Source organism: Candidatus Planktophila sulfonica, assembly GCF_002288065.1.
GTDB classification, from domain to species: domain Bacteria; phylum Actinomycetota; class Actinomycetes; order Nanopelagicales; family Nanopelagicaceae; genus Planktophila; species Planktophila sulfonica.
Window position 1 is genome coordinate 1,084,178 of the sequence record NZ_CP016773.1, and the last position, 111,439, is coordinate 1,195,616.

General features: G+C 48.5%; 125 protein-coding genes, 4 tRNA genes and 1 riboswitch (2 of these 130 cut by a window edge). Of the genes, 26 read left to right on the top strand and 103 right to left on the bottom strand.

Annotated features, from left to right (window positions below):
* The 46 genes from rplQ to A1sIA56_RS05695 all read right to left on the bottom strand — a co-directional run.
* On the bottom strand, window positions 1-23 hold the 5' portion of the coding sequence (gene rplQ, locus A1sIA56_RS05470) for a 50S ribosomal protein L17 (RefSeq protein ID WP_095531053.1). The gene continues 337 nt to the left of window position 1, outside the view; the window shows 23 of its 360 coding nt (coding positions 1-23); its start codon is at window positions 21-23; the stop codon falls past the left edge of the window.
* 11 nt (window positions 24-34) lie between these two features.
* A complete protein-coding gene (locus A1sIA56_RS05475) occupies window positions 35-1,045 on the bottom strand; it encodes a DNA-directed RNA polymerase subunit alpha (RefSeq protein ID WP_017955271.1) in 1,011 nt (336 codons plus the stop codon).
* A gap of 61 nt (window positions 1,046-1,106) precedes the next feature.
* On the bottom strand, window positions 1,107-1,733 hold the full coding sequence (gene rpsD, locus A1sIA56_RS05480; protein WP_095531052.1) for a 30S ribosomal protein S4: 627 nt from the start codon (window positions 1,731-1,733) through the stop codon (window positions 1,107-1,109).
* Between the two features lie 16 nt (window positions 1,734-1,749).
* Window positions 1,750-2,169 (bottom strand): 30S ribosomal protein S11, encoded by a 420-nt coding sequence (gene rpsK, locus A1sIA56_RS05485; RefSeq protein WP_095673915.1) that lies wholly within the window; start codon window positions 2,167-2,169, stop codon window positions 1,750-1,752.
* Window positions 2,169-2,546 (bottom strand): 30S ribosomal protein S13, encoded by a 378-nt coding sequence (rpsM, locus tag A1sIA56_RS05490; protein WP_029166716.1) that lies wholly within the window; start codon window positions 2,544-2,546, stop codon window positions 2,169-2,171. Before rpsM ends, rpsK begins: the two co-directional genes overlap by 1 nt.
* Before the next feature lie 131 nt (window positions 2,547-2,677).
* Window positions 2,678-2,791 (bottom strand): 50S ribosomal protein L36, encoded by a 114-nt coding sequence (gene rpmJ / locus A1sIA56_RS05495; RefSeq protein ID WP_017955275.1) that lies wholly within the window; start codon window positions 2,789-2,791, stop codon window positions 2,678-2,680.
* Between the two features lie 30 nt (window positions 2,792-2,821).
* Window positions 2,822-3,043 carry a translation initiation factor IF-1 gene (infA, locus tag A1sIA56_RS05500; protein ID WP_017955276.1) on the bottom strand — a complete coding sequence of 74 codons (222 nt, stop codon included), beginning with the start codon at window positions 3,041-3,043 and terminating at the stop codon, window positions 2,822-2,824.
* 116 nt (window positions 3,044-3,159) lie between these two features.
* Window positions 3,160-3,972, bottom strand: a complete 813-nt coding sequence (map, locus tag A1sIA56_RS05505) for a type I methionyl aminopeptidase (RefSeq protein ID WP_095673916.1) — start codon at window positions 3,970-3,972, stop codon at window positions 3,160-3,162.
* 8 nt (window positions 3,973-3,980) lie between these two features.
* Window positions 3,981-4,616: an adenylate kinase gene (locus A1sIA56_RS05510; RefSeq protein ID WP_095673917.1), complete on the bottom strand. Its 636-nt coding sequence runs from the start codon at window positions 4,614-4,616 to the stop codon at window positions 3,981-3,983.
* A complete protein-coding gene (gene secY / locus A1sIA56_RS05515) occupies window positions 4,616-5,911 on the bottom strand; it encodes a preprotein translocase subunit SecY (RefSeq protein ID WP_095673918.1) in 1,296 nt (431 codons plus the stop codon). Before secY ends, A1sIA56_RS05510 begins: the two co-directional genes overlap by 1 nt.
* Before the next feature lie 37 nt (window positions 5,912-5,948).
* A complete protein-coding gene (gene rplO, locus A1sIA56_RS05520) occupies window positions 5,949-6,389 on the bottom strand; it encodes a 50S ribosomal protein L15 (RefSeq protein ID WP_017955280.1) in 441 nt (146 codons plus the stop codon).
* Between the two features lie 2 nt (window positions 6,390-6,391).
* Window positions 6,392-6,574: a 50S ribosomal protein L30 gene (gene rpmD / locus A1sIA56_RS05525; protein ID WP_017955281.1), complete on the bottom strand. Its 183-nt coding sequence runs from the start codon at window positions 6,572-6,574 to the stop codon at window positions 6,392-6,394.
* Window positions 6,574-7,197 (bottom strand): 30S ribosomal protein S5, encoded by a 624-nt coding sequence (rpsE, locus tag A1sIA56_RS05530; RefSeq protein ID WP_095531042.1) that lies wholly within the window; start codon window positions 7,195-7,197, stop codon window positions 6,574-6,576. The genes rpmD and rpsE overlap by 1 nt, the downstream gene beginning before the upstream one ends.
* On the bottom strand, window positions 7,197-7,574 hold the full coding sequence (gene rplR, locus A1sIA56_RS05535; RefSeq protein WP_095673919.1) for a 50S ribosomal protein L18: 378 nt from the start codon (window positions 7,572-7,574) through the stop codon (window positions 7,197-7,199). The genes rpsE and rplR overlap by 1 nt, the downstream gene beginning before the upstream one ends.
* Window positions 7,574-8,113, bottom strand: coding sequence for a 50S ribosomal protein L6 (rplF, locus tag A1sIA56_RS05540; RefSeq protein WP_095673920.1), 540 nt, complete (start codon window positions 8,111-8,113; stop codon window positions 7,574-7,576). The genes rplR and rplF overlap by 1 nt, the downstream gene beginning before the upstream one ends.
* A 7-nt stretch (window positions 8,114-8,120) precedes the next feature.
* Window positions 8,121-8,525, bottom strand: coding sequence for a 30S ribosomal protein S8 (gene rpsH, locus A1sIA56_RS05545; protein WP_095673921.1), 405 nt, complete (start codon window positions 8,523-8,525; stop codon window positions 8,121-8,123).
* A gap of 68 nt (window positions 8,526-8,593) precedes the next feature.
* Window positions 8,594-8,779, bottom strand: a complete 186-nt coding sequence (locus tag A1sIA56_RS05550; RefSeq protein ID WP_017955286.1) for a type Z 30S ribosomal protein S14 — start codon at window positions 8,777-8,779, stop codon at window positions 8,594-8,596.
* Window positions 8,780-8,781: 2 nt separating this feature from the next.
* Window positions 8,782-9,339, bottom strand: coding sequence for a 50S ribosomal protein L5 (gene rplE / locus A1sIA56_RS05555; RefSeq protein ID WP_095673922.1), 558 nt, complete (start codon window positions 9,337-9,339; stop codon window positions 8,782-8,784).
* Window positions 9,339-9,650, bottom strand: coding sequence for a 50S ribosomal protein L24 (rplX, locus tag A1sIA56_RS05560; RefSeq protein WP_095673923.1), 312 nt, complete (start codon window positions 9,648-9,650; stop codon window positions 9,339-9,341). Before rplX ends, rplE begins: the two co-directional genes overlap by 1 nt.
* Before the next feature lie 2 nt (window positions 9,651-9,652).
* On the bottom strand, window positions 9,653-10,021 hold the full coding sequence (gene rplN / locus A1sIA56_RS05565; RefSeq protein ID WP_017955289.1) for a 50S ribosomal protein L14: 369 nt from the start codon (window positions 10,019-10,021) through the stop codon (window positions 9,653-9,655).
* Window positions 10,022-10,035: 14 nt separating this feature from the next.
* The gene (rpsQ, locus tag A1sIA56_RS05570) at window positions 10,036-10,305 is read right to left on the bottom strand and encodes a 30S ribosomal protein S17 (RefSeq protein ID WP_017955290.1); all 270 of its coding nucleotides are present in this window, start codon (window positions 10,303-10,305) and stop codon (window positions 10,036-10,038) included.
* Complete coding sequence (gene rpmC / locus A1sIA56_RS05575) at window positions 10,305-10,517, bottom strand: 50S ribosomal protein L29 (protein ID WP_095531036.1); 213 nt, start codon at window positions 10,515-10,517, stop codon at window positions 10,305-10,307. Before rpmC ends, rpsQ begins: the two co-directional genes overlap by 1 nt.
* Window positions 10,518-10,519: 2 nt before the next feature.
* A complete protein-coding gene (gene rplP, locus A1sIA56_RS05580; RefSeq protein ID WP_095531035.1) occupies window positions 10,520-10,933 on the bottom strand; it encodes a 50S ribosomal protein L16 in 414 nt (137 codons plus the stop codon).
* Window positions 10,933-11,718: a 30S ribosomal protein S3 gene (gene rpsC / locus A1sIA56_RS05585; RefSeq protein WP_095673924.1), complete on the bottom strand. Its 786-nt coding sequence runs from the start codon at window positions 11,716-11,718 to the stop codon at window positions 10,933-10,935. The genes rplP and rpsC overlap by 1 nt, the downstream gene beginning before the upstream one ends.
* Window positions 11,718-12,206 carry a 50S ribosomal protein L22 gene (gene rplV, locus A1sIA56_RS05590; RefSeq protein ID WP_190276995.1) on the bottom strand — a complete coding sequence of 163 codons (489 nt, stop codon included), beginning with the start codon at window positions 12,204-12,206 and terminating at the stop codon, window positions 11,718-11,720. The genes rpsC and rplV overlap by 1 nt, the downstream gene beginning before the upstream one ends.
* A complete protein-coding gene (rpsS, locus tag A1sIA56_RS05595) occupies window positions 12,181-12,462 on the bottom strand; it encodes a 30S ribosomal protein S19 (protein ID WP_095531032.1) in 282 nt (93 codons plus the stop codon). The genes rplV and rpsS overlap by 26 nt, the downstream gene beginning before the upstream one ends.
* A gap of 9 nt (window positions 12,463-12,471) precedes the next feature.
* Window positions 12,472-13,305: a 50S ribosomal protein L2 gene (rplB, locus tag A1sIA56_RS05600; RefSeq protein WP_095673926.1), complete on the bottom strand. Its 834-nt coding sequence runs from the start codon at window positions 13,303-13,305 to the stop codon at window positions 12,472-12,474.
* 31 nt (window positions 13,306-13,336) lie between these two features.
* Window positions 13,337-13,630: a 50S ribosomal protein L23 gene (rplW, locus tag A1sIA56_RS05605; RefSeq protein ID WP_095531030.1), complete on the bottom strand. Its 294-nt coding sequence runs from the start codon at window positions 13,628-13,630 to the stop codon at window positions 13,337-13,339.
* Window positions 13,630-14,301 (bottom strand): 50S ribosomal protein L4, encoded by a 672-nt coding sequence (rplD, locus tag A1sIA56_RS05610; protein ID WP_095531029.1) that lies wholly within the window; start codon window positions 14,299-14,301, stop codon window positions 13,630-13,632. Before rplD ends, rplW begins: the two co-directional genes overlap by 1 nt.
* Before the next feature lie 2 nt (window positions 14,302-14,303).
* On the bottom strand, window positions 14,304-15,002 hold the full coding sequence (gene rplC / locus A1sIA56_RS05615) for a 50S ribosomal protein L3 (protein ID WP_095673927.1): 699 nt from the start codon (window positions 15,000-15,002) through the stop codon (window positions 14,304-14,306).
* Between the two features lie 16 nt (window positions 15,003-15,018).
* On the bottom strand, window positions 15,019-15,327 hold the full coding sequence (rpsJ, locus tag A1sIA56_RS05620; protein ID WP_017955300.1) for a 30S ribosomal protein S10: 309 nt from the start codon (window positions 15,325-15,327) through the stop codon (window positions 15,019-15,021).
* Between the two features lie 153 nt (window positions 15,328-15,480).
* A complete protein-coding gene (gene tuf, locus A1sIA56_RS05625; RefSeq protein ID WP_095673928.1) occupies window positions 15,481-16,674 on the bottom strand; it encodes an elongation factor Tu in 1,194 nt (397 codons plus the stop codon).
* 64 nt (window positions 16,675-16,738) lie between these two features.
* On the bottom strand, window positions 16,739-18,844 hold the full coding sequence (gene fusA, locus A1sIA56_RS05630; RefSeq protein WP_095673929.1) for an elongation factor G: 2,106 nt from the start codon (window positions 18,842-18,844) through the stop codon (window positions 16,739-16,741).
* Between the two features lie 48 nt (window positions 18,845-18,892).
* Entirely contained in the window at window positions 18,893-19,363 is a 471-nt protein-coding gene (gene rpsG / locus A1sIA56_RS05635) for a 30S ribosomal protein S7 (RefSeq protein ID WP_095531025.1), read from the bottom strand.
* Window positions 19,363-19,743 carry a 30S ribosomal protein S12 gene (gene rpsL / locus A1sIA56_RS05640; protein WP_095526877.1) on the bottom strand — a complete coding sequence of 127 codons (381 nt, stop codon included), beginning with the start codon at window positions 19,741-19,743 and terminating at the stop codon, window positions 19,363-19,365. Before rpsL ends, rpsG begins: the two co-directional genes overlap by 1 nt.
* Window positions 19,744-19,976: 233 nt before the next feature.
* Window positions 19,977-20,336 (bottom strand): hypothetical protein, encoded by a 360-nt coding sequence (locus A1sIA56_RS05645; protein WP_095673930.1) that lies wholly within the window; start codon window positions 20,334-20,336, stop codon window positions 19,977-19,979.
* On the bottom strand, window positions 20,336-20,977 hold the full coding sequence (locus A1sIA56_RS05650; RefSeq protein WP_095673931.1) for a pyridoxamine 5'-phosphate oxidase family protein: 642 nt from the start codon (window positions 20,975-20,977) through the stop codon (window positions 20,336-20,338). Before A1sIA56_RS05650 ends, A1sIA56_RS05645 begins: the two co-directional genes overlap by 1 nt.
* 60 nt (window positions 20,978-21,037) lie before the next feature.
* Window positions 21,038-24,844, bottom strand: coding sequence for a DNA-directed RNA polymerase subunit beta' (locus tag A1sIA56_RS05655; protein ID WP_095673932.1), 3,807 nt, complete (start codon window positions 24,842-24,844; stop codon window positions 21,038-21,040).
* A gap of 14 nt (window positions 24,845-24,858) precedes the next feature.
* Complete coding sequence (gene rpoB, locus A1sIA56_RS05660; RefSeq protein ID WP_223298426.1) at window positions 24,859-28,311, bottom strand: DNA-directed RNA polymerase subunit beta; 3,453 nt, start codon at window positions 28,309-28,311, stop codon at window positions 24,859-24,861.
* 264 nt (window positions 28,312-28,575) lie between these two features.
* Window positions 28,576-28,956 (bottom strand): 50S ribosomal protein L7/L12, encoded by a 381-nt coding sequence (gene rplL / locus A1sIA56_RS05665; protein ID WP_095673934.1) that lies wholly within the window; start codon window positions 28,954-28,956, stop codon window positions 28,576-28,578.
* A gap of 17 nt (window positions 28,957-28,973) precedes the next feature.
* Window positions 28,974-29,612, bottom strand: a complete 639-nt coding sequence (rplJ, locus tag A1sIA56_RS05670) for a 50S ribosomal protein L10 (protein WP_095673935.1) — start codon at window positions 29,610-29,612, stop codon at window positions 28,974-28,976.
* A 280-nt stretch (window positions 29,613-29,892) separates the two neighbouring features.
* Entirely contained in the window at window positions 29,893-30,597 is a 705-nt protein-coding gene (gene rplA / locus A1sIA56_RS05675; RefSeq protein WP_095673936.1) for a 50S ribosomal protein L1, read from the bottom strand.
* Window positions 30,598-30,698: 101 nt separating this feature from the next.
* Complete coding sequence (rplK, locus tag A1sIA56_RS05680; RefSeq protein WP_095673937.1) at window positions 30,699-31,130, bottom strand: 50S ribosomal protein L11; 432 nt, start codon at window positions 31,128-31,130, stop codon at window positions 30,699-30,701.
* Between the two features lie 26 nt (window positions 31,131-31,156).
* On the bottom strand, window positions 31,157-31,897 hold the full coding sequence (gene nusG / locus A1sIA56_RS05685; RefSeq protein WP_095673938.1) for a transcription termination/antitermination protein NusG: 741 nt from the start codon (window positions 31,895-31,897) through the stop codon (window positions 31,157-31,159).
* 12 nt (window positions 31,898-31,909) lie between these two features.
* Window positions 31,910-32,134 carry a preprotein translocase subunit SecE gene (secE, locus tag A1sIA56_RS05690; protein ID WP_095673939.1) on the bottom strand — a complete coding sequence of 75 codons (225 nt, stop codon included), beginning with the start codon at window positions 32,132-32,134 and terminating at the stop codon, window positions 31,910-31,912.
* A gap of 74 nt (window positions 32,135-32,208) precedes the next feature.
* A tRNA-Trp gene (locus tag A1sIA56_RS05695) sits at window positions 32,209-32,282 on the bottom strand.
* Window positions 32,283-32,434: 152 nt separating this feature from the next.
* Here A1sIA56_RS05695 and A1sIA56_RS05700 point away from each other — a divergent pair.
* Window positions 32,435-33,628, top strand: coding sequence for a pyridoxal phosphate-dependent aminotransferase (locus tag A1sIA56_RS05700; protein ID WP_095673940.1), 1,194 nt, complete (start codon window positions 32,435-32,437; stop codon window positions 33,626-33,628).
* A 21-nt stretch (window positions 33,629-33,649) separates the two neighbouring features.
* On the opposite strand, the gene A1sIA56_RS05705 is transcribed toward A1sIA56_RS05700, so the two are convergent.
* From A1sIA56_RS05705 to A1sIA56_RS05760, 12 genes are all read right to left on the bottom strand, one after another.
* Window positions 33,650-34,666 carry a UDP-N-acetylmuramate dehydrogenase gene (locus A1sIA56_RS05705; RefSeq protein ID WP_095673941.1) on the bottom strand — a complete coding sequence of 339 codons (1,017 nt, stop codon included), beginning with the start codon at window positions 34,664-34,666 and terminating at the stop codon, window positions 33,650-33,652.
* A gap of 9 nt (window positions 34,667-34,675) precedes the next feature.
* Window positions 34,676-35,566: a hypothetical protein gene (locus A1sIA56_RS05710; protein WP_095673942.1), complete on the bottom strand. Its 891-nt coding sequence runs from the start codon at window positions 35,564-35,566 to the stop codon at window positions 34,676-34,678.
* Complete coding sequence (locus A1sIA56_RS05715) at window positions 35,563-35,958, bottom strand: MaoC/PaaZ C-terminal domain-containing protein (protein WP_095673943.1); 396 nt, start codon at window positions 35,956-35,958, stop codon at window positions 35,563-35,565. The genes A1sIA56_RS05710 and A1sIA56_RS05715 overlap by 4 nt, the downstream gene beginning before the upstream one ends.
* A complete protein-coding gene (locus A1sIA56_RS05720; RefSeq protein WP_095673944.1) occupies window positions 35,955-36,344 on the bottom strand; it encodes an FAS1-like dehydratase domain-containing protein in 390 nt (129 codons plus the stop codon). Before A1sIA56_RS05720 ends, A1sIA56_RS05715 begins: the two co-directional genes overlap by 4 nt.
* The gene (gene rpmG, locus A1sIA56_RS05725; RefSeq protein WP_017955317.1) at window positions 36,344-36,514 is read right to left on the bottom strand and encodes a 50S ribosomal protein L33; all 171 of its coding nucleotides are present in this window, start codon (window positions 36,512-36,514) and stop codon (window positions 36,344-36,346) included. Before rpmG ends, A1sIA56_RS05720 begins: the two co-directional genes overlap by 1 nt.
* 99 nt (window positions 36,515-36,613) lie before the next feature.
* Window positions 36,614-36,687 (bottom strand) — tRNA-Met (locus A1sIA56_RS05730).
* 54 nt (window positions 36,688-36,741) lie between these two features.
* Window positions 36,742-36,814 (bottom strand) — tRNA-Thr (locus tag A1sIA56_RS05735).
* A gap of 55 nt (window positions 36,815-36,869) precedes the next feature.
* Entirely contained in the window at window positions 36,870-37,817 is a 948-nt protein-coding gene (locus tag A1sIA56_RS05740) for a quinone oxidoreductase family protein (protein WP_095673945.1), read from the bottom strand.
* Between the two features lie 127 nt (window positions 37,818-37,944).
* A complete protein-coding gene (locus A1sIA56_RS05745) occupies window positions 37,945-39,117 on the bottom strand; it encodes an FUSC family protein (RefSeq protein ID WP_095673946.1) in 1,173 nt (390 codons plus the stop codon).
* 18 nt (window positions 39,118-39,135) lie between these two features.
* Window positions 39,136-39,891 (bottom strand): ABC transporter permease, encoded by a 756-nt coding sequence (locus A1sIA56_RS05750; RefSeq protein ID WP_223298427.1) that lies wholly within the window; start codon window positions 39,889-39,891, stop codon window positions 39,136-39,138.
* Between the two features lie 11 nt (window positions 39,892-39,902).
* Window positions 39,903-40,883: an aliphatic sulfonate ABC transporter substrate-binding protein gene (locus tag A1sIA56_RS05755; protein WP_095673947.1), complete on the bottom strand. Its 981-nt coding sequence runs from the start codon at window positions 40,881-40,883 to the stop codon at window positions 39,903-39,905.
* A gap of 38 nt (window positions 40,884-40,921) precedes the next feature.
* The gene (locus tag A1sIA56_RS05760) at window positions 40,922-41,698 is read right to left on the bottom strand and encodes an ABC transporter ATP-binding protein (RefSeq protein ID WP_095673948.1); all 777 of its coding nucleotides are present in this window, start codon (window positions 41,696-41,698) and stop codon (window positions 40,922-40,924) included.
* Between the two features lie 6 nt (window positions 41,699-41,704).
* Window positions 41,705-41,792, bottom strand: a riboswitch (SAM riboswitch).
* A 115-nt stretch (window positions 41,793-41,907) separates the two neighbouring features.
* On the opposite strand from A1sIA56_RS05760, the gene A1sIA56_RS05765 reads away from it, so the two are divergent.
* Together A1sIA56_RS05765 and A1sIA56_RS05770 are read left to right on the top strand one after the other, a co-directional pair.
* On the top strand, window positions 41,908-43,218 hold the full coding sequence (locus A1sIA56_RS05765) for an O-acetylhomoserine aminocarboxypropyltransferase/cysteine synthase family protein (protein ID WP_095673949.1): 1,311 nt from the start codon (window positions 41,908-41,910) through the stop codon (window positions 43,216-43,218).
* Complete coding sequence (locus A1sIA56_RS05770) at window positions 43,218-43,706, top strand: CoA-binding protein (protein ID WP_095673950.1); 489 nt, start codon at window positions 43,218-43,220, stop codon at window positions 43,704-43,706. Before A1sIA56_RS05765 ends, A1sIA56_RS05770 begins: the two co-directional genes overlap by 1 nt.
* 24 nt (window positions 43,707-43,730) lie before the next feature.
* Here the strand turns inward: A1sIA56_RS05770 and A1sIA56_RS05775 are convergent, their stop codons facing one another.
* The 6 genes from A1sIA56_RS05775 to A1sIA56_RS05800 form a co-directional block, all read right to left on the bottom strand.
* Window positions 43,731-44,618: a carbohydrate ABC transporter permease gene (locus A1sIA56_RS05775; protein WP_095673951.1), complete on the bottom strand. Its 888-nt coding sequence runs from the start codon at window positions 44,616-44,618 to the stop codon at window positions 43,731-43,733.
* Entirely contained in the window at window positions 44,615-45,526 is a 912-nt protein-coding gene (locus A1sIA56_RS05780; RefSeq protein WP_095673952.1) for a carbohydrate ABC transporter permease, read from the bottom strand. Before A1sIA56_RS05780 ends, A1sIA56_RS05775 begins: the two co-directional genes overlap by 4 nt.
* A 52-nt stretch (window positions 45,527-45,578) precedes the next feature.
* A complete protein-coding gene (locus tag A1sIA56_RS05785; protein WP_095673953.1) occupies window positions 45,579-46,889 on the bottom strand; it encodes an ABC transporter substrate-binding protein in 1,311 nt (436 codons plus the stop codon).
* 148 nt (window positions 46,890-47,037) lie between these two features.
* Window positions 47,038-47,439 carry a peptide-methionine (R)-S-oxide reductase MsrB gene (gene msrB / locus A1sIA56_RS05790; RefSeq protein ID WP_095673954.1) on the bottom strand — a complete coding sequence of 134 codons (402 nt, stop codon included), beginning with the start codon at window positions 47,437-47,439 and terminating at the stop codon, window positions 47,038-47,040.
* Window positions 47,440-47,466: 27 nt separating this feature from the next.
* Entirely contained in the window at window positions 47,467-48,201 is a 735-nt protein-coding gene (locus A1sIA56_RS05795) for an SDR family NAD(P)-dependent oxidoreductase (protein WP_095673955.1), read from the bottom strand.
* Complete coding sequence (locus A1sIA56_RS05800) at window positions 48,201-49,499, bottom strand: enolase C-terminal domain-like protein (RefSeq protein WP_095673956.1); 1,299 nt, start codon at window positions 49,497-49,499, stop codon at window positions 48,201-48,203. Before A1sIA56_RS05800 ends, A1sIA56_RS05795 begins: the two co-directional genes overlap by 1 nt.
* A 66-nt stretch (window positions 49,500-49,565) precedes the next feature.
* Here A1sIA56_RS05800 and A1sIA56_RS05805 point away from each other — a divergent pair, with 66 nt between their 5' ends.
* The 8 genes from A1sIA56_RS05805 (at window position 49,566) to A1sIA56_RS05840 (ending at window position 57,275) form a co-directional block, all read left to right on the top strand.
* Entirely contained in the window at window positions 49,566-50,543 is a 978-nt protein-coding gene (locus A1sIA56_RS05805; RefSeq protein ID WP_095673957.1) for an aldo/keto reductase, read from the top strand.
* Window positions 50,540-50,869: an L-rhamnose mutarotase gene (locus A1sIA56_RS05810; RefSeq protein WP_190276996.1), complete on the top strand. Its 330-nt coding sequence runs from the start codon at window positions 50,540-50,542 to the stop codon at window positions 50,867-50,869. The genes A1sIA56_RS05805 and A1sIA56_RS05810 overlap by 4 nt, the downstream gene beginning before the upstream one ends.
* Before the next feature lie 12 nt (window positions 50,870-50,881).
* Complete coding sequence (locus tag A1sIA56_RS05815; RefSeq protein ID WP_095673958.1) at window positions 50,882-51,724, top strand: fumarylacetoacetate hydrolase family protein; 843 nt, start codon at window positions 50,882-50,884, stop codon at window positions 51,722-51,724.
* A gap of 6 nt (window positions 51,725-51,730) precedes the next feature.
* Complete coding sequence (locus A1sIA56_RS05820) at window positions 51,731-52,633, top strand: 2-hydroxyacid dehydrogenase (RefSeq protein WP_095673959.1); 903 nt, start codon at window positions 51,731-51,733, stop codon at window positions 52,631-52,633.
* A 9-nt stretch (window positions 52,634-52,642) separates the two neighbouring features.
* Complete coding sequence (locus tag A1sIA56_RS05825) at window positions 52,643-53,494, top strand: amidohydrolase family protein (RefSeq protein WP_095673960.1); 852 nt, start codon at window positions 52,643-52,645, stop codon at window positions 53,492-53,494.
* 105 nt (window positions 53,495-53,599) lie between these two features.
* Window positions 53,600-54,598: an ABC transporter substrate-binding protein gene (locus A1sIA56_RS05830; RefSeq protein WP_095673961.1), complete on the top strand. Its 999-nt coding sequence runs from the start codon at window positions 53,600-53,602 to the stop codon at window positions 54,596-54,598.
* A gap of 117 nt (window positions 54,599-54,715) precedes the next feature.
* The gene (locus A1sIA56_RS05835; RefSeq protein WP_095673962.1) at window positions 54,716-56,239 is read left to right on the top strand and encodes a sugar ABC transporter ATP-binding protein; all 1,524 of its coding nucleotides are present in this window, start codon (window positions 54,716-54,718) and stop codon (window positions 56,237-56,239) included.
* 19 nt (window positions 56,240-56,258) lie between these two features.
* A complete protein-coding gene (locus A1sIA56_RS05840) occupies window positions 56,259-57,275 on the top strand; it encodes an ABC transporter permease (protein ID WP_095673963.1) in 1,017 nt (338 codons plus the stop codon).
* A 56-nt stretch (window positions 57,276-57,331) separates the two neighbouring features.
* On the opposite strand, the gene A1sIA56_RS05845 is transcribed toward A1sIA56_RS05840, so the two are convergent.
* Window positions 57,332-57,416 (bottom strand) — tRNA-Tyr (locus A1sIA56_RS05845).
* A 99-nt stretch (window positions 57,417-57,515) separates the two neighbouring features.
* On the opposite strand from A1sIA56_RS05845, the gene A1sIA56_RS05850 reads away from it, so the two are divergent.
* On the top strand, window positions 57,516-58,004 hold the full coding sequence (locus tag A1sIA56_RS05850; RefSeq protein WP_095673964.1) for a YajQ family cyclic di-GMP-binding protein: 489 nt from the start codon (window positions 57,516-57,518) through the stop codon (window positions 58,002-58,004).
* Window positions 58,005-58,907, top strand: coding sequence for an EamA family transporter RarD (gene rarD / locus A1sIA56_RS05855; protein WP_095673965.1), 903 nt, complete (start codon window positions 58,005-58,007; stop codon window positions 58,905-58,907).
* On the opposite strand, the gene A1sIA56_RS05860 is transcribed toward rarD, so the two are convergent.
* Genes A1sIA56_RS05860 through A1sIA56_RS05935 form a run of 16 tightly spaced genes read right to left on the bottom strand, consistent with a single transcriptional unit; the run spans window position 58,875 to window position 75,615 of the window.
* A complete protein-coding gene (locus A1sIA56_RS05860) occupies window positions 58,875-59,864 on the bottom strand; it encodes a polyprenyl synthetase family protein (RefSeq protein ID WP_095673966.1) in 990 nt (329 codons plus the stop codon). The genes rarD and A1sIA56_RS05860 overlap by 33 nt on opposite strands.
* The gene (nuoN, locus tag A1sIA56_RS05865; protein WP_095673967.1) at window positions 59,864-61,381 is read right to left on the bottom strand and encodes an NADH-quinone oxidoreductase subunit NuoN; all 1,518 of its coding nucleotides are present in this window, start codon (window positions 61,379-61,381) and stop codon (window positions 59,864-59,866) included. The genes A1sIA56_RS05860 and nuoN overlap by 1 nt, the downstream gene beginning before the upstream one ends.
* Window positions 61,382-62,899 carry an NADH-quinone oxidoreductase subunit M gene (locus A1sIA56_RS05870; RefSeq protein ID WP_095673968.1) on the bottom strand — a complete coding sequence of 506 codons (1,518 nt, stop codon included), beginning with the start codon at window positions 62,897-62,899 and terminating at the stop codon, window positions 61,382-61,384.
* Window positions 62,896-64,794, bottom strand: a complete 1,899-nt coding sequence (gene nuoL / locus A1sIA56_RS05875; protein WP_095673969.1) for an NADH-quinone oxidoreductase subunit L — start codon at window positions 64,792-64,794, stop codon at window positions 62,896-62,898. Before nuoL ends, A1sIA56_RS05870 begins: the two co-directional genes overlap by 4 nt.
* 2 nt (window positions 64,795-64,796) lie before the next feature.
* A complete protein-coding gene (nuoK, locus tag A1sIA56_RS05880; RefSeq protein WP_095673970.1) occupies window positions 64,797-65,096 on the bottom strand; it encodes an NADH-quinone oxidoreductase subunit NuoK in 300 nt (99 codons plus the stop codon).
* Window positions 65,096-65,866: an NADH-quinone oxidoreductase subunit J gene (locus tag A1sIA56_RS05885; RefSeq protein WP_095673971.1), complete on the bottom strand. Its 771-nt coding sequence runs from the start codon at window positions 65,864-65,866 to the stop codon at window positions 65,096-65,098. Before A1sIA56_RS05885 ends, nuoK begins: the two co-directional genes overlap by 1 nt.
* Window positions 65,866-66,492 (bottom strand): NADH-quinone oxidoreductase subunit NuoI, encoded by a 627-nt coding sequence (gene nuoI, locus A1sIA56_RS05890; protein ID WP_095673972.1) that lies wholly within the window; start codon window positions 66,490-66,492, stop codon window positions 65,866-65,868. The genes A1sIA56_RS05885 and nuoI overlap by 1 nt, the downstream gene beginning before the upstream one ends.
* A complete protein-coding gene (nuoH, locus tag A1sIA56_RS05895) occupies window positions 66,492-67,721 on the bottom strand; it encodes an NADH-quinone oxidoreductase subunit NuoH (RefSeq protein WP_095673973.1) in 1,230 nt (409 codons plus the stop codon). The genes nuoI and nuoH overlap by 1 nt, the downstream gene beginning before the upstream one ends.
* The gene (locus tag A1sIA56_RS05900; RefSeq protein ID WP_095673974.1) at window positions 67,718-70,081 is read right to left on the bottom strand and encodes an NADH-quinone oxidoreductase subunit G; all 2,364 of its coding nucleotides are present in this window, start codon (window positions 70,079-70,081) and stop codon (window positions 67,718-67,720) included. The genes nuoH and A1sIA56_RS05900 overlap by 4 nt, the downstream gene beginning before the upstream one ends.
* Window positions 70,081-71,361 (bottom strand): NADH-quinone oxidoreductase subunit NuoF, encoded by a 1,281-nt coding sequence (gene nuoF, locus A1sIA56_RS05905; protein WP_095673975.1) that lies wholly within the window; start codon window positions 71,359-71,361, stop codon window positions 70,081-70,083. The genes A1sIA56_RS05900 and nuoF overlap by 1 nt, the downstream gene beginning before the upstream one ends.
* Window positions 71,361-71,978 carry an NADH-quinone oxidoreductase subunit NuoE gene (gene nuoE, locus A1sIA56_RS05910; RefSeq protein ID WP_095673976.1) on the bottom strand — a complete coding sequence of 206 codons (618 nt, stop codon included), beginning with the start codon at window positions 71,976-71,978 and terminating at the stop codon, window positions 71,361-71,363. Before nuoE ends, nuoF begins: the two co-directional genes overlap by 1 nt.
* Window positions 71,975-73,324 (bottom strand): NADH-quinone oxidoreductase subunit D, encoded by a 1,350-nt coding sequence (locus A1sIA56_RS05915; protein ID WP_095673977.1) that lies wholly within the window; start codon window positions 73,322-73,324, stop codon window positions 71,975-71,977. Before A1sIA56_RS05915 ends, nuoE begins: the two co-directional genes overlap by 4 nt.
* Window positions 73,321-73,956, bottom strand: coding sequence for an NADH-quinone oxidoreductase subunit C (locus A1sIA56_RS05920; protein ID WP_095673978.1), 636 nt, complete (start codon window positions 73,954-73,956; stop codon window positions 73,321-73,323). Before A1sIA56_RS05920 ends, A1sIA56_RS05915 begins: the two co-directional genes overlap by 4 nt.
* The gene (locus tag A1sIA56_RS05925; protein ID WP_017955351.1) at window positions 73,957-74,514 is read right to left on the bottom strand and encodes a NuoB/complex I 20 kDa subunit family protein; all 558 of its coding nucleotides are present in this window, start codon (window positions 74,512-74,514) and stop codon (window positions 73,957-73,959) included.
* A 3-nt stretch (window positions 74,515-74,517) separates the two neighbouring features.
* The gene (locus A1sIA56_RS05930) at window positions 74,518-74,883 is read right to left on the bottom strand and encodes an NADH-quinone oxidoreductase subunit A (RefSeq protein WP_095673979.1); all 366 of its coding nucleotides are present in this window, start codon (window positions 74,881-74,883) and stop codon (window positions 74,518-74,520) included.
* A gap of 39 nt (window positions 74,884-74,922) precedes the next feature.
* Window positions 74,923-75,615, bottom strand: coding sequence for a demethylmenaquinone methyltransferase (locus A1sIA56_RS05935; protein WP_190276997.1), 693 nt, complete (start codon window positions 75,613-75,615; stop codon window positions 74,923-74,925).
* 62 nt (window positions 75,616-75,677) lie between these two features.
* Between A1sIA56_RS05935 and A1sIA56_RS05940 the strand changes: the two genes are divergently transcribed.
* Together A1sIA56_RS05940 and A1sIA56_RS05945 are read left to right on the top strand one after the other, a co-directional pair.
* Window positions 75,678-76,277: a biotin transporter BioY gene (locus A1sIA56_RS05940; RefSeq protein ID WP_095673981.1), complete on the top strand. Its 600-nt coding sequence runs from the start codon at window positions 75,678-75,680 to the stop codon at window positions 76,275-76,277.
* Complete coding sequence (locus A1sIA56_RS05945; protein WP_095673982.1) at window positions 76,278-77,501, top strand: isochorismate synthase; 1,224 nt, start codon at window positions 76,278-76,280, stop codon at window positions 77,499-77,501.
* A gap of 3 nt (window positions 77,502-77,504) precedes the next feature.
* On the opposite strand, the gene menD is transcribed toward A1sIA56_RS05945, so the two are convergent.
* The 3 genes from menD to menB are packed head-to-tail and all read right to left on the bottom strand — an operon-like array spanning window position 77,505 to window position 80,906.
* The gene (gene menD / locus A1sIA56_RS05950) at window positions 77,505-79,121 is read right to left on the bottom strand and encodes a 2-succinyl-5-enolpyruvyl-6-hydroxy-3-cyclohexene-1-carboxylic-acid synthase (protein WP_190276998.1); all 1,617 of its coding nucleotides are present in this window, start codon (window positions 79,119-79,121) and stop codon (window positions 77,505-77,507) included.
* Window positions 79,079-80,023: an o-succinylbenzoate synthase gene (locus tag A1sIA56_RS05955; protein WP_095673983.1), complete on the bottom strand. Its 945-nt coding sequence runs from the start codon at window positions 80,021-80,023 to the stop codon at window positions 79,079-79,081. The genes menD and A1sIA56_RS05955 overlap by 43 nt, the downstream gene beginning before the upstream one ends.
* A gap of 4 nt (window positions 80,024-80,027) precedes the next feature.
* Complete coding sequence (gene menB / locus A1sIA56_RS05960) at window positions 80,028-80,906, bottom strand: 1,4-dihydroxy-2-naphthoyl-CoA synthase (RefSeq protein ID WP_095673984.1); 879 nt, start codon at window positions 80,904-80,906, stop codon at window positions 80,028-80,030.
* A gap of 41 nt (window positions 80,907-80,947) precedes the next feature.
* Between menB and A1sIA56_RS05965 the strand changes: the two genes are divergently transcribed.
* From A1sIA56_RS05965 to A1sIA56_RS05975, 3 genes are read left to right on the top strand one after another with little or no spacing between them, the layout of a single operon-like run.
* Window positions 80,948-82,042, top strand: a complete 1,095-nt coding sequence (locus tag A1sIA56_RS05965; RefSeq protein ID WP_095673985.1) for an AMP-binding protein — start codon at window positions 80,948-80,950, stop codon at window positions 82,040-82,042.
* A complete protein-coding gene (locus tag A1sIA56_RS05970; RefSeq protein WP_223298429.1) occupies window positions 82,014-82,883 on the top strand; it encodes a 1,4-dihydroxy-2-naphthoate polyprenyltransferase in 870 nt (289 codons plus the stop codon). Before A1sIA56_RS05965 ends, A1sIA56_RS05970 begins: the two co-directional genes overlap by 29 nt.
* Window positions 82,884-82,900: 17 nt before the next feature.
* Window positions 82,901-83,161, top strand: a complete 261-nt coding sequence (locus A1sIA56_RS05975; protein ID WP_095673986.1) for a PLD nuclease N-terminal domain-containing protein — start codon at window positions 82,901-82,903, stop codon at window positions 83,159-83,161.
* On the opposite strand, the gene A1sIA56_RS05980 is transcribed toward A1sIA56_RS05975, so the two are convergent.
* From A1sIA56_RS05980 to A1sIA56_RS06010, 7 genes are read right to left on the bottom strand one after another with little or no spacing between them, the layout of a single operon-like run.
* Entirely contained in the window at window positions 83,147-83,740 is a 594-nt protein-coding gene (locus A1sIA56_RS05980) for a PQ-loop domain-containing transporter (RefSeq protein WP_095673987.1), read from the bottom strand. The genes A1sIA56_RS05975 and A1sIA56_RS05980 overlap by 15 nt on opposite strands.
* Window positions 83,741-83,754: 14 nt before the next feature.
* Window positions 83,755-84,357: a PQ-loop repeat-containing protein gene (locus A1sIA56_RS05985; protein ID WP_095673988.1), complete on the bottom strand. Its 603-nt coding sequence runs from the start codon at window positions 84,355-84,357 to the stop codon at window positions 83,755-83,757.
* A gap of 14 nt (window positions 84,358-84,371) precedes the next feature.
* Window positions 84,372-85,286: a c-type cytochrome biogenesis protein CcsB gene (gene ccsB, locus A1sIA56_RS05990; protein WP_095673989.1), complete on the bottom strand. Its 915-nt coding sequence runs from the start codon at window positions 85,284-85,286 to the stop codon at window positions 84,372-84,374.
* 2 nt (window positions 85,287-85,288) lie between these two features.
* Window positions 85,289-86,752: a cytochrome c biogenesis protein ResB gene (gene resB / locus A1sIA56_RS05995; protein WP_095673990.1), complete on the bottom strand. Its 1,464-nt coding sequence runs from the start codon at window positions 86,750-86,752 to the stop codon at window positions 85,289-85,291.
* Window positions 86,752-87,477 (bottom strand): cytochrome c biogenesis CcdA family protein, encoded by a 726-nt coding sequence (locus tag A1sIA56_RS06000; RefSeq protein WP_095673991.1) that lies wholly within the window; start codon window positions 87,475-87,477, stop codon window positions 86,752-86,754. Before A1sIA56_RS06000 ends, resB begins: the two co-directional genes overlap by 1 nt.
* Window positions 87,474-88,010, bottom strand: a complete 537-nt coding sequence (locus A1sIA56_RS06005; protein WP_095673992.1) for a TlpA family protein disulfide reductase — start codon at window positions 88,008-88,010, stop codon at window positions 87,474-87,476. Before A1sIA56_RS06005 ends, A1sIA56_RS06000 begins: the two co-directional genes overlap by 4 nt.
* Before the next feature lies 1 nt (window position 88,011).
* Entirely contained in the window at window positions 88,012-88,632 is a 621-nt protein-coding gene (locus tag A1sIA56_RS06010; RefSeq protein WP_095673993.1) for a histidine phosphatase family protein, read from the bottom strand.
* Window positions 88,633-88,682: 50 nt separating this feature from the next.
* Here A1sIA56_RS06010 and A1sIA56_RS06015 point away from each other — a divergent pair, with 50 nt between their 5' ends.
* From A1sIA56_RS06015 to A1sIA56_RS06030, 4 genes are all read left to right on the top strand, one after another.
* Window positions 88,683-89,444: an HAD family hydrolase gene (locus A1sIA56_RS06015; protein WP_095673994.1), complete on the top strand. Its 762-nt coding sequence runs from the start codon at window positions 88,683-88,685 to the stop codon at window positions 89,442-89,444.
* A 62-nt stretch (window positions 89,445-89,506) separates the two neighbouring features.
* Entirely contained in the window at window positions 89,507-91,708 is a 2,202-nt protein-coding gene (locus A1sIA56_RS06020; protein WP_095673995.1) for a helicase-associated domain-containing protein, read from the top strand.
* Window positions 91,705-92,805, top strand: coding sequence for a M20/M25/M40 family metallo-hydrolase (locus A1sIA56_RS06025; RefSeq protein ID WP_223298430.1), 1,101 nt, complete (start codon window positions 91,705-91,707; stop codon window positions 92,803-92,805). The genes A1sIA56_RS06020 and A1sIA56_RS06025 overlap by 4 nt, the downstream gene beginning before the upstream one ends.
* On the top strand, window positions 92,802-94,451 hold the full coding sequence (locus A1sIA56_RS06030) for a DNA repair helicase XPB (protein WP_095673996.1): 1,650 nt from the start codon (window positions 92,802-92,804) through the stop codon (window positions 94,449-94,451). The genes A1sIA56_RS06025 and A1sIA56_RS06030 overlap by 4 nt, the downstream gene beginning before the upstream one ends.
* Here the strand turns inward: A1sIA56_RS06030 and A1sIA56_RS06035 are convergent.
* A complete protein-coding gene (locus tag A1sIA56_RS06035) occupies window positions 94,414-94,659 on the bottom strand; it encodes a glutaredoxin family protein (RefSeq protein ID WP_095673997.1) in 246 nt (81 codons plus the stop codon). The genes A1sIA56_RS06030 and A1sIA56_RS06035 overlap by 38 nt on opposite strands.
* A gap of 35 nt (window positions 94,660-94,694) precedes the next feature.
* On the opposite strand from A1sIA56_RS06035, the gene A1sIA56_RS06040 reads away from it, so the two are divergent.
* Window positions 94,695-97,070 (top strand): fibronectin type III domain-containing protein, encoded by a 2,376-nt coding sequence (locus tag A1sIA56_RS06040; RefSeq protein ID WP_095673998.1) that lies wholly within the window; start codon window positions 94,695-94,697, stop codon window positions 97,068-97,070.
* On the opposite strand, the gene A1sIA56_RS06045 is transcribed toward A1sIA56_RS06040, so the two are convergent.
* Both A1sIA56_RS06045 and proC read right to left on the bottom strand, forming a co-directional pair.
* Window positions 97,067-98,251, bottom strand: a complete 1,185-nt coding sequence (locus A1sIA56_RS06045) for a hypothetical protein (RefSeq protein WP_095673999.1) — start codon at window positions 98,249-98,251, stop codon at window positions 97,067-97,069. The two genes, A1sIA56_RS06040 and A1sIA56_RS06045, sit on opposite strands and share 4 nt — an antisense overlap.
* Window positions 98,251-99,051, bottom strand: coding sequence for a pyrroline-5-carboxylate reductase (gene proC, locus A1sIA56_RS06050; protein ID WP_095674000.1), 801 nt, complete (start codon window positions 99,049-99,051; stop codon window positions 98,251-98,253). Before proC ends, A1sIA56_RS06045 begins: the two co-directional genes overlap by 1 nt.
* Window positions 99,052-99,081: 30 nt before the next feature.
* On the opposite strand from proC, the gene A1sIA56_RS06055 reads away from it, so the two are divergent.
* Genes A1sIA56_RS06055 through A1sIA56_RS06065 form a run of 3 tightly spaced genes read left to right on the top strand, consistent with a single transcriptional unit; the run spans window position 99,082 to window position 102,133 of the window.
* Entirely contained in the window at window positions 99,082-99,891 is an 810-nt protein-coding gene (locus A1sIA56_RS06055; protein ID WP_095674001.1) for a DUF3109 family protein, read from the top strand.
* 26 nt (window positions 99,892-99,917) lie between these two features.
* A complete protein-coding gene (gene radA, locus A1sIA56_RS06060) occupies window positions 99,918-101,285 on the top strand; it encodes a DNA repair protein RadA (RefSeq protein WP_095674002.1) in 1,368 nt (455 codons plus the stop codon).
* Entirely contained in the window at window positions 101,285-102,133 is an 849-nt protein-coding gene (locus A1sIA56_RS06065) for an HhH-GPD family protein (protein WP_095674003.1), read from the top strand. The genes radA and A1sIA56_RS06065 overlap by 1 nt, the downstream gene beginning before the upstream one ends.
* 6 nt (window positions 102,134-102,139) lie before the next feature.
* Here A1sIA56_RS06065 and A1sIA56_RS06070 read toward each other — a convergent pair whose 3' ends face one another.
* The 9 genes from A1sIA56_RS06070 to folB all read right to left on the bottom strand — a co-directional run.
* A complete protein-coding gene (locus A1sIA56_RS06070) occupies window positions 102,140-104,641 on the bottom strand; it encodes an ATP-dependent Clp protease ATP-binding subunit (protein WP_095674004.1) in 2,502 nt (833 codons plus the stop codon).
* Window positions 104,642-104,765: 124 nt separating this feature from the next.
* On the bottom strand, window positions 104,766-105,260 hold the full coding sequence (locus tag A1sIA56_RS06075; protein ID WP_095674005.1) for an amino-acid N-acetyltransferase: 495 nt from the start codon (window positions 105,258-105,260) through the stop codon (window positions 104,766-104,768).
* 2 nt (window positions 105,261-105,262) lie between these two features.
* Window positions 105,263-106,771 (bottom strand): lysine--tRNA ligase, encoded by a 1,509-nt coding sequence (gene lysS, locus A1sIA56_RS06080; protein WP_095674006.1) that lies wholly within the window; start codon window positions 106,769-106,771, stop codon window positions 105,263-105,265.
* A 25-nt stretch (window positions 106,772-106,796) separates the two neighbouring features.
* Window positions 106,797-107,561: a type III pantothenate kinase gene (locus A1sIA56_RS06085; protein WP_095674007.1), complete on the bottom strand. Its 765-nt coding sequence runs from the start codon at window positions 107,559-107,561 to the stop codon at window positions 106,797-106,799.
* Between the two features lie 2 nt (window positions 107,562-107,563).
* Window positions 107,564-108,388 (bottom strand): carboxylating nicotinate-nucleotide diphosphorylase, encoded by an 825-nt coding sequence (gene nadC, locus A1sIA56_RS06090; protein ID WP_095674008.1) that lies wholly within the window; start codon window positions 108,386-108,388, stop codon window positions 107,564-107,566.
* Window positions 108,385-109,998, bottom strand: coding sequence for an L-aspartate oxidase (locus A1sIA56_RS06095; protein WP_095674009.1), 1,614 nt, complete (start codon window positions 109,996-109,998; stop codon window positions 108,385-108,387). The genes nadC and A1sIA56_RS06095 overlap by 4 nt, the downstream gene beginning before the upstream one ends.
* Window positions 109,995-110,765 (bottom strand): pantoate--beta-alanine ligase, encoded by a 771-nt coding sequence (panC, locus tag A1sIA56_RS06100; RefSeq protein ID WP_095674010.1) that lies wholly within the window; start codon window positions 110,763-110,765, stop codon window positions 109,995-109,997. The genes A1sIA56_RS06095 and panC overlap by 4 nt, the downstream gene beginning before the upstream one ends.
* Window positions 110,766-110,815: 50 nt before the next feature.
* The gene (gene folK / locus A1sIA56_RS06105) at window positions 110,816-111,262 is read right to left on the bottom strand and encodes a 2-amino-4-hydroxy-6-hydroxymethyldihydropteridine diphosphokinase (RefSeq protein WP_095674011.1); all 447 of its coding nucleotides are present in this window, start codon (window positions 111,260-111,262) and stop codon (window positions 110,816-110,818) included.
* On the bottom strand, window positions 111,259-111,439 hold the 3' portion of the coding sequence (gene folB / locus A1sIA56_RS06110; RefSeq protein WP_095674012.1) for a dihydroneopterin aldolase. Its footprint extends 176 nt past the window's final position; 181 of the gene's 357 nt are visible here — the last part of the coding sequence; its start codon lies off the right edge, out of view — the gene reads right to left on this strand; its stop codon occupies window positions 111,259-111,261. Before folB ends, folK begins: the two co-directional genes overlap by 4 nt.

A 111,439-nucleotide genomic window follows, 5' to 3' on the forward strand; every position in this document is an offset into this window, starting at 1 on the left:
GGGCCTTTAGTTGGCTTTGGCATTGTCTTCTCCCTTATGCCTGATCTGCGTCAGCGAAGTCTTCATCTGACACGTTGTAGTTCTGGTGTTGTGATGGATCGAAACCTGCTGGGCTGTCCTTGAGAGACATTCCCATTGATACAAGCTTCGCCTTGATCTCGTCGATTGACTTTGATCCAAAGTTACGGATGTCGAGTAGGTCAGCCTCTGAACGGTTGACGAGCTCTCCAACTGTGTGAATGCCTTCGCGCTTCAAGCAGTTGTATGAACGAACTGTGAGATCGAGATCTTCGATTGGAAGAGCAAGATCAGCAGCAAGAGCAGCATCCATAACAGATGGCCCCATCTCGATACCTTCAGCATCAAGATTGAGTTCGCGTGCAAGACCGAAGAGTTCAACAAGTGTCTTACCAGCTGATGCAACAGCATCGCGTGGCTTCATTGATGGCTTTGTTTCGACATCAACAACAAGACGATCGAAGTCTGTGCGCTGTTCAACGCGAGTTGCTTCTACCTTGTATGTAACCTTCAAAACTGGTGAATAGATTGAGTCAACAGGAATGCGACCAATCTCTGCTCCAGCTTGCTTGTTCTGTACAGCTGTGACGTAGCCACGACCGCGCTCGACAGTAAGTTCGATTTCGAGGTTTGCCTTGCCGTTAAGTGTTGCGATGTGGAGTTCAGGGTTGTGAACTTCTACGCCACTTGGAACAGCAATGTCAGCACCTGTAACAGCGCCTGCACCTGACTTGCGGATGTAGATAACTGAAGGCTCATCGTTATCGCTTGAAAGAACAAGGTTCTTAATATTCAAGACGATATCTGTGAGGTCTTCCTTTACACCTTCAAGTGTTGTGAACTCGTGGAGAGCTCCGGCAACGCGAATGCTTGTAACTGCTGCACCTGGAATAGATGAAAGCAAGGTACGGCGCATTGAGTTGCCGAGTGTGTAGCCGAAACCTGGCTCAAGCGGTTCAATGATGAAACGTGAGCGGTTCTCGGAAATTACTTCTTCGCTAAGCGTTGGGCGTTGTGCAATTAGCACTGTTGCTCCTCTTTCTTCTCGCGGAAATCCACTATTTGATTTCCTCTAGGGGTTAGAAAAATTACTTGCTGTAGAGCTCAACAATGAGCTGTTCTTGAACCTGTGTATCGATCACTGATCGAGCAGGTACGCCGTGAATGATGATGCGCATCTGTGATGCAACAACTTCCATCCACGCTGGAACAGACTTCTCACCGAACTCTGCGCTTGCGACGATAAATGGTGTGAGGTCGTGTGACTTTGGAAGAACATCGATGATGTCCATTGGAGAGACACGGAATGAAGGAATATTTACCTTCTTACCATTTACAACGAAGTGACCGTGGCGAACCAACTGGCGTGCCATGTCACGTGACTTTGCAAAGCCTGCGCGGAATACAACGTTGTCGAGACGTGTCTCAAGGATGACGAGAAGGTTTTCACCAGTCTTGCCCTGCTTGCGGTTTGCCTCTTCGTAGTAACCACGGAACTGCTTCTCGAGAACACCGTAGATACGTGCGCACTTCTGCTTTTCACGCATCTGCAATAGGTATTCAGATTCCTTTGAACGGCCACGGCCGTGCTGTCCTGGTGGATAAGGACGTGATTCGATCGGACACTTTGGTCCATCGCACTTTGAGCCCTTGAGGAAGAGCTTTACTTTTTCGCGACGGCAACGCTTGCAGTCTGCTCCGGTATAACGAGCCATTTATTCTCTTCCTTCCTTAAACTCGACGAGGTTTCGGTGGGCGGCAGCCATTGTGTGGAGCTGGAGTTGTATCTGAGATAGCTCCAACTTCTAGGCCTGCTGCTTGCAATGAACGGATTGCAGTTTCGCGTCCGGAACCAGGTCCCTTTACGAATACATCTACTTTCTTAAGGCCGTGCTCCTGTGCGCGACGAGCTGCTGCTTCTGCTGCAAGCTGTGCTGCGAATGGAGTCGACTTACGTGAGCCCTTGAAACCTACTTGGCCAGATGATGCCCAAGAGATAACAGCGCCGGTTGGATCTGTAATAGAGATGATTGTGTTGTTGAAGGTTGACTTGATGAAAGCCTTACCAACTGCAACGTTCTTCTTCTCTTTCTTACGAAGCTTTACCTTGCCCTTTGTTGCGGCAGCGGACTTTGATTTAGGAGCGGCCATTACTTAGTCACCTTCTTCTTACCGGCAATTGCCTTACGTGGACCCTTACGAGTACGAGCGTTTGTATGTGTGCGCTGACCACGTACAGGAAGTCCCTTGCGGTGACGAATACCTTGGTAGCTCTGGATTTCGACTTTACGACGGATATCGCCTGCGATTTCGCGGCGGAGATCACCTTCGATTTTGTAGTTAGCTTCGATGTATTCACGAAGCTGAGCAAGTTCTGATTCTTGCAAATCTTTAACGCGGGTATCTGGAGAAATCCCAGTTGCCTTGAGCGTTTCGTGGGAACGGGTTAGACCCATTCCGAAAATATAGGTGAGTGCAATCTCTACACGCTTTTCGCGTGGAAGATCGACACCGACTAGACGTGCCATTTATTCAACCATTCTGTATCCGGAGGTCCTCCGCAATGCTCCTCGACATATTTATCGAGCCCTGGCCTACCGGTCCGGGGGTCTTAACTATTTCTAGTTAAGTCGCATCACGCGTACTTATTGTCTGGGTATTAGCCCTGACGCTGCTTGTGACGAAGATTTTCGCAGATCACCATTACGCGACCTTTGCGACGAATGACTTTGCACTTGTCGCAAATCTTCTTCACGCTTGGATTAACCTTCACGCGAATTTCCTTTTGTTAGTGGCGAATTAATTACTTGTAACGGTAAATAATTCGACCCTTTGTAAGGTCGTATGGACTGAGTTCTACGATCACACGGTCAGCAGGCAAAATACGAATGTAGTTCTTTCGCATCTTTCCGCTGATATGTGCCAAGACCTTGTGTCCATTTGTTAGTTCAACACGAAACATTGCGTTAGGTAACGCCTCAGCAACAGTGCCTTCGATTTCGATCGCACCATCTTTACTTGCCAAGGATCAATACCTTCTTCTCTTTTTTGAATTGAACGAAGGGCGATTCTATGGGAGGCCCCCCTTATAAGGGAAATCGGCCAAAACTGACCTATTGAGCCCCTTCAACACGCAGGAAATTAGGCCAAAAGATCGGAGATTTCGACCCCGAAGCGAGCTAGTTCAGCCCGGCCCCCATCGAGGGCTGTGAGGACAAATGGCTTGCCGTCTGGGCAGATGACATAGGTGTGTTCGAAGTGAGCCCCACGAGATTTATCGTTGGAAATAACTGTCCACTCATCACTGAGCACCTTGGTCTTATGTGTTCCACGAGTAATCATCGGTTCAATGGCGAGTGCCATTCCAGGAATGATTTCAGGTCCATTGCCAGCTTTGCCAAAGTTGAGAACGTGTGGCTCTTGATGCATCTCTGTTCCGATGCCATGTCCGCCGTACTCTTGCAAAATTCCGTACTTACCTTGCGAATTGATGTACTGCTCGATGGCATAACCAATATCTGAAAGCTTTACACCGTTCTTGCCAGCTGCTATTCCGACCCACATCGATTCTTCGCAGGTGTCCATCAACTTCTGATCTTCAGGATCGACTTTTCCAATTCCAACTGAGAAGGCTGCATCTCCATGCCAACCATCGACGATTGCGCCGCAATCGATTGAGACGACATCGCCTTCGTTGATGATCTTTGGCCCTGGAATTCCATGGACGATTTCATCGTTAATGGATACGCAGATTGTCGCTGGGAAGCCGTGATAGTTGAAGAAGTTTGATGTTGCTCCGCTGCGCTTGATGTGGGCTGCAGAAATTGCATCCAGTGCGCTAGTGGTCATTCCTGGCTTAATTGCTTCGCGAATAAGTTGATGAATCTCTGCGACAACTAAACCAGCGCGGCGCATAACCTTGATTTGATCAAGGTCCTTTATCTGAATTGCCATAGTAAAAGTTAGCCGTGAACGCGGCTTAGCGCTGTAATTGCACGATCTGTAATTTCAGAAACTTCACCATCTGCTGAAATTGTGATGAGCAAACCTTCGGTGCGGTAGAAGTGCACGATTGGCGCAGTCTGTTCTTCATAGACAGCAAGGCGCTTTGCGATGACTTCTTCCTTGTCATCTTCGCGCTGGTAGAGCTCGCCACCGCAAGATGGGCAGGCAGTTGCTTCAGGTGAAGCAGGTGCGCCACAGTTCTTGCAGGTAAGACGTGATGAAAGGCGCTTGATGATGATCTCGTTCTCGATTGCGAGTTCAAGAACTGCATCTAGTGGTGTGCGCTTTTCTGCTAGAAATGCGCGGAGAACTTCTGCCTGCACAGTGTTACGTGGGAATCCATCGAGGAGAAAACCATTTGCTGTGTCATCGTGAGTCAGGCGATCTTTAACCATCTCATTGGTGACTTCGTCAGGAACTAACTGACCTGCATCCATATAACCCTTTGCCTGCAGACCAAGAGGCGTGCTGGCTTTGAGGTTTGCGCGGAAGATATCGCCCGTAGAAATATGCGGAATTGAATAGTGCGCGGCTAGAAACTGAGCTTGTGTTCCCTTACCAGCACCTGGTGGACCTACCAGGACTAAACGCATTACTTCAAGAAACCTTCATATGAACGCTGCTGCAACTGGCTTTCGATCTGCTTTGCAGTATCGAGACCAACACCGACAACGATGAGGATCGCAGTTCCACCGAATGGGAAGTTCTGTGATGCACCGAAGACGATAAGAGCAAGGATCGGAATAATCGCAACAAGTGCGAGGTAGAGAGAACCAGGCGCTGTAATGCGTGAGAGCACATACTGAAGGTATTCAGATGTTGGTCGTCCCGCACGGATGCCTGGAATAAATCCGCCGTACTTCTTCATATTGTCTGCAACCTCATCTGGGTTAAATGTAATTGCAACGTAGAAGTAGGTGAAGAAAATAATGAGGGTTGCATAAGCAGCCATATAAATTGGGTGATCACCGCTCACCAAGTTACGTGAGATCCAAACAGCCCAACCAGCTTGGCTATTGGTGAAGTTCACGAGAAGTGAAGGGATATACAAAAGTGATGATGCGAAGATAACCGGGATAACACCAGCCTGGTTAACCTTAATTGGAATATATGTAGATGTTCCGCCGTAAGCCTGACGTCCCACCATGCGCTTTGCGTACTGCACAGGAATTCGACGCTGTGCCTGCTCAACGAATACAACTGCTGCAACAACCAAGACTCCGACTGCGCAGACAAAGAGGAATGCGAACAAGCCCTTTTGAAGCTTGATTGACCAGAGCTGGCTTGGGAAACCTGCTGCGATAGATGTGAAGATCAAGATCGACATACCGTTACCGACGCCGCGATCTGTAATGAGCTCACCGAGCCACATGATTACAGATGTTCCAGCTGTCATTACAACGATCATTGTAAGAATTCGCTGCCATGAAGCATCAGGAATGATTGGAAGTGAACAACCTGAGATCAAACGACCTGGTGTACGTGCAACTGCAACCAAACCAGTTGACTGCAAGATTGCAAGACCGATTGTTAAGTAACGTGTGTACTGAGTAAGTGTTGCGGTACCTGACTGGCCTTCTTGCTTCAAAGCTTCAAAGCGTGGGATTACAACGGTAAGAAGCTGAATAATGATTGAAGCGGTGATGTAAGGCATGATGCCAAGTGCGAAAACTGAGAGCTGAAGAAGTGCTCCACCTGAGAAGAGGTTGATGAGACCAAAGAGTCCCCCGGTCTGCGCCTGATCGATACATTGCTTGACGTTTGTATATGAAACGCCAGGTGTAGGTACGACAGAGCCGAAACGGAAGAGAGCCATGATTGAGAGAGTGAAGAAGATTTTCTTACGAAGTTCAGGCGTCTTAAAGGCCATTCCAAATGCTGAAAGCATCAATCTTCTCCCTCTAACAAATCACGACTAGTAGTTATTACAGTGTTGCTGTTGATCCGCCAGCTGCAGAGATCTTTTCGACCGCTGATGCTGAGAATGCATGTGCTGTAACTGAAACCTTGACTGCAATATCGCCATTTCCAAGAACCTTTACAGGCAATGAATCGCGAACTGCACCCTTTGCAATGAGATCAGCAACAGTTACATCGCCACCCTTTGGGAAGAGTGCGTTGATTGTTGAGACATTCACTGCCTGGTATTCAATGCGAGCTGGGTTCTTAAAACCACGAAGCTTTGGCAGACGCATTACGAGTGGAAGCTGACCACCTTCGAAACCTGGACGAACCGTGTTACGAGCGTGAGTACCTTTGCCACCGCGACCTGCGGTCTTACCCTTTGATGCTTCACCGCGACCCTTACGAGTCTTAGCTTTCTTAGCACCTGGAGCTGGACGAAGATGATGAAGTTTTAGTGTCATCTTTATTCGACCTCCTCTACCTTGATCAAGTGGCGAGCAGCTACTGCCATGCCACGAATTTCTGGACGGTCTTCTTTAACGACAACATCGTTGATTCGCTTGAGTCCGAGTGAACGAACAGTGTTACGAATCTCTGGCTTGTTGCCAACGGTTGACTTAACCTGAGTGATTTTCAAACGTGGCATTAGGCACCAACTGTCATCTGTGAAGCGCGGATAATTGCTGCAGGAGCTACATCTTCGAGCGGACGACCGCGACGAGTTGCAATCTGTGCAGGTGACTCGAGCATCTTCAGTGCAGCAACGGTTGCATGAACCATGTTGATTGCATTTGAAGAACCGAGAGACTTAGTAAGAACATCCTTAACACCAGCGCACTCAAGTACGGCACGAACAGGACCACCAGCGATAACTCCGGTACCTGGACTTGCTGGGCGAAGAAGAACTACGCCCGCTGCTGTTTCACCCTGAACTGGGTGAGGAATAGTTCCCTGAACGCGTGGGACTGTGAAGAATGACTTCTTAGCTTCTTCGACAGCCTTAGCAATTGCTTGTGGAACTTCCTTGGACTTTCCGTAACCAATTCCTACTGTGCCGTTTTCATCGCCCACAACAACGAGTGCTGTGAATGAGAAGCGACGTCCACCCTTAACAACCTTAGACACACGGTTAATGAAAACCACGCGCTCGGTGTATGGAGACTTCTCCTTCTCGCGATCATCACGACGTTCGCGGCGTTCGCCACGACCTTTGTTTGCAGGTGCGCCAGTTGTTGCTGGCGCTGCATCGTTAGTTGGATTAACAGCCATTAGAACTCCAATCCGTTCTCTCGTGCAGAATCTGCAACTGCTGCGATACGACCGTGGTACTTGTTACCTGCGCGGTCAAAGACAACTGTAGAAATTCCAGCTTTCTTAGCGCGTTCAGCAATGAGTGCTCCGACCTTCTTGGACTTATCTGTCTTATCGCCAGATGCCTTGCGAAGATCTGCTTCCATTGTTGATGCGTAAGCAATTGTCTGGCTTGTTGTGTCATCAATAACCTGAACGAACAGGTGGCGTGATGAACGTGAAACGACGAGGCGTGGACGTGATGGTGTGCCTGAGATCTTCTTACGAAGACGGAAAGCACGACGAGCACGCGCGTTCTGCGCTGAGCCCTTGCGGACCTTAACTCCGATTGCCATTACTTCTTACCTGCCTTTCCTGCCTTGCGACGAATAACTTCGCCTTCAAGACGCAAGCCCTTGCCCTTGTAAGGATCTGCCTTGCGAAGCTTCTTTACCTTCGCTGCGGTTTCTCCAACGAGCTGCTTATCGATTCCGCTGATAATCAACTTAGTTGGTGATTCAACCTTGTAGGTGATTCCTTCTGGAGCTGGGAATGTAATTGGGTGGCTGTAGCCGAGCTGGAATTCAAGATCCTTGCCCTTTTCAGCAACACGGTAACCAACACCAACGATGTTGATTGTGAGTGAGTAACCGTTAGTTACACCTTCGACCATGTTCGCAACGAGTGTGCGAGATAGGCCGTGAAGTGAACGTGTTACGCGCTCTTCATTTGGACGAGCAACGGTGATAACACCATCTGCTTGTGAAACCTGGATAGGTGCTGGAACTGCAAGTGCGAGTGAACCCTTAGGTCCCTTCACTGCAACGTTCTGACCTGTGATTGAAATTTCTACACCGCTTGGAACGGCGATAGGCATACGACCGATACGTGACATTAGATGGTTACCATACGTAAGCGAGAACTTCTCCGCCTACACCCTTCTTATTTGCCTGCTTATCAGTCAAGAGACCTGATGAAGTTGAAATGATTGCAACTCCGAGTCCGCCGAGAACCTTAGGAAGCGCAGTTGACTTTGCGTAAACGCGAAGTCCTGGCTTGCTCACGCGGCGAAGGCCTGCGATTGAGCGCTCACGGTTTGCACCGAACTTAAGATCAAGAACGAGATTCTTTCCCACTCCTGTTGATGCTGCTTCAACGCGGTGATCTGCAATGAAACCCTCTTGCTTGAGGATTTCTGCAATTCGTACCTTGACCGATGATGACGGCATTGAAACCGAATCATGGTAGGCAGAGTTCGCATTGCGCAGACGTGAAAGCATGTCTGCGATTGGATCTGTCATTGTCATACGTGGCCTGTGGCCTTTCTCAAATTAGTTTCCTGACAATTTGTCAGGACTTTATTCGTTTGTAGTTATTACCAAGATGCCTTGCTGATGCCTGGAAGTTCGCCGCGGTGCGCCATTTCACGGAAGCAGATGCGACAAATTCCAAACTTTTGGTAGACAGAGTGCGGACGACCGCAACGCTGGCAACGTGTGTAACCGCGAACCTTGAACTTTGGCTTGCGAGCAGCTTTAACCTTGAGTGATGTTTTAGCCATTCTTATGCCTCCTTGAAAGGAAAGCCGAGCGCCTTAAGTAGTGCGCGACCTTCAGCGTCGTTCTTAGCTGTAGTTACGATCGTGATATCCATACCGCGTGTGCGGTCGATCTTGTCTTGTTCGATTTCTGGGAATACAACCTGCTCGGTAAGACCGAAGGTGTAGTTGCCCTTTCCATCAAATTGCTTTGGTGACAAGCCGCGGAAGTCACGGATACGTGGAAGAGAGATTGAGAGAAGACGATCTGCGAATTCCCACATACGATCTCCGCGAAGCGTTACGTGTGCACCAATTGGCATGCCTTCGCGAAGCTTGAACTGCGCGATTGACTTGCGTGACTTGGTGACCTGTGGCTTCTGACCGGTGATGATTGCGAGGTCCTTGATTGCACCTTCGATCAACTTTGAATCACGAGCAGCTTCGCCAACACCCATATTGACAACAATCTTTACGAGTGTAGGAATCTGCATTGGATTTGAATATCCGAATTCGCTCTTAAGCGCAGATTGGATTTCGCTCTTGTAGCGAGCCTTGAGACGAACATCTGTAGTTGTGCTCATTAGATGTCCTTTCCTGTGCGACGTGAGATACGAACATTTGAACCGTCTTCAGTTGTGCGAACGCCAAGACGTGTTGCCTTGCCATCTCCATCAACGATCATGACGTTTGAAATATGGATTGATGCTTCCTGTGTGATGATTCCGCCGACCTTGACGCCACGTTCGGTTGTTGATTCCTTTGTGTGGCGCTGAATGCGGTTTACGCCTTCAACAGTTACGCGGTCTCCATCTACATGAAGGACCTTGCCGGTTACGCCCTTGTTCTTGCCAGCGATAACCAAGACTTCGTCATTCTTCTTAATCTTCGCCATGGTTAGAGCACCTCCGGAGCGAGTGAAATGATCTTCATGAACTTCTTGTCGCGGAGTTCGCGAGCAACTGGTCCGAAGATACGAGTTCCGCGTGGTTCGCCGTCAGCCTTGAGGATGACAGCTGCGTTCTCGTCAAACTTGATGTAAGAACCGTCTGGACGACGACGTTCTTTAACTGTACGAACGATGACAGCCTTTACGACTTCACCCTTCTTAACCTGTCCGCCAGGAATTGCATCCTTGACTGAACAGACGATGATGTCACCGATGCCTGCGTAACGGCGCTTTGATCCTCCGAGTACACGGATACAGAGAAGCTCTTTAGCTCCTGTGTTATCCGCAACGCGTAGGCGGGATTCTTGTTGAATCATTCTTTATTCGCCCCTTACTTAGCTTTCTCGATGATTTGAACTAAACGCCAGCGCTTTGATGCTGAGATTGGTCGTGTTTCCATGATCAATACGCGGTCACCAGTGCCTGCTGAGTTTGTCTCATCATGTGCCTTGAGCTTGTGTGTGCGGCTCATGACCTTTGAGTACATACCGTGTGCAACACGATTTGATACCTCAACGGTGATGGTCTTATCCATCTTGTCTGAGACAACAATGCCTTCACGAGTCTTACGAGATCCGCGATCTTCGGTATTAGTAGCCATTACGCAGCGCCTCCAATTCCTAATTCGCGTTCACGAATAATTGTGTAAATACGAGCAATCTCTTTGCGAACTGCACCGAGACGACCATGTGATTCGAGCTGACCTGTTGCAGCCTGGAAGCGAAGGTTGAAGAGTTCTTCCTTACCTTCACGAAGCTTTGCAGTTAACTCTTCAGCAGTTAGCTGACGAAGTTCTTCATTAGTAATCGCCATGGTTATGCCTCCTCACGCTTTACAACGCGGCACTTCATTGGGAGCTTGTGAATCGCAAGGCGCATAGCTTCAGTAGCTACTGCCTCTGTTACGCCTGAAATTTCAAACATAATGCGACCTGGCTTCACGTTTGCGATCCACCATTCTGGAGAACCCTTACCGGAACCCATACGAGTTTCAGCTGGCTTCTTTGTAAGTGGACGATCTGGATAAATGTTGATCCAAACCTTTCCACCACGCTTGATGTAACGAGTCATCGCGATACGCGCTGCTTCGATCTGACGGTTAGTGACATATGCAGGAGCAAGTGCCTGGATACCGAAGTCTCCAAATGCAACCTGTGTTCCACCCTTTGATGCGCCTGAGCGTGATGGGTGGTGCTGCTTACGGTGCTTAACCTTGCGAGGGATCAACATTATTCAGCGCCTCCTTCTGTAGCTGGTGTTGCTGCTTCAGTTGGAGCTGCTTGTGAAGTTGTGACCTCTGCGCGTGGAGCACGTGGTGTACGTGGTCCGCGGCGTTCTGGCTTTGGTGCGCGTGCTTCAGCAAGTGCCTTTTCAGCACGCTCTGCACGTGAACCAATAACTTCACCCTTGTAGATCCAAACCTTTACACCCAAGCGACCGAATGTTGTTGCAGCTTCGTAGAAACCGTAATCAATATCAGCGCGAAGTGTGTGTAGTGGAACGCGTCCTTCACGGTAGAACTCAGAACGTGACATTTCTGCACCACCGAGACGACCACCGCACTGAACACGAATGCCCTGCGCTCCTGCCTTCATCGCTGACTGCATTGACTTCTTCATTGCACGACGGAATGAAACACGTGCAGCAAGCTGCTCGGCGATTCCTTGTGCAACAAGCTGTGCATCAATTTCTGGATTCTTAACTTCGAGAATGTTGAGCTGAACCTGCTTGCCGGTGAGCTTCTCAAGCTTCTGACGAAGAACGTCAGCTTCTTGTCCGCGGCGACCAATAACGATTCCTGGACGAGCAGTGTGAAGGTCGATACGTACACGATCACGTGTGCGCTCGATTTCGATGCGTGAAACGCCTGCGCGCTCCATGCCCTTCTGCATAAGTCGGCGGATTTCGACATCTTCCTTGACGTAATCCTTGTACAACTTATCTGCATACCAACGTGACTTAAATTCAGTTGTGATGCCGAGGCGGAAGCCGTGTGGGTTTACTTTTTGACCCATTAGTTGGACGCTCCCTTCGCTGCTTGTGTATTGAGTGGTGACTTTTCAGAACGCTTTGGATTGCGTGTCTGCGCACGGTTTGATGTGCGAGAGATTGACTTCGAAGTCGCCTTTGTATCGCTGACAGCTACTGAGATGTGGCTTGAGCGCTTGAGGATACGGAAACCGCGACCCTGTGCACGTGGGCGGAAACGCTTCATTGTGCGTCCCTCGTCAACGAGTGCTTCTACAACCCAGAGCTCTGAAGCATCACGGATTGCTGGGTTCTGCTGCTTCGCATTTGCGATTGCAGAGTTAAGAAGTGTGTACACGTCTGTTCCTGCAGCCTGTGGTGCAAACTTGAGAACGTTAAGTGCTTCATCCGCACGCATTCCACGAACCAAGTCGACAACGCGACGAGCCTTCTGTGGTGTGTGGCGAATGTCGCGCAATACTGCGCGAGCTACGAGTGCGTCTTGTGTATTAGCCACGTGATGCTCTCCGATCATCTTTAACGTGTCCGCGGAATGTTCGTGTTGGTGCGAACTCACCAAGCTTGTGACCGATCATTGCGTCGGTAATAAATACAGGGACATGCTTGCGACCGTCGTGTACCGCAATTGTGTGTCCAATCATTGAAGGCGAGATCATCGAGCGTCGAGACCATGTCTTAATGACATTCTTTGTATTGGCTTCATTTTGCGCATCCACCTTTTTGGTGAGATGCCCATCAATGAATGGGCCCTTCTTGAGACTACGTGGCATGAGGGCTCCTTAGCGCTTCTTGTTCGACTTACGACGACGGACGATCATTGAATCTGAAGCCTTCTTCTTACGAGTACGTGCTTCAGGCTTACCCCAAGGTGTCACTGGGTGACGTCCACCAGAGGTCTTACCTTCACCACCACCGTGAGGGTGGTCGACAGGGTTCATAACAACACCACGAACAGATGGACGAACGCCTAACCAGCGCTTACGACCAGCCTTTCCGTAGTTAATGTTGATTTGTTCTGCGTTTCCAACTTCACCAACAGTTGCGCGGCAACGAACATCTACGTTACGGATTTCTCCAGATGGCATACGAAGTTGTGCGTATGGACCATCTTTAGCAACGAGCTGAACTGAAGCGCCAGCTGAACGAGCGATCTTCGCTCCGCCACCTGGGCGAAGTTCGATTGCGTGAACAGTTGTACCTACTGGGATGTTGCGAAGTGGCAAGTTGTTACCTGGCTTGATATCGGCCTTTGGACCGTTTTCAATAGTTGCACCTTGCTCAAGCTTATTTGGAGCGATGATGTAACGCTTTTCTCCATCTGCATAGTGAAGAAGTGCGATACGCGCTGTGCGGTTTGGATCGTATTCAATGTGCGCAACCTTTGCTGGAATACCATCCTTATCATTTCGTGTGAAATCGATAAGACGGTAAGCACGCTTGTGACCGCCACCTTGGTGACGAACAGTGATGCGACCCTGATTGTTACGACCACCCTTTGAGTGGATCGGACGGATAAGTGACTTTTCAGGTGTTGAGCGAGTGATTTCTGCGAAATCTGGAACAGTTGCTCCACGCTGACCTGGTGTAGTCGGCTTAAGTTTGCGAAGTGCCATGAGGTTTCCTCTCTTTAAGGTCCTATCTCAATTACGAGACAGGGCCTCCGAAGATGTCGATACGGTCGCCAGCGGCCACATGAACGATTGCTCGCTTAGTGTCTTTGCGCTTTCCATCACCAAAACGTGTGCGCTTATTCTTTCCTTGGCGGTTCATTGTGTTGACGCTAATGACCTTTACGCCGAATACCTTTTCAACAGCGATCTTGATCTCTGTCTTATTAGCATCTGGTGCAACCAGGAATGTGTACTTGTTTTCATCTAGCAACCCGTAGCTCTTTTCAGAGACAACTGGTGCTAGCAAAACGTCGCGATGATCCTTCATTATGCAGATACCTCACTCTCGCGTGCTACTGACTTAACAGACTTGCCAGTTGCCTTAAACTTCAAGAAATCCTTGATTGCTGCTTCTGAGAAGACAACATCATCTGACTTCAAGATGTCATATGCATTGAGCTGATCTGGTACTAGAAGGTGGAGGTCATCAGCGTTACGAAGTGAACGCCATGCAGCGTCCTCGTTACGTGAGACAACAACCAAAAGGTTTTTGCGTGTTGAGAACTGACGAACTGCTGCGAGAGCTGCCTTTGTTGAAGGAGCTGCTGTTACAGAGTCAAGAACGTGAATACGCTCGTTGCGCTGACGGTCAGAGAGAACGCCGCGAAGTGCTGCTGCGATCATCTTCTTTGGTGTGCGCTGGAAATATGAACGTGGACGAACTGCGTGTGCAGCACCGCCGCCGCGCTGAAGAGGAGCACGGACAGAACCCTGACGAGCACGACCTGTTCCCTTCTGCTTGAAAGGCTTCTTACCTGAACCTGAAGTTTCTCCACGGTTCTTTGCCTTCTGTGTACCTTGACGCGCAGCTGCAAGTTGAGCTGTTACGACTTGGTGAATTAAAGGAATGTTTGTCTGCGCATCAAAGATTTCTGCTGGCAAATCAACTGAGCCAACTTTCTTTCCTTCTGCGTTCTTAACTTCGAGTGTAAGCGCCATGGTTACATACCAGCCTTTACAGTTTCAACAATTGCCTTCTTGGCAGCTGAGCGGATAAAGACGAGACCACCATCGGTACCTGGAACAGCACCCTTGATAAGAAGTAGGTTGCGCTCGAGATCAACACCCTGAACTGTGAGGTTCTGTGTAGTGACCTTCTCGTTACCCATACGACCCATCATGCGCATTCCCTTGAAAACGCGACCTGGTGTTGAACATGCGCCGATTGAACCTGGCATACGGTGCTTACGATCTACACCGTGTGAAGAACCAAGACCACCGAAGCCGTGGCGCTTCATAACGCCAGCAGTTCCCTTACCGGTTGATGTTCCGGTTGCATCGACGATATCGCCGACAGCAAATGTTGATGCGCCAATCTCTTGTCCAACTGTGTAATCAGCAGCTGACAATGTGCGGAGTTCTGCAATTGAGCGACGAGGAGTGACGCCTGACTTTGCATACTGACCAGCGAGTGGCTTTGAAATCTTCTTTGGATCGATTGCGCCGAAGCCGAGCTGAACAGCTGAGTAGCCATCCTTCTCAGGTGTGCGAATCGATGTAACAACGCATGAATCAACTGAAACTACTGTTACAGGAATCATCTTGTTATTAGAGTCGAATACTTGGGTCATGCCAAGCTTCTTACCGAGAACGCCCTTGATGGACGAACCGTAAGACTGAGTTACAACTGTATATGCCATGGTTTTCGTCCTTTCCTTAGAGCTTAATCTCGATGTCGACGCCAGCTGGCAAGTCGAGACGCATCAATGAATCAACAGTCTTAGGTGTTGGGTCGATGATGTCGATGAGGCGCTTATGTGTGCGCATCTCGAAGTGCTCGCGGCTGTCCTTATATTTGTGAGGAGAGCGAATCACGCAATAGGTGTTCTTCTCTGTTGGTAGCGGCACTGGACCCGCGACGGTTGCACCAGTGCGCTCGACTGTCTCAACGATCTTCTTCGCTGATGAGTCAATTACCTCGTGGTCATACGCCTTGAGTCGAATGCGGATCTTTTGTCCCGCCATGTCGTTCTCCTCTTTACTTTCGTTAGTTCAATCTTCTGTTTTTAATTTTCAAGCTTTACTGCACTAAATCTTCATATTCAGATGACTTTCATCATTGAATTTGCCTTGTATTGAGTGGCGGTGGTTTTTAGGCCACCGCCACTCTTACAAGAGTTACTTCTTGATCTTTGTAACGCGACCCGCACCTACTGTGCGGCCACCTTCGCGGATTGCGAAGCGGAGTCCTTCTTCCATCGCGATTGGCTGGATGAGAGTTACTGCCATCTCAGTGTTATCGCCAGGCATAACCATTTCGGTGCCTTCTGGAAGAGTTACAACGCCAGTCACGTCAGTTGTACGGAAGTAGAACTGTGGACGGTAGTTGTTGAAGAATGGAGTGTGACGACCGCCTTCATCCTTTGAAAGGATGTATGCAGATGCATCGAACTCTGTGTGAGGTGTGATTGAGCCAGGCTTGCAAACAACCTGACCACGCTCTACATCTTCACGCTTAAGTCCACGAAGAAGAAGTCCGACGTTCTCGCCAGCCTGACCTTCGTCGAGCAACTTACGGAACATTTCGACGCCTGTAACAGTTGTCTTCTGAGCCTCTGTGCGGATACCAACGATTTCAACTTCTTCGTTGACCTTTACGACGCCGCGCTCGATACGACCGGTGATAACTGTTCCACGACCTGTGATTGTGAAAACGTCTTCAACTGGCATAAGGAATGGCTTGTCGATTTCGCGAGCTGGCTGTGGGATGAATGCATCTACTGCATCCATGAGCTCCATCAACTTATCTGCCCACTTCTGGTCACCCTCAAGTGCCTTAAGTGCTGAGATACGAACGATTGGAGTGTCATCGCCTGGGAACTCGTACTTAGAAAGAAGTTCACGAACTTCCATTTCAACGAGTTCAAGAATTTCTTCGTCATCAACCATGTCTGACTTGTTAAGTGCAACAACGATTGATGGAACGCCTACCTGACGAGCAAGGAGAACGTGCTCCTTAGTCTGTGGCATTGGGCCGTCTGTAGCTGCAACAACGAGGATTGCTCCGTCCATCTGTGCAGCACCAGTGATCATGTTCTTGATGTAGTCAGCGTGGCCTGGGCAGTCAACGTGTGCGTAGTGACGCTTTTCAGTCTGGTATTCGATGTGTGCGATAGAGATTGTGATACCGCGCTGGCGCTCTTCTGGCGCCTTATCGATCTGATCAAAAGGTGTGAATGGGTTTACATCAGGGTACTTGTCGTGCAAGACCTTTGAGATCGCAGCAGTAAGTGTTGTCTTACCGTGGTCAATGTGGCCGATGGTTCCGATGTTAACGTGCGGCTTTGTGCGCTCGAACTTGGCTTTTGCCATTTTGGTTCCTCTTTCGTTTATCTAGTGCTTAGTTATTAGGGATTGTGTTTTGTGCTTATTAGGGTTATTCGCCGCGAACTTTCGCAATGATTTCCTTTGCGACGTTGCCTGGAACTTCGGCATAGCTGTCGAACTCCATGCTGTAGCTCGCGCGACCTTGTGTTCTGGAGCGGAGATCGCCGACATAGCCGAACATCTCTGACAACGGAACTAGCGCCCTAACAACGCGGGCACCTGACCGCTCGTCCATGGCCTGAATTTGGCCACGACGACTGTTGAGATCGCCGATGACATCACCCATGAAGTCTTCAGGGGTAACAACTTCGACTTTCATCACTGGTTCGAGAATTGCAGGATCAGCAAGCTTTGCTGCTTCCTTAAACGCTGCGATACCAGCCACCTTGAATGCGAGTTCCGATGAGTCAACATCGTGATACGCGCCGTCAAGAAGAGTTACTCGTACATCTGTAAGTGGATATCCAGCAAGTGGTCCTGCTGTCATCGCTTCCTTACAACCTGCATCAACTGATGGGATGTACTCGCGTGGAACGCGACCACCAGTGATCTTGTTTACGAATTCGTATCCGCCCTCAACTTCACCTGTTGGAAGTGGCTCGATAGCGATCTGAATCTTTGCGAACTGACCAGAACCACCTGTCTGCTTCTTGTGTGTGTAGTCGTGGCGTGCAACTGGCTTACGAAGTGTTTCGCGGTATGCAACCTGTGGCTTACCGACGTTAGCTTCAACCTTAAATTCGCGACGCATACGGTCGACAAGGATTTCGAGGTGAAGTTCACCCATACCAGCGATGATTGTCTGACCTGTTTCTTCATCAGTTTCAACGTGGAATGTTGGGTCTTCTTCAGATAGACGCTGAATTGCAACGCCAAGCTTTTCCTGGTCGCCCTTTGTCTTTGGCTCGATAGCAACAGAGATAACTGGTGCTGGGAAGTCCATTGACTCGAGAATTACTGGCTTTGCAGGATCGCAAAGTGTTTCGCCTGTTGTTGTGTCCTTAAGACCCATAACAGCAACGATCATGCCCGCACCAACGTTGTCGCGTTCTTCGCGCTTGTTTGCGTGCATCTGGTAAATCTTTCCGATGCGCTCTTTGCGGTTCTTTGTTGAGTTAAGGATTGTTGATCCTGTCTCAAGAACGCCTGAGTAAACACGGATAAATGTGAGCTTTCCAAGGTGTGGATCAGTCATGATCTTGAACGCGAGTGCTGAGAATGGCTCTTCGTTCTTTGGAAGGCGCTTCATTTCAACTTCTGAATCGTTCATATCTGTACCGACGATTGCATCGATATCGAGTGGTGATGGAAGGTAACGGTTTACAGCATCAAGCATTGGCTGAACACCCTTGTTCTTAAAGGCAGAACCTGTAAGAACTGGTGAAAGCTTTGCAGAGATTGTTGCGCGACGGATACCAGCAATGATTTCGTCCTCTGAAAGTTCTGCACCTTCGAGGAACTTCTCCATGATTGCATCATCGTTCTCAGCAAGAGTTTCGAGCATTGCTGCACGAGCTTCCTTGCACTTATCAGCCATGTCAGCTGGAATCTCTTCGACTACGTAGTCTTCGCCCTTTTTAGTTTCGCCGCGCCATACAAGCGCCTTCATTGCGATGAGGTCAACTACACCGATGAAATCTGATTCGTTTCCGATTGGAAGCTGAAGAACGAGAGCAACCGCGTTAAGGCGATCCTTGATCATGCCTACGCACTTGTCGAATGAAGCACCTGTACGGTCAAGCTTGTTTACGAAACAGATACGTGGAACTGAGTAACGATCTGCTTGGCGCCATACTGTTTCAGATTGTGGTTCAACACCAGCAACACCGTCGAATACAGCAACTGCACCGTCGAGAACACGGAGTGAACGTTCTACTTCAACTGTGAAGTCAACGTGGCCCGGTGTATCGATGATGTTGATCAGGTTGCCCTTCCACATACATGTGGTTGCAGCAGAGGTGATAGTGATACCGCGCTCTTGTTCCTGCTCCATCCAGTCCATCGTTGCTGCACCTTCGTGCACTTCACCGATCTTGTATGAGATACCTGTGTAGAAAAGGATGCGCTCAGTAGTCGTGGTTTTGCCCGCGTCGATGTGAGCCATGATTCCGATATTGCGAACCGTAGCTAGATCGATCTTCTCTACTGTTGACACTTATATTCCTCTTCTCGTCGGTTTCTTAATTCTTATTTTCTTTAACGATTACCAGCGGTAGTGAGCAAATGCCTTATTTGCTTCAGCCATTTTGTGGGTATCTTCGCGGCGCTTTACAGCTGCTCCGAGACCGTTTGCTGCATCGATCAATTCATTCTGAAGACGCTCTGACATTGACTTCTCACGACGATCGCGTGAGTAATCAACGAGCCAGCGAAGAGCAAGTGTTGAAGAACGTGATGCTTTAACTTCAACTGGAACTTGGTAAGTAGCTCCACCAACACGACGTGAACGAACTTCAACAGCAGGCTTGATGTTGTCGAGTGCGCGCTTCAATGTGATGAGTGGATCAACGTCAGTCTTCTTACGTGTGCCTTCGAGAGCACCGTAAACAATTGCTTCTGCTGTTGAGCGCTTACCGTGAAGGAGTACGCGGTTGATTAGCGCTGTAACGATTGGTGAGCTGTAAACAGGATCAGCAACTACAGGAGTCTTTACTACAGGACCTTTACGTGGCATTAGCTAGCCTTCTTCTCTCTCTTAGCACCGTAACGTGAACGTGATTGCTTACGGTTCTTAACACCTTGTGTATCAAGTGATCCACGAATAATTTTGTAACGAACACCTGGAAGATCCTTTACGCGGCCTCCGCGTACAAGAACGATTGAGTGCTCTTGAAGGTTGTGACCTTCACCTGGAATGTATGCAGTAACTTCCATACCGCTAGTAAGACGAACACGTGCAACTTTACGAAGCGCAGAGTTTGGCTTCTTAGGTGTTGTTGTGTACACACGTGTGCAAACACCGCGACGCTGTGGTGAACCCTTTAGCGCAGGTGTATTTGTCTTCGTAGTCTTTTCTGCACGACCACGACGCACTAACTGTTGAATAGTTGGCACTACATTCTCCTTTTTGTATCCGTACTTTTACGCTCACTGTCCGACCCACGCGGTCGGGTGTGTTGCTTGTAAAAGCGCAGAGGAGAAAGGTATCTGCAGGCACTACTAAAGGTCAAAACGGCCCTTTTACTCCTGAGACCCCCGCCACATTGGTATTTTGGCGGTTTTTCAACGCCCGGGCGTGTCGTGCCCTTGCCAGCTTTTCTCGATTTGGCGGGCTTGAGACTTGCTCCTTAAAGTCCCTGCGCTCCACCAAAATCTTGAAAATCAGCCTTCGGTTGTTTTAATGTGAAGATCCAGCGGGCAAAAGGGCCACTTTTGAGCGTCAAAACCACGCCTTCTCCCCTGCCTTTCATGGCTACGAAGTCTCGGTACTTCAGACCCCTCAAAGTCCCCAAAAGGACCACATATGGGAGAGCCGTTCCGGGTGCCCGGACCCCTCGCAGGGTATCTGAGCCCCAGAGTTCATCGAAGAACTCGATCTTTTCGACTGAATCAGCTGGAATCCGAGGGCTGGCATGCAGGGCGCCCATCTTCTCCCAGAAAGAGAGCTCAAGGACGAGCTCATCCCCCACCTTTACGACCTTAGCCATCAATTGCCATGCTTGAGGATGTGAGCAGGAACCGGAATATCGCTGGCATAGTCGGCAGCGATTGGAGTTCCGAAGATTCGTTCGACCGGAATGATTCCTGCCCATAAAGGCAAGTTCATATCTTCATCTTCGTCATGCGAATTACCTGTTCGCTGTTTCGCTGAAAACTTTTCAAGTGAAAGTGCAACGATCATTGTTGCCGCAGTTTCCTTCGAAGTGATGGGACGTGTGTAATCCCATGATCCTGGGATCAAACCGTTAGATATTACTTCGAGAGCTTTCATCTTCTCTTCATCCTTAAGAACTGTTGCTGTTCCGAAGATCATGACAGATTGATAATTAATTGATGAGTTAAATGTTGAGCGAGCCGCAATAAGCCCATTTACTTGCGTAATCGTTACACAAATCTGTGTACCAGCAGCAATCTGCATCATCATGCGCGAACCTGTTGAACCATGCAGAAGAATACGATCGCCATCGCGCGCATATCCCATTGGGATTACAAATGGTTCCTTGGTTGAGCTTTCAATGAAGCCTACGTGAGCAAGAAATTCGTTATCAAGAAATTCATTGATTGCATCTCGTTCAGAGAATTCACGATCGCTTAAACGTTGTACGTGGTAATGCTTATCGTTGCTCATATTTGTAGTGTAAATGAAAAACCCCGCCACTTTAAGTGACGGGGTAATTCATTTAATGAATTAGCGAGGAATCTCGACTTCATCCAAGCGAACTGCTTCGCCTGAACCACCCTGATCGAATGGTGTGAAGTCGTACTCGTCATAAGCTGCGTAAACCGCTGCCTTTGCCTCTTCTGTTGGCTCAACTCGGATGTTGCGGTAACGGGCAAGGCCTGTACCAGCTGGGATCAACTTACCGATGATGACGTTCTCCTTAAGACCCAAGAGTGGATCTGACTTCTCAGAGAGCGCGGCGTCTGTAAGTACGCGAGTTGTTTCCTGGAATGAAGCCGCTGACAACCATGATTCAGTTGCAAGAGATGCCTTGGTGATACCCATAAGTTCTGGGCGACCAGATGCAGCCTTGCCACCGGTTGTAACAACGCGACGGTTTTCAGCTTCAAAGCGACCGCGTTCAACGAGTTCACCTGGAAGCATTTCAGTATCGCCAGCTTCAAGAACTGTGATGCGCTTGAGCATCTGGCGAACGATTACTTCGATGTGCTTATCGTGAATGCCTACGCCCTGTGAGCGGTAAACAGATTGGATTTCGTTAACCAAGTGAACCTGAGTTGCACGTGGTCCGAGAATACGAAGTACCTGCTTTGGATCAATTGCGCCGACGACCATCTTCTGGCCAACTTCAACGCGTGAACCTTCTTCTACAAGTAGCTTCTGACGTCGTGTGATTGGGTAAGCAACTTCTTCGCCACCATCATCAGGTGTAACGATGATCTTCTTACCCTTTGCATCTTCACGGAATGAAACGACGCCTGCAGCTTCTGCGATTGGCGCAACACCCTTAGGTGTACGTGCTTCGAAGAGCTCGACGATACGTGGAAGACCGTGAGTGATGTCATCACCTGCAACGCCACCAGTGTGGAAGGTACGCATTGTGAGCTGTGTACCTGGTTCACCGATTGACTGTGCAGCGATAATTCCGACTGCTTCACCAACTGCAACGAGTTGACCTGCAGCAAGTGAGCGACCGTAGCAAGCTGCGCACTGTCCGACCTTGCTATCGCAAGTAAGAACTGAGCGGATCTTTACTTCGTCGACACCAGCTGCAACAAGTGCATCGATGACGCGGTCACCAAGATCTGAGCCAGCCTTAGCAAGAACTTCGCCGTTAACTTCGATGTCTTCAGCCAATGTGCGACCATAAACAGAAGTTTCAACGTGATCGTGCTTTACAAGGTTGCCAGCTTGCTGACGGATAGCGATTGGAAGTGCGAGACCACGATCGGTTCCGCAATCTTCTTCGCGAATGATGACGTCCTGTGCAACGTCGCAGAGACGGCGTGTGAGGTAACCAGAGTCAGCGGTACGAAGCGCTGTATCTGCAAGACCCTTACGTGCACCGTGCGTAGAGATGAAGTACTCGAGAACTGACAAGCCTTCACGGAAGTTCGACTTAATTGGGCGAGGAATAATTTCACCCTTTGGGTTCGCTACAAGTCCGCGCATACCTGCGATCTGACGAATCTGCATCATATTTCCACGAGCACCTGAGAAGACCATCATCCAAACTGGGTTGAGATGTGGGAAGTTATCTTCCATCGCCTTTCCAACTTCAGCTGTTGCCTTTGTCCAGATCTCAATGAGTTCCTGGCGACGCTCGTCATCTGTGATGAGTCCCTTTTCGTACTGTGATTGAACCTTGTCAGCTTGTGTTTCATAGCCGTCGAGGATTTCACGCTTACGAGGAGGTGTTACAACATCTTCGATTCCGATTGTTACGCCGGCACGTGTTGCCCAGTGGAATCCGAGCGACTTAAGCGCATCGAGAGTCTGTGCAACTGTGACCTTTGGATAGAACTCAGCAAGCTTGTCGACGATTGCGCCGAGAGCCTTCTTAGTTACATCGTGATCAACGAATGGGAAGTCAGCTGGTAGAGCTTCATTGAAGAGTGCGCGGCCGATTGTTGTCTCGAGAGTTTCTCCCTTAACGCGAATCTTGACCTTCGCCTGCAATGAGACTGAGTGCTGATCGTGAGCCATGATCGCTTCAGATACAGATCCGAATGCGCGACCTTCGCCAATTTCGCCTTCACGTTCCATAGTCATGTAGTAAAGACCAAGAACCATGTCCTGTGTAGGTGATGTGATTGGACGACCGTTAGCTGGTGACAAGATGTTGTTTGAAGACAACATCAAGATGCGTGCTTCAGCCTGAGCTTCTGCAGACAATGGAAGGTGAACAGCCATCTGGTCACCGTCGAAGTCAGCGTTAAATGCTGTACATACGAGTGGGTGAATCTGGATTGCCTTACCTTCGACCAGTTGTGGTTCGAATGCCTGGATACCTAAACGGTGAAGTGTAGGAGCGCGGTTCAGGAGCACTGGATGTTCTGCAATTACTTCTTCAAGAACATCCCATACAACTGGACGAGCACGTTCAACCATGCGCTTTGCAGATTTAATGTTCTGCGCGTGGTTAAGGTCTACAAGACGCTTCATTACGAATGGCTTGAAGAGCTCGAGAGCCATCTGCTTTGGCAGACCGCACTGGTGCAACTTCAACTGTGGACCAACAACGATTACTGAACGACCTGAGTAGTCGACGCGCTTTCCGAGCAAGTTCTGACGGAAACGTCCCTGCTTACCCTTGAGCATGTCTGAAAGTGACTTCAGTGCACGGTTTCCTGGGCCAGTTACTGGACGACCACGACGACCGTTGTCGAACAACGCATCTACAGCTTCCTGCAACATACGCTTTTCGTTGTTAACGATAATTTCTGGAGCACCGAGATCAGCAAGACGCTTCAAACGATTGTTGCGGTTGATAACGCGGCGATAGAGATCGTTGAGATCTGAAGTCGCAAAGCGTCCACCATCGAGCTGAACCATTGGGCGCAGATCAGGTGGGATAACCGGTACGCAATCGAGAACCATTGATGCTGGGTGGTTGCTTGTTGTCATGAATGCGTTGACGACCTTGAGGCGCTTGATAGCACGAGTCTTCTTTGCACCCTTTCCGTTTTCAGAAAGATCGGTGAGCATTGCATGTTCAGTTTCGAGATCGAAAGTTTCAAGGCGACGCTTGATTGCAGCAGCACCCATATCTCCCTTGAAGTACATGCCGTAACGGTCACGCATTTCGCGGTAGAGGTTCTCATCGCCTTCGAGATCTTGAACCTTGAGGTTCTTAAAGCGTGACCAGACATCTTCAAGACGTGTGATTTCACGCTCTGAACGCTCGCGGATTGCCTTGAGCTCGCGCTCTGCAGATTCACGAACCTTGCGCTTTACATCTGACTTAGCGTCTTCAGATTCGAGTTCAGCAATATCTGCCTCGAGCTTCTTTGTACGTGTATCTAGATCTACATCGCGCTTTGTCTCGATCTTCTTACGATCGTTAGCAAGCTTCTTCTCGAGCTGTGGCATATCTTCTTCGCGAGCTTCAGCATCAACTTCTGTGATCATGTAAGCAGCGAAATAGATAACCTTTTCGAGGTCCTTTGGAGCAAGGTCAAGAAGGTAACCAAGGCGTGATGGAACACCCTTGAAGTACCAGATGTGAGTTACAGGAGCTGCAAGCTCGATGTGACCCATGCGTTCGCGACGAACCTTTGCGCGTGTTACTTCAACACCGCAACGTTCGCAAATGATTCCCTTAAATCGAACGCGCTTGTACTTACCGCAATAACATTCCCAGTCACGAGTTGGTCCGAAGATCTTCTCGTCGAAGAGTCCGTCCTTCTCAGGCTTGAGTGTGCGGTAGTTGATTGTCTCTGGCTTCTTTACTTCGCCGAAAGACCAATCACGAATATTTTGAGCCGATGCAAGACCGATTCGTAGTTCATCAAAGAAGTTGACATCTAACATGTTTGATTCGCTCCTTAAATTTCTTCTACTGAGCTTGGCTCAACTCGTGACAAGTTGATACCTAGTTCTTCGGCGGCACGGAAAATTTCTTCATCGTTATCGCGCATTTCAATTGCGACACCTTCAGAAGAGAGAACTTCGACATTGAGACAGAGTGACTGCATCTCCTTGATAAGCACCTTGAATGATTCAGGGATACCTGGTTCTGGGATGTTTTCGCCCTTAACAATGGCTTCGTAAACCTTGACGCGTCCGAGAACATCGTCAGATTTAATTGTGAGCAACTCTTGGAGTGTGTATGCAGCACCATAAGCTTCAAGTGCCCACACTTCCATCTCACCAAATCGCTGACCACCGAATTGAGCCTTACCACCGAGTGGTTGCTGCGTGATCATTGAGTATGGACCAGTTGAACGTGCGTGAATCTTGTCGTCTACCAAGTGGTGGAGCTTCAAGATGTACATGTATCCAACTGAAATTGGAGTTGGGTATGGCTCGCCAGAACGACCGTCGAATAGACGAGCCTTTCCTGAACGACCAATAAGTTGGTTTCCATCGCGGTTAGCGAGTGTTGCTGAGAGAAGACCTGAAACTTCATCTTCAAGTGCTCCATCGAAAACCGGAGTTGCAAGGTTGGTTCCTGGTGCGCCCTTTTCTGCGCCGATCTCCTTAAGGTGGTTTGCCCACGCTTCAGAGACACCAGATACATCCCAACCTGTCTTTGCAACCCAACCGAGGTGCATTTCAAGAACCTGTCCGACGTTCATACGTCCTGGAACACCAAGTGGGTTCAAGACAACATCGACTGGAGTTCCATCTTCAAGGAATGGCATATCTTCAACTGGAAGAATCTTTGAGATAACACCCTTGTTACCGTGGCGACCAGCAAGCTTGTCACCATCTTGAATCTTGCGCTTCTGTGCAACATAAACGCGAACCAACTGGTTAACGCCTGCTGGAAGTTCGAAGCCTTCTTCAGATTCGAAAATCTTTACGCCGATAACCTTTCCTGATTCACCGTGTGGAACCTTGAGAGATGTATCGCGAACTTCGCGAGCCTTCTCACCAAAGATTGCACGGAGCAAACGCTCTTCTGGTGTGAGTTCAGTTTCTCCCTTAGGAGTTACCTTTCCAACCAAGATGTCGCCTGGCACAACATCGGCGCCAACGCGGATGATTCCGCGCTCGTCGAGGTCTGCAAGAACTTCTTCAGAGACGTTAGGGATATCGCGAGTGATTTCTTCGGCACCAAGCTTGGTGTCGCGTGCATCAACTTCGTACTCTTCGATGTGGATAGATGTAAGTACATCGTCCTGAACGAGACGCTGCGAAAGGATGATCGCATCTTCGTAGTTGTGGCCTTCCCATGACATAAATGCCACGAGGAGGTTCTTACCAAGAGCCATTTCACCGTTTTGTGTACATGGACCATCTGCGATTACTGAGCCAACTTCTAGCTTCTGGCCTTCAGTAACAACAACCTTCTGGTTGTACGAAGTTCCCTGGTTTGAACGAGTGAACTTAGCGAGTGAGTATGTTTGGTAAGTACCGTCATCGCCCATGACCTTAACTTCGTCAGCAGCGACTTCAGTAACTACGCCAGCCTTTGTTGCTGTGACAACGTCACCAGCATCGACAGCTGCGCGGAATTCCATACCAGTACCGATAAATGGTGCTTCTGCACGCATCAAAGGAACTGACTGACGCATCATGTTAGAACCCATGAGTGCGCGGTTTGCATCATCGTGCTCAAGGAACGGAATCATTGCTGTTGCAACAGAAACCATCTGACGTGGTGAAACGTCCATGTAATCCACTTCGTCAGCGATGATGTATTCAACTTCGCCACCGCGACGACGTACGAGTACGCGTGCTTCTGCGAAGTGATTATCTGCTGTTAGTGGAGCATTTGCCTGAGCAATGATGTGCTCGTCTTCTTCATCAGCTGTTAGGTAATCAACCTGATCGGTGACCTTGCCCTTAACAACCTTGCGATAAGGAGTTTCGATAAATCCAAATGCAGTTACTCGCGCATATGTTGCAAGCGAACCGATAAGACCAATGTTTGGACCTTCAGGAGTTTCGATTGGGCACATACGACCGTAGTGAGATGGGTGAACGTCACGAACTTCGAAGCCCGCACGGTCACGTGAGAGACCACCAGGTCCGAGCGCTGAAAGACGACGCTTGTGCGTAAGACCTGAAAGTGGGTTTGTCTGATCCATGAACTGTGACAACTGAGATGTTCCGAAGAACTCCTTGATTGATGCAACTACCGGACGGATGTTGATTAATGTCTGTGGAGTAATTGCTTCGACATCTTGTGTAGTCATACGTTCGCGAACAACACGTTCCATACGTGAGAGTCCGATACGAACCTGGTTCTGAATAAGTTCACCAACGGTACGGAGGCGACGGTTACCGAAGTGATCGATATCGTCCTTTTCAACGCGAACTTCGCGGCCGTAATCCATTGTGAGATCGCCGCGGTGCAACGCTACGAGGTAGCGAAGTGTTGCGACGATATCTGAAATTGTGAGCATGCTCTGTGAGAGCTCAAGATCAAGACCTAGCTTCTTATTTACCTTAAAGCGACCGACCTTGGCCAAGTCATAACGCTTAGGATTGAAGTAAAGGTTTTCAATGAGGTTCTGTGCAGCTTCCTTAGTTGGAGGCTCACCAGGACGCATCTTGCGATAGATATCGAGAAGCGCTTCATCCTGTGTCTTAACAGTGTCCTTATCAAGTGTTGCCATCATTGAAGCGAAGTCACCAAATTCTTCACGAATCTGTTCGTCGGTCCAACCGAGAGCCTTGAGGAATACTGTTACAGATTGCTTACGCTTGCGGTCGATACGAACGCCAACGAGATCCTTCTTATCAACTTCGAATTCAAGCCAAGCGCCGCGGCTTGGAATGATCTTTGAAGTGAATACATCTTTATCTGAAGTCTTTTCAATCTGACGTTCGAAGTACACGCCAGGTGAACGTACGATCTGTGAAACAACAACGCGCTCTGTTCCGTTAATAACGAAAGTTCCGCGTGGTGTCATTACAGGGAAGTCACCCATAAAGACTGTCTGCGACTTAATTTCGCCAGTCTCGTTGTTTGTGAATTCAGCTGTAACGAAGAGTGGCTGCGCATATGTCATGTCGCGTTCTTTGCACTCTTCGATTGAATACTTAGGTGGCTCGAAGCGGTGGTCGCGGAATGAAAGCGACATCGTTCCTTGGAAATCTTCGATTGGTGAAATCTCTTCAAAGATTTCTTCCAAACCGGACTTCGCAGGAAGTTCTCCTCGATTGGTGTTGGTTGATTCAGCAAGACGTGAACGCCATAGATCGTTACCAAGTAACCAGTCAACGCTTTCAACTTGCAGCGCGAGCAGGTTTGGAACTTCTAGTGGTTCACGGATCTTTGCGAACGAAATACGACGTGGGGCAGTTGAACTCTTTTTCGCGGCCAAGAGATGTCCTTCCAGACAAAATTCACTTTTATGTGGACACGCACATCTAGAAGGTCGCCGCCGCTATATGCAAAGACCCTCACGATAAATCACTCCACATGGCATCGCCATTGGAGTAATCAAAATTGTGCGAAGGGAAAGGGTATCGCTCACCCCCCTTCAGGGGCAAACCGGCCTCTTATACCCCCAACTCCCCCCACTTGTCTGCCAAATGGGGATAAAAAAACCCGGCCCCACGCGGGGACCGGGTTCTTTTGCTCAAATTTACTTGAGTGTGACCTTTGCGCCAGCTGCTTCGAGAGCTGCCTTTGCCTTGTCTGCTGTCTCCTTGTTTGCCTTCTCGAGGAGAACTGCTGGAGTCGCGTCAACGAGATCCTTAGCTTCCTTAAGTCCGAGTGCGCCATTCAGGTTACGTACTTCCTTGATGACTGCAATCTTCTGTGAGCCTGCATCTTCGAGGATAACTGTGAACTCATCCTGAGCATCTGCTGCGCCGCCAGCTGCTGCTGCGCCACCTGCTGCTGCTACTGGAGCTGCTGCTGTTACATCGAATTCTTCTTCAAATGCCTTTACGAACTCTGAGAGCTCAACGAGTGTGAGTTCCTTGAACTGAGCCAAAAGGTCTGCTTGTGAGAGCTTTGCCATTTTTTATTTTCCTTTTCTTATTCCGCTGGAGTTTCTGTTGCTTCCGCAACTGGTGCATCTGTTGCTTCAGCAGCAACTTCAGCGACTGCTTCTGCAGCTGGTGCTGCTTCTTCAGTTACAACTGTTTCTTCTACTACAGGTGCAGCTGCGACAGGTGCTGCTGGAGCGCCTTCTTCAGCTTCACGCTTGATGCGAAGTGCATCGAGGGTACGCGCAGCCTTAGCAAGCGATCCCTTCATTGCACCAGCAAGCTTTGCAAGAAGTACTTCGCGTGACTCGAGGTCTGCGAGCTTCATGAACTCTGCTGTTGTAATGAACTTTCCTTCGTAGATTCCACCCTTGATTACAAGAAGTGGGTTCTCCTTCTGGAAGTTCTTGAGATTACGAGCAGCATCGATTGCATCGCCCTTAACGAAAGCAACAGCTGAAGGACCAGCAAGAAGATCATCTGAGAGATCTACGCCAGCGTTCTTTGCTGCAATCTTTGTAAGAGTGTTCTTTACGACGCTGTACTTGGTTTCTGCACCAAGGCTGCGGCGTAGCTGCTTCATCGATGTCACGGTAAGACCGCGATACTCGGTGAGGTAAGTAGCAGTAGCTGACTTGAAGTCTTCAGTCATTTCAGCAACTGCTGCTGCTTTATCTGGGCGAGCCATGTGGTTCACCTTTCGCTAGTTTTTCAAGGTGACTGCAGGCAATAAAAAAATCCGTAACGCGTAAATGCGCACGGATTAATGTGAACACCTACGCGGGCTGAGATTCCTCAATTATCTTCACTCTTGCGAGATCAGACCTGCGGTCTTTGGTTATGGCCGTAGGTTACGCGGGGCGGCAGCAAGGGGTCAAATTGAGCATAAAAAATCCGGATATCGGTGGAGCGCAGGGACTTTAAGGAGCAAGTCCCCAGCCCGCCGAGAGCCGGATCTTTATTGGAAGTTAGTTAGCTGCTGGTTCGCGTGTGAGGTTTGGATCTACAGCGATTCCAGGTCCCATCGTTGTTGAGACAACAGCCTTCGCGATGTAGCGACCCTTTGAAGAGTTTGGCTTTACGCGAAGAACTTCTTCAAGAGCTGCTGCATAGTTATCTGCAAGCTGTTCTGCAGTAAATGATGCCTTGCCGATGATGAAGTGAAGGTTTGAGTTCTTATCAACGCGGAATTCAATCTTTCCACCCTTGATGTCGTTAACAGCCTTAGTGACATCTGTTGTCACTGTTCCTGTCTTTGGGTTTGGCATCAATCCACGTGTTCCGAGGACCTTACCGAGACGACCAACCTTGGCCATCAAATCTGGAGTTGCAACAACTGCATCGAAGTCGAGGCGGCCCTTTGAAACTTCATCGATCAATTCATCGCCACCGACGATATCTGCACCAGCTGCACGTGCTTCTTCAGCGCGCTCACCGTTTGCGAATACCAATACGCGAGCTGTCTTACCTGTGCCGTGTGGCAAGTTAACAGTTGAGCGAATTGCTTGATCAGCTTTCTTTGGGTCAACGCCAAGTACCAGAGCAACTTCAACAGTTGAGTCGTACTTAGTTGTTGATGTCTCTTTAGCAAGTGTTACTGCCTGAAGAGGTGTGTAGAGGTGGTCCTTGATGACCTTCGCTGCTACTTCGTTGTACTTCTTTGAGCGCTTCATTTCTTCCTCGTTCCTGTATTTCTACAGTTGGGTTGTGGTTAGCGAACCAGCGCGGTTCTCCCACATCTCATCACCACCGTGGCGATGAGAAATTTATTTAATTATGCAGAGACTGTGATGCCCATTGAGCGAGCAGTACCTGCGATGATCAAAGCTGCTGCATCAATGTCATTTGCATTGAGGTCAGCCATCTTTGTATTTGCAATCTCCTTGACCTGAGCCATGGTGATGTTTGCAACCTTGGTCTTGTGAGGAATCGCTGATCCCTTTTCAACGCCAGCTGCCTTAAGGATGAGGCGTGATGCTGGAGGAGTCTTTGTGATGAAGTCGAATGAACGATCCTCGTAGACGGTGATTTCTACAGGGATGATCTGGCCCTTTTGTGATTCAGTCGCAGCGTTGTATGCCTTGACGAATTCCATGATGTTGACACCATGCTGACCGAGCGCAGGACCTACTGGTGGTGCAGGTGTTGCTGCGCCAGCCTGGATCTGCAACTTGATGAATCCGGTGACCTTCTTCTTTGGTGCCATTTCTTTTCTCTTTTCCTTAGTTTCTCTTAAAGCTTCTGTACTTGGTTAAATGAAAGTTCTACTGGTGTTTCACGACCGAAGATCGATACCAATACCTTGAGCTTTGCCTGCTCTGGCATGATCTCGGAGATTGATGCAGGAAGCGTTGCAAATGGGCCATCCATAACGGTGACTGATTCGCCAACTTCGAAATCAACAAACTTGATATCTGCTTTGTCAGCCTTCTTCTGCGGACGTGGAGCAAGAATCTTCTCGACTTCATCCATGCTGAGTGGGCTTGGGTTATGTGCGTTACCGACGAAACCAGTTACGCCAGGTGTATTACGAACAACTGACCAAGATTCATCTGTGAGATCCATACGGACAAGAACGTAACCAGGGTAGATATTGCGCTTAACCATCTTGCGAGCGCCGTTCTTAACTTCCATAACCTCTTCTTCAGGAACTTCTACCTGGAAGATGTACTCCTCCATGCTGAGAGTGTGAATACGGTTAGCAAGGTTGCCCTTTACCTTCTTCTCGTAGCCTGCGTATGAGTGGATTACATACCAATCACCGATAGCTGCGCGAAGTGTGCGGCGGAATTCTGCATTTGGATCGTTTTCATCAGATTCGATATCGCCATCTTCATCGCTTGCGAGCGCGAGATCTTCGACAATTACATCTGCAACAGGAGTTTCGATAACTGCTTCTGCAGGTGTTGCGATTTCTTCAGCGCTTGCAGCAAGAGCTGCTTCAAATGCGTCTGGCTTGAGTTCGTCAGTCATGGTCTCTGGTCCTTATCCGAATACCCAGAAGACGACTTTGGTAAGTACAAAGTCGATGACGGATACGACAGCGATGATGAATGAAACGAATACGAGAACGACAGCTGTATATGTGGTCAACATATTTCGTGTTGGCCAAACAACCTTCTTGAGCTCGCTGACTACCTGGCGATAGAAAAGTCCAACGCGCGCAAAAATTCCGAGCTTCTCCTCGGTAACTTCAACTGCATCAGTCATTGTGACTTCCTTTTCTATCTTCGTTCTAGATTCTTCTAGATTTCTTCTTGGTGCACGTTCGGTACTGCGGCTTGCAGGGCAAGAGGGACTCGAACCCCCAACCGGCCGCTTTGGAGACGGCAACTCTAGCCAATTGAGCTATTGCCCTTCGCGACGAATTTTCAGGCGCGCCAAGGCGAGGAAGAAATTCATCGTGAGCGTCGAAGTGTAGAGGCAGGTGCCTTGCAGAGTAAAACTGGGTGCTCGGGGCCACTAGATCTGAGCGCGCAAAGGGGCGCTGGCATGGTGCAGACTTCCCCCATGAGCAGAATCTCCGCACGAATCGCAGCAATCGCAGAATCAGCCACTTTGGCAGTAGATGGAAAGGCAAAGGCGCTTAAGGCAGCTGGTCGACCAGTTATCGGCTTCGGCGCTGGCGAACCAGACTTCCCTACTCCTGATTACATCGTCGAAGCAGCAGCTGCTGCTACGAAGGTTGTTGCAAATCATCGCTACACACCAACACCAGGTCTGCCAGAACTTCGCCAAGCTATCGTCGATAAGACAAAGCGCGATTCACATTACGACATCACCGTTGATCAGGTTCTCGTAACTAACGGCGGTAAGCAAGCGGTTTATCAAGCATTCGCATCAATCGTTGATCCAGGCGATGAAGTTCTTCTTCCATCTCCTTTCTGGACTACTTATCCTGAAGCAATCAAACTTGCTGGCGGAAAGAGCGTTGAAGTTTTCGCAGATGAAACTCAGAACTATCTTGTCACTGTCGAACAGCTTGAAGCTGCTCGCACACCAAAGACAAAGGTTCTTCTTTTCTGTTCTCCATCAAACCCAACAGGTTCTGTTTACACACCAGAACAATCCAAGGCAATTGGTGAGTGGGCGCTCAAGAACAACATCTGGGTTATCTGCGATGAAATTTATGAGCACTTGCTCTACGACGGTGCAACAGCGCCTTCACTTCCTGTATTGGTTCCAGGACTTGCAGATACTTGCATCATCCTGAACGGTGTTGCAAAGACATATGCAATGACTGGTTGGCGTGTGGGCTGGATGGTCGGTCCAAAGGATGTCATTAAGGCCGCAACAAACTTGCAGTCACACCTGACATCAAACGTCTCTAACGTTTCACAGCGCGCAGCAATTGCAGCACTTACCGGCAACCTTGATGCTGTTCACAAGATGGGCGAAGCATTTAACCGTCGCCGTAAGTTGATCGTTGATCTTCTCAATGAGATTCCTGGTTTTGAATGCCCAACACCGCAGGGTGCTTTCTATGTATATCCATCAGTAAAGGGTGTGCTTGGAAAGACTATTCGCGGCAAGGTAGCTAATTCATCTGCCGAGCTTGCAACAATCATCTTGGATGAAGTTGAAGTAGCTGCTGTTCCTGGCGAAGCTTTCGGACCTTCTGGATACCTACGTTTCTCATACGCAACCAGCGATGAAGATATCGTCGAAGGTATCGGCCGTATCAAAAAGTTACTTTCGGAGTAACTTTCATCAGAATTGCGTTACTTACAGAGTAATTCCCACAAGGTTTACTTCGGCTTCGAGAGTAATTCCAAACTTCTCGAAGACGCTCTGCTGAGCACTCTTCGCTAACTCTGCAATATCTGTAGCGGTCGCATTCCCTGCATTTGTCAGCGCAAGAACATGCTTTGTTGAAACGCGTGCACCACCATGGCTATCGCCCTTATGCACACCAGAATTTTCAATGAGCCACGCAGCACTTGTCTTCACCATGCCATCTGATGTCGGCCACTTGGGTGCGCCCTCAGGAAGTTTTGCTGCAATCTCTTTTGAAACAATTGGGTTGGTAAAGAATGATCCAGCAGACCAAGAATCGCGGTCACTTGGATTAAGAAGCATTCCTTTCGCACCACGAAGTTCGAGCACTGCAGTACGGGTTGCACCAATAGGTGCCTTCTCGCCGACTTCGATACCTAGCTTCTTTGCAAGCTCTGCATAAGTAATTGCAGCGGTCATTTCACCTTGACGAAGATTGAACTGCACATCAAGAACAACATAGCGACCAGGGTGCGCTTTGAAATGCGAGTTGCGATACGAGAAGTCGCATTCAGTGTTGGTAAATGTCTTAAGACTCTTTGCTTGGCGGTCGTATGTGCGCACACGAGTAATGAACTCTGATACCTCGTGGCCATAAGCACCAATATTTTGGATTGGCGCAGCACCAACAGTGCCCGGAATTCCGCTTAAGGTTTCAAGGCCAGCAAAGCCACGTTCCAAAGTGGTGGCAACGAATTCATCCCAGTTTTCGCCAGCGCCAATAGTGAGCGTTGCGCCGCTGCATGCATCGATTTCTGATTGCATCGAGTGACTTGTAATTCGAATAACCGTGCCTTCAAAACCGGTATCCGCAACAAGAATATTTGTACCGCCACCGATGATGAGGATTGGGGTATCGCCCGCTGCTTCAATCGCAGCAATAATTTCGGATTCAGTGCCGACTTCGACAAACTTCTTTGCAGGGCCACCTACACGTAGTGATGTGTAATCGCGGAGATCGGCCATGTTCTAAGGCTACCTGCGAGGGCTCAATATTGCAGTCTTACCTCTAAAGCGCTCGAGAATGCGGTCGTAATTCTTCTTCGATTGAGCATCGCGATATTCGGGATCGGTATCGTGATATCCGTGATGACGATCTTGCTCAAGAGGTAAATCCATTTGAAGTAAGCGGCCATTTGATTGGCGAAGGTTGAGTGAAAATTCAATATCGGCGTTGCGGTAATACAGTGCGCGATTGCTAAAGCCGCGTACGGCAAGTGCATCTTCGCGGTGCATGGCAATGAAGTAGCTAAAGAGGACATCGACTTCGCCAGCGCCCTTATCGTCAACGCTACGCCAATCATCTTCAAGGTTCATCAGTCCCCCGCGCCAACCCACAGCAACGAATTCGCGCTTTTGAAGTTCGGCAAGAACCGGAGCAATTGCATCACCTGTGAAGCGAGTGGATGGATCCATGATGACGATGAATTCGCTAGTGACGTTACGGAGCAGAGCATTTGCACTCTCGCCCCATCCGAAATCTTCAGTGAGCTGAACGAGTGACGTGCGTGAATCGAGTTCATCGACCAAGACGCCAGGGTCACCAACTATCAAGATGGCAATGGCGCACTGACTATGTTCTTTAATCGTTTTGATCGTTGCGACAGCATCTTCATGGAAGCCATCGATAATCATGGCAACGGTTATTTCAAATTTACCCGAATTAATAGGGCGAATATCGCGCGTGGATTCATAGGTAGGAAAGCGCTTCTTGGGGCGAAGTTCGTATCCCCCGGCAACATCTACTACTTCAAAACCTTGGGCAGCAATTTCATCGCGTAATTGATCTGAGAGCGCGAAGTTTCGTTCAGCGCGCGCTGCAAGGCGTGCCTTTGCTAATTCGTGAACTGAATCTGGTGCGCTCACTTTTTTACTACCGCTTTAGCCATTCCTAGGACTTTGACTCCTGCAGAAGTTGCGCTCAACGTCAGTGAGATTTTGCCATCTGCTACTTCAGCAACTGTTGCAGAAACGGTGAGATCAACTTTTTCGCCGTTAGGAACAATGACTGGCTTGGTAAATCGCGCGCTGTATTCAAGAACATTTGCTGAACCGCCTGCAAAGTCAGAGACGTACTTACCAACAAGTGCCATCGTGAGCATGCCGTGGGCAATGACGTTTGGAAGGCCTACAGAGAGAGCAAACTCTTCATTCTGATGAATTGGGTTCTGGTCTCCTGATGCATCGGCATACTGCTTAAGCAGTGCGCGATCGAGGAAGAAGACCTTCTCTTCCAAAACTGTTCCGACTTCAATCATGCGCGCACCACCAATGTGGACCACGCAGAGACAACCAGTTGTCCATCGCGATGAAGATCAGAGCGCACAGAGACAATTTCGTTGCCGGCAGCTACGCGATAGCTTTCGATGGTTGCAGCGCATGTAAGCGCATCTCCTGCTTTAACAGGAGAAAATATTTCGAATTTCTGATCGCCATGAACTAAGCGCGACCAATCGAGTCCAATTTCTGGACGTGTGAGAATTTCTTCGAATTGGGTCAGCGTGATGCGGATAGTGAAAGTTGGTGGCGCGATAGTTGTATCGGTTTCGCCGACAACAGCGCAGAAAGCATCGATTTCAGATTGTGAAACGGTAATTGAATCTGTACCAGCGAAGGTACTCCCGACCGAATCGGGGTTCAGCATTAGCGGGTTTCGCGGTGAAGTGTTGAAGACTTGCAACGTGGACAGAACTTCTTGAGTTCCATGCGGTCTGGATCGTTGCGGCGGTTCTTCTTAGTGATGTAGTTACGCTCTTTGCAATCCACGCATGCCATGGTGATCTTTGGACGAACGTCCGCGCTCTTACTTGCCATGGTCTTAACTCCTTCGTAGATGCTGCTGTAACAGGCGCTCAGATTACCCGAGCACCGTGTATTGGTGAAATCCGTGCGTATTTCACACGGTCGAACTAGTAGCGGAGGCGGGATTTGAACCCACGACACAGCGATTATGAGCCGCTTGCTCTACCAAGCTGAGCTACCCCGCCAAGGGTTGGAACAGACATATGTAGTACTTATTAAATTTTTACTTCTTTACTGCGAGCCCCCCACCGGAATCGAACCGGTGACCTTTTCCTTACCATGGAAACACTCTACCGACTGAGCTAGGGGGGCAATGGTAGAGAGAGGAGTCTAGGGCTTTAGGGGAAAAGTAGAAAATTCGCCCAAATTACCGCGCAGGATCGAGGGCAATCTTGCCCGTTGATTCACGGGCGAGCATTGATCGGTGCGCATCGGCTGCCTCGCTGAGTGGATAGGTCGCACCAATAACTGGCTTGAGCTTTCCATCGGCGACGAGTGCGAAGAGTTCGGCAACTACATCGTTAAGCATCTCTTTGCTACCAAAACAGTTTGCGAGCCAGAAACCTGAGACAGTCTTTGAACCGTGCATTAAAGATCCTGGATGAATTGGTGTCGGCGCAGTGCGTGATGCCATTCCGAATGTAATGATTTTTCCGAAAGCACCGAGCGCTGCAAGGCTGTGATCGAATGTTGTTCCGCCAACCATTTCGAGGACGAGATCTACACCGTGACCACCGTTTGCCTTGCGAAGATCTGCTTCAAGATCATTTGATTTCGCATCGACAACAACATCTGCACCGAGTGATGTAGCAAGTGCTGACTTGGAATCTGAAGAGGTAACCGCAATTACTTTGCCGCCCCACAACTTTGCTAATTGAATTGCAATCGTGCCAACGCCACCTGCTGCTGCATGCACAACAACTGATTGACCTTTCTGCAGATTTCCCATTGTCTTAAGCAAGTGCCAAGCGGTTGCGCCCTGCACCAACATGCAGAGAGCCTGCTGGTCAGTTACTGCATCTGGGATTGGAAAAAGTACAGATTTATGTGCAACTGCCTTCTGCGCATATCCCCCAGATGAAACGCTCGCTAGATAACGCTTTCCGTCATGGGTTCCAACAACTTCGATACCTGGAATCATCGGAAGAGATTGGGGCGATAGATAAGAGTTCTCTGTCTGGTGTGTATCTGCATAGTTGATACCAACTGCAGTCACATCAAGAACTACCTCGTCTGTACCAGCTACGGGATCAGCAAGATCCACGTACTTCATGACATCAGGACCGCCAAATGCCGTTATCTGAATTGCCTTCACTTAGCGCACGCGCAGCGATCTTCGAGAGCTACGCCTTGCAGAGCGTCTTCAATGTGCTCGCCACAGCCTTGCCATGTTGGCTTTCCGCAACTCTTGCACTGGACCTTGCTGCACATACACATTCTCCCTAGAAGTACTTAGAAACCGATTGCTTAATTCTATTCCAAAGCGATGCAGTCTGCTCGAGGGGTGATACTTCCAAAACCTTCATCTTGGCAGGTTCATCAGGAGTAATGACATCTTTGAGCGCCGGTGAATTCTGATCTAGCGAATCTGCGATTATCCCAATATTGGCAACGATGGAAAGTCCACGGACAATCTGCTCTTGATCAACATCCTTACCATCTTCAATCAAGGTCTCAGCAAGTGCGGATCCAGCCTCACGAGCATCATCTGTTGGAGATGATGAGAAATCGTTGATGTCATCTGGCAAATCGACATGAGCTGAAATTGCATAGCTAGCTGCCGAAAGGGCGACTGCGATTTGTTTCTTCGTAGAATCGGCAATACCTCCTTCAACGGCAGAATCAAAAAGTGTTCGCGCAATTGTGCGGACTTGAACGAGAGTATGTTCTGTTGCGATTCCTTCGATATACATCTCTTCTGCAATATCTTTTTCAGCAGTTGGAAACCAACGAGCATGGCTGCGTGCTTCAACTGATTGTGCACGAATCGCAGGAATTTCTTCAACAAGCAAACGAGCTTTCGCCAACCAGTTGCCAGCTTCCTTCTGTGTGTATCCTGCTGCCACGCCTTCAGACATCTGGGCAAGTAGCTCCGCCGCTTTCTGCGAAACTTCCTTGATTTGAATTCGCGCGCGATCAATCGGTGTATTTGGCACCGAGAAATACGAAAAGAAGATTGCTACAGCAGCGCCAATAAGCGTTGAACCCAAACGGTGAGTTGCTGTGGTCTGCGAAATACCAGGGCCGATAACAATCAGCGCTGTAACCGGGACGTTTACGGAGGCAACTTCACCGAGATGCAAGGCACGAGCAACTACAGCACAGAGAATGATTGTTGTAGCAATAGCTAGAAAACCAAAATTAAATAGTGAGACGGCAAGAAGGGCGGTTCCGGCACCGATCGCAGTTCCAATGATTTGACCGAAGCCTTCGCGGATAGATTTGTGTAGAGATATGCGAATACTGAGAGTAGAAACAATTGCTGCCACAACGCCGCCGCCTTCGACGACAGAATCACCGATAAACCAAGCGACGCCGCCAGATAATCCAGCAACGGCAATCTGGCGGACCCATTGTCTGCGGTCCGTGAATAATTTAATAAAACGCTTAAACATTGAGAGTGAGTTTACGCTCTACTTGTTCCAGGCGAGGACTCTCTTCTCGATAGTCGCGAGAATTAAATCTGAAGTCTTTCCCAAAATTGCTAGTGCAAGGATTGAGAAAATCACTATGTCGGTTCGTGCAGAAGCTTGGCTATCCACCAAGAGGAAGCCAAGGCCCTTGGCGCTTGCAATCAATTCTGCGGCAACTAAGAAGAGCCAGCTCTGAGCCAATCCAAGTCGAAGACCAGAAAAGATTTGTGGGGCTGCGGCTGGAAGATAGATTCCTTTAATGATTGCCCATCGCTTGAGGCCATATGCGCGGCCAACTTCCACGAGGTGTCGATCAACGTTCTTAATTCCGGAAACAACTGTTGTAAAGACAGGGAAGAAAGCACCGATTGCAATCAGCGTTAGTTTCGAACCTTCACCAATTCCAATCCAGATAATGAGGAGAGGTACCCAAGCAAGAGATGGCACTGCACGAATTGCCTGTAGTAATGGCGTAACTAGTCGATTAACAACTTTATTAAGTCCTGCAGCTGATCCAAGTATTAATGCGATGAGGGTTCCAAAGAAATATCCAAGAGCTACACGTTGAAGGCTGGCGCTGATATTGAGCCAGAGTTGATCGCGCTCATCGAGCTCTGTGATTACTTTAAAGACAGAAGAAGGCTTGGGAAGCTCACTCTCGGCGAAAGAACCATTGCTGCTGAAGTAGATCCAGGCACCAAATAGCGCAATCGGGAGAATGAGTCCCAGAAGGAAGTTCCCAAGCCGTCTCTGCATTTAATTAGCCTTTACTTCTTGAGCGCAGCGAATGCGAAAGAGGTGTCGTAGAGAGTGCTTAGCGCTGTCGTTGCATCTGACTGGGATCGAACTTGAGCTTCGTTAACCAAAATTGGCTGGATCGCCGCAAGTACACCTGACTGAAGTGCACCTGGTACCAATGGAACATTCACCTTCGTGCGACCGTTGAGAACTGTCTTGGCAACATCGAGATCGATCTTGGCCGATGTTGCAAGGATCTGTGCTGCCTTGTCAGGGTTTGCCTGAATCCAGGCGCGAGCCTTCTGGTAATTCTTAAGAACGGTCACAGTGATATCTCTATTTGACTTCAAGAAATCTTCACGTGCGCTGATGATTCCCCAAGTATTAAGAGCCTTGTTTTCATAGATGATCTTGCTTCCATCAACTTTTACAGACTGTGAAGTAATTGGATCAAGACCTGACCAGACATCTACGTCGCCACGGAGAAGTGCTGCTTTGCCGTCAGCATGAGCCAAGTTCACGATAGTGACATCTTTAAATGGATCTAGCTTCTTCGCAGTAAGTACCTGTAGCAAGAAGAAGTAAGGATCTGTTCCTTTTTGCGCAGCAATTTTCTTCCCCTTCAACTGTGAAGGAGTGATCTTTGAGCCCTTTGCAACAACGAGCGCGGCCCAGTTTGGCTGGCTAAAGACAGCGACTGATTTAATCGCAACGCCATTTGCGCGAGCAACGTAGGCAGCAACGCCAGCAGATGAACCAATCTGAATCGCATTTGCATTGAGGTTCTGGATTGCAGCAGCAGATCCTGCTGAATAGACCCAGTTAACCTTTGTATCAATCTTCTTAAGGTCTGTTTCTAGCCAACCTTGATCCTTGATGACAAGGCTGAGAGGGTTCCAGTTGGCGTAATCAAGATTGAGCGTGCGTTCTGCTGCCTGTGCAGGAGCTGCCGAAATACCGAGAGCGACTAGGGCTCCGACGATTACTGAAATAACAATATTCTTTTTCATTTTTGTTGTGCCTTTCGGATAAGTATTTCTAAGTTTGTTTAAGCGTGGATTCCGAAGATGGAATAGAGCTCTGTGCGAACTGAGGCCACTGACGCGTCTTTGCGATCTCGTGGGTGTGGAAGATTTAATTCAAATGTGCGCTTGATGCCTTGGCCACGTTCACCTAATACAACAATCCGGTCCGCGAGATAAAGAGCCTCATCAATATCGTGAGTAACAAGAACGATAGTTACTCCGGTTGTCGCAACAAGTTGTGACAAGAGGTCCTGCATCTGCAATCTGGTGAGTGCATCTAGTGCTGCTAGTGGCTCATCGAGCAGAAGTACTTGTGGCTCAGAGATCAATGCTCGGGATAGAGCGGCACGTTGTGCCATTCCTCCAGATACCTGTCGCGGCAGACATGCTGCGAAATCTCCGAGGCCAACTTCTGCAAGAAGTTGAAGCGCTTTTCCGTTGTCCTTACGCCCTCTTAAACCAAGCTCAACATTTTCTACGATGGTGCGCCATGGAAGGAGCCGAGGCTCTTGAAATACGATCGAACATCGATCATCGAGGCCAACAATTTTTCTTTCGTCAATTGTTACCTCGCCACTGGTTGGAACTTCAAGGCCAGCAATTAATCGCAGAAGAGTTGACTTGCCGCAGCCACTTGGGCCGAGCAACGCCACGATCTCTCCAGATTTGATCTCAAGGTTTACATCCTTGATTACAGAGAGTTCTTTGCCTTTGCGAGTAAATGACTTTGAAAGTTTCTTTAATGAAACGTTTGCAGCATCGGTTTTATGTATAACTGATTCTGCCAATGTAGAACTCATACTTCCCCCTCATCGTTACTAGCATTAGCACCGTTTTGGTTATCGGTTGCTGCGACTTCACTGAGCTAGTTCTCTCAGTCGCTCTTGATGTGAGGCAAAAATTAGCGTTTAATAGGCACAATTGCAAATTTACGAAACAGAGTTGTTGCGAAATGATTGCAGAAACCAAAGCACGGCATCAACCAATTTTTTGAACGGGAGAAGTTCTAATGTCAGAACGCCAATGGGGTTTTAAGACCCGCTCACTGCATGCAGGCTCATCTCCTGATCCACAGACCGGTGCTCGCGCCGTTCCGATTTATCAAACTTCGGCTTTCGTATTTGAGAACACTGAAGATGCCGGCAATCTCTTTGCTCTTCAAAAGTACGGCAACATCTATAGCCGCATCGGTAATCCAACAGTTGCAGCATTTGAAGAGAAGATTGCAAGCCTTGAAGGCGGCATTGGCGCTGTCGCAACAGCGTCAGGCATGTCTGCGCAGTTCTTAGTTTTCGCTGCGCTCCTTGAAGCAGGCGATCATGTGGTCTCAACTTCTGCCCTCTACGGCGGAACTGTTACGCAGCTCGATGTCACACTTCGTCGCTTTGGAGTCAATACTGATTTTGTAGTCAGCGATAAGCCTGAAGATTTCGCTGTGAAGATCACGGATAAGACAAAATTTATTTATGCCGAGATGGTTTCAAACCCTGCATCAATGGTTGCCGATATCGAAGGACTTGCAAAGATTGCACATGATGCGGGTCTTCCACTTGTTATTGATTCAACATGTGCGACACCTTATTTGGCGCGACCAATCGAATACGGCGCAGATATTGTCATTCACTCAGCTACGAAGTTCCTTGGCGGCCATGGCACCACACTCGGTGGCGTAATTGTCGATGCCGGTAAATTCAATTGGGGTAATGGCAAGTTCCCTTCAATGGTTGCACCTGTTGCTTCTTACGGTGGAGTCTCATGGTGGGAGAACTTTGGTGAATATGGATTCCTCACCAAGATTCGCTCTGAACAACTTCGTGACATAGGTCCTGTTTTGGCTCCGCATTCTGCATTCCTTCTTATCCAAGGAGTAGAAACACTTTCACAGCGCATGGCAGACCATGTGAAGAATGCAAAAGCTGTTGCCGAGTACTTGGATACTGATTCTCGCGTTGAGTGGGTTAAATATTCAGGGTTGAAGAGCCACCCACATTTCGCTCGTGCACAGAAGTATTTGCCTGAAGGACCTGGCGCGGTCTTCTCATTTGGCGTCAAGGGATCTGAAGGAAAATCAGGTCGAGAAGCAGGCGAGAAGTTCATCAACTCTGTGAAGCTTGCTAGCCACCTCGCAAATATCGGCGATGTCCGCACTTTGGTCATTCACCCAGCAAGTACAACGCACCGCCAGTTAACAGATGAGCAGTTAATCGAAGCTGGAGTTCCTCAGGATCTGGTGCGCATCAGCGTTGGAATTGAAGATATCGAAGACATCTTGTGGGATCTAGATCAGGCTCTCACCGCAGCGACAGGACGTGGCCGCTAATGACATGGACCGAACCATCTGCGCGTCAGCGCCTCGAGATGATGAAGAGTGCCAAGACCGTTGCAATCGTTGGAGCTTCAGATAACGCAGCACGTGCAAGTTACTTTGTCTCTACGTATTTGATGTCGAGCTCGCACTTCAAGCTTTTCTTTGTTAACCCACGACTTGAGACTCTCCTTGGACAGCCCGTGTACAAATCGCTGGCAGATATCCCTGAACACGTAGATATCGTCGACGTCTTCCGCAAGCCAGCAGATTGCATGGGAATTCTCGAAGAAGCAATTGCAATTAAGGCGACCACCTTGTGGCTACAACTTGGAATTACAGTTCCTGAAGTTGCTGAGGCGGGAGATAAAGCTGGAATCAATGTCGTCATGAACCGCTGCCTCAAAATCGAACATGCTCGTTTTCATGGCGGCCTTCATCTTGCTGGCTTCAATACAGGCGTTATTTCTTCGCAGCGAAATGCAAAAAAGGGCGAGAATTAATCTCGCCCTTTTGAGTTAAAGCTTTTATCCCTTTGTAGATCCTAGGGTTAAACCTGCGATGAATTGCTTACGCAATATGAAGAACATAATCACAGTAGGCGCGGCCGCAATGATTGCTCCGGCTGCCAACAAGTTGAAGTCTGTGACGTACTGACCCTGCAAGCGGCGAAGTGCTGAAGTGATTGGGCGCTTAGAGTCATCTGACATCAATACCAGCGCCCAGAAGAATTCGTTATAAATCCAAGTAGTCATGAGCACGCTGAGAGCAGCCAACGCTGGGCGCAATAGCGGCAAGATGACGTTGAAGTAGTGGCGGAATACGTTGGCGCCATCGATAGTTGCTGATTCAGAAATTTCCTTCGGAATGGTCTTCATGTAAGAAGAGAGAACGAAGGTTGCGAAGCCAACCTGGAATCCGACGTGGACCAGAATCAAGCCACCGTAGTTGTTGTACAGCAAGTTACGGTTACCAAATAGTTCGCCCACCCAGATAAACATCCAGAAGACTGGGATGTAGGTAAGAACGATCGGAAGCATATTTCCGGCTGTGAAGAGCAGGAGAAGTGTGAGATTAAATTTATATTGGTAGCGAGTTACAACGAAGGCAACGAGTGAACCGAAGAACAAGGTCAAGATCACTGATGGAACTGTCACGATAAGTGAGTTCAGTAGGTACTTACCAATTTCCATTTCTTGTATGGCGTTGACGTAATTATCAAAAGTAAGCCGACGTGGCCACGAGAAAATACCGTAGGAGATGATTTCGTTGTAAGGACGAAGAGATGTCCAGACAGTCCAGAGGATTGGGAAGATCCAGACGAAAGCGAAAATTCCGATGAAGATTGAGATAAAGGTGTCTTTACGCTTCTGGCTATTGCGATACTGCTCGCTCTGAACTACACCGGTGCTCATTTGAGATCCTCTTTAAAGCTAATTCGAAGATAGGTAATGATTGGGACGATGCAGAGCAGGAGAAGGATTACCGCGTAGGCAGCGCCCTTCATAGAGATTCCCTGTCCAGCGAAGTTCTGGAAAACCAAGAGGTTGAGCAATGGGAAGATGGTTGGGCTTCCGTAGATGATGTAAACCAAGTCGAATGCTCGGAGAGATTCGATCAAGGTAATGACCACGATGATGATGTTTACAGGCTGCATCGTTGGCAAAATGATCTTGCGGAAGATCTGCCATTCTGTTGCGCCATCGATAGCTGCAGCTTCTTTGAGCGCTGGATCAACAGATTTCAGACCTGATAAATAGAGAAGCATGATGTAGCCAATATGTCGCCACGATGCGATTCCAAGGATGACCCAAGTATTGATTTTGGGGTCGCCATAGATAGATATTGCATTTCCAATATCGCGACCCATAAGGCCCTGTACAAAACCACCTGGTTGCAACATGAAGTTCCAGATGATTCCGATGACGGCTAGTGAGAGAACTACAGGTAAGTAATAAATTGATTCGTAAAAAGCGTGACCCTTGATGCCGCGATCAATCTGATACGCCAACATGATTCCTAGAGGTGTTGCAATCAGCACGAAGAATGCGAGCCAAATTCCGTTGTTCTTCAGCGCCTGATAAAAAAGTGGGTTATTTACAAAAATATTCTTATAGTTCTGAATTCCAGCCCACTGAATATCCTTAAGGCGGATTCCGTTCCAATATGTAAACGAGAGAATAATCGTTACAACTGCTGGTACCCAGAGAAGAATAATTTGGAGAAGTGTTGGAATTCCAACAAATGTCGCGAGTGTAAAGCGATCTGTCTTGGAAAGAGTACGGCGGCTACGATTTTTTTTATCCGTAGCCGCCGTCTTCATGTCTTTAACTTACAATAGATTTAACTAATTAACAACTGAAGTTATTAATTAATTAGTTCTTTGGAAGTGCATCCCATTGTGCTTGTACGTTCTCGAGGATCTTGTTGATATCTGAAGGCTTCTTGATGAAGCTTTGGATAGCTGGACCAACAACTGGACCAGCAAAGTCTCCACGAGCATCGCGATCCAAGAAGAACATGATGTTCTTCGCTGAACCGAGAACAGCAAGCTTCTGCTTGTTGAATGCATCGTATGAAGAAGTATCAAATGACTTCGATACATAAATATTTGTATCTCCAGCCTTGATTGCTTCCTTAATACCTTCTGGTGAAGCCCAGAATTCAGCAAGAGCCTTACCGCCCGCTACGTTCTTACCGTTTGCAGCAACTGAAATACCATCAAGTGGTGCATCAATTGTGTCGATACCGAACTTAGGGTTGATTTCTGGGAATGGAACGACCCATAGATCGTCGTAATCTGCCTGTGACTTCGCCTTGAAGTCGTTAGCAAACCATGAACCCATCATCATTGCGCCTGTCTTCTTCTGGAGAAGAAGATCGCGCATGCCGTCCCATGAAATATCCATGACGTTTTCGTTCATGAATGGGATGAGCTGTGCGAAGTACTTGAATGTTTCCTTTGTGCGAGCATCTGTCCACTTTGCGCGACCGTTAAGAAGGTCGATGTGGTACTTGTAGCCGTTTACACGTGCGTTAAGGATGTCGAATGTACCCATTGCTTCCCAGCCGCCCTTTGCGCCGAGTGAGTATCCAACAAGACCCTTCTTCTGTGTAAGAGTCATCAACTTAACGAAGTCATCCCAGGTATCAATCTTTTCTGGGTTCATTCCAATTTCCTTAACCATTGACTTGCGGTAGTGCAAAGCCCATGGGTAGTAAGTTGTTGGAAGGATGTAAGGCTTCTTTGATACTGGGCTTGTTGCACCCTTGATTGCAGCTGTTGGAAGTGATGTCTTCAAACGGTTGATTTCACGTGTGAGATCAGCAAGAAGGCCCCTTTCACCGAAGTGGTTTGAGCGGTATCCAGCCATCCAACCGAATGCATCATCAGGTGATCCCTGCATGATCTGTGCGAAGTTATTCTGGAAGTCATCTGAGTTGACTTGCTGAGCAACAACCTTTGCACCGGTCTTCTTTGTGAAGGCATCGTTTACAGCCTTAGCAATCTTGTCTCCTGTTGCACCACCGCCACGTGTTGTCCACTTGACTGTGCTGCCCTTCAATCTTGTCGCTGCGCTTGCAGACTCTGCTGTGAGTGCGCTACCGGTTGCAAGTGCTGCTCCACCGATTGCTGCGCCCTTGAGTACTGAGCGGCGAGAAACTACGTTCTTCTCTTCTGACATTTTCGTCCTTTTCTCTAAGGTTGAAATTTCAACGAGCCTCGATTTATGAGGGTGCACAAATCTTCGACGTGCTGAATCTAGGGGTAGCAGGGGTGTTGAACCTAGGAAGTTCGGGTAACGAATTGGTAAAGATTGAAGGGGGTGGGGGTTAGGCCGGCTTCTCTTCTAGGTATAAAGCCACGGAATTGATACACCAACGCTCATCAGTTGGGACGTCATAACCCTCGCCAGAGAAGACATGGCCAAGGTGAGAATCGCACTTTGAGCAGCGAACTTCGGTTCGGATTCGTGGCGCGAGAGAGCGATCTTCAATCAGCTTTACGGCATCGCCCGCAGTTGGGGCGTAGAAAGATGGCCATCCGCATCCAGAGTGAAATTTTGTTTCAGATTTGAACAGTTCATTGCCACATGCCTTGCAACGATAACTTCCGACTTTATCTGTGTCCGTGTATTCACCTGTGAATGGTCGCTCTGTTGCACCTTCGCGCAGGACGGAATAAGAAAGTGGATCTAGTCGAGCCTTGAGCTCGTCTTCATTAATTTCACTCATGATGGCCGAATCGTATCGCGAAAGAAACTAACGCGGAATTCGAAGGCCCTGCATACCGCCATCGACGGCGAGCGAGGTTGCTGTGGTTGAACCCTGCAAAGGACTTGCAAGATAGCAAAGAGCGCGAGCAACTTCATCAGCGCTGACAAGTCGTCCTAGTGGTTGACGAGCTTCAAGTGCTTTGCGCTCTGCTTCTGGATCCGCGGCCTGTGCCAATAAACGTTGCACCCACGGAGTATCTGCAGTCCCTGGATTTACACAGTTCACGCGAATTCCTTCGGCAACATAATCATTTGCCATCGCCATCGTTAGTGAAAGTACTGCGCCCTTTGTCGAGCTATAAAGCGCGCGCTTTGGAATACCTGCAGTTGCAGCAACTGAACAGACGTTAACGATTGATGCGCACTTGCTCTTGCGAAGAAGCGGAAGTGAATATCGCGCTGTGCGAACAATTCCTACAACGTTGATATTCATGACCTTGTTCCACTCGTCAGATGGATTGGCCTCAACATTGCCTACAGCGCTAATTGCAGCGCTATTGATCAGAATGTCTAGTTGTGAAATCTTGGCAAAGGCAGCTTCGACTGATGCATCATCGCTGACATCGCATTGAATCCACTGACCGACACCAGCAAGACCGCCTTCAGCAATATCTAAACCAAAAACAGTGGCTCCACCATCAGCAAGCATCTTCGCAGTTGCGAGTCCGATACCAGAACCGGCGCCGGTTACAGCTGCAGTAAGACCTTTGAATTCAGACATTAAGCGTTTGCCCATTCTTTTCCATGTGGGAATGTGAAGTCAGCAATTGACTGTGCATGCATTTCTCCGCCGGTGCCTGGATCAACGGGAGGCATGTAATACGCATTCTGAATATTTGTTGGGACAACAAAGTGTTCGTGCAAGTGATCGACGAATTCGACAACACGTCCATCATGATGACCTGTCACAGCAACTGCATCAAACATTGCAAGGTGCTGAACGAGTTCGCAGAGACCGACTCCGCCTGCGTGAGGACAGACAGGGACTCCAAACTTTGCAGCCATCAAGATGTTGGCAATGTTCTCGTTAACGCCAGCAACACGAGTTGCATCAATCTGCATAAATGAGAATGACTTCGCCTGAAGCATCTGCTTAAAGAGAATGCGGTTCATTCCGTGCTCACCAGTTGCAACACGAACTGGAGCAATCGCCTTTGCAATTGCTGCATGGCCAAGAACATCATCTGGGTTAGTTGGTTCTTCAACCCAGTGAAGGTTTACATCGCCAATTCCCTTAATCCATTCGATTGCTTGGTTTACATCCCATACCTGGTTTGCATCGATAGCAATCTTGATATCTGGGCCGACAGCTTCGCGTGCAAGACGAAGACGTCGCTTGTCATCTTCAAGAGATCCGCCACACTTCAATTTAATAAGTGTGTAGCCGTCAGCAACTGCTTCCTTTGCAAGGCGGACCATCTTCTCGTCGCTATATCCGAGCCATCCTGGAGTAGTTGTATATGCAGGAAGTCCTTCAGCGCGAAGCTTTGCTTCATTTGCAGCGCGCTGTGGTTCAGCTTTGCGAAGAATTTCAAGTGCTTCAGCTGGAGTAAGCGCATCAGTGATGTAACGGAAATCTACGAGTTCAACAATCTGCTCTGGTGTCAGATCAGAGAGGAACTTCCAGAGTGGCTTCTTTGCCTGCTTTGTAACGAGATCCCATGCAGCGTTAACAACTGCACCGGCAGCCATTTGAGTAACGCCCTTTTCTGGTCCGAGCCAGCGAATCTGTGAATCGCGAACCAAGCTACGAGCGAAGTCGCCCATGCTGGTTGCGAGATCTGCAACATCGCGACCAACTGCGTAAGGAGCAAGCTGCGCAATCATGTCGCACTGCAAATCATTTCCGCGGCCGCAAGTAAAGACAAAGCCGTGACCTTGCAGCGAAGGGTCATCAGTTTCAAGGATGAGAAGAGCGGCCGAATAATCTGGTTCCTTATTCATTGCATCGGAACCGTCGAGACCACGTGAAGTTGGGAATCGAACATCTACAGTTTTAAATCCAGTTACCTTAGGCATGACATCCCTTTACTTGTTTGAAAACTGACTCTTCGCTTGAACTACAAAATCATATATGATGAATTTATGGCGCGATATAGCGAAAAAGTTAAATTAAAGCGTTCAAATCTTGAAGTAACTCGCATGGGGTTAGGTACTGCCCCTCTCGGTGGATTATTTAAATCTGTTACCGATGAAGATGGCGAAGACCTTCTCAATACTGCTCTCGATCTCGGTATCAACTACTTCGACACTGCGCCGCAATATGGCCATGGAGTCGCTGAAATGCGCGTAGGTAAGGCGCTCCAAAAGACTTCCAAACCTTTTGTTATCGAGACCAAAGTTGGTCGTGTTCTTCGCCATGTTGAAGGCGTCGAACCAGAGCAATGGTTCCCAGATGCACCGCGAAATATTGTCCCTATCTATGACTATTCCAAAGATGGAATCAAGCAAGCATTTGAAGAGAGCCTCGAGCGATTAGGGCTTCCACATATCGATATTGTCTTGATGCACGATGCTGAGGATTACATCAAAGAGGCAACAGAGAATGCATTTCCTGTTCTAGCCGATCTTCGTTCACAAGGCCTGATTAAAGCTATTGGCCTCGGCATGAACTATGTAGAACCAGCCCTTGAAATCATGAAGGGAACAGATCTCGATATCGCACTTATTGCCGGCCGATTTACTCTGCTTGATCAAGTCGCACAGAATGAACTCTTTCCATACGCGCTCAAAAATAGTATTGATATCTCTATGGGCGGAGTTCTTAACTCTGGCGTCCTGGCTAATCCAGTTGCTGGTGCTACATATAACTATCTTCCTGCCTCTGATGAAATCATCGCTCGCGCCAAGGCAATCTGCGATTTCCTAAAAGAGCGCGATGTACCGCTACTTGCTGCAGCGCTGCAATATCCATTGCGCCACCCAGCTGTAACAACTGTCATTGTTGGTCCACGCACCTGCAATGAGCTCGAAGTAAATATCGAAAACTTTGAGCACAAACTTCCGGATAATCTCTGGACCGAACTTGAAGATGCAGGCTTGATTGCGAAGTTGGCTGTATGACCATCAAGCGCATCGGCCAAGTAATCGGCATTAAGCCAGAAGAAATTGCAGAGTACGAACGCATTCACGAAAATATCTGGCCAACTGTTGCAGCAACGCTCAAGCGTGCCAATATCCAGAATTATTCAATTTTCCGTTACGAGAATTTGCTCTTCGCATATATGGAGTACACAGGCACGGATTACGAAGCAGATATGGCTCTCATTGCCGCAGATCCTGAGACCCAGAATTGGTGGAAGATCACTGCTCCGATGCAGGTACAGGTTTCCGAAGCGCGCGATGGCGAGTGGTGGCATACCCTTCACCAGAACTTCCACCTCGACTAACGAAGGATTGCAATGAAATTCTCAGTACTTAAAACAAAAGATTCTCAGTACCAGTTTGCAGTCACCGTTAATGGAGTACACAAATCAATAGATGGGCTTCCAACTCTGACAGAAGCTATGCATCTCACTCTCGAAGAACTCAAGGCACGTACTGCTAGCGCAGGTGCTGAAGTATCCGGAGAACTTGCAGCACCTATCGCCTTTGAAATTGAACTCTGGGGCGCAGGCGTTACCTACCTTCGTTCACGAGATGCACGTAAAGAAGAGAGCGGCGTCCCAGACGTTTATCAACGTGTCTATGAAGCAGATCGCCCAGAGCTATTCTTCAAATCAACTGCTGTGCGTGCTCGTGGAACTGCTGCGCCAATCGGTATTCGTTACGACTCTGAAGCCTCAGTTCCAGAACCAGAAGTAGCTATCTATATAAATAAGCATCGCGAAATTATTGGTTACGCCATCTGTAACGATGTCACTGCTCGTTCTATAGAAGGCGAGAACCCGCTCTACCTTTCTCAAGCAAAGATCTACATTGGCTCAACTGCGATTGGCCCAGATATCACTCCCGCTTGGCTGGCTCCTGCTGCTAAAGAGATGAGCATCAAGGCGAAGATTCTTCGTGGATCTACCTTGGTCTGGGAGGCAGAGACATCTCTTGGTGCACTTAATCGCACACTTGAAGATCTCGTTGATTACGTCTTTAGATGCCAAGACTTCCCACACGGTCTCATTCTTTCGACAGGAACTGGAATCGTTCCACCGTTGGATATCGCACTCGCTGCCGGAGATATCGTCGAAATCGATGTTGCAGGCGTTGGAGTTCTTTCAAACCCAGTCGTAGTTATTCCTGAAAGGTAAGTAACAGTGTCAACGGTGAAGGTATGGACTCAATGGTCTGACCTCGTTGCGCCACCAGGAATTACCTTGCTCTCCCCCGAGAACTTTCCACTTGATTCATCTGATCTATCGGAAATTGATTTCTACGTACCTCTTTATATGGGTGGCGCTAAAGCGCTTTCCTATGCGGCCCAAATGCCTAACCTCAAGACCTTGCAGATGCTCAATGCAGGATATGACGATGCACTCGCCTATCTGCGACCAGGAATCACACTCTGCAATGCTCGCGGCGTCCATGATGCTTCCACTGCAGAGCTCGCAGTCGGTTTAGCAATCTCTTCCCGTCGCGGATTTCCAGAATTTATGCGCGAGCAGATAGCAGGCAACTGGAGTCACCATCGAACCGCTGCGCTTTCAGATAGCAAAATCGGAATTGTTGGATTCGGTTCTATTGGAAAAAAGATTGCCCAGAATCTTTCTGGCTTTGAAGTATCCATCACCGCTTTTACGCAATCGGGCCGCGATGGTTCACTCACTATTGATCAGCTAGATAGCCATCTGCCGAATTTAGATATCGTGATTTTAATTCTTCCGCTATCTGATTCTTCACGCCATCTCTTCGACGCTGAAAGACTTTCCAAGATGAAGGATGGGGCGCTACTCATCAACGTTGCTCGCGGTCCTGTAGTAGATACAGGTGCCCTCGTTAAGGAACTTAACTCAGGACGCATCTTTGCCGCTCTCGATGTGACAGACCCAGAGCCACTTCCATCTGGTCATCCGCTCTGGAGCGCGAAGAATGTACAGATAGTTCCTCATATTGGTGGAAATTCGGAAGCTTTTGAACCTCGCGGACGAGCGCTGATTGAATCTCAGCTCAAGCTCCTTGCAGCGGGAAAACCTCTTGAACATGTTGTCGCGCAAGGTTAATTTGCAACCATGAGAATCGATTCACACCACCACCTATGGGATTTATCTAATCGTCCGCAAGAGTGGATGGTAGGCGATGGCATGGATCCTGTCCGTCGCAACTTTCTCGCCGATGATCTACGTAGTGCGATATCTGGAACCAGAATTGAAAAAACAATCCTTGTTCATGCAACAACTACCAACGATGAAACGTATGAACTCTTAGCGCTTGCAGAAACTGACCCAACAATTGTTGGCGTGGTTGGCTGGCTGCAAATTGATTCGCCTGATGCAATCGCAGATTGTGAAAAATACTTGCAAGCACCGGGCGCCAGCTACCTCAAAGGTATCCGCGATGTCGCACAAGATCTTCCGGATTCTAACTATCTAGCAAAGCCACAGTCGATTGCCACTGTGCAACAACTCGGCAAGATGGGTTTGACCTACGACATTCTTACCAAGACCCCAGAACTCAAAGCTGCTATTGAATTAGTGAAGGCTTGCCCTGATGTGCAATTTGTTCTCGACCACATTTCTAAGCCTTATATTGCAAAAGAAGAAATCGAACCCTGGAAATCTCTGATCTCAGAACTTGCTGCTTTCGAAAATGTCTCCTGCAAGATTTCCGGAATGGTGACAGAAGCAAAGTGGAACACTTGGCAGACTAGTGACTTCGCCCCATACGTCGATCACATCATCACTAGCTTCACCCCACAGCGTCTGATGTTCGGCTCGGACTGGCCGGTCGCCCTATTGGCCGCCTCTAGTTATTCAGAGGTGGTTCACCTAGCCGAGAGCCTGACAGCAAAGTTTTCGGAAACGGAAAATGAACTTTTCTGGCTAGAAAATGCGATTTCTGCATACAAGATAACGAAGCTGTAACGATTGGCTTTACCGCTCGGTAAATACCCCCTTCCTATTGAGTGCTACCTCTTGCGGACATAAGATTCCCACACAGCAATTCGGCTGCTTTTGAAGGAGATATAAATGAAGAAAGGTCTAATGACAGTTGCTGCAGTTGCAGCACTGGCGCTAGTAGCTGGAACAACAGGTCCAGTAGCTGCAGCAGATAAGACTCTCAAGATCGAATTGATCTCAAAGGGCGAAACACACCAATTTTGGCAGGCAGTAAAGAAGGGTGCTGAAGATCAGGCTAAGAAGATGAATGCAGAAATTCACTTCGTTGGTCCAGCAGCAGAAACAATGATCGATAAGCAGCTTGAAATGCTTGATGCAGCAATTGCACTTAAGCCAGATGCAATCGGTTACGCAGCACTTGGTACAACACAGTCACTTCCAAAGCTCAAGGCAGCTAAGGCAGCAGGCATTCCTGTGTACATGTTCGATACAGCTGCAAGCTGTGAAGGTGGAGTTCCTGCACTAGGACCAAACTCTGACTGCGCACTTGGCGTTGCATACACAAACTCAACAGCTGCTGGCGCACTCGCTGCAGACTGGATGGCTAAGTTGGTTGGTAACAAGGGTAAGGTTTTGGTTGTCGGTCACTCACAGACAAACCAGACAGGTATCGACCGTGCAAACGGATTTATCAACCGCATCAAGGCTAAGTACAAGGGCATCAAGCTCCTTACACCTCAGTACGCTGAAGGTGGAGATGCTCTCAAGGCACAGGAAATCGTTAGCGCATCACTCGTTGCTAACAAGGACCTCAAGGGTGTCTACGGAACTAACGAAGGTGTATCAATCGGCGCTGGACAGGCATTCAAGGCTGCAAAGCTTAAGAATGGCGCAGTTAAGTTGATCGGATTCGACTCAGGAAAGCAGCAGATGGCAAACATCAAGTCTGGTCTCCAGTCAGGTGCAATCACACAGAGCCCAATGGGTATCGGTGCAAAGACTGTCGAAGCTCTCGTTAACTACGTACGTAACAAGACAGTTCCAAAGAACCTTATCGATACAGGTTTCTACTACTACGATAAGAAGAACATCACCGATCCAAAGATCGCTGGTAACCTCTACGAATAAGTCGAATTCGACTCATTGGTAAGAAATTGAGGCATGGTGGCCGGGAGCAATCTCGGCCACCATGCTTTATTCTTAAGTAAATAAGTTCATCGAACATCTAGATATAAGGTGAAAATAATGGCTTCAGCACAACTCTTATCACTCTCTGGCGTAAGCAAAGAGTTCCCGGGTGTTAAGGCACTTAATAATGTGCAGTTCGATCTCAACGAGGGCGAAGTTCACGCAATCGTTGGCGAAAACGGTGCTGGCAAGTCAACGCTTATGAAGATTCTTTCTGGAATTTACAAGAAGGACTCTGGCGAAATCATTTACCGTGGCAACTCAGTAACAATTCCAAATCCTTTTGAAGCGCAGAAGCTCGGAATCAGCATCATTCACCAAGAACTCAACTTGATGCCACACCTGACTGTCGCAGAAAATATTTTTATTGGGCGTGAAGATCGCCGCCCAGGTCGCGTCTTTCTCAATAACCCAAAGCTGAATTCTGAAGCCACCAAGCTCCTTGCTGAACTTGGGCTAGCGCTCAACCCAACCGATATCGTCGGCGAACTCACCATCGCAAAGCAACAGATGGTTGAAATCGCAAAGGCAGTTTCCTATCGCGGTTCTGTCATCATCATGGACGAACCAACATCATCTCTGACACCTGCTGAGACTGATGCTCTCTTTAAGATTATTGAATCCCTCAAGGCTGCTGGTAAGGGCGTTGTCTATATTTCACACCGCCTTGAAGAACTTGAAAAGATCACAGACCGCATCACTGTTCTGCGTGATGGCGAATATGTAAAGACTCTCAAGACCACTGAAACAGATATCCCTGAAGTTATCTCTCTTATGGTGGGCCGCAAAGTTGCTCAAGATCAGCGCCCTGAAAACCGCAAGATTGGTACCGAAATCGTTCTCAAGGTCGAAAACGTTTCAGATCGCAATCTTCTTAAGGATGTCTCTTTCGATCTTCGTAAGGGCGAGATTCTCGGCTTCGCAGGCCTCATGGGCGCAGGTCGTACTGAATTGGCCCGCGCAATCATGGGCGCAGATCCAAAATCAGCCGGAACAATTACTTTGCATGGAAAAGAAGTTTCGATTAAGCAGCCATCGGATGCAGTAGCTGCAGGAATCGGTTATCTCTCAGAAGATCGCAAGCGTTATGGTCTTCTGCTCAACCAGGACGTCACCTTTAACGTGATTCTCTCCTCGATTCCGCGCTTCTCAAATAAGTTCGGTTTCCTCAAGGTCAAGTCAGCAGCCGGAATTGCTCGCGATTCAATTGCACAGCTACGAGTTCGTACACCTTCAGAGCGCCAGTTCCTCAAGAACCTTTCTGGCGGAAATCAGCAGAAGGTTGTTATCGCAAAGTGGCTCACCCGTAACTGCGATGTATTGATATTTGATGAGCCAACACGTGGAATCGACGTTGGCGCAAAGGATGAGATCTACCGCTTGCTTACTTCGCTAGCTGAAGAAGGTAAATCAATCATCATGATTTCATCAGAGCTACCCGAAGTACTACGCCTTTCAGATCGCATCGCGGTCATGTGCGATGGTCGCCTCACAGGCATCATCGATAACAAGGATGCAGATCAGAACATCATCATGGGACTTGCCACCAAGTTCAGCGACACTTTAACGACAGTTAACTAGTAAGGGAAAAGAGAGAGCAATGTCAGAAGTAACTAACGCAGGCGCAAAGGCAGAGAGCACCAACAAGGTTGCAGCCTTCATTCGCCGAGAAATCGGTCGAGTAACAGCACTTGCTAGCCTCGTCGTCATCTTTACCTTCTTCGCCATCATGCGCCCTGTCTTTGCCTCATGGGCAAACGTCTCAGGCGGAATCTTGATGTCGACAACTGTTATTGGTTTGATGGCCATCGGTGTCACCTTCGTCATCATCACAGGCGGTATCGACCTCTCTGTAGGAACTTCCATGGCTCTCGTCGGTGTTATTACCGGTAAGACAGTGATGGCAATGAACCTCAACGTCTGGAGCGGAATTCTTCTTGGTGTTCTCGTTGGAACCATCCTTGGTGCCATCAACGGAGTTCTCATTACAGTCCTTAAGTTGCCTCCATTTATCGCAACTCTTGCAACGATGAAGGGTGCGCAGGGCTTGGCTCTGATCATCTCTGACCTCAAGCCAATTCTCTTCACTACAGATGTGCAGGGCTGGGATTCAATCGCTCAGGGAAATATCATCCCGAACTTGCCTAACGCGGTTCTCATTCTTCTCGTCGCAGCAATCGTCGCTTCAATCATCTTAAATAAGACCGTTCTTGGCCGCTACACATTCGCAATCGGCTCTAACAGCGAAGCAACCAAGCTCTCAGGTGTAAAGGTCGATCGTTGGCTCATCGCTATCTACGCACTCTGTGGATTCTTCGTAGGTCTTTCAGCAGTTGTCATGACATCTCGTCTTGGTTCTGCTCAGCCAGATCTCGGTCTTGGCTATGAACTCGAAGCGATCGCCGCGGTCATCATCGGCGGAACATCACTTCTAGGTGGAAAGGGAACAATCTCCGGAACCATCATCGGTGCTTTGATCATGGCTGTCTTGATTAACGGACTTCGTATCCTCGAACTCCAGCAAGAATGGCAGTACGTCGTTGTAGGCGCAGTTATTCTCCTTGCGGTCTACGGAGATAACGTCCGACGACGTCGTGCAGGCGAATCCACGCATTAATAGGTTGTTACATAAGAAATCCCCCTCACATTTGTTGTGAGGGGGATTTTTATTGCTGGTGGCGGGTGAAGGATTTGAACCTTCGAAGGCAGAGCCGGGGGATTTACAGTCCCCTCCCATTGGCCGCTCGGGCAACCCGCCAGGGTCGAACAAGTGTTGCGGCGCTTTGGTAGTGCGAGCGGCAAACGATACCTTAGGCACTGGAACTTTAAAAATCACACGAGAGGGCCTTCAAAGACAATGGCTGATAGCAGTTTTGACGTAGTCTCAAAGATCGACCGCATGGAGCTTGATAACGCAATTAACCAGGCAATCCGCGAGATCGACACCCGCTTCGACTTTAAGAACACCGGGGCCAAGATTGAACTCTCTGGCGACAAGCTAGCCATCGAAGCCGATACCGAAGAGCGCGCAAAGGCAACTCTTGATGTTGTCAAAGATAAGTTGATTAAGCGCGGAGTTTCTCTCAAGCACCTCGATGCCGGCGAACCACAACTTTCAGGAAAGATCTACAAGATTGCTTCAACAATGAAGGAAGGCATTACAACAGAGAATGCCAAAAAGATTGCAAAGTTCCTTCGCGATGAAGGTCCTAAATCAATTAAGACTCAGATTCAAGGCGATGAACTTCGCGTTACTTCAAAGAGTCGCGATGATCTGCAGGAAGCGATCGAGCAGATTAAGAATGGCAAATTTGAATTTGCTGTTCAATTTGTTAACTTCCGCTAAGTGGCAAGCAAGCGCAGCGAGTATTCGCTAGGACTTCTCTTTGGATTTAGCTCCTACATTATGTGGGGGCTCTTTCCTCTTTACTGGCCGCTTCTCGAACCAGCTAACCCGCTCGAAATTGTTTCGCATCGTGCTGTCTGGACCCTGGTCTTCTGTCTCATTGCTCTTGCTTTAAGTAAACAGATCCACGCGACTCTTGCCGTGATGAAGAATCCAAAGACGATGGCGGCTTTATTGCTCAGCACAATCTTGGTCTCTATCAACTGGATTACCTATATCTGGGCCGTTAACCACGGACATGTTGTCGAAGCGGCGCTTGGTTATTACATCAATCCACTCATCATTATCGCTTTCGGAGTCATACTCCTTCGTGAAAAAATGCGCCCTCTGCAATGGGTAGCAGTTGGTATCGCTGCAGTCGGAGTTCTCGTTCTCACAATCGATTACGGCAGACTCCCCTGGGTCGCAATATCACTCGCACTCTCATGGGGTAGTTATGGCCTAGTGAAGAAGAAGCTCAACTTGGGTGCGCTTGAAGGCCTCGCTATCGAAACACTTATCTCTTTCATTCCATACGCTGCTTACATTATTTATCTCGGCCAGCAGGGAACAGGTCAGTTTGGCCATAAGCCTCTACTCACCATTCTGCTCATCAGCGCAGGCGCTGTAACTGCCATTCCGCTTCTCTTATTTAATGGCTCCACTACTCGCCTGCCGTACAGCACCATCGGCTTGCTTCAATACATCACGCCGACAATTCAATTCTCTATTGGAGTATGGCTTCGCCACGAAGATATGCCGACTGCTCGATGGATTGGTTTTATCGTGATCTGGTTTGCACTCGCCGCTTTAGCTACTGACCTAGTCAGATCAAGCAGAGCGGTCGATAATCGCATCGCATAGCGAGAAGAGTGCACCTGTTACATCATTAACAGGAAGTGGTCCTAAAGCTGTGCGAGCATCACGAGCAATTTGTTGTAACTGTTCGCGCGATTGTTCTAGCGCCTGGTGCGTACGAAGTTGATTTAGCACCTGAGCAACGACAACCTCATCCTTGATTGGGGCTTTGAGAAGCTCAATAAGCTCTCTATCTGCAGCGCTGGTCGACTTCATGACATTGAGCGTCACCAAGGTAGGAACACCTTCACGTAGATCTGTACCCGGCGTCTTACCTGATTGGTGTGACTCACTTGCAATATCAATAACGTCATCAGCTAACTGGAATGCGATACCAATCTTTTCACCGAAGACTGTAAGCGTCTCTTTTACTTCAGCTGGTGCTCCTGAAACCATTGCACCAAAGCGGGCGCTGGCGGCAATCAGTGATCCTGTCTTATCAGCGACAACTCCGAGGTAGTGCTCTAGTGGGTCTTCACCAGCGCGTGGACCTTGGGTTTCCATAATCTGTCCGATAACAAGACGTTCAAAAGTTGATGCTTGCAGGCGAACTGCTTCAGGTCCGATATCTGCAAGCAGCGCAGAAACTTTTGCGAAGAGGTAATCACCCGTAAGGATTGCAACAGTATTCCCCCAGCGACTATTGGCGCTCTCAACTCCGCGACGTAACTTCGCTTCATCCATCACATCATCGTGATAGAGAGTTGCAACGTGGGTAAGTTCGCAGACCACTGCAGATTCGATAACACCGAACTTATTCTTATCACCGTAATGAGATGCAAGAAGAGTCAGTAAAGGTCTGAGGCGCTTTCCGCCTGCTGCAACGAGGTGACGTGAAGTCTCTTCAACAAGTGGGTAATCGCCTTGAATATGGCTTAGAAGAAGGCTCTCAACGCGAGCCATTCCTTCTGTAAGTTCTGCCTCAAGTTCTGGAGCTAAGCCAGGAATTCCTAGTTTCGACATTAGCGGATAAAGAATGCATAGGATTCAATGAAGTCGATCAGCGGCGCTGGGAAGACTCCAAGAATGAGAGTCACAGCTGAAGTGACCGCAATAGTAATTGTTGTTAGCCCTGATGGAATCACAACGCTTGTGCCATCTTCTACAGGATCCTTGAAGAACATAAGGACAATCACGCGAATATAGAAGAAGGCGGCGATGGCAGATGAGAGCACACCAGAGATAAGGATTGCAGTGCTTCCGCTTTCATACGCTGCTGAGAAGATTGAGAATTTTCCGATAAATCCTGATGTGAGAGGTATACCGGCAAATGCGAGCAAGAAGAGTGCAAATACAGATGCCACAAGCGGAGAGCGCTTTCCAAGACCGCTCCAGCGGTTGAGGTCTGTAACTTCTCCGGCTGAATCACGAATAAGTGTGACTACGGCAAAGGCACCTAGCGTTGCGATGCCGTATGCGAATAGGTAGAAGATTGTGGAGTTAAGACCAGACTTGCTCAGTGAGATAACACCTGCGAGCAAGAAACCAGCGTGTGCAATAGATGAGTAAGCAAGCATGCGCTTTACATCGCGTTGTGTAATTGCAACAACAGATCCAAAGACCATGGTGATGATTGCAATAACTACAAAAGCCGGCTTCCATGACCATTCAGCATTGGCGAATGAGACATAGAAGATGCGAAGGATTGCACCGAATGCAGCAACCTTTGTCGCAGCTGCCATAAAGCCTGTGATTGCAGTTGGTGCACCCTGATAAACATCGGGTGACCACGCGTGGAACGGAACTGCGCCGACCTTAAAGAGAAGGCCGACAGAGATAAATGCGATTCCTAGAAGAAGGAATACATCGTTTCCTGAACCGCCTACGACGCTTGCTTGGATTCCTGAGAAGGTGATGGTGCCTGAGTACCCATAGAGATAAGCAGCGCCAAAGAGGAAGAATGCAGATGAGAAAGCGCCAAGTAGGAAGTACTTCAGCGCTGATTCTTGTGACATTAAACGGCGACGGCGTGAAAGGCCAGCCATGAGATAGAGCGGAAGTGAAAGCACTTCAAGAGCTACAAAGAGTGTGATCAGATCAGTTGCAACCGGAAAGAGCATCATTCCAGCGACTGCGAAAAGAGTAAGTGGGAATACTTCAGTGACGCGAAGGTCGAGTTGAAGTGATTGACGTTCTTCTTCAGATCCTGGAACAGCGGCAGGAAGAGCTGTGAAGTTTTCTTGATCAGCAATCAGGAATACTGACAAGAGAGCGAGGATAAGAATTGATGTCTGAAGTAGGACTCCGGCGCCATCAAAGGCAACCGATCCCATTGCTGCATCGACTGAAGATTGTGTGCGTACTCGCATAAGCGCTGCGAAAGATGCAACGAGGGAGCCGACGGTAATAAAGAGTTGTGCGTTGTGGCGAGATGCGCGTGGAGCAAAAGCTTCAATCAATACTCCGATAAGCGCACCAGCGAGCACGATCAGAATCGGTGCAAGCTGTGCGTAGTTAAGAACTGGCGCTATAAATTGCATTTACTTGCCTGCACTCTCTGATGGAACTGGATCAGTAAATCCTTGGGATTCAATGACATGAGCTGATGCGGGATTAATAACGTTGAGAAGTGGCGCTGGATAGAAACCGAGTGCCACAATCACAGCGATTACCGGAGCGATAGCAACCTTCTCGCGGATGTTGAGATCTGGAAGGTTCTCATTTCCTGGAGTTGTTGGCCCGTGAAGCGCCTTCTGCACTGGAATTAAGATGTAGAGCGCAGCGAGAACGATTCCGAAGGTCGCGATAATTGCAGCCACTGGATAGCGAGTGTAAGTACCGACAAGAACAAGGAACTCGCTCACGAAGCTAGAAAGTCCAGGAAGTGCAAGTGAAGACATTCCAGCGATAAAGAAGGACCATGCCATCACTGGAGTTACTCGTTGCAAGCCACCAAAGTCAGCGATTGTTGAAGAGCCGCGTCGCGAAATCATCCAGCCAGCAACGAGGAATAGTGCAGCTGTTGAGAATCCGTGGTTGAACATATAGAGAGTCGCACCGCTATGGCCTTGTGTGGTCATTGCGAAGATTCCCATTGTGATAAATCCGAAGTGCGAGATCGATGTGTAAGCGATCAGGCGCTTAATATCGCGTGCACCAATGGCAAGGAATGCGCCGTAAAGAATAGAAATCACAGCCAAGACCAAGATGATTGGTGTGAATGTCTTGGATGCATCAGGGAATAGAGCAAGACAGAAGCGGATCATTCCGAATGTTCCGACCTTATCGAGCACACCGAGAAGCAAGACCGATGTTCCAGGAGTTGCCGATGCTGCTGCATCTGGCAACCATGTGTGTAGCGGCCAGACCGGCGCCTTGATTGCAAAGGCGATGAAGAAGCCAAGGAAGAGCAGGTTCTGAGTCGTAGAGCTCATGTAGTTATGCATCTCAGAGAGCTTTGTAATGTCGAATGTATGTCCGCCATTTGCTCCTGATATGACATAGAGGCCAATGATTGAGGCCAACATAAGAAGGCCACCAAAGAGGCTGTAGAGCAAGAACTTCACGGCTGCTGCTGCGCGTTCTCCGCTGCCGTAACCGCCGATAAGGAAGTAGACAGGGATGAGCATCGCTTCGAAGAAGACGTAGAAGAGGAATACATCTGTGGCTGCAAATACACCGATCATCATTGTTTCAAGAACGAGGATAAGAATGTAGAAGACCTTGGCAGACCAGCGTCCACCTTCAGATTCATTCCATCCAGCAAGAACAACGATTGGAGCAAGAAGCACAGACATCAAAATCAATACGAGAGAAAGTCCATCGACTCCGACTGCATAGCTAATTCCGAATGAAGGAATCCAAGGAGTTGATTGAACAAATTGGAAAGCAGTATTTGCTGAATCAAATTTAAACCAAGCCAATACTGCCGAGATGGCAACGAGCAAAGTTGTGCCGAGAGCTGCCTGCTTAACACGAAGAACCTGATCACTTGGAATCACTGCAATGAGAAGGGATCCGAGAAGAGGTAGCAACATCATGCTTGTTATTGCGTTCATTGTGTCACCACCCAAACTCCAGCGATTAAGGCAATCGCGCCGATGAGAATCAAAGCTGCGTAGCTTCGGGCAAAACCTGTCTGTGTCTGACGAAGCACAGCGCCAGTTCCAAGAGCTGTGCGACCGACGCCACGAACAGCTCCATCGACAACGCTTTCATCGGCCTTTACGAGCAGGCTAGTAAGCGCCTGTCCTGGACGCATAAATACAGCTTCGTTAAATGAATCCTGCAATAGGTCCTTACGGGCAATGCGAGTAAAGATTGAGACGTTCTGCGGAGCAACAGCATCAACCTTGCTGAATTGATACTTAGCAAGTGCAATAGCAACGCCAATTGCGACTGCAGTAAGAGCCATCGCTGAAACAACAATTGGCTCGAAGAGATGCTCTTCAGCATGTCCTTCGCCGTGTTCGCCAAATACTGGGTTGAGCCAGTTTGCGAGAGCATCACCGCGAGTAAAGAGAATTCCAGATGTCACTGATCCAATTGCAAGAATTGCCATTGGAAGCCACATCAATACTGGGGATTCGTGTGGATGCTGATTATCTTCCCAGCGTTCTTTACTTGTGAATGTAAGAACCATGACGCGAGTCATGTAGAAAGCTGTAATTGCTGCACCGATAAGTGTGGTTGAACCAAGGATGATTCCCTTGAGTCCACCTGCATTAAATGCAGTTTCAATAATCAAATCCTTTGAGTAGAAACCAGCAAATGGCGGAACGCCGATGATTGCTAAGTAACCGAGACCAAAGGTAATAAATGTGATTGGCATAAATTTACGCAGCGCACCGTAACGACGCATATCTACTTGATCATTCATGCCGTGCATGACTGAACCGGCACCCAAGAACATGCCTGCTTTAAAGAATCCATGTGTCAACAAGTGCATGATTGCAAATGCATAACCAGCTGGTCCAAGGCCTGCACCAAGAATCATGTAGCCAATCTGAGACATTGTTGAAGCTGCAAGAGCTTTCTTAATGTCATCTTTGGCCGTACCGACAAGTGCACCAAACATCAGGGTGATTGCACCGACGATTACAACAAGAAGTTGCGCTGTTGGCGCAGCATCGAAGATGAAGTTTGAGCGGACAATCAGATAAACGCCCGCTGTAACCATTGTCGCTGCGTGGATAAGTGCAGATACAGGTGTTGGACCTGCCATTGCATCTCCAAGCCATGCCTGCAATGGGAATTGCGCAGACTTTCCGGCCGCTGCGACTAGCAACATAATTCCAATCGCAGTAAGTGCTGCCTTAGAAGCTGTATGTGATGCTTCTTCTACGCCATCAAAAGTCACTGTTCCAAGGGCTGCGAAAGAGATCATGATGGCAAATGAAAGCCCCATATCTCCAACGCGGTTCATCACAAATGCCTTCTTGGATGCAGTGGCATATGCCGGCTTCTGGTTCCAGAAACCAATCAAGAGGTATGACGCAAGACCTACGCCTTCCCAACCGACATAGAGGTTGAGATAAGAATCGCCAAGAACCAAGAGGAGCATCGCTGCAATAAAGAGGTTGAGATATGCGAAGAAGCGACGACGGTTTGGATCGTGTGACATGTAGGAAATTGAATAGATGTGAATCAGTGTTCCGACGCCTGTAATAAGAAGAACGAAGCAGATGGAGAGCTGATCTAAGAGGAGCCCAGCATCGACATTAAAGGTTCCGACGTTGATCCAGCTAAAGAGCTTCTGAGATACAGCGCGCTCTTCAGTTGGGCGATCGAGCATCAAGGAGAGCTGATACAGACCAACAGCAAATGAGCTTGCTGACATAGCTGTTGCTAGTAAGTGCCCCCACTTATCTGAGCGACGTCCTGCAAGAAGCAGAACTGTTGCACCAAAGAGTGGAAGTGCGATCAAGTACACGAGTGAAGTTGATGTAGTCATTGTTATCGCTTCAACAAACTAGCATCATCGACAGATGCTGATCGGCGTGAACGGTAAATCGCAACGATGATTGCAAGGCCAACTACAACTTCGCAGGCAGCTACAACCATCGTAAAGAAGGCGACAACCTGTCCATCGAGAGTTCCATTAATACGTGAGAAAGTTACGAGAGTTAGGTTTGCAGCGTTGAGCATGAGCTCGATGCACATGAAGACAACGATCGCATTGCGGCGGACAACAACTCCGATAGCTCCGATAGTAAAGAGCAGGGCTGAGAGATAGAGATAGTTATACGGATTCATTACTTCTCCTCCGTCACAGTGTTATCGACTTCGCTGAGTTCGAATTGAGTTGAATCCAACATATCTCCACGCGCCTTGAGCGTTGCAGAAATTGAATTAGGTGCTGCAGATCCATCTGGAAGAAGAGCAGGAACATCTACTGCGTTGTGGCGGGCAAATACACCAGGGTTGGGAAGGCCTGCAGCGCTTCCGAGAGATTCACCGCGGAAACGAGCAATCGCTTGTTCGCGCTGTGAAACGCGTGGAACTGCGCGCTGATGATGAGCAAGAACCATTGCGCCAAGGGCTGCAGTAATCAAAAGTGCTGAGACAACTTCAAATGGGAAGACATACGTTGAGAAGAGAAGTTGAGCAAGTGCTTCAACATTTCCTTCACTATTTGCTTGAGTAAGTCCATATGCATCGTGGCCCAGAGTTGCGCGCCCAATCAGTGAAACCAGTAGGCCGCCAAATCCAATAGCTGCTGTGATTGCGATTGGACGTAAACCTGGGATTGTTTCGGTGAGTGAATCAGATGCATCAACACCAACCAGCATGAGAATAAAGAGGAAGAGCATCATGACTGCGCCTGTGTAGACAACGATCTGAACAATGCCAAGGAAGAGCGCATCCTGAGCGATATAGAAAATAGCGAGAGTAATCATGACCCACGCAAGAAGAAGTGCTGAGTGAACAGCTTTCTTCACGAGGAGCATTCCAAGAGCTGCCACAACTGATAGTGGGGCGAGCACCCAGAACATAATCGCTTCAGGAGTTTGAATCGTCAACATTAATTAGCTCCCTGACTTGGATGAGCTTCTTTCACATCACCGTTGTAATAGTTGGTATCTGTCATACCTGGATACATTGGATGTGGAGGTGCAAGCATTCCCTGACGAAGCGGAGCAAGTAGATCTTCCTTTTCGAAGATCAACTTCTCGCGCTTATCGTCGGCAAGTTCGTATTCGTTTGTCATTGTGAGAGCACGTGTTGGGCATGCTTCAACGCAGAGACCGCAGAAGATGCAGCGAAGATAGTTAATTTGATAAACCGCTCCGTGGCGTTCTCCGGGTGAAAGTTGATTTCCTGGAGTGTTATTTCCGCCTTCAACGAAGATCGCATCTGCTGGGCATGCCCATGCGCAGAGTTCGCAACCGATGCACTTTTCTAGTCCATCAGGGTGGCGGTTAAGTTGGTGGCGTCCGTGGAAACGTGGCGCAGTTGGTGCCTTTACATCTGGATATTGAACAGTCTGGTTCTTCTTAAACATTGTTGAGAAGGTGACCCAGAAACCCTTTGCCTGCTGCGCAAGTGAAGCTGGCCCTGGCTGTTCTACTTCAGTAAATGGAACGGAGTTGATATCTGCTTGGCCAGAGTTCTTCTTCTCAATACCCATCTGCTCGTTGAAGTCAGTCATTACTTGCCCCCTGAGACGTTGATGGATTGAACTTGTGGCAGAGATGGAACTGGGAAGTTTGGCGCTTCACCTTCTGGAAGATCGATAGCGCGCACCTTCTCTTTATTTCTCTCAAAGAGTGAGCTGGCAGCCATTACGAGAATGACTACGCCAGTTGCAAATGCGATGATTGCAGAACGTGATGCACCTTCTTGCTGAAGGACGCGAAGAGTTGCGACAATCAAGATCCAGATGAGTGAGACAGGAATCAAAACCTTCCAGCCGAACTTCATAAACTGGTCGTAGCGAAGACGTGGGAGTGAGCCACGTAGCCACATAAAGATAAAGAAGAAGAAGTTAACTTTGGCGAAGAACCAGATAAGTGTGAACCAGCCACCAAGCCACTGCTCCGTAAAGCCAAGGCCTGGAAGTGCGTGATATCCGCCTAAGAAGAGTGTTGATGCAAGGGCAGAGACAGCGATGATATTTACATATTCTGCAAGGAAGAAGAGTGCGAACTTAAGTGATGAGTACTCGGTGTGGAATCCACCTACGAGTTCGCCTTCAGCTTCAGCTAAGTCGAAAGGAGCACGGTTGGTTTCACCGACCATTGAGATCACATAGATAACAAATGATGGAAAGAGAACTACTGCATTCCAGATGTGCTGATGTTGCGAATCAACAATGACTGATGTGGACATTGAGCCCGCGTAGATAAAGACCGCAACGAGTGAAAGTCCCATCGCTACTTCATAGGAAATTACCTGGGCACTTGAGCGCAGACCACCGAGAAGTGGGTAGGTGGATCCTGAAGACCAGCCAGCAAGAACAACGCCGTAAACACCGATTGATGTAACAGCCAAAATATAGAGAACGCCTACTGGAAGATCAGTAAGTTGAAGAGCTGTCTTATGACCGAAGAGATTAACAACGCCTGTCATTGGAATAACTGCGAAAGACATAAAGCACATTGCTGTTGCAATGATTGGAGCAATTATGAAAACGACCTTATCGGCAGCTGCAGGAATGATGTCTTCCTTGAGCGCAAGCTTTACGCCGTCAGATAGTGATTGAAGAAGTCCTGCTGGGCCAACGCGGTTAGGGCCGGTACGAAGCTGCATCTTGGCAAGGACGCGACGTTCGGTCCAGACAGCCATCAAGGTAGCAAGTACGCAGATACCAAAGACCATTACGGCCTTTACTGCGATGATCCAACCTGGATCTGTTCCGAGAAGTTCTGCTGTTGTCATGCCTTCACCACCGTAACTACATCGCCATGTACCGCATCGAGTGCAACAAGTGCTTGAGAAGCAAATGAATTACGTGGAATCCACACTGCATCTTCATGGATATCTTCGACAAGTACTGGAATTGTGATTGAGCCGTGTGCATTTGAAACACGAACTTGCTGACCCGTTGCTACGCCGATTGATTCAGCGCGCTTTGGAGAAATCACTGCAACTGTTGGGCGACGTGTGCCAGCCAAATTATCTTCACCCTTTTGCAAGCTACCCATATCGAGCAATCGGCGCCATGAGGAGAGAAGTGCATCGTTGCCTGAAACTGACTTCGCTGTTCCTGCAGCGACAGGTGCGAGCTGTACTCGCGCTCCATCCCATGAACCAAGTTGGTTAAATTCGCGAGCTGATGAAGTAACTGTGCCAAGTGAAATTGGATTACCAAGAGCATCTGCAAGCATTGAAAGGATGCGCACATCGCTACGGTTATGAGAGTCAGCAACTGCTGAATCAAATGCACGTGCACGGCCTTCCCAGTTAAGGAAGCTTCCGCTCTTTTCAGTGATCGCAGCAACCGGCAAAACAACATCTGCGACAGCTGTTACTGAACTTGGTGCAATTTCAAGTGACACAACAAATGACTTCTTGAGTGCATCGAGCGCTGCACGAGAATGTGGAAGATCGTGTGCATCTACGCCGCCGACGACAACTGCATCGAGATCACCTGATGCAAGCGCATCGATGATTTCTGTAGATGTGCGACCTGGCGTTGCAGGAAGTGAATCGACTCCCCATGCTGCAGCGATATCAACGCGAGCTGCTGCATCAGTAACTGGGCGACCGCCAGGAAGAACTGTGCCGAGTGCGCCTGCTTCGAGCGCACCGCGTTCGCCTGCGCGACGTGGAATGTAAGCAATCTTTGCGCCTGTCTTTGCAGAGAGCGCAGCAACTGCTGAGAAGAGCCCTGCGCTTTCAGATGCGCGTTCGCCTACGAGAATGATTGATTTTGCAGTGAGTGCAAGGCCAGCGACTGCAGAGCTTTCCGCACCAGGTGCGACCTTAATGAAATCAGCCTTGAGCTTATCCATTGCGATTGAACCCTTAGTGGCAACAGCTGAAACCTTGAGTCCGCGCTTCTTAAAATTCTTATTTAGTCGCAAGAAGACGATTGGTGATTCTTCTTCTGGTTCGAATGCAATAAGTGCAACGTGATCCGCTGAATCGATATCGCGGTACGTAGTTGATGAACCTGCAACATGAGCTGCAAGGAAGTCGCGCTCTTCATCAGATGTGACGCGAGCACGATAATCAATATCGTTTGTGCCGAGAGCAAGACGTGCAAACTTTGAATAACCGTAAGCATCTTCAGTTGTTACGCGACCACCAGTAAGAACTGCTGCGCGCTTTCCCTTAAGTCCTGCAGCTGCTGCTGCAAGTGCTTCAGGCCATGATGCCTGTACAAGTTCACCAGCTGAATTGCGAACGAGTGGATGAGTAAGGCGGTCGAGAGCTGTTACATATTTAAATGCCCAGCGACCCTTATCGCAGTTCCACTCTTCGTTAACAGATGGGTCATCGCCAGCAAGACGACGAAGTGTCTTCCCACGGCGTACATCGGTACGCATATCGCAACCTGATGCGCAGTGTTCGCAAGCAGATGGAGTTGAAACGAGATCGAATGGACGTGCACGGAATCGGTATGAAGCACCAGTGAGTGCGCCCACCGGACAGATCTGAACAGTGTTGCCTGAGAAGTAAGACTTAAATGGATCGTTCTCGTAGATACCTACTTGTTGTAGAGCACCACGTTCGTTGAGAGTAATAAATGGATCTGAAGCAATCTGTGCAGAGAAACGGGTACAACGTGCACAGAGAACGCAACGTTCGCGATCAAGAAGAACTGATGAAGAGATATTGATTGGCTTTTCAAATGTGCGCTTGTATCCATCGAGGCGTGCATCAGCACGGCCATTGCTCATCGCCTGGTTCTGAAGTGGGCATTCGCCGCCCTTATCGCAAACTGGGCAATCGAGTGGGTGGTTACCAAGAAGAAGCTCCATCACACCCTTCTGCGCTTTATCAGCAACAGGTGAAGTGAGTTGAGTTTTAACAATCATGTTTGGTTCGACAGGAATGGTGCAAGAAGCCTGTGGCTTTGGAAATGCACGGCCGTTGATTTCGACATCAACGAGACATTGGCGGCATGCACCAACTGGATCAAGAAGAGGGTGGTCGCAGAAACGTGGAATCTGAATTCCGAGCTTCTCTGCTGCACGAATAATCAGAGTTCCCTTTGGAACAGAGACTTCAAATCCATCGATAACAACAGTGATCATCTCAACTGTAACTGCTGAATCTTGAGTAGTAGTCATTAGTTCACCGCCCCTGCAAAGAGTGTGGACTTAACTGGATCGAATGGGCAGGCACCGTTTGTTACGTGTGCGATGTATTCGTCGCGGAAGTACTTAATCGAAGATGTGATTGGTGAAGTTGCGCCATCACCAAGTGCGCAGAATGAACGGCCCATGATGTTGTCGCAGAGATCAAGCAACTTCTCGAGATCTGCTTCAGTACCTGTTCCGTTTTCGAGATCGCGAAGAATCTGTACCAACCACCAAGTGCCTTCACGACATGGTGTGCACTTTCCGCAAGATTCGTGCTTGTAGAACTCGGTCCAGCGAAGTACTGCGCGAACAACGCAAGTTGTCTCATCAAAAATTTGTAGAGCTTTTGTACCAAGCATTGAACCTGCAGCGGCAACGCCTTCGTAATCCAAAGGAATATCAAGGTGTGCATCTGTAAATAGTGGAGTTGAAGATCCACCTGGAGTCCAGAACTTGAGCTTATGTCCGTTACGGATTCCACCTGCGAGATCAAGAATTTCGCGAAGGGTAATTCCGAGTGGAGCTTCAAACTGCCCTGGGTTATTTACATGGCCTGAGAGTGAGTAAAGAGTTGCACCCTTTGACTTTTCTGTACCCATTGATTGGTACCACTCTGCGCCGTTATTAATGATTGCAGGAACTGCAGAAATTGATTCGACGTTATTGACCACTGTAGGGCGCGCATAAAGGCCAGCAATTGCTGGGAATGGTGGGCGAAGACGTGGTTGCCCGCGGAAACCTTCGAGTGAATCAAGAAGTGCTGTTTCTTCTCCACAAATATATGCACCAGCGCCGATATGAAGTGTGAGGTCGATTCCGTTGCCGAGGTGTCCTGCCTTATATGCATCAGCAATTGCGGCATTTACGCGACGAGCGACGTGAGTTACTTCGCCACGAATATAAATGAATGCATGCTTTGCGCGAATTGCATGGCTTGCGATGATGCAACCTTCGACGAGAACGTGTGGGTTAGCCATAAGAAGTGGCATGTCCTTACATGTTCCTGGTTCTGATTCATCAGCGTTAACAACTAGGTAGTGATCTTTATCGTCACCTTGTGGGATGAAGCCCCACTTCATTCCAGTTGGGAAGCCTGCGCCGCCGCGACCGCGAAGTCCTGAATCTTTAACGAGTTGAATAACAGCATCAGGATCCATTGCGAGAGCCTTCTTTGATGCTGTGTAACCACCGTTACGTGTGTAAGCCTCGATGGTAAATGAATCTGCTTGATCCCAATGTGCAGAAAGGATGGGAGTTAACTTTGACATTACTTTCCTTCCTTCGAAAGCTTAAGTCCGAGAAGAGTTGCTTGCCCTGCTTGAACACCTTCACGAGCAAGTCCGTCATCGAGACCTGCAAGTACAGCTGATGCTTCTTTGTATGTAACAAGTTTCTTTGGGCCACGAGTTGGAGCAGGTGGATTTCCGGCACGTGCGCCGTCGACAAGTGCCTTTGCAGATTCGACTGTCTGGTTGTCGTAGAACTCCCAGTTAGCCATCACTACAGGTGCATAATCGCAAGCAGCGTTGCACTCGATGTGTTCGAGAGAAACTTTTCCATCTGCTGTAACGCCATCATTTTCAACGCCGAGGTGATCTTTAAGCGCTGAGAAGATTGCATCTCCGCCCATGACTGCGCACAAAGTATTTGTGCAAACACCTACGTGGTACTCGCCTACTGGCTTGCGCTTGTACTGAGTGTAGAAAGTAGCAACAGCTGATACTTCAGCAGTTTCAATCACAAGAAGTTCTGCAATTGTTTCGATTCCTTCATTGGTGACATATCCAGAAACAGATTGCACATAGTGAAGTAAAGGCATGATTGCAGAACGGCTACGTGGGTAGCGCTTAATAATTGTCTGCATCAGATCGCGATCTAGAGTCATCGGTCAACGCCTCCCATAACTGGATCGATAGATGCAACAGCGCCGATGATGTCAGCGACCATTCCGCCTTCGCTCATTGCTGATGTTGATTGCAAGTTGTTGAAAGATGGTTCGCGGAAGTGAACACGGTAAGGACGTGTTCCACCGTCAGAGACAACGTGTGCAGCAAGTTCACCACGAGGTGATTCGACTGCGGCATAAGCCTGTCCTGCTGGAACGCGGAAGCCTTCGGTAACAAGTTTGAAGTGATGGATAAGTGATTCCATCGATGAACCCATGATTTCGCGGATGTGATCGAGTGAGTTTCCAAGCCCATCTGCACCGAGAGCGAGCTGTGCTGGCCATGCAATCTTCTTATCGGCAACCATTACAGGTTGTCCTTCAAGTTTGTCGAGCTTATCTGCAGCTTGTTCGATGATGCGAAGTGATTGTTCGAGTTCAGCCATACGTACCAAGAAGCGACCGTAAACATCTGCAGTATCAGCTGTGATGACATCGAACTCGTAATTTTCGTAACCGCAGTAAGGCTGCATTTTGCGAAGATCCCAAGGAAGTCCTGCAGAGCGAAGTACTGGACCTGTGATTCCTAGCGTTGTGCAACCAGCAAGATCGAGGTAACCGATTCCTTCGGTGCGCTTCATCCAGATTGTGTTTCCGATTAGAAGTTTTGCATTGTCATCAAAATTCTTGCGAAGAGTCTTTACAACTTCGCGAATCTTTACTGTCATGCCTGCTGGAAGATCTTGTGAAACTCCACCTGGGCGGACATAGGCCATATTCATGCGAAGGCCAGTGATTTCTTCGAAGGTATCGAGAACGATTTCGCGATCGCGGAAAGCAAAGAACATAGGGCCCATGGCACCGAGTTCGAGAGCACCTGTACCAAGTGCAACCATGTGTGAAGAAATTCGGTTGAGCTCCATCATCATGACGCGGATTACTGATGCGCGCTCTGGGATGTCGTTGGTGATTCCGAGAAGCTTTTCGACAGCGAGGCAGTAAGCAGTCTCGTTAAAGATTGGTGATAAGTAATCCATACGAGTTGCAAATGTGACTGCCTGAGTCCAATTGCGGAATTCGATGTTCTTCTCGATTCCGGTGTGAAGATAACCAATACCTGTACGTACTTCAGTAACGGTTTCGCCTTCGAGTTCAAGAACGAGGCGAAGCACACCGTGAGTTGATGGGTGCTGAGGACCCATGTTGACGATGATGCGCTCTTCTTTAGATTCACCGATTTCAGAGACGAGTGAATCCCAATCGCCACCAGTTACTGAGAAGACTGTGCCTTCAGTAGTTTCGCGCGATGATGCATATGGATCGAGCTTTGGATCAAATGTGGTCATCGGTAGCTCCTGCGGTTTGAAGGTGCAGGTGTTGTTGCGCCCTTGTATTCGACTGCAATTCCACCGAGTGGGTAATCCTTACGTTGTGGATGTCCATCCCAGTCATCTGGCATCAAGATGCGAGTTAGTCCTGGGTGGCCATCAAAGATGATTCCGAACATGTCGAAAGTTTCGCGCTCATGCCAGTTATTTCCTGCCCATACTTCAACGAGTGATGGAATGTGTGGATCAAGTTCTGATGTTGCAACTTCAAGACGAACGCGCTGGTTCTTTGTCATTGAAAGCAATGGATACAGTGCAACGAGTTCTGCACCTGCGCGATCTGGATAGTGAACGCCAGATACGCCCATGCACATTTCAAACTTCAACTTATCGCGCAAAATAAATGCAACTTCGAGAAGTCGTGACTTCTTAATGTGAAGTGTGAGTTCGCCGCGATCAACAACAACTCGAGTAATTGCATCTGCAAAATCTGGGTATGCGCGCTCGAGGTCATCGGCGACATCATCGAAATATCCGCCGTATGGGCGCTCAGTTGAACCGGTTGAAGCCGCCGTGCGGACAAGGCCGCCGTATCCTGAAGTATCTCCGGTGCCTGCAGCGCCGAACATACCTGTCTGATCTTGAGTCATTTACGCCAGCAACCCCTTCATTTGGATTGTTGGCTTGGCATTAAGAGCAGCAAGTTCAACTTCCTTGATAATCGCTTCGCGATTTGGACCGAGCTTTGTATCGCCAATAAGAGTGTGTAGCTTGATGATTGCATCCATCAACTGCTCTGGACGTGGCGGGCAACCTGGCAAGTAAATATCAACAGGAACGATGTGATCGACGCCTTGAACGATTGCGTAGTTGTTAAACATTCCACCCGATGAAGCACATGCACCCATTGAGATAACCCACTTTGGCGCAGTCATTTGATCATAAATCTGACGAAGTACTGGAGCCATCTTCTGAGAAACACGACCTGCAACGATCATGAGATCTGCTTGACGAGGTGACGCGGAGAAACGTTCCATTCCGAAACGAGAAATATCATGTTTTGGCGCTGAACCAAGTGCCATCATTTCAATTGCGCAACATGCAAGACCGAATGTTGCTGGCCAGACAGAGCTCTTGCGCATGTAACCGGCAAGACCTTCGACAGTTGAAAGTAAAACTCCGCTTGGTAACTTATCTTCTAGGCCCACGAATTAATCCCATTCCAATCCACCGCGACGCCATACATATGCATAGGCGACGAATACTGTTCCGATAAAGATTGCCATTTCAACTAATCCAAAAAGTCCGAGCTTGTCGAAAGTAACTGCCCATGGATAGAGAAATACGATTTCAATATCGAAGACAATAAAGAGCATTGCAGTAAGGAAGTACTTCACAGGGAAGCGTCCGCCTTGAAGAGCTTGTGGTGATGGTTCGATTCCGCACTCGTAAGCTTCTTGCTTAGCGCGGTTGTAGCGTGCAGGTCCGGTGACAGCTGCAATTCCTACGGAGAATGCTGCGAATCCGAAGCCGATAGCGAAGATCACCAGAATCGGGATATATGGATTTGCGCTCACGTGCGAAATCTTAAGCGGTCGTTGTAGCCAATCAAACCGTTACGCCTTGCGGGCTTTGTGAACTGCGACAACTCCACCGGTGAGATTGGTCCAGGTGACATTGGTCCAGCCAGCTGCCTCGATTTGGGCTGCGAGCGCTTTCTGGTCTGGCCATGCCCGGATGGATTCAGCGAGGTAGATATAGGCATCTGGATTTGATGAAGTCTTGCGGGCGACCCACGGTAGGGCGCGCATTAGATAATTGGTATAAATAGTACGAAACGGACGCCAGGTAGGGCTTGAGAACTCGGCGACGACCAGGTGTCCCCCAGGCTTTACGACCCGAAGCATCTCAGCGAGCGCCTTGGCGGTGTTCTGGGTATTGCGAAGGCCAAAAGAGATGGTCGCGGTATCGAATTCATTGGCGGCAAAGGGGAGATTGAGGGCATCGGCCTTAGTGAAGGGCAGGTGCGGGCGGGCTTTGCGGCCTGCAGCGAGCATTCCCTCGCTGAAATCAGCTGGAATTACATCGGCGCCAGCTGCGGCTAAAGGTTCTGAACTTGAGCCTGTTCCAGCTGCTAAATCGAGGATCTTCTGCCCTGCACGCGGAGCGATGATCTTGGTGGTCGCCTTACGCCAGGCTTTGGTGCGCCCGAGGCTCAAGAGATCGTTGACAAGGTCATAGCGCTTAGCGACGCCATCGAACATTGCGGCGACTTCGTCGGGATTCTTATCCATATTGGCGCGTGACATGCGCATATTGTCGCTGAGAGTAGGCTCTGCGCACAACTTGTAATGAAAGAGGGATATTGCCGATGTCAATGCACTCTGGCTCACTCCGCGCAACCGTTTTCCCACGCAGCACTGCCCTGACAGAGGCGCTCTTTGTCGTTGGTGGAATCGGCTTCATCTCATTGCTCGCACAGATTGCAATTCCAGTTCCAGGTTCACCGGTTCCTGTCACAGGTCAGACTCTTGCTGTTCTTCTTATCGGAACAACATATGGCGCTCGTCTTGGATTCATAACCTTTGCAACATATATCTTGGCTGGTGTTGCTGGAGCTCCAATCTTCGCTCCATCTGCAACAGCTGCTAACCACGGACTCGATCGCCTAGTTGGTGCAACAGGTGGATACCTCGTTGGAATGCTTATTGCATCTCTTCTCCTTGGTTACCTTGCAGATCGCAAAGCTGATCAAAAGTTCCGCACATCATTTCCTGCACTTTTACTTGGCGACTTAGTCATCTTTACTTTTGGTCTTGCATGGCTTCATGCCTCACTTGATCTGACATGGGCTGCAACATTTAAGGCGGGACTTACTCCGTTTATTCTCGGTGAGGCTCTCAAGATTGCAATCACTGCAACTTCACTTCCGCTTGTATGGCGAAAAATTTCACGTAGCCTCAACCGCTAAATGGCTTCACTTATCCCCGTCACCACAACTCGTATTGGTGAACATCTTCCGCTGCTAGATCTTCTGCCTGCTCATGCGCCTTTATCGTGGGTGCGTAATGGTGAAGGTCTTGTTGGTTGGGGCGTTCATGCGACAACAAAGGTAAGCGGTCGTAATCGTTTTGAAGATGCGCGCGATTGGTGGCATCACCAGCTAGAAACTTTCGCGGTAGCTAATTCAGTGCATGGAAGCGGCACTGGACCAGTTCTCTTTACTTCGTTCTCATTTGATCGCAACGAAGAATCCGTTCTTGTTATTCCTAAAGTCGTCGTCGGTCAAAAGGGTTCTCAATCTTGGATCACGTGGATTGGCGATTCACCGCAGCCAGTTCTTCCTGAGTCCCCCGCTGAATTTTCACAAGGCACATTTATATTTAGCGATGGAAGCATCAGTACTGATGCATGGAAAGAGCGCGTTGCTGAAGCAATTAAGCGCATTGATTCTTCTCAGGTCGACAAGGTTGTTCTTGCTCGTGATCTCGTTGCCACATCAACACAAGAGATTGAGGCCATTCCAGTTCTCAAGAAACTAGCTACCGAATATCCATCGACATGGACATTTGCTGTCGATGGTCTTGTGGGCGCAACTCCTGAACTTTTGCTTCGACTGTCTCGCGGAATGGTTACATCGCGCGTACTGGCTGGAACAATTCCAAAGACAGGCGATGACGAGAAAGATTTAGCCCTTGCTGCATCCCTTGCACGTTCATCAAAAGATCTTGAAGAACATGAATACGCAGTGCGCTCGGTAGCTGAAGCGCTTGAGCCATTCTGTTCTTCAACTAACGTTCCTGAATCTCCATTTGTTCTCCACTTAGCCAACGTCATGCACCTTGCAACAGATGTGACCGGCGCACTTATTGAAACGAAGCAACGCGTCGATGCATTCTCACTTCTAAAGAGTTTGCACCCATCAGCCGCAGTCTGTGGAACTCCGCGCAATATTGCCTTCGACATCATTGATGAAATCGAAGGCATGAACCGCGGGCGTTATGCCGGTCCTGTTGGCTGGATCGATGCCAGCGGCGATGGCGAACTTGGAATAGCACTGCGCACGGGGCAGATCACTGGCAAAGAGATTCGCATTTACGCGGGTTGTGGAATTGTTGCTGGCTCTAACCCTGAAAAGGAACTGGAAGAGAGCGCTGCAAAGATGATTCCTATGCGCTCGGCGCTACACGCCTAAGAATTACATCGAAGTGACGCTGTTATAAATTCCTTTGAGGAAATCTGCATTCGCTTCGCGGTTTGGCACATTGACGACTACAACGCTGACACCTTGAACCGGAAGTGAAAGTTCTGTGATGAGCTCTTTCTGGCTTCCAATGGTCTTTGCAGGGATGCCCATAGATTGAGCAATAGCTGCTGGATCAAGCCCGTGCGGTGTTCCGAAAACTTCTTCAAAGCCGTTTACTCCGCGCTGTGAAAGCGTTGAGAAGATTCCACCGCCATCGTTATTGATGACCAGAATCTTTAGATTGATCTTCTCTTTATGAATGAGTCCGGTGAGGTCATGCAAGAAGCCAAGATCGCCAAGTACAGCAATGGTTTCCTTACGCTGAGAAGCAATTCCGAGAGCGGTTGAGATATTTCCATCGATGCCCGCTAATCCACGGTTGGCAAAGGTTTCAACGCCTGTGCGCGCGACAGCAAATCCTTCAAGGTCACGGATTGGACGAGAAGAAGAGATAAAGAGCGATGTTCCTGTTGGAACTCCTCCTGCAATTTCGCGAGCAATGAGTTGTTCTGACCATGTTGAAATATCGCTTACGAGCTTTGATGCGCGAAGTGAGTACTTCTTCCACTTATCGGCATATTCGGCATCGGCTGGTTGTACTTCAACAACGGGTAGCTGAGTGAATTTCTGATCTGCCATGCGATCGGTATCAACCGTCGCCATACGTGGATCGATAACAATTTGCTTACGGGCCATCTTGATAAATGCATTGATGGAACGAGAAAGTGTTGTGCGACCGATAACCACAACGGTATCTGGCGCTAAATCATCTGCGATGGTCTTTGAAGTAAGAAAGACGCTCGCATGTGAGGCTGCGCTCTCAAATGTGAGTGGGTCTTCAGCGATAACTGGCCATCCAAGTTTTTCTGCAAATTCTTTCACCGCATCAACACTGAGCCCGCCTCGGTCGTGACCAATCGCAAGAACTCCGCGGGTTGATTTTGTGTAGAAAGTTCCGGGAGATTTACGATCAAATAATTTAGGAGTAGCAATAGTTAAATCATTGAGCCAGTTATCGCTCTTATCGCCAATGAGTGGCTCTTCAAATTGAATATTGAGATGGACGGGTCCACTTTGCAATGAGTTAAATGGAAGCTCCATCGGATAAACGCTGCCTGAAATATCTGCGAAGTAGCGCACTGCTTTTCCGAAGATACGAGCTTGTTCTGTTGTTTGGTTTGCACCTGTCTTGCGCATAGACGCTGGGCGATCGGCAGTGAGAACTAGAAGCGGAGCATTTGTATGTGAAGCTTCAAGAACTGCTGGATGGTAATTCGCTGCCGCGGTTCCGCTGGTGCAGACGATTGGCACGGGACGTCCCGATGCTTTAGCGATACCGAGTGCGAAGAATGCCGCTGTTCGTTCGTCGATGCGAACGTGAAGATTGATAAGTCCCTTAACGCTTGCTTGATGAAAGGCGATGGAAAGAGGTGCATTACGTGAGCCTGGTGAAATAACTACATCGGTCACACCAGCTTCAACAATCTGGCGGACAATAACGCGAGCGAGCAGAGTGGATGGATTAATCACAAGAGCTCCGCAGTCTTCATAACGCGATTCTTCCACCATTCGTAACGATCCGGCGCCACTTCATATCCACTGAATTCAGGCTCAACATCTGTGATTTCAATTTCGCCATCAACGATAGGCAAGGTTGCAATGTCGGCAGCGAGAAGTGAGCCGGTTCCTAAACCACAATCAAAGTTCATCTCTGAGAAAGATGCGGCAAGTTGTAATCCGTAGTTGATTCCGACGGCGCTTTCGAGAGCACTTGAAACAACTACTGGAAGTTTGTGGTGTTCGGCCAACTTATGTGCACGGGAAATTCCACCAAGAGGTTGCACCTTAAGCATCAACACATCAATAGCACCGCTGAGATCAACGGCAAATGGATCTGCTGCCTTGCGCAGAACTTCATCCCCCGCAATGCGAATATCAACAACAAGTTTCTCTTTGAGCTCTCGTAGTTCTTCTACAGTCGCACATGGTTGCTCTGCATACTCAAGAGGGCCAATGTTTTCGTAGATGGCGCGAAGGTTGGTAACCGCCTCTTGTACGGACCAATTTCCATTCACATCAATGCGTAGCGTTGCCTTCGGGCACAGTGATCTCACCTTTGCAAGGCGTGCAATATCTTCAGGCAGGTTATCGCCCACTTTCACTTTAAAAGTTTGTACGCCAGGAAATGAATCGACGATTCGTTCGATATCTGCTGGACTATTTAGTGCAGGGATTGTGCCGTTCACTCTTACTGAATTGCGATTGAGCTTTGGGCGAGGCTTTGTGGCTGCTTCAATTGCAGACGCCAACCATGGAGCGCACTCTTCATATCCATATTCCAGAAATGGTGAGAATTCGCCCCAACCATATTGGCCCTGAAATAAAGCAACTTCTCGAACATCAATCCCACGAAAGTTTGTCTTTGTAGGCAGCGCAACTACGCGCATTGTGTCGAGCAGTGATTGATCCATAAATTTACGGACGCTTAGGGAACTTTCCGAAGTCAGGCTTGCGCTTCTCTTTATAAGCATCGCGGCCTTCTTGGCCTTCTTCAGATAAGTAGAAGAGAAGGGTTGCATCTCCTGCGAGCTGCTGAACACCTGCAAGTCCATCATCTGCAGCGTTCATAGATGCCTTCAATAGGCGAAGTGCCATCGGAGAGTTCTGCAACATCTCGCGGCACCAAGAAACAGTTTCAGCTTCAAGTTCCTTGAGTGGAACGACAGTGTTAACAAGACCCATTGAAAGCGCTTCTTGCGCATCGTATTGACGAGTGAGGAACCAAATTTCGCGAGCTTTTTTCTGGCCAACAGAAGCTGCAAGAAGTCCTGAGCCGTAACCGCCATCGAATGAACCAACCATTGGGCCGGTCTGACCAAATTTGGCATTGTCAGCAGCGATAGAGAGATCGCAGACAACGTGAAGTACATGTCCTCCGCCGATTGCCCAACCAGCGATCATTGCGACAACTGGTTTTGGTGTGCGACGGATTTGTACTTGTAGATCTAGAACATTGAGGCGACCGACGCCTTGCTGTGCAAGTGAGTCATCGCCGAGATAGCCATCGTCTCCACGAACGCTGATATCGCCTCCAGAACAGAATGCTTCATCACCTTTACCTGTAAGGATGATGACGCCAACTTCTGCATTGTCACGAGCTAAATCAAAAGCTGATTTCAATTCAATAATTGTTTGTGGACGGAATGCATTACGCACTTCTGGACGATTGATAGTGATCTTTGCAATGCCATCAGCAACTTCATAGGTGATATCTGTAAATGACTCACCACCGCGGCCTATCACCCATGCCGGGATAGAACGGTCACCAAAATCACGCTTAATAGGCTTGCTCACGATTCCTCCATTTGGTCTACGAGCGATAGCCTACGCGGGCAATGGAGCAGAACGCACAACGAGAACTTCGCTCGGCTAATCCCGAATGGACAGTCAGCGAATCGATGGCTCGTATCGCCAAGGCCTTGGTATCTGATGGGCCGGCTCTCGCTTTTGGTCACACCAATTTCACCCAAGTCCCTGCGCGCATCAGCGCCGTTGTATCGACAACTGGAAGCTCTGGCACATCTAAAGAGGTCGGGCTTTCAGCATCTGCACTTCTCTCATCAGCTCGCGCTTCAAATAAGGCGCTTGGAGCAGAGTTTGGAAATTCTTGGTCGCTCTTATTGCCGCTCACTCATATTGCAGGAATCAATGTTCTAGTGCGAGCACTTGAATTAGGAACAGAACCAATTGATCTACGTAACCATCAAGGCGATTATCCGCGTGCAGATTTCACCGCGATTGTCCCGACGCAATTATTTAAAGCACTTAACGGGGACGCTCAACTTCTCAAGCATCTCGTTGAGGCTAAAGCTGTTCTTGTCGGCGGCGCAGCGCTCACAACTGAACTTCATCTGCAAGCAGAGAACGCCGGGATTAACGTCGTTGTAACTTACGGAATGACAGAAACTTCAGGTGGATGTGTCTACAACGGAATCCCACTAGATGGTGTCGAGATTTCAATTACTTCCGAGAAGCGAATTGCAATTAAGGGAACTGTCCTTGCTCATACCTATCTCGGGGCTGAGGCTCTCTGGGATACGCAATACAAAGATGGTTGGTTTCATTCTTCTGACCTCGGTCGAATTGAAAATGAGAAACTAATTGTTGAAGGTCGAAGCGATGATGTCATCATCTCTGGAGGAGAGAACATCTCACTAAGCGCAATCGAATCATCACTACACGCCCATTTTCCGCATAAGACTTTTGCAGCGTTTGCTGTGAAAGATTCAAAATGGGGCCAGGCACTTCACCTTGCAATCGCAGGCGATGGTTTTCCATCTGAGGATGAAGTAGCTCAGTACCTCGGTGAAAAATTCGGTGAATTCAGCAAGCCAAAGGGGTATCTCCATCTTCCAGAACTTCCACTCGTTGGAATTGGTAAAGTGGATCGCAAGAAGTTAATTGATCTATATATGGAGGCACCAAATTAATATTTGGATTCAAGGAGCACGTCCACGCACACTTCCTGCAGCTGTAGCTCCTGTCGTTGTTGCCACCGTACTTGTAGGAAGAGAGTGGAAACCACTTCAGGCCCTGCTTGCTCTGATTGTCAGCCTTTCGCTCCAAATCGCTGTTAATTACTCAAACGACTACTCCGATGGAATCCGTGGCACCGATGACAATCGCGTAGGCCCAACCCGCCTCACTGCTTCAGGGCTTGCATCTGCCGCATCAGTAAAACGCGCTGCACAACTTTCATTTCTCGTAGCGTGCATTGCTGGCTTAGCTCTTGCCTCGCTTTCATCATGGTGGATCATCCTCGTAGGTATTGCATCAGTACTTGCTGCTTGGGGTTACACAGGTGGACATACTCCTTATGGCTATCGTGGCTTCGGTGAACTTTCTGTTTTCATATTCTTTGGAGTAGTTGCAACAGTTGGCACTTACTACGTTCAAACTCTGGATATGACTCTGGCGGCCTTTGCCGCATCTATTCCGATGGGATCTCTTTCTTGCGCACTGCTTGCCATCAATAACATTCGCGACATCCCGGGTGATCAAGAAGTTGGCAAGAAGACTCTGGCTGTAAAGCTTGGAGATAAGAACTCTCGCAAGTTCTTCGTTCTACTTCTTATCTCTGCCTATATCTTCCCTGTTTTCACAGGTCATCCTTTAGCCTTACTGACGCTAACAACTGCGCCACAGGCTTACGCGATTGCAAAAGAAGTCCTCGCTGGAGCAAGAGGCGCAGATCTCATCCCGCTTTTGGGTAGAACTGGCCAACTGCAGCTGCACTTTGGCCTTACCTTCGCTCTCGCGCTTTCATTTTAAGGAAGTAGAATTCGACCATGATTAAAGTTCAAGGGTTTCTCGTACTTCTCTCACTTGCTTTAACTCTCTACACATTTGTTGATTGCGCTATGCGCGATGAGACTCAGATCAAGAAGCTGCCTAAGTGGGGCTGGCTCTTAGCCATTCTCTTCACTGGAATTTTCGGCCCAATTGCTTACTTAACAATTGGAAGAATTCGTGGACCTAAAGGTCCAAAGCCGGGCAAGAAGCGCATACTGCCGCCCGATGACGATCCTGACTTCTTACGAGGTCTTTGAAGCGCGCGAGCGTTTACCTATAATTTCCAAGGCAATAATTGCAATATTGTTTGTAAGGACGATGGCATTACATAGGACAAGCAGCGCATCATTAATTAACACAGCATAAGTAATCCAGAAAATTCCACTCAAAGCGCTGACACTCATGGCCACCACCGAAACGGCGGAATCTTTCCCAATTTTTATATTTTTATAGGATTTATAGACCTGTGGCGTTTGTGCAAAGACAAGAGAGATAAGAAGTACTGAAGCAATTGATGCGGGAAGAGTAAGTACAAGCCCTGCGACAATTGCCACCAGTGTTGAGATGGTGAGAATGGATCTCACTCGATTATGAATAATTACCCAAACCACACTGGCATTAATTAATCCAGCCGCCACATTTGTCGCCAGTAATGATGGCGAGTTTTTATCAAAGCCATAAGCGGCCCACGATGTAGCAACTCCTAATTGAAGAAGCCAAGAAATTAAACTAAGACCCCTGCCATGGCCTAAGCGACGAATCCGTAACGCTTGAGGAAGTCCGAAAAATATACTGAGCACGCCCCCAATAAATCCAAAGAATTCAGTTGAAAGCATGTATCGATACTACTTTAAAGTCCCGAATATGTGAGTTTTCCTCTACGTCTTTTCCCAATCAGCTCCAGAACAATGATGGAGATATTGATTGAGACTGCAATTGTGGTGCTCAATAAAATAAGCGGTACATCTGCATGCACTGCATAGATGAACCACAGAAGAATACTTACGGAGCTAACGCTTAGAGCGCTCACAGAGACTGCAGATTCTGCACCAATAGTTAGATTCTTAAATGATTTAACAATCTGTGGGGATTGAGCGAATACAAGAGCAATCAGAAGCGCTGAAACTATCGCGCTTGGCAAATTAAGAATCAGAGCTGAAAGTCCTGCTGCATATCCCGAGAGAATCACAAGCGTCTTCACATTATTTCTAATGATTGCAAAGATGACGCTGGCATTTACCAAACCCGCTCCAACGTTTGTGAGAAGAACAGAGGGCGAATCAATATCGAAACCATATGCAGCCCATGAAGTTGCAACGCCGAATTGCAACATCCACGAGATCAGACTTACTCCACGACCGTGGCCAAGTTTTCTTACTCGTAGAGCTTGTGGGAGACCAAAGAACATTCCCAAGCCGCCTGCGATGAAGCCAATGAGTTCTGCTGAAAACATATTTTTCTAAATTCCTAGAGACCTGAATATGTATGTTTTCCGGTGCCCCAGACATTTACATATACATAGTTAAAGAGGAATGTTGACCCGGCAAAGATGCAGAGCCATGCAGCGCGACGACCGCGCCAGCCAACAGTTACACGTGCATGAAGGTATGCGGCATATGCAACCCAAGTAATAAATGCCCACGTCTCCTTTGGATCCCAGCCCCAGTAACGTCCCCATGCGCTCTCGGCCCAAATGGCGCCCGCGATAACTGAGAAGGTCCAGAGTGGAAAGACGAATGCAACAAGACGGTAAGAAAGTTGATCAAGAACTTCAATAGAAGGCACTCGACGAAGCCATACTGGACGTGCACCAAGTCGCTCAGCACGTTCAAGATAGAGATAGGCACCAGCAACAACATTTGCAAGCAAGAAGACTCCACCGGAGATGATTGCTGCCACAACGTGAATAACTAGCCACGTTGATTTAAGAGCAGGAACAAGTGGTGCGCTATTTCGGTATAGCAAGGTGATTGCAGTTCCAAGTGTGAGAAGAACACCGAGTGAAACAAAGAGCCCTAGCCAGCGAAGATCGTATTTACGAAGTGCACCCAAATATGTTCCTGTAAATGCAAGTGCACCTGTGATGGAAAATTCATACATATTCCCCCAAGGAACATGCTTTGCAGAAATTCCTCGGGCGACTACTCCGGCGAGAAGAAGTACAAATCCAAGGATCATCATCGCGGTAGCGATTCTGGCTGCACGTTCAGTGCGCTTGTAATCCAATGTCTTTGTCATGAGATTGCCCGAGGTGGAATCAGCTACTTCTGGCGCGCGCACTGCAAAGGCGGTTTCGAATGCATGAGCTACGAAAGAAATGGCAAAGACTGCCATTGCCGAATAAACAAAGTTATTTGAGATGTACGCCCAAGTGGTCTGCATCGCTAATCTCTCCTTAACGCGTTAACAAATTTTTCAATCTCATCTTCGAGACCAGGTGCACTGTTCTTTGCCAATCCTGCTACTTCTGCTCCTTGTGACGTAATTCGAATCCAGATTCGACGACGACGTCCATAAAGTGAAGAGAGAAGACCTAGGACAGCAACAATACCTCCGATGAGCGCATAACTCTTGCCGGGATCTTTCACCACTTGAAGGTTGATCCACGGAACAACTGTTTCAAGTGTGATGGAACCCTCGGCATAATTAAATGTTTCACCAGGTTTCACAGAACCTAAGCCAATCTGCTGCAAATCGGTTGTATCAATCTTGTAGACAGATTGTGGAATTCCTGTGTCGAGCCCTAAATCACCCTTCCAGATAGAGAAGAGCAGCTTCGGGTCGAGCAGTTCAGGAAATATAGAAACCGCGCCTTGATCAGTAGTGCGTGCGTTGGTCGGAACGAAGGATCCGACAAAACCAATCTGTGGGTCAGCATCTGGAACTTTGATTGCACCAATAGATCGCAGGTTTCCATCTTGTGGCAAGAATGGAACGGGGCCTTGAAAGGCGACAAAGCCCAATGAATCTCTGACGGTTACAACAGGGCTGTATCCATTTGCTTGTAGATACACACGAGTATTTGCAAAGGTAAGTGGCTTATTGACCTTAATTGTTTTTTTCTCGGTCTTACCTTGGTAAGTAACTGTAAGCCAGGCTGTGTAATCCTCAGGAGCATTGGTCTTTGGATTGTATTGAGCTACAAATTTATCAACCTTGATTTCAAATGGCTCAAGCGAAGTATCTCCAGCGAGCTTTCCAAATGCGAGAGTGTCATAGGAAGTTGGAACGCTAATGAATCGTTCGCCCACATTAACAATCGCTTCACCTCTCATGCCAAAGAGTGAGCCAAAGCTGACCCCAACCAAAATGAGAATTAGTGAGAGATGGAAGAGCAGGTTTCCGGTTTCACGCAAGAAACCTTTTTCAGCAGAAATCGAATTCTCTTCAATGCGAATTCGGAAACGATTCTTCTTGAACCATTTCTCTGCAGCTTCAAGAGTCTCGCCATCTGATGTGATTTCTTGGTAATGCTCAAGACGTGACAAATTCTTTGGAGTTGCAGGCGGTTGAGCGCGCATTGCTCTGTAATGCTCGAAGCTTCGCGGCAATACACATCCGATAAGAGAGATGAACAAGAGGATGTAGATCGCGCTAAACCAAGGCGAACCATAGACATCAAAGAGAGAGAACCTGTCGTACCACTTGGCTAGTTCTGGGTTCGTTTGATAGAGATCGCGTACAGCGATGGTGTTGGTGATCCTCTGTGGAATCAAGGAACCGGGAATCGCTGCAACGCCTAGCAACATAAGGAGAATCAGGGCTGTGCGCATGCTTGTTAACTGGCGCCAGGCATAGCGCAGCAGCGCTATGAAACCAAGCTCTGGTACTTCAATATCTCTTGTCATTAAATCACCGGAGCAAATTCAGAGATGAGAGAACGCATCTCGATCATGAGATCAGTCCATAGCCCAGTGAGTTGGAGTATTCCGATGATAATTAGAAGTACTCCACCTATTGTTGAAATTTTCCCACCGCTCTTCACCAAAACTTTTCGCAATTTCTCAGACTTATCGAGGAAGAGACCTGATGCAATAAATGGGAGCCCTAATCCGATGCAGTATCCGAGCGAAAGAATTGCTCCACGAACTGCGCTGGATTCTTGAAAAGCCAAGGCTTGAACACTTGCAAGTGCTGGTCCAATACATGGTGTCCAGCCAACTCCGAAGAGAAAACCCAGAAGCGGTGCGCCGATGAGCCCACCTTGCGTTGAAATTTTTGGTTTCAGAGTTGGCATCAACGGGAAAGCCCCCAAGAAAATCACGCCCATAACAATGGTGAGTAGGCCAAGTACTCGCGTAATCATTTCTTCATTGCTTGATATCTCTGCACCTAGTTGTCCAAAGAGTGCGCCGTACGAGATAAAGAGGATGCTAAATCCGAATACAAAGAGAAGTGAACCTAAGAAAATACGTCCCCGAGATTTAGAGAATCCCGCTGCAAAGGCAACATATCCAGGAACAAGCGGAAGTACGCACGGGGAAATAAATGAGATCAGTCCTGCAAGTATGGCAATCGGAAATGCAGATAGGAGGAATCCATCCATCAAGGTATTGACTACGAAATCTGTCATTCCGCCAACGCCTCTTCAATCAGTTGGCTTAACGAAGCAACGGTGACAACTCCTGATATTCGTGAAGCAACATTTCCATCTCGATCAATAACTACTGTTGTGGGAATTGCGTTAGCCGGTAACGATTTTCTAAATCCGCTCAGAATCGAGTCATCAATAAGCGTTGGGTACGGAGTGCCCCGTTTACGGTTAAAAGCCTCAGCATTTACCGGGTTATCTCGAGTCAAGATTCCGATGAATTGAACATCTGAGTACTTCTGCGAAAGAGCAGAGAGAGTTGGTTCTTCAGCACGGCACGGTGAACACCATGACGCCCAGACATTGACGACAGCAACTTTGCCTTTAGCAAACGTGAAGTTCTTACCGCTTAAAGTCATTCCAGACATTGCTGGCGCTGCGACTCGATTTCCTATCTTCATCTTCGTCACTGCGCCGCTTCCGGCAATAAAGCTCTCTTCTGCTTTCGACGCTCCGCCATTACTGCATCCTGTGAGAAATAACAGTGATGCGAGTACGAGCGCGATTTTTTTCATATTATTTTTGTGGGAGCAAGTGTTTGGCAGGTTCGGTATACGAAGTTCCTGAAATCATTCCTTCGTCATCGAAGTGAACGCTGGTTACAGATGCCAGTGTGCATTCGCGTTTACGCGGATCGTGCAACATTGAGCGACCTTCGATTGCGCTGCGAAGAATCCAAATCGGAAGTTGGTGAGATACAACGATTGCATCTTTTCCTTGTGCTGCCTTATTTGCCTCAAAGATTGCGGCAAGCATGCGAGAGATTTGCTCTTCATATGGTTCGCCCCATGATGGCTTCCATGGGTTGTAAAGATGGCGCCACGAAGATGGATGCTTGAGGACGCCACTACCTAATTCAAATGATTTTCCTTCAAAGATATTTGCAGCTTCAATCAATCGATCATCTGTCTTAATTTCTAATCCATGTGCGCGAGCTATAGGCGCCGCGGTTTCTTGTGCTCTCTGCAATGGTGAAACATGAAGTGCGCCGAGATTTACTCCCTTTGACCATTCGCCAATTACTTCAGCCATCTCTTGTCCACGCTTGGAAAGTCTCCAACCAGGCTGACGTCCATAGAGAATCTTGTTGGGATTCTCAACTTCTCCGTGACGGATGACGTGGACTGTAGAACTCATGGAGTAAGCATAAAGCGTCGTAAAACCAGCCTTATCGCTAGGGTAGTGACATGGCACTCACCTCAACGCGGGCAGCCTTCTTCGATGTAGATAACACCCTCGTCCGAGGTTCGACTCTCTACTTTCTTGGAAGAGGGATGTACCAGCGCGGCTTCTTTACCAAGGCCGATATCTCGAAATTTGTTGTCGCCAATATTAGATTCAGAATGACAGGTACTGAAAAGAAAGAAGTAATCGAGAAATTTCAAAATGCTGCAACTGATTTCATTGGTGGCCATGCCGTTGAAGACATTAAGAAAATTGGCGAAGAGATCTATGACGAGTTTGTTTCGCCCAAGCTTTGGCAAGGAACATTTGAAATTGCTAAATCCCATTTAGATAAAGGTGAAGAAGTCTGGCTTGTTACTGCGGCTCCTCAAGATATGGCAAACATCATTGCTCAGCGCCTTGGATTAACTGGTGCCCTTGGAAGCAAAGCGCAGATTGAAAATGGCATCTACACCGGAACTCTTGATGGAAAGTTATTACATGGCACAGAAAAGGCGATTGCAATCCAAGAACTTGCGCGCCTACATGGTTACGACTTAGAGAATTGCTACTCATATTCAGATAGCCACAATGACATTCCATTGCTGCAAGCAGTGGGCCACCCATGTGCAATTAACCCTGATGCTGTCTTGCGTATCCGCGCACTTGCGGAAGGTTGGCCCATCCACGATTTCCGCAGAGCACGTTTTATCAATCGCTTGCTAGGACCTGCTGTAAGTCGACTCGCAGCTCTGGGTACTCTGCTCACTCCGCGCAAGCGTTAAATCACCTCGGCGCCAAACTCAATTAGCGCGCCAACCTCACATACGGCTATCGTTGGCAGGTTATGGAAATTCGCTCTTACGCCGACTATCTACGCGGGCTCGATGATGCCGCGTTAATTTCCATGTTCAACTTTCGCCCTGATCTTGTAACTCCAGTTCCACCCGATATGGCTAGCTTGGCAGTGCGCGCCTCATCTGCGCCTAGCCTTGCGCGAGCTGTAGATGCACTTAATAAGTGGCAACTCCAGGTTCTTGAAGTCTGCGCCGTACTTGCTGAACCTTTCACAGAGAAGGAAGTTGCTGCACTTACCGATAAATCAGCGCTTTTTGTTATTCCGGGGCTTATCGATCGAGGACTTATCTATCAAGATAAAGATGGGCTGCGTACTCCAACGACTCTTAAGGAAGTACTTGGAAATGAAGTTGCTGGGCTTGGTCCGGCATCGATGTCAAAGTTGAAGTTAAAGAAACTCGATGAAGTTCCAGCTGCATCCAAGAAAGTTCTCGATGCGATGGTCTGGGGACCTCCACGCGGTTCTATTGCAGATATTAAGAAGCCAAGCGCTGGTGTTGCCTGGTTACTCGAAGAAGGTTTCTTAATTCCATTTAACCAACAGACTGTTGTTCTCCCCCGTGAAGTAGCAATCTATCTGCGTGGAAATAAAGTTCATCGTGAACTTGAGAATACCCAACCACCTGTAACGGGAAGCAAGCGAGACAACCGCAATGTGCAACTTGCTGCAATCGCAAATATCACCACGTTCTTACGTTGGACCGAAGAAGTTCTTAACTTCTGGGCGCAAGAACCTGCAACAGCACTTCGCTCGGGTGGTCTAGGCGTCCGCGATCTCAAAGAACTCTCACTTCACTTAGGTGTCGATGAGTCATGTACTGCATTTGTTGCAGAAGTTGCATATCTATCGGGTCTGCTCACAATTGACCCTGATGACAAGATTCTTCCTACGCATCAATTTGATATTTGGTTAACGCAGAACGCTTCAACTAAGTGGCAATTCCTTGCATCCGCTTGGCTCACCACTTCCCGTCTTTCCGGACTTGTTGGAAAAGAAGGAAGCAAGAACGTTGCTCCGCTTGGGCCAGAGCTTGATCGCTCTTCGGCTGCAACAACGCGTCGTTTAGTTCTCACTCTCTTGCAAGAAAATTCAGACGTTGCAGTTGACGTTGAATCACTCTTCGCCACAGCTCAATGGTTGGCGCCGGCAAAGCGTGCAGGTGGGCTTCAGAAGGATTACGTTCTCTGGACTCTGCGCGAAGCAGAATGGCTAGGCATCACTGGGCAGGGCGTTTTATCTTCATATGGTGCTGATTTCCTCGAAGGCGGCGATAGCGCAACGATTGATACTGACCTTCCTAAGGCTGTTGATCACATCCTTATTCAAAGCGACAACACTGCAATTGCTCCTGGCCCACTTGAACATGAAGTTGCCCAAGAGCTTGCACTCATAGCCGATGTTGAATCACGCGGTGGTGCAACGGTATTTAGATTCTCGGAAGGATCAATTCGTCGCGGATTAGATCACGGACGAACAGGCGAAGAGATTTCTAAATTCCTCGCCAAGACGTCAAAGACACCAATGCCACAACCACTCGAATATCTGATTGCTGATGTTGCGAAGAAGCATGGCAAGTTACGTGTTGGAAACACCGCTTCCTTTATTCGTTGCGAAGATGCAACGCTGATTACTCAGATACTCGGAGATAAGCGACTAGACATTCTTGGGCTACGCAAGATTGCTCCTGAAGTACTTATCTGTGGACATGATGCAGCAGAAGCGATGAACATTTTGCGTAGTTGCGGTTATCTACCGGCTGCTGAAGATTCACGAGGTCTTCTGCTGAGTGGTCCACGTATCCAACGTGCACAAACTAAAGCGCGACCACCACGCATCATTGGTGAAATTGATAAACCAGATGAGATTCAGATTGAAGGAGCGCTTCGCGCACTTCGTACTGGCGAGAAATCAAGCCGCAAGCAGAGCACGATGCGCAATATCGCAACGGAAGCACTTGGTTCACTTCCCCGCACAACGGCAAATGAAACTCTCGAACTATTGAGTGATTACTTGCAGAACCAACCCGCAAAATCTCTCTCTATTGGATATGCAGATAACAATGGTCTGGTTTCACACAGAATCATTGATCCATTGAAATTATCTGCCGGTTCACTTATTGCGCGCGATCACGCCACCGGTGAAGTACAGACCTTCCGAATCGCGCGTATTACGGGGGTTGCAGCGTTATGACCAGCGAGAAAGCACCTGAATACGGCAGACTTGAGCCTATGTTGGCAGCCCTAGAAGCACTCGTTCGGTGTGAATCCCCCACTGAAGATCTTGAGGCATGTCGCTCAGTAGTTCGCTTAGCCAGCGACATCGCAACACGCGTTCTTGGTGTTCCTGCACAGATTAAAGAGATTGAAGGACGTCCTGTCTTCTGGTGGGGCGAAGAACAACCAGATGTATTAGTTCTTGCTCACCTCGACACAGTGTGGCCACATGGTTCATACCAACCGCTCTGGGAAGTTAAGGGCGATGTTCTCCGTGGTCCTGGAACATTCGATATGAAGGCGGGATTTATTCAGGCGCTCTATGCGCTTAAGGGAATTGAAGGATCTGTTGCGCTCGTTGCAACAACTGATGAAGAGACCGGAAGCCATGCATCGAAGGCGCTCATCAAGGAGCTATCTGCAAAGGCAAAGGCTGTTCTTGTTCTTGAAGCTTCTCTTGATGGCAAGGTAAAGACAGGCCGCAAGGGAACTGCGATGTATCAAATCAAGGTTCATGGTTTGGCAGCACATGCTGGTCTCGAACCTGAAAAGGGCGTCAACACCACAACTGAAATTGCACATGCGATTTTGGCACTTGCTGCACTGGAAAGTGCAGAGCATGGAACAACTGTTGTCCCAACTCTTCTTCACTCTGGAAATACAACAAATACAGTTCCAGATTTAGCGGTGCTCGATATTGATGCTCGTTCATTCTCGCAAGCAGAACTCGAAAGAGTAGATGCGGCAATCAAAAGCTTTAAGGCAGTTAATCCAAAGGCTCGCCTTGAAATTACAGGTGGACTTAATCGCCCACCGCTGCAACCAACTTCAACTAAGGCTCTATACGAACGAGCAGAGAAAGTTGCTGCAGCTATTGGAATGAAGCCACTTGGCTGCGCTGAAGTTGGCGGAGCAAGCGATGGAAACTTCGCTGCAGCAGCTGGTGCACAAGTACTTGATGGCCTCGGCGCAGTAGGCGGCGGTGCACATGCGCCTAACGAATGGGTAAGCATCTCTACTATGCAAGAACGTAGCGATTTCCTTCACGCGTTTATTAAGGATTTGCTCTCATGACCGATGGACCACTGATTGTCCAGAGCGATAAAACTCTTCTTCTCGATGTAGATCACGTTCTCTCCACTGAATGTCGCCGTGCGATTGCACCATTTGCTGAACTCGAACGTTCACCAGAACATATTCATACCTATCGCTTAACAAACCTTGGTCTCTGGAATGCGCGCGCTGCAGGCCACGATGCTGAGCTCGTTATCGACACACTTATTAAATATTCACGTTACGCAGTTCCTCATTCATTGCTCGTAGATGTCGCTGAGACCATGTCTCGTTATGGCCGTCTTCGCTTAGAGGCAGATCCCGTTCACGGACTTATTCTTGTGACTACCGATACCGGCGTGCTCGAAGAAGTAATCCGCGCAAAGAAGATTGCACCACTTCTAGGTGTTCGCATTGATAAGGAAACGATTGCAGTTCATCCAAGTCAGCGCGGACAGATTAAACAATCACTTCTTCGCCTTGGTTGGCCCGCAGAAGATTTTGCCGGTTATGTAGATGGCCAAGCTCATGACATTGCACTGAAAGAGGATGGCTGGAAGATTCGTCAGTATCAAGAGCATGCAGCTGAAGGATTCTGGCATGGTGGCTCTGGCGTAGTAGTTCTTCCTTGTGGCGCCGGAAAGACAATTGTTGGCGCGGCTGCGATGGCACATGCAAAAGCAACAACGCTCATTCTTGTAACCAATACCGTTGCTGCTCGCCAGTGGCGTGATGAACTTTTAAAACGCACGACTCTTAATGAAGATGAGATCGGCGAATATTCAGGATCAAAGAAAGAAATTCGCCCTGTAACTATTGCTACATACCAAGTTATGACCAAGAAGAAGAATGGTGTTTACGCCCACCTCGACCTCTTCGATACCCATGACTGGGGTTTGATTATTTACGACGAAGTCCATCTACTTCCTGCGCCAATCTTCCGCTTTACCGCTGATATTCAATCTCGTCGTCGCCTCGGGCTCACTGCAACGCTCGTTCGCGAAGATGGAATGGAAGGCGAAGTCTTTTCACTCATCGGGCCAAAGCGTTTTGATGTTCCTTGGAAAGAGATTGAAGCGCAGGGATATATCGCACCTGCTGAATGTATTGAAGTTCGCGTCAACCTCACTGAAGCAGAGCGTCTCTCCTATGCAACCGCCGAGCCTGAAGAGCGTTATCGCTTCTGCGCAACTACGCGCACAAAGCGCAATGTTGTTGAAGAGCTAGTTGCGCACCACGCAAATGAACAAGTGCTTGTTATCGGTCAGTACATTGATCAGCTCGATGATCTCTCTGAAACTTTAGGTGTTCCACTCATCAAGGGCGATACGCCCCAGAAGGAACGCGAGCGACTATTTGCTGCATTCCGCACTGGCGAAGTTACCTGCCTTGTTGTTTCAAAGGTTGCCAACTTCTCTGTCGACCTTCCGGAAGCAACAATCGCGATTCAGGTTTCTGGTGCATTTGGTTCTCGTCAGGAAGAGGCGCAACGCCTTGGACGAATCTTGCGACCAAAGGCAGATGGGCGTGGAGCTAAGTTCTACTCAGTTGTTTCACGCGACACTATCGATCAAGATTTTGCACAGAACCGCCAGCGCTTCCTTGCTGAGCAAGGTTATTCATATCGAATTATTGATGCCGACGATGTTTTTCAAGGGAAGTTCTAAAGCGTTCTCGATCTACTCTGTAGAAGTCGTGGTGCTCGCCATTGATGTGAATGACCGGAACTTCATTTCCATATAGCTTTTCTAGTTCTGCATCTCCATCGATATAGATAATCTCAATCTCAAATGCGAGTTCCTCGCGCATGCTCTCTAAGGTTTTCACAGCATCTTCACAAAGGTGACAGCCGTGGCGAGAGTAAACGGTAACCATGACTGCATTCTCGCACCCTGATAGCGTTACCCGCTATGAGAGGCCAATTGAGAAAGAGCAGCACATTTGCCCTTGTTCTCGGCCTTCTCGCCTCAATTCTTCTTCCAACTCAATCAGTTGCGCTATCAAATTTTAAAGTCGCGCCATCAACCGTGTGGGGTTACACCTATGCAGGTAAGGCAACCGGAGTCGCCGAAACTCGACCACCGAAAGTTGCCTACCTTGAACAGAAATCTAAATTTGTTGTTAACTATAAGAATTTTCCTGAATGGGCGAAGCGAGATTTCCAAGCTGCAGTAGATATCTGGTCAGCCAACTTTGCATCAACGCCACAAATTACTATCGATGCATCATGGGGGCGTTCTGCTTCCTACGGAGTTCTTGGAAGTGCGCGTCCTGGTAATTACTACTCAGGTTTCGATGGCGCACCCGATCAGAGCCTTTGGTATCCATCGGCTCTTGCCAATGCTCTCGCTGGAAAAGATCTGGAACCAGAAAATCCTGAGATGGTTATTCAGGTAAATTCATTGGCGCAGTGGAACACTCGCGGAGATGGTTCACCAAAACTCAATGAATACGATCTTCAATCAGTCTTCTTGCACGAGATGGGCCATGGACTCGGATTTCTCTCAACCGATTCCTATGATCAATTCTTTGGCTACGGAACAATCGAGCAGCCAACTCCATACGATGCCTATGCGCAACTTCCAGATGGCCGTCGTTTATCCGACCTGCCATCTCCATCTATCGAGTTAGGTAAAGCACTGACATCGACACTTGTTTGGGCTGGGCCGTTGGGCATGGCCGCTAATGGCGGAGCTAAACCAATCTTGTATACACCTGCTCGTTATGAAGAAGGCTCTTCGGTAAGCCATCTTGATGAAGCAACGTATGCAAACCTAGGCGCAAACTCGATCATGACCCCCAATCTTGATGCAGGTGAAATTTTTAGAGAGCCCGGAACCCTTCTGCTTGCAATGATGGAAGACCTCCGTCGTAAGCCACCTGTGGGCGTTGCAGTTGGTATTCCGCAGACAGTTCGAAATGCGACAGCGCTTATCGCCGATAGCTCAGCGATTGTTACCTTTGATCCACCAGCTAATGCGCGAACTGCGCAGATCACTAGTTATTCGGTGCGCAATCTCAAGACAGATCAAGTGAAGAGTTCTACAGAATCCCCCATCACATTTACTGGACTTAAGAATGGCACCAGCTACAGCTTTAGCATCGTCGCAAGCAATACAAATGGAACTTCAGACGCCGTAATTACGGCGCCAATTACTCCGCAGGCTGGGTGGAAGCGCTTTGTGATTGATGACAAAGCTGATGCACGTCATGTCACAAGTACTACCTTCAACGGTAAGCCTCTCATTGCATATACAGATAGCAAGAGCGGAATCTTGAAGATTGCCGCTTGGGATGGAAAGTCTTGGAAGCGCACAACTGTCGATGGCGCAGGCGGAACATCAGGAAAGACCAAATCTAAGATCACCAGCACAATTTCACTCTGCGTCAATGGATCTGGAACGAAGCAACTGCTCCATATCTTCTACTCAGAGAGTGATGACCGAGACCTTCGCTATGCAACATACGATGGCAAGAAATTTGTCTACGAAATTGTTGATGGCAATGGTGTTCAGGTAAATGACTACAAGGACCCTGTTCGCGTACGAACCGGAAGTGATGTCAGCGTTTCTAACGCATGTGTGGCAACTGCCGGCGGCATTCAAGTCTTCTATCGTGATGAGAGCCAAGGAATTCTCTTAGGTGCAACAAAAGTTAAGGGCTCAACAAAGTGGAGCTATGAACTTGTTGATGGCGATCGCAAGACTGATGGTCGCAGTACCGGCGATGTTGCATTCCACTTGAAAGCGCTCTTTGATGGCAAGAAGACCTACGTTGTCTACGACTCTGTGTTAACGATCAACCAGAAGAAGCAAGCAACGTCTGGTGAAGTACGTGTTGCCTCTCGAAATACTCTCTCTGCCGAAGCTTGGAGTTACTACAACCTCGACTCTTCAGGTAGCGCTACCCCAATGACTGGCTTTGATATCTCTATCGCAAAGACTCTCAACGGCCTGCAAGCAACCTGGTTGATTTCCTCTCCAGCCACAGCGCCTAATCCAAACCGAATTCGTTGGAGCCCAGTCCAGAGCAATCCGACTCAGAGCGTTGCCACGAGCGAGAACTATGGAGTTCCCGGCAAATATCTCAACACCGACGGAGCTTTCATTGCTTACAACTGCCAGCAAAGACTCTGTGTTCTCGATAGCGCGAGAGCAGTGCCTGTCATCAAATTGGTTTCATCCGAGCAACGTCCAGAAGGAATTGATTCAGCATGGGTTGTTGTCGATCGTGTTCGTTATTTGGTGGCTGGCTATAAAGGCCAGCTTTCCATGTTTCGCCCTTAAGCGATTGTAAAAATCGCCACCGATTGAGCACTTGTTCTAGCTAAACCTACAAGCCCTACATCTTTTGAATATGCAAGTGAGAGCGCTTCCGTTAATTCAGTCGACCCCGATGCACTCGTGACAACTCCCTTTGCATCAAATGAGAGAAGCAAGAGTGACGGAACGGTTGGTCTCCAACCAGTAACACCTGAAACAACTGAATTTGATTGCAGCGCTCCGTACGTTGTACTTCCTGCGCTTTGAACAAGTGAGCTTCCTGTTGATGGGACGCGAAGTGTCCATGTTGGTGCAAAAGCAGATGTGAATTTGGTGAATGCCGATTCAATAACCTTGCCAGACTTTACATAGCCAGTCAGGGTAAGCGTTGAATCAGAAGCAATCCAAGAGCGATCTGCCTTTGGTGCTGAGCTTCTGACTACCGAAGCGATGGCGCCAGTCTTAGAGACTTTAATGAGAACGCCATCTCGAACTCCTGCCAGCTTTTTGCCGCCAAGAGTTTCAGCGCTGCTGCCAAATACAGAGATTGATCCATCGCCATGTCGAAGAACTGCATTGAGTTGAGTCTTTGCGGTACCAATTGAAAGTAACTTTCCAAAAGTTCCTGCGTTATTTGCACTCAGTAGGAAGGGCTTATCTTGCAACTGTCCGACGACAGAGACTCCGGATGAATTTACTGAAATTGCATTGATCAAGGGCGGTGCAAGTTGCGCTGAAGAGTATGTAGCAAGGACTTCACCGAGAGCTGAAACTTTCCAGAGAGTGAGAATATTTACATCACTGCGAAGTTTTGTGGTGGGTTCAGCAACTACGCCATCTGGATTCTCAGCTTGAATGACTGCAGTTGCTGACTCTGGCGCAGTAATACTTGATGCAGCACCTGCGAGCCATATATTTCCCAGTGGATCTACAGCGGTAGTGAGTGCGACTTCATCGGCTCCTGAATCGATGGTCTTCTGCCAGAGCTGAGCGCCTTTGATATCCATCCCGGTAAGGAGAATGTTTGTATTGGGACCATCGCTATTACTTACTGTGACAAGCGTTTTTCCAGATAGAACCAGTTTTTCAGCGCCAGCAACGGTCGCCACAATTGTTAACTTCTTTAGTGCAACTGATTTAGGTGCTGCAACCGCAGGTGTTGTTCCAACCAGTAATAGAACGAGGAATATTGAAATACGTCTCATTATTGGGCGAGTTCTCCAGCGCGACGAGCAGATGCTGCCATCGCATCGGCAACTATCTTTGAAATTCCAGCCTCATCAAAAACTGCAAGTGCTTCAGCAGTTGCGCCCTTTAGGCTTGTCACTTTTTCTCGAAGTCGAGTTGGTGTATCGCCTGATTCATCGAGAAGGGCTGCTGCTCCGACAATCGTTTGAATGGTTAGGGTGGTTGCATCTTCATGAGAAAGACCCATTGCAACTGCGCCATCAACCATCGCTTCAACAAATCTAAAGAAGTAGGCAGGGCCCGAACCACTTGTTCCGGTGAGCGCGTTCTGCAGATCTTCAGGAATCTCAATCGCCTTACCAGTTGCAGCGAGAAGTGAATCGACAAACTTCTTCTGTGCATCAGTAACGCCAGCACTGAGTGAATAACCAGCCATTCCCTTACCAATCAGCGTTGGAGTATTTGGCATCACGCGGGCAATGGAGGCATGGTTATTGAGACCAGCTGAAATGCCAGCAATGGTCTTTCCGGCGAGCAGCGAGATAACGAGAGCATCGCTCTTGAGGTGTGGGGCAATCTCGGGCATGAGATCAGCAAGTCCTTGCGGTTTGATACCTAGAAGAACCACATCACTTGTTTTGAGGGCATCTTCCAGAGGTTTAACAGAGATTGAATACTTAGTTAATAACTCTTCGCCTCTTTCAGGGCGGCGTACAACAGCGGTGATTGAATGCGCAGGAACACCTGAACGAATGAGGGCGGCAATGAAAGCTTCGCCCATTACACCCGCACCAACTACTGCTATCTGATTAGCCATGGCGAAAGAGTACGCGTAGGCTCTGCGACTATGTCAGAGATAAAGCCAGGTTTCGCTCGCGACTGGGTCGAATTCACAGATCCAAATGATGAAGAAGAAATCTTTAAGTGTGATCTGACCTGGTTGACCTCCTTCTGGACCTGCATCTACGGCGATGGTTGCCAAGGTGTATTTAAGGATCGTCCCAATGATGGGTGTTGCACAGAAGGTGCGATGTACTCAGATGAGGCCGATGAAGAGCGCACTCGTAAAGCAGCAGAATATTTAACGCCCGATATGTGGCAGTTCTATGAAGAAGCTCGTCCAAAGAAACCAGGCGGACAACTTCGCATCACAGATTTAGATGAAGATAAAGAACGCAAAACTCGTACTGTTAACGATGCCTGCATCTTCCTTAACCGTAAAGGTTATGAAGCTCCAGGATTTACCGGTTCATTTGGTTGCGTACTTCACCACCTCGCCCAGAAGCGTGGCATTCACTTTGTAGATACAAAGCCAGATGTATGTTGGCAACTTCCATTGCGTCGTAGCTATGAAACTCGCGAAGTGGGCGAGCGCGAATATTCAGTAACAGTCATCGGCGAATACGAACGTCTTGGTTGGGGCGATGGCGGTGATGATTTCGATTGGTACTGCACAAGCAATACCGATGCACATGTCGGAAGCGAACCGGTCTACATCTCTAATAAGGCAGAACTTTCACAGTTGATGGGTAAGGATGCCTATGCAATCCTGGCTGAACACTGTGACCGCCGTATCCAAGGTATCCGCGATGCGCAGGCGCGCTCGTTGCCGCTCTTCGTTATTCAACACCCAGCAACTATCGCCGCCGGCAAGTAGTCAGCTCCTTCCCCTAACCTACGACTATGGCCAAGGTTGAGAAGGATCCATTCCGCTGTACCGAATGTGGTTGGACATCCCAGAAATGGGTTGGCCGCTGCGGAGAATGCCAAGCATGGGGCTCTGTCGAAGAGTTAGCTGCCCCAAAGAAACTCTCACTCGTTGCAGGCTCTGTTACCTCTAAAGCAACTCCTATCGGCGATGTCGATCTCTCTTCCGCCCGTGCGCGCGCAACCGGCGTCTCTGAACTCGATCGCGTACTTGGTGGCGGTTTAGTTCCAGGTGCTGCAATCTTGCTCGCTGGCGAACCTGGCGTCGGTAAATCAACTCTTCTCTTATCTGTTGCGGCACAAACAGCGGCTAAAGGAATTCCTGCGCTCTATATATCTGGTGAAGAATCAGCTTCACAAGTTCGTTTGCGCGCTGAACGCATTAACGCAGTAGACCCTCAATTATTCCTGGCCTCTGAAACTGATTTAGGTGCAGTCATTGCGCATGTTGATGCAGTGAAACCTGAGCTCTTGATTATCGACTCTGTTCAGACAATCGGATCATCGACTGCTGATGGTTCACCTGGTGGAGTAACTCAGGTTCGCGAAGTTGCGGGTGCACTTATTCGCATCTGCAAAGACCGCGATATCACTCTCTTGTTAGTCGGCCATGTCACTAAAGATGGATCTATTGCAGGTCCTCGTCTTCTCGAACATATCGTCGACGTTGTTCTGCAATTTGAAGGCGAACGTCATTCGCGCCTTCGTTTGATCCGTGCCATCAAGAACCGTTTTGGCGCCAGCGATGAAGTTGGGTGTTTTGATCTCAGCGACACTGGCATCGAAAGTGTTCTCGACCCAACTGGTCTCTTTACATCCCGTCACGCCGAACCAGTGCCAGGAACTTGCGTCACGGTCACTCTCGAAGGTCGCCGTCCCCTTCTTGCTGAAATTCAAGCACTTGTTAGCGCAGGCCGTGAAAATGATTTCGGAAATGCTCGTCGCGTTACTAGCGGCCTCGATTCAGCACGTACTTCAATGACTCTCGCCGTCCTCGAACTACGCGCACATATTCGCGTCGGTGGTCGCGATGTCTATGCCGCAACTGTCGGCGGAATGAAGATGTCTGAACCTGCTGCAGATTTAGCACTCGCTCTCGCTGTCGCATCTGCTGCAAAAGGTTTAGCTCTTCCTGCAGATCTCGTCGCCATCGGTGAAGTTGGACTTGCTGGTGAAATCCGCAAAGTAAGTGGAGTATCGCGTCGTCTCGCTGAGGCCTATCGCCTTGGATTTAAGCGCGCACTTGTTCCAACTGGTTCTGATGTGAAGATTGATGGAATGGAAATCGTTGAAGTTTCTAGACTTGATCAAGCGCTGCAGCGAGTAAAAATCACCGGCGAATAATGCTCGAGAAAGAGATCATTTCTTGGTTTAAGAAGAATAAACGTGATCTCCCCTGGCGCAAGACTGACACATGGGGCGTTCTCGTCTCTGAATTCATGTTGCAGCAAACACCAGTCAATCGAGTTCTTCCGGTATATACCGAGTGGATGAAGCGCTGGCCAACTCCTGCAAAGCTAGCTAAAGCGACACCTGCCGAAGTAATTACTGCATGGGGTCGTCTTGGTTATCCGCGTCGAGCCTTACGTTTACATGAATGCGCCAAGGTAATTACATCGGAATATAAAGGCGTTATTCCGCGTGAAGAGTCTGAGCTGCGCAAACTTCCAGGAATCGGTGAGTACACAGCGGCTGCAATGGTTGCCTTCGCATTTGGTGGTCGCTCACTTGTACTCGATATTAATATTCGCCGCCTCTTTGCACGCATTATTGATGGAGTAGAAACACCTAAGTTGTCGGCAACCAAAGATGAGAAATCACGTTATGAAGCGCTGATTCCGAAGAAGGACCCGCATTTGTGGGCCGCGGCCACAATGGAGCTCGGTGCACTTGTCTGCACTTCACAATCTCCTAAATGTGGAATCTGTCCTGTTGCAAACGATTGCATCTGGCGCAGCCTTGATTATCCAAAGTCAGATGTCGTAAAGCGCACACAGAGTTGGCATGGCACTGATCGCCAATGTCGCGGGACTGTTGTTCAAGCACTTCGTGAAAATGATGTGCTGACTAAAGCGCAGATAGCTCAGTTATGGGATGTTCCATCTCAGCTCGAGAAAGCTTTGATAACTCTGCTTGATGATGGGCTTATTGAACTTCGCGGTAAAGAAAAATTCTCTCTACCGCGAAGCTAGCAATAATTACGCTGTTGGTGCTTCAGCGAGATCTTCAGGGCTGTCAGGTGTTGAAACCTTTGGTGATCCCTTAAAGGTGAACTTCGCATCTGCGTCGACACCTTCAACATCTACAACAATGATTTCGCCAGCCTTGAGCTCGCTAAACAAGATTCGCTCTGAGAGTGAATCTTCGATCTCGCGCTGAATAACGCGACGCAATGGACGCGCACCAAGAAGTGGGTCATATCCACGAGCTGCCAGAAGATCCTTAGCTGCCTGTGTGAGTTCGATTCCCATGTCCTTAGCCTTAAGACGCTCATCGAGTCCAGCGATCATGAGATCAACGATCTGAATGATCTGATCCTTGGTGAGCTGGTGGAAGACGATGACGTCATCGATACGGTTAAGGAATTCTGGGCGGAAGTGGTTCTTGAGTTCGTCTTGAACCTTGCCCTTCATGCGATCGTAATTTGTGAGGTCATCATCGGCGTTAGCAAAGCCAAGCCCGAGTGACTTAGAGATGTCACGGGTACCCAGGTTTGTAGTCATGATGATGACTGTGTTCTTGAAGTCAACGGTGCGACCTTGTGAATCTGTAAGGCGACCATCTTCAAGAACCTGAAGAAGTGAGTTGAAGATATCTGGGTGTGCCTTTTCGATTTCATCGAAGAGAACAACTGAGAATGGACGGCGACGTACCTTTTCAGTGAGCTGTCCGCCCTCGTCGTAACCCACATACCCTGGAGGTGCACCGAATAAACGAGACGCTGTGTGGCGCTCTGAGTATTCAGACATATCGAGTTGGATCAAAGCGGTTTCATCACCGAATAGGAATGATGCAAGTGTGCGTGAAAGTTCTGTCTTACCAACGCCAGAAGGACCAGCGAAGATAAATGAACCACCAGGACGTTTTGGATCCTTAAGGCCTGCGCGTGTTCGGCGGATTGCTTGTGACAACGCCTTGATCGCTTGATCTTGTCCAATAACGCGACGGTGTAGTTCATCTTCCATACGGAGAAGACGCGCTGTCTCTTCTTCAGTCAACTTAAATACTGGAATACCAGTTGATGCTGAAAGTACCTGAGCGATGAGTTCTTCATCTACTTCAGTGACCTTATCGAGGTCAGTTGCCTTCCAATTCTTTTCAGCTTCTTGCTTCTCTTGGATAAGAGTTTTCTCCTTATCGCGAAGAGCTGCAGCGCCTTCAAAATCTTGTCCGTCGATTGCAGATTCCTTAGCCTTACGAGCTTCAGCAATCTTGTCATCGAATTCGCGGAGTTCAGCTGGTGCTGTCATGCGCTTAATGCGAAGACGTGAACCTGCTTCATCAATAAGGTCGATCGCCTTATCTGGAAGGAAGCGATCTGAAATGTAGCGATCTGCCATATTTGCAGCGGCAGAGAGCGCACCATCTGTAATTGAAACTCGGTGGTGGGTTTCGTAACGATCGCGAAGACCCTTAAGAATTTCGATGGTGTGAGCAACTGATGGCTCTTTCACCTGAATCGGCTGGAAACGACGCTCAAGAGCTGCATCTTTTTCGATGTGCTTGCGGTACTCATCGAGAGTTGTTGCACCGATTGTCTGGAGCTCACCGCGTGCGAGCATTGGCTTAAGAATGCTTGCAGCATCGATTGCACCTTCTGCAGCGCCTGCACCAACGAGTGTGTGAATTTCATCGATAAAGATAATGATGTCGCCGCGAGTCTTAATCTCTTTAAGAACCTTCTTGAGGCGCTCTTCGAAATCTCCGCGGTAACGTGAACCTGCAACGAGTGCACCCAGATCGAGTGAGTAGAGCTGCTTATCCTTGAGAGTTTCAGGGACATCGTTCTTTGCAATTGCTTGTGCAAGACCTTCGACAACTGCGGTTTTTCCAACACCTGGTTCGCCGATAAGAACCGGATTGTTCTTTGTACGGCGAGAAAGAATCTGCATAACGCGCTCTACTTCGAGTTCGCGACCGATCACTGGATCGAGCTTTCCTTCACGTGCTGCCTGTGTGAGGTTGCGACCGAATTGATCGAGTACCAATGATGTAGATGGTGTTCCTTCAGCAGGTCCGCCTTGTGAAACAGTTTCTTTGCCTTGGTAGCCAGAGAGAAGTTGAATTACTTGCTGGCGAACACGATTGAGATCGGCGCCGAGCTTGACGAGTACCTGCGCTGCAACGCCTTCGCCTTCGCGAATGAGTCCGAGCAAAATATGTTCTGTGCCAATGTAATTGTGGCCAAGTTGTAGCGCTTCACGCAATGAGAGTTCGAGAACTTTCTTTGCACGTGGAGTAAATGGAATGTGGCCGCTTGGTGCCTGCTGACCTTGTCCAATAATTTCTTCAACCTGTGCGCGAACGCCTTCGAGTGAAATACCAAGTGATTCAAGACCCTTGGCAGCGACGCCTTCACCTTCGTGGATGAGGCCGAGGAGGATATGTTCGGTGCCGATGTAGTTGTGGTTGAGCATGCGTGCTTCTTCTTGAGCTAGGACAACAACGCGTCGAGCTCGATCGGTAAAGCGCTCAAACATGGGCGGAACTCCTTCTATTCATTGAATCTGTCGTAAGCCTATAACCCAGCCTAGGGAAGGCGCGAGGTGGATAGCTCTATGGGCAGTAGAACCCCATATATGGGCTCGATATTCCCGGCAGGGTCTAGAGGTTGAGAAGCATGCGGGTATTGCCGAGGGTATTTGGCTTCACCGATTCGAGATCTAGGAACTCGGCTACACCGGCGTCATAGGAGCGCAGGAGCTGCTGGTAGACCTCTTGATCAACCGGTGTTCCATGAATTTCAACAAAGCCATGGCGACCAAAGAACTCTGTTTGAAATGTGAGGCAGAAAATTCTTTCAACGCCTACTTCGCGCGCACGTTCGATAATGCGCTCCATGATTTTGTGACCGATTCCTTGCTTATGCAAATCTTTTTGAACAGCCACCGTACGAACTTCAGCTAAATCTTCCCAAAGCGTGTGAAGTGCTCCGCAACCGACAACTTTTCCATCAAGTTCTGCGACAGTAAATTCTTGAACACCTTCGTAAAGTGTGACCGTCTCTTTTGCAAGCATCTGACCAGGTGCCGCATAGGAATCAACGAGTTCGCGAATTGCCTTTACGTCTGTTGTCTTAGCTGAGCGAATAACCAACATTGTTAATCAATTTCTGGCTTAACAAGTGGGAACAAAATTGTTTCGCGGATTCCAAGACCAGTAAGAGCCATGAGAAGACGATCAACGCCCATTCCCATTCCGCCCATTGGTGGCATTCCAAATTCCATCGCACGTAAGAAATCTTCATCAACCTGCATCGCTTCGAGATCGCCCTTAGCGCCAAGCTGTGCTTGTTCAACTAAACGATCGCGTTGAATTACTGGGTCGATAAGTTCTGAGTAACCAGTTGCAAGTTCGAAACCATCAACGTAGAGATCCCACTTTTCTACGACGCCCGGAATTTCGCGGTGTGCGCGAACAAGTGGAGAAGTGTCGACGGGATAACCCATAACAAATGTTGGTTCGATTAACTTATCCTGAGCAACATGCTCGAAAATCTCTTCCGCGAGCTTGCCAGTTACCCACTTTGGGTCAATCTTCATGCCGAGCTTTGTGGCGTACTTCTTAAGTTCATCAATCGAAGTAAGTGCTGTTACCTGCTCGCCAACGCCTTCAGAGATTGCGTCGTAGAGAGAAATTTCTTTCCAAGTGCCACCGAGGTCGGCTTGGCGACCATCGTGGTGTGTAACAACGTGTGAACCAGCAACAGCCATTGCTGCGTTCTGAATAAGTGAGCGTGTTACATCTGCGATTGAACGCCAATCCCCGTAAGCCATATATGACTCAACCATTGCGAACTCTGGAGAGTGAGAAGAATCTGCACCTTCGTTGCGGAAGTTACGGTTGATTTCAAAGACGCGCTCGATGCCGCCGACAACGCAGCGCTTTAAGAAGAGTTCTGGTGCAATACGCATAAAGAGATCCATGTCGTATGCATTACTGAAAGTCTTAAATGGACGAGCTGCTGCGCCGCCGTGCATAACTTGAAGCATCGGTGTTTCAACTTCAATAAAGCTTTCGTTATTAAATGTATCGCGAAGTGAACGCATGACCGCTGGACGCATACGCGCTGCTGTGCGAGCTTCTGGGCGAACAATCAAATCTACATAACGCATACGAACGCGAGTCTCTTCAGACATCGGCTTGTGATCATTAGGAAGTGGACGAAGTGACTTTGATGCTAGCGTCCATGAATTTGCAAGGATAGAAAGCTCGCCGCGCTTTGAGGTAATGATTTCGCCCGTAACAGAGACCATGTCGCCTAAATCGATATCTGATTTCCAGGCATCGAGTTGTTCTTGACCAACTTTGTCGAGAGATAACATCGCTTGAAGTTCAGTGCCATCGCCTTCGCGAAGAGTTGCAAAACAGAGCTTGCCGGTATCGCGCTTAAAAATGATGCGGCCAGTAAGGCTCTCGATATCTCCGGTAGCTACATCGATTTCAAGACCGGTGTACTTCTCGCGGACCTCTTTGAGAGATTTGGTGCGGGCAACCGCGACTGGGTATGGCTCGATTCCACGCTCAATAAGGCTGGCGCGCTTCTCACGACGGATCCGAAGTTGCTCGGGTAGGTCGTCTTCTGTCGCAGGCGTGTTATCGGTTGTCATAGGGCATTGAGTCTACCTTTTATCGCTACTGATTCTTCTCATGAATAAGGCGTAGACCGATAAGAGTGAGATCTGGTTCGTGCTCATCGATTGTGTCAGAGACGCCGATGATGAGTGGGGCTAAGCCGCCCGTAGCAATAACTGTAGGAGCTTCGTCGTAATCCTTTGCAAGCTCTGCAGTAATGCGATCAACGAGGCCATCGACTTGTCCTGCAAATCCAAAGATTGTTCCGGATTGCAGAGCTTCGACGGTGTTCTTTCCAATGACGCTCTTTGGGCGAACCAATTCCACTTTACGAAGTTGTGCAGCACGAGCAGCAAGTGCATCGACAGAAATTTCAATTCCGGGAGCGAGTGCGCCGCCAAGGAATTCACCCTTAGGAGATACAACATCGAGGTTTGTCGAAGTTCCGAAATCAACAACGATTGCTGGTCCGCCATACAAAGTATGCGCTGCAAGAGTGTTGACGATGCGGTCGGCGCCGATCTCCTTTGGATTATCAACGAGTAGCTGAACACCAGTCTTAGTTCCTGGTTCAACAATCGTTGTATGAATATCCGCAAAGTAAGTTGCAATCATGGTGCGAAGTTCACGCAACGTTGCCGGCACTGTTGAACAGATTGATAACCCTGTCAGTGGATATCCGCTAATGAGTGCGCTGTATTGAAGCCAAAGTTCGTCAGCCGTAGTGCGTGGGTCGGTCTTAACGCGCCACGACTTAACGAGATCTTGCTTATCGAAGATTCCAAGAACTGTGTTTGTATTTCCTACATCGACTGTTAATAGCATCGCTACTCCGCTCTCAGATCTAAACCGATATCAAAAACTGGTGCGCTGTGGGTCAGTGCGCCAATCGCTAGGTAATTAACTCCTGTGACTGCATATGCCTTTGCGTTTTCAAGTGAGATTCCGCCTGAGGCTTCAAGCTTTGTAGCTCCTGCAACGATAGAAACAGCTTCTGCGCATTGCGCTGGGCTCATATTGTCGAGAAGGACGAGATCGGGCTTGAGTGGCAAGATTTCACGCAATTGATCCAAGGTATCGACCTCAATTTCAATCTCTGACGTTGGGAACTTAGCGCGGACCTTTGAGAATGCTTCTGCCACGCCGCCCGCTGCAGCAATGTGGTTATCTTTAATCAGCGCAGCATCGCTGAGGGACATTCGATGATTTGTTCCGCCGCCCATACGGACTGCGTACTTTTCTAGTAAACGCATACCTGGAGTGGTCTTGCGGGTATCGCGAACTTCGCACTGTGTACCTGCAATCGCATCAACCCATGTACGAGTCAGCGTTGCAATACCACTGAGGTGACCTAAGAAGTTAAGTGCTGTGCGCTCTGCAAGAAGAATGGCACGGGTATCGCCACGGACAGTCATTAATACGTCGCCGGTGCTCACTGAGCTTCCATCTTGAACGTGAACGACAATATCGGTGAGCCCTACTTCTTCAAGAACCGCGCGCGCCATTTCGATTCCAGCCACAACACCAGACTTTCGAGAAATAAAATCGGCAACAACTTTCTCATCACCTGAAACAGTTGCAACGGATGTGATGTCTTCTCCGCCTTGCAAATCTTCAGCAAGTGCCCGTTTGATTAAGTCGCGATCAATCATTTGCTACCCACTTCTTGGTATCCACTCGTCCAATAACCCTTTTGATCAAGATGTTGGACAATGCGCTTCTTCCATTGATTACTTGTCTCAGGAAAATCTTCGCGCCAGTGCGATCCGCGAGTTTCTTGGCGAATGAGCGCAGCTTTAAGAATCGCTTGTGCAAGCTGGAACAAGTTCGTTGTCTCCCAGGCTTCAACGCACGGTTCTGTGCTCTTCTTATCTTCAATACGAGTTAAATCTGAGCTGGTCTTCAATAGTGAATCTGATGAGCGAAGTACTCCGGCGCCACGGCTCATACTCACTTGAATCTCATGACGAACCTTTGGGTCAAGCAGTATTGCTTGTGATGCGTTCTCAACAGGATCACTTTTCTCTGGCAGGTTCTCAGCAATATCTGCAGCAATGCGCGCGCTGAAGACGAGACCTTCAAGGAGTGAATTTGATGCCAGGCGGTTAGCGCCATGAACGCCCGAACATGCTGTTTCACCGCATGCATAGAGGCCGTTAACGCTTGTACGTCCATTTAGATCTACACGAACTCCGCCAGATGCGTAGTGCGATGCAGGGGCTACGGGAATCAAATCCTTAAGTGGGTCAATGCCATGTGAAATGCATGATGCATAAATTGTTGGGAATCGTTCCTTAAATCCTTCAAGGTGTCGGACATCGAGCCAAACATGATGCGCACCTGTCTTATTCATGACGCGCATAATTGAAATTGCAACAACATCGCGAGGAGCTAGTTCTGCAAGTGGGTGAATGTCTTGCATAAACCGCTTTCCGTTATCGTCGACGAGGTATGCACCTTCTCCACGAACGGCTTCGCTTATCAGCGGCTGTTGTCCTTCAGAGTTATCGCCCAGCCATAAAACTGTTGGGTGGAATTGAATGAATTCAACATCAGCAACTTTGGCACCTGCGCGAAGTGCTAGCGCAACGCCATCACCAGTTGAAACAGATGGATTTGTTGTCTGAGCAAAAACTTGGCCAAGTCCACCAGTTGCAAGAACAACAGCACGTGCAAGTCCACGGCCAACACCATCTCGGCTACCTGCACCAATTACGTGGAGAGTTACGCCGCAGACTTCGCCGATATCGTTCTTGAGCGCATCAAGAACGAGCGCGTGTTCTAGAACTTCAATCTCTGGATCGTTCTGCACTGCAGCAAGAAGCGCACGTGAAACTTCGGCGCCAGTTGCGTCCCCTCCAGCATGAAGAATGCGATTACGTAAATGTCCGCCTTCGCGTGTCAAAGCAATTTCGCCGCTATCTTCCTTATCGAAGATTGCTCCTCTTTCAATTAACTTACGAACTGCTTCAGGTCCTTCTGTAACTAGTACGCGGACCGCTTCAACATCACAAAGATCAGCGCCTGCAACGAGTGTGTCCTTCTCATGCGCTTCAGGTGAATCACCATCGCCAAGGGCTGCAGCGATACCGCCTTGAGCCCACTTGGTTGAGCCTTCATCAACGCGCGCTTTAGTTACAAGTAAGACAGATAGACCATATGTGCGGCATTGCAGAGCAGTAGTAAGACCTGCGATACCTGATCCGACAACAATCACGTCAGCAGAAGCGGTCCAGCCTGGTGCCGGTGCCAAGAGCTTCATGCGCGAATTCCCATAGGCATATTGTCAATCAAACGCACTCCATTAATCCAGCCAGCGACAATTGCACGGAGATCACTAGAGGACGATTGAGCGTGCGTGAAACTCTGCTCATCAATGAAATCTGCATAATCAACGGTGAAAGCAGGTTCAGTCGCCAATATCGCTCTTAACTCTTCCTCAGTCTTTGCCTGAGTCAGAGCCCTATAGATAACAGTTGCCGCGGTTCGACCTTCTGGAGTCAATCGAACATTGCGAGAAGACATTGCAAGTCCATCGTTTTCACGAACCGTAGGAGCGGTAATGATTTCTACTTCACCGGCAATTGCCTTAATCAAATGCAATTGTTGGAAATCTTTCTCGCCAAAGATTGCAACTGTGGGATTAACTAAATCAAAGAGGCGGCGAACAACGGTAAGAACTCCATCAAAGTGTCCTGGCCGAGATTTACCTTCATAGATATCACCAATTGGACCAGCTGATTGCTTTGCAAATCCTTCTGGATAAATCTCTGATTGATTTGGCAGCCAGAGATGTGTAACTCCGGCTGTTGCTGCGATTTCAATATCAATATCAGGGGTACGCGGGTACTTCGCTAAATCTTCTTGACTCTCAAATTGCAGTGGATTGATGAAAATACTTGCAACAACGTTCTCGCTATATTTCTTTGCAAGCTGAAAGAGAGATGCATGTCCCGCGTGAAGGGCGCCCATTGTTGGAACAAATGCGCAGGCAGAAGGAAGCTCGCGAGCATTTGTTACTACTTTCATGGCTCCAGTCCTTTCAGGTACCGGGCAGGCAGTAAGTGAATTCTAAGGCGTTAAGGCAGTTGCGCCAAAAGTTCAGAGATTTTGCCGTGTGTAAGCAGAACAGCATCAGGTTCAATCTCATGCCATGGCTCAATAACAAAGCGGCGTTCATGTGCACGCGGATGTGGGAGTTCGAGCTCTTCGGCCTTACTCAGAAGTGATCCATACTGAATGAGATCGAGATCAATCGTGCGAGGTCCCCATCTTTCGATACGTTCGCGACCAAGTGATTTTTCTATTCCTTGAAGAAGCGAAAGTAAATCCAGGGCTGGCAGTTCACTTTCAAGAATGCAGACAGCGTTGATGTAATCGGGTTGTTCCGGACCGCCGACTGGTTTTGTTGTATAAAAACTAGAGATTGCAATTACTTCGGTGGCTTCCTTCAGCATGGCAATTGCCAAATTCATCTGTTCACTTGGATTGCCGATATTGGCGCCAAGTGCGACCACTGCCTTCATCGGGTAATCGTTACCGAGATATCTGAAGTCTGAGCTGAAACCGGTGCTTTCGGTTTATGTACTGTCACAGCAATTGCAGTTATCTCTGGGTGGCCCGATTTAATGCGATCTGCAATGCGTCCTGCAAGTCTTTCGATGAGCTGAACTCGTTCACCGGTAATTTCTTCTACAACTAGA

Bases quoted from the DNA above. Each gene is read 5' to 3' on its own strand.
- rpsD (WP_095531052.1), bottom strand. From the start codon at position 1,733: ATGGCTCGTTATACCGGAGCAGACTGCAAGCGTTGCCGTCGCGAAAAA.
- rpsK (WP_095673915.1), bottom strand. From the start codon at position 2,169: ATGGCCGCTCCTAAATCAAAGTCCGCTGCCGCAACAAAGGGCAAGGTA.
- rpsM (WP_029166716.1), bottom strand. From the start codon at position 2,546: ATGGCACGTCTAGTCGGTGTCGATCTTCCACGCGAAAAGCGTGTAGAG.
- map (WP_095673916.1), bottom strand. From the start codon at position 3,972: ATGGCAATTCAGATAAAGGACCTTGATCAAATCAAGGTTATGCGCCGC.
- A1sIA56_RS05510 (WP_095673917.1), bottom strand. From the start codon at position 4,616: ATGCGTTTAGTCCTGGTAGGTCCACCAGGTGCTGGTAAGGGAACACAA.
- secY (WP_095673918.1), bottom strand. From the start codon at position 5,911: ATGCTTTCAGCATTTGGAATGGCCTTTAAGACGCCTGAACTTCGTAAG.
- rplO (WP_017955280.1), bottom strand. From the start codon at position 6,389: ATGACACTAAAACTTCATCATCTTCGTCCAGCTCCAGGTGCTAAGAAA.
- rpmD (WP_017955281.1), bottom strand. From the start codon at position 6,574: ATGCCACGTTTGAAAATCACTCAGGTTAAGTCAACCGTTGGCAACAAG.
- rpsE (WP_095531042.1), bottom strand. From the start codon at position 7,197: ATGGCTGTTAATCCAACTAACGATGCAGCGCCAGCAACAACTGGCGCA.
- rplR (WP_095673919.1), bottom strand. From the start codon at position 7,574: ATGGCAATCGGAGTTAAGGTCCGCAAGGGCTCAGCGCAGAACGCGCGT.
- rplF (WP_095673920.1), bottom strand. From the start codon at position 8,113: ATGTCACGTATCGGTCGTATGCCTATCGCCGTTCCAAGCGGTGTAGAA.
- rpsH (WP_095673921.1), bottom strand. From the start codon at position 8,525: ATGACAATGACAGATCCAATCGCAGACATGCTTTCACGTCTGCGCAAT.
- A1sIA56_RS05550 (WP_017955286.1), bottom strand. From the start codon at position 8,779: ATGGCTAAAACATCACTCAAGGTTAAAGCTGCTCGCAAGCCAAAGTTC.
- rplE (WP_095673922.1), bottom strand. From the start codon at position 9,339: ATGAGCACAACTACAGATGTTCGTCTCAAGGCTCGCTACAAGAGCGAA.
- rplX (WP_095673923.1), bottom strand. From the start codon at position 9,650: ATGGCGAAGATTAAGAAGAATGACGAAGTCTTGGTTATCGCTGGCAAG.
- rplN (WP_017955289.1), bottom strand. From the start codon at position 10,021: ATGATTCAACAAGAATCCCGCCTACGCGTTGCGGATAACACAGGAGCT.
- rpsQ (WP_017955290.1), bottom strand. From the start codon at position 10,305: ATGGCTACTAATACCGAAGATCGCGGATCTCGTAAGACTCGTGAAGGC.
- rpmC (WP_095531036.1), bottom strand. From the start codon at position 10,517: ATGGCGATTACTAATGAAGAACTTCGTCAGCTAACTGCTGAAGAGTTA.
- rplP (WP_095531035.1), bottom strand. From the start codon at position 10,933: ATGTTGATCCCTCGCAAGGTTAAGCACCGTAAGCAGCACCACCCATCA.
- rpsC (WP_095673924.1), bottom strand. From the start codon at position 11,718: ATGGGTCAAAAAGTAAACCCACACGGCTTCCGCCTCGGCATCACAACT.
- rplV (WP_190276995.1), bottom strand. From the start codon at position 12,206: ATGATCGGAGAGCATCACGTGGCTAATACACAAGACGCACTCGTAGCT.
- rpsS (WP_095531032.1), bottom strand. From the start codon at position 12,462: ATGCCACGTAGTCTCAAGAAGGGCCCATTCATTGATGGGCATCTCACC.
- rplB (WP_095673926.1), bottom strand. From the start codon at position 13,305: ATGGCACTTCGCAAACTTAAGCCGACTACACCAGGTCAGCGTGGAGCA.
- rplW (WP_095531030.1), bottom strand. From the start codon at position 13,630: ATGAAGGATCATCGCGACGTTTTGCTAGCACCAGTTGTCTCTGAAAAG.
- rplD (WP_095531029.1), bottom strand. From the start codon at position 14,301: ATGGCGCTTACACTCGAAGTTAAGAACGCAGAAGGAAAGAAAGTTGGC.
- rplC (WP_095673927.1), bottom strand. From the start codon at position 15,002: ATGGCATATACAGTTGTAACTCAGTCTTACGGTTCGTCCATCAAGGGC.
- rpsJ (WP_017955300.1), bottom strand. From the start codon at position 15,327: ATGGCGGGACAAAAGATCCGCATTCGACTCAAGGCGTATGACCACGAG.
- tuf (WP_095673928.1), bottom strand. From the start codon at position 16,674: ATGGCAAAAGCCAAGTTCGAGCGCACAAAGCCGCACGTTAACATCGGA.
- rpsG (WP_095531025.1), bottom strand. From the start codon at position 19,363: ATGCCACGTAAAGGTCCTGTAGTAAAGACTCCTGTAGTTGCTGATCCT.
- A1sIA56_RS05645 (WP_095673930.1), bottom strand. From the start codon at position 20,336: ATGGCTAAGGTCGTAAAGGTGGGGGATGAGCTCGTCCTTGAGCTCTCT.
- A1sIA56_RS05650 (WP_095673931.1), bottom strand. From the start codon at position 20,977: ATGAGCAACGATAAGCATTACCACGTACAACGTTTAAGCGATCGTGAA.
- A1sIA56_RS05655 (WP_095673932.1), bottom strand. From the start codon at position 24,844: ATGTTAGATGTCAACTTCTTTGATGAACTACGAATCGGTCTTGCATCG.
- rplL (WP_095673934.1), bottom strand. From the start codon at position 28,956: ATGGCAAAGCTCTCACAAGCAGACCTTTTGGCTCAGTTCAAGGAACTC.
- rplJ (WP_095673935.1), bottom strand. From the start codon at position 29,612: ATGGCTCGCCCAGATAAAGCAGCAGCAGTTGCTGAAATGACTGAAGAC.
- rplA (WP_095673936.1), bottom strand. From the start codon at position 30,597: ATGAAGCGCTCAAAGAAGTACAACGAAGTAGCAGCGAAGGTCATCAAG.
- rplK (WP_095673937.1), bottom strand. From the start codon at position 31,130: ATGGCACCAAAGAAGAAGGTCACCGGATTCATCAAGTTGCAGATCCAG.
- nusG (WP_095673938.1), bottom strand. From the start codon at position 31,897: ATGACTGACGAACTCAAGCCAGACGCATTTGAAGCAGCTCTTGCTGCA.
- secE (WP_095673939.1), bottom strand. From the start codon at position 32,134: ATGACTGATGCAGTTGAAGTTACCGAGGAGAAGCTCGGAATTTTTGCG.
- A1sIA56_RS05700 (WP_095673940.1), top strand. From the start codon at position 32,435: ATGAGCAGAATCTCCGCACGAATCGCAGCAATCGCAGAATCAGCCACT.
- A1sIA56_RS05705 (WP_095673941.1), bottom strand. From the start codon at position 34,666: ATGGCCGATCTCCGCGATTACACATCACTACGTGTAGGTGGCCCTGCA.
- A1sIA56_RS05715 (WP_095673943.1), bottom strand. From the start codon at position 35,958: ATGATTGAAGTCGGAACAGTTTTGGAAGAGAAGGTCTTCTTCCTCGAT.
- A1sIA56_RS05720 (WP_095673944.1), bottom strand. From the start codon at position 36,344: ATGCTGAACCCCGATTCGGTCGGGAGTACCTTCGCTGGTACAGATTCA.
- rpmG (WP_017955317.1), bottom strand. From the start codon at position 36,514: ATGGCAAGTAAGAGCGCGGACGTTCGTCCAAAGATCACCATGGCATGC.
- A1sIA56_RS05745 (WP_095673946.1), bottom strand. From the start codon at position 39,117: ATGTTTAAGCGTTTTATTAAATTATTCACGGACCGCAGACAATGGGTC.
- A1sIA56_RS05750 (WP_223298427.1), bottom strand. From the start codon at position 39,891: ATGCAGAGACGGCTTGGGAACTTCCTTCTGGGACTCATTCTCCCGATT.
- A1sIA56_RS05755 (WP_095673947.1), bottom strand. From the start codon at position 40,883: ATGAAAAAGAATATTGTTATTTCAGTAATCGTCGGAGCCCTAGTCGCT.
- A1sIA56_RS05760 (WP_095673948.1), bottom strand. From the start codon at position 41,698: ATGAGTTCTACATTGGCAGAATCAGTTATACATAAAACCGATGCTGCA.
- A1sIA56_RS05765 (WP_095673949.1), top strand. From the start codon at position 41,908: ATGTCAGAACGCCAATGGGGTTTTAAGACCCGCTCACTGCATGCAGGC.
- A1sIA56_RS05770 (WP_095673950.1), top strand. From the start codon at position 43,218: ATGACATGGACCGAACCATCTGCGCGTCAGCGCCTCGAGATGATGAAG.
- A1sIA56_RS05775 (WP_095673951.1), bottom strand. From the start codon at position 44,618: ATGAGCACCGGTGTAGTTCAGAGCGAGCAGTATCGCAATAGCCAGAAG.
- A1sIA56_RS05780 (WP_095673952.1), bottom strand. From the start codon at position 45,526: ATGAAGACGGCGGCTACGGATAAAAAAAATCGTAGCCGCCGTACTCTT.
- A1sIA56_RS05785 (WP_095673953.1), bottom strand. From the start codon at position 46,889: ATGTCAGAAGAGAAGAACGTAGTTTCTCGCCGCTCAGTACTCAAGGGC.
- msrB (WP_095673954.1), bottom strand. From the start codon at position 47,439: ATGAGTGAAATTAATGAAGACGAGCTCAAGGCTCGACTAGATCCACTT.
- A1sIA56_RS05795 (WP_095673955.1), bottom strand. From the start codon at position 48,201: ATGTCTGAATTCAAAGGTCTTACTGCAGCTGTAACCGGCGCCGGTTCT.
- A1sIA56_RS05800 (WP_095673956.1), bottom strand. From the start codon at position 49,499: ATGCCTAAGGTAACTGGATTTAAAACTGTAGATGTTCGATTCCCAACT.
- A1sIA56_RS05805 (WP_095673957.1), top strand. From the start codon at position 49,566: ATGGCGCGATATAGCGAAAAAGTTAAATTAAAGCGTTCAAATCTTGAA.
- A1sIA56_RS05810 (WP_190276996.1), top strand. From the start codon at position 50,540: ATGACCATCAAGCGCATCGGCCAAGTAATCGGCATTAAGCCAGAAGAA.
- A1sIA56_RS05815 (WP_095673958.1), top strand. From the start codon at position 50,882: ATGAAATTCTCAGTACTTAAAACAAAAGATTCTCAGTACCAGTTTGCA.
- A1sIA56_RS05825 (WP_095673960.1), top strand. From the start codon at position 52,643: ATGAGAATCGATTCACACCACCACCTATGGGATTTATCTAATCGTCCG.
- A1sIA56_RS05830 (WP_095673961.1), top strand. From the start codon at position 53,600: ATGAAGAAAGGTCTAATGACAGTTGCTGCAGTTGCAGCACTGGCGCTA.
- A1sIA56_RS05835 (WP_095673962.1), top strand. From the start codon at position 54,716: ATGGCTTCAGCACAACTCTTATCACTCTCTGGCGTAAGCAAAGAGTTC.
- A1sIA56_RS05840 (WP_095673963.1), top strand. From the start codon at position 56,259: ATGTCAGAAGTAACTAACGCAGGCGCAAAGGCAGAGAGCACCAACAAG.
- A1sIA56_RS05850 (WP_095673964.1), top strand. From the start codon at position 57,516: ATGGCTGATAGCAGTTTTGACGTAGTCTCAAAGATCGACCGCATGGAG.
- A1sIA56_RS05860 (WP_095673966.1), bottom strand. From the start codon at position 59,864: ATGTCGAAACTAGGAATTCCTGGCTTAGCTCCAGAACTTGAGGCAGAA.
- nuoN (WP_095673967.1), bottom strand. From the start codon at position 61,381: ATGCAATTTATAGCGCCAGTTCTTAACTACGCACAGCTTGCACCGATT.
- A1sIA56_RS05870 (WP_095673968.1), bottom strand. From the start codon at position 62,899: ATGAACGCAATAACAAGCATGATGTTGCTACCTCTTCTCGGATCCCTT.
- nuoL (WP_095673969.1), bottom strand. From the start codon at position 64,794: ATGACTACATCAACTTCACTCGTGTACTTGATCGCACTTCCACTCTTT.
- nuoK (WP_095673970.1), bottom strand. From the start codon at position 65,096: ATGAATCCGTATAACTATCTCTATCTCTCAGCCCTGCTCTTTACTATC.
- A1sIA56_RS05885 (WP_095673971.1), bottom strand. From the start codon at position 65,866: ATGTTGACGATTCAAACTCCTGAAGCGATTATGTTCTGGGTGCTCGCC.
- nuoI (WP_095673972.1), bottom strand. From the start codon at position 66,492: ATGACTGACTTCAACGAGCAGATGGGTATTGAGAAGAAGAACTCTGGC.
- nuoH (WP_095673973.1), bottom strand. From the start codon at position 67,721: ATGACAACAGCAGAACTTCTCGGAACAGATCCAGGTTGGATCATCGCA.
- A1sIA56_RS05900 (WP_095673974.1), bottom strand. From the start codon at position 70,081: ATGACTACTACTCAAGATTCAGCAGTTACAGTTGAGATGATCACTGTT.
- nuoF (WP_095673975.1), bottom strand. From the start codon at position 71,361: ATGTCAAAGTTAACTCCCATCCTTTCTGCACATTGGGATCAAGCAGAT.
- nuoE (WP_095673976.1), bottom strand. From the start codon at position 71,978: ATGACTCTAGATCGCGATCTGATGCAGACAATTATTAAGCGCTACCCA.
- A1sIA56_RS05915 (WP_095673977.1), bottom strand. From the start codon at position 73,324: ATGACCACATTTGATCCAAAGCTCGATCCATATGCATCATCGCGCGAA.
- A1sIA56_RS05920 (WP_095673978.1), bottom strand. From the start codon at position 73,956: ATGACTCAAGATCAGACAGGTATGTTCGGCGCTGCAGGCACCGGAGAT.
- A1sIA56_RS05935 (WP_190276997.1), bottom strand. From the start codon at position 75,615: ATGTCACGCGCCAATATGGATAAGAATCCCGACGAAGTCGCCGCAATG.
- A1sIA56_RS05940 (WP_095673981.1), top strand. From the start codon at position 75,678: ATGTCAATGCACTCTGGCTCACTCCGCGCAACCGTTTTCCCACGCAGC.
- A1sIA56_RS05945 (WP_095673982.1), top strand. From the start codon at position 76,278: ATGGCTTCACTTATCCCCGTCACCACAACTCGTATTGGTGAACATCTT.
- menD (WP_190276998.1), bottom strand. From the start codon at position 79,121: ATGGTGGAAGAATCGCGTTATGAAGACTGCGGAGCTCTTGTGATTAAT.
- A1sIA56_RS05955 (WP_095673983.1), bottom strand. From the start codon at position 80,023: ATGGATCAATCACTGCTCGACACAATGCGCGTAGTTGCGCTGCCTACA.
- A1sIA56_RS05965 (WP_095673985.1), top strand. From the start codon at position 80,948: ATGGAGCAGAACGCACAACGAGAACTTCGCTCGGCTAATCCCGAATGG.
- A1sIA56_RS05975 (WP_095673986.1), top strand. From the start codon at position 82,901: ATGATTAAAGTTCAAGGGTTTCTCGTACTTCTCTCACTTGCTTTAACT.
- A1sIA56_RS05980 (WP_095673987.1), bottom strand. From the start codon at position 83,740: ATGCTTTCAACTGAATTCTTTGGATTTATTGGGGGCGTGCTCAGTATA.
- A1sIA56_RS05985 (WP_095673988.1), bottom strand. From the start codon at position 84,357: ATGTTTTCAGCAGAACTCATTGGCTTCATCGCAGGCGGCTTGGGAATG.
- ccsB (WP_095673989.1), bottom strand. From the start codon at position 85,286: ATGCAGACCACTTGGGCGTACATCTCAAATAACTTTGTTTATTCGGCA.
- resB (WP_095673990.1), bottom strand. From the start codon at position 86,752: ATGACAAGAGATATTGAAGTACCAGAGCTTGGTTTCATAGCGCTGCTG.
- A1sIA56_RS06000 (WP_095673991.1), bottom strand. From the start codon at position 87,477: ATGACAGATTTCGTAGTCAATACCTTGATGGATGGATTCCTCCTATCT.
- A1sIA56_RS06005 (WP_095673992.1), bottom strand. From the start codon at position 88,010: ATGAAAAAAATCGCGCTCGTACTCGCATCACTGTTATTTCTCACAGGA.
- A1sIA56_RS06010 (WP_095673993.1), bottom strand. From the start codon at position 88,632: ATGAGTTCTACAGTCCACGTCATCCGTCACGGAGAAGTTGAGAATCCC.
- A1sIA56_RS06015 (WP_095673994.1), top strand. From the start codon at position 88,683: ATGGCACTCACCTCAACGCGGGCAGCCTTCTTCGATGTAGATAACACC.
- A1sIA56_RS06020 (WP_095673995.1), top strand. From the start codon at position 89,507: ATGGAAATTCGCTCTTACGCCGACTATCTACGCGGGCTCGATGATGCC.
- A1sIA56_RS06025 (WP_223298430.1), top strand. From the start codon at position 91,705: ATGACCAGCGAGAAAGCACCTGAATACGGCAGACTTGAGCCTATGTTG.
- A1sIA56_RS06030 (WP_095673996.1), top strand. From the start codon at position 92,802: ATGACCGATGGACCACTGATTGTCCAGAGCGATAAAACTCTTCTTCTC.
- A1sIA56_RS06035 (WP_095673997.1), bottom strand. From the start codon at position 94,659: ATGGTTACCGTTTACTCTCGCCACGGCTGTCACCTTTGTGAAGATGCT.
- A1sIA56_RS06040 (WP_095673998.1), top strand. From the start codon at position 94,695: ATGAGAGGCCAATTGAGAAAGAGCAGCACATTTGCCCTTGTTCTCGGC.
- A1sIA56_RS06045 (WP_095673999.1), bottom strand. From the start codon at position 98,251: ATGAGACGTATTTCAATATTCCTCGTTCTATTACTGGTTGGAACAACA.
- proC (WP_095674000.1), bottom strand. From the start codon at position 99,051: ATGGCTAATCAGATAGCAGTAGTTGGTGCGGGTGTAATGGGCGAAGCT.
- A1sIA56_RS06055 (WP_095674001.1), top strand. From the start codon at position 99,082: ATGTCAGAGATAAAGCCAGGTTTCGCTCGCGACTGGGTCGAATTCACA.
- radA (WP_095674002.1), top strand. From the start codon at position 99,918: ATGGCCAAGGTTGAGAAGGATCCATTCCGCTGTACCGAATGTGGTTGG.
- A1sIA56_RS06065 (WP_095674003.1), top strand. From the start codon at position 101,285: ATGCTCGAGAAAGAGATCATTTCTTGGTTTAAGAAGAATAAACGTGAT.
- A1sIA56_RS06070 (WP_095674004.1), bottom strand. From the start codon at position 104,641: ATGTTTGAGCGCTTTACCGATCGAGCTCGACGCGTTGTTGTCCTAGCT.
- A1sIA56_RS06075 (WP_095674005.1), bottom strand. From the start codon at position 105,260: ATGTTGGTTATTCGCTCAGCTAAGACAACAGACGTAAAGGCAATTCGC.
- lysS (WP_095674006.1), bottom strand. From the start codon at position 106,771: ATGACAACCGATAACACGCCTGCGACAGAAGACGACCTACCCGAGCAA.
- A1sIA56_RS06085 (WP_095674007.1), bottom strand. From the start codon at position 107,561: ATGCTATTAACAGTCGATGTAGGAAATACAAACACAGTTCTTGGAATC.
- nadC (WP_095674008.1), bottom strand. From the start codon at position 108,388: ATGATTGATCGCGACTTAATCAAACGGGCACTTGCTGAAGATTTGCAA.
- A1sIA56_RS06095 (WP_095674009.1), bottom strand. From the start codon at position 109,998: ATGAAGCTCTTGGCACCGGCACCAGGCTGGACCGCTTCTGCTGACGTG.
- panC (WP_095674010.1), bottom strand. From the start codon at position 110,765: ATGAAAGTAGTAACAAATGCTCGCGAGCTTCCTTCTGCCTGCGCATTT.
- folK (WP_095674011.1), bottom strand. From the start codon at position 111,262: ATGAAGGCAGTGGTCGCACTTGGCGCCAATATCGGCAATCCAAGTGAA.